The 115,343-nt window shown below is 45.3% G+C and carries 117 protein-coding genes and 4 pseudogenes (1 of these 121 only partly in view); 30 read left to right on the top strand and 91 right to left on the bottom strand.

The window, feature by feature from the left end; all coding sequences use genetic code 11:
• The 4 genes from HUG20_RS07315 to HUG20_RS07300 form a co-directional block, all read right to left on the bottom strand.
• Positions 1 to 256, bottom strand: the 5' portion of a protein-coding gene (locus HUG20_RS07315; protein ID WP_200089645.1) for a Fur family transcriptional regulator. The gene continues 158 nt to the left of window position 1, outside the view; only the first 256 of its 414 coding nucleotides appear in the window; its start codon is at positions 254 to 256; the stop codon falls past the left edge of the window.
• A gap of 4 nt (positions 257 to 260) precedes the next feature.
• Positions 261 to 1,133: a metal ABC transporter permease gene (locus HUG20_RS07310; RefSeq protein ID WP_200089643.1), complete on the bottom strand. Its 873-nt coding sequence runs from the start codon at positions 1,131 to 1,133 to the stop codon at positions 261 to 263.
• Positions 1,130 to 1,906 carry a metal ABC transporter ATP-binding protein gene (locus tag HUG20_RS07305; protein ID WP_200089642.1) on the bottom strand — a complete coding sequence of 259 codons (777 nt, stop codon included), beginning with the start codon at positions 1,904 to 1,906 and terminating at the stop codon, positions 1,130 to 1,132. Before HUG20_RS07305 ends, HUG20_RS07310 begins: the two co-directional genes overlap by 4 nt.
• 226 nt (positions 1,907 to 2,132) lie before the next feature.
• On the bottom strand, positions 2,133 to 3,503 hold the full coding sequence (locus HUG20_RS07300; RefSeq protein ID WP_200089641.1) for a two-component system sensor histidine kinase NtrB: 1,371 nt from the start codon (positions 3,501 to 3,503) through the stop codon (positions 2,133 to 2,135).
• A 215-nt stretch (positions 3,504 to 3,718) separates the two neighbouring features.
• Here HUG20_RS07300 and HUG20_RS07295 point away from each other — a divergent pair, with 215 nt between their 5' ends.
• The gene (locus HUG20_RS07295; RefSeq protein WP_200089640.1) at positions 3,719 to 3,979 is read left to right on the top strand and encodes a DUF2624 family protein; all 261 of its coding nucleotides are present in this window, start codon (positions 3,719 to 3,721) and stop codon (positions 3,977 to 3,979) included.
• Positions 3,980 to 4,006: 27 nt separating this feature from the next.
• On the opposite strand, the gene HUG20_RS07290 is transcribed toward HUG20_RS07295, so the two are convergent.
• Both HUG20_RS07290 and HUG20_RS07285 read right to left on the bottom strand, forming a co-directional pair.
• Entirely contained in the window at positions 4,007 to 4,912 is a 906-nt protein-coding gene (locus HUG20_RS07290; RefSeq protein WP_200089639.1) for a deoxyribonuclease IV, read from the bottom strand.
• The gene (locus HUG20_RS07285) at positions 4,909 to 6,171 is read right to left on the bottom strand and encodes a DEAD/DEAH box helicase (RefSeq protein ID WP_200089638.1); all 1,263 of its coding nucleotides are present in this window, start codon (positions 6,169 to 6,171) and stop codon (positions 4,909 to 4,911) included. Before HUG20_RS07285 ends, HUG20_RS07290 begins: the two co-directional genes overlap by 4 nt.
• Before the next feature lie 122 nt (positions 6,172 to 6,293).
• Between HUG20_RS07285 and HUG20_RS07280 the strand changes: the two genes are divergently transcribed.
• Positions 6,294 to 6,749: a hypothetical protein gene (locus tag HUG20_RS07280; RefSeq protein ID WP_200089637.1), complete on the top strand. Its 456-nt coding sequence runs from the start codon at positions 6,294 to 6,296 to the stop codon at positions 6,747 to 6,749.
• Between the two features lie 114 nt (positions 6,750 to 6,863).
• Positions 6,864 to 7,823, top strand: coding sequence for a 4-hydroxy-3-methylbut-2-enyl diphosphate reductase (locus tag HUG20_RS07275; RefSeq protein WP_200089636.1), 960 nt, complete (start codon positions 6,864 to 6,866; stop codon positions 7,821 to 7,823).
• A 40-nt stretch (positions 7,824 to 7,863) separates the two neighbouring features.
• Here HUG20_RS07275 and HUG20_RS07270 read toward each other — a convergent pair whose 3' ends face one another.
• The 25 genes from HUG20_RS07270 to rpsU form a co-directional block, all read right to left on the bottom strand.
• A complete protein-coding gene (locus HUG20_RS07270; protein ID WP_200089635.1) occupies positions 7,864 to 8,985 on the bottom strand; it encodes a Nif3-like dinuclear metal center hexameric protein in 1,122 nt (373 codons plus the stop codon).
• Positions 8,982 to 9,719: a tRNA (adenine(22)-N(1))-methyltransferase gene (locus HUG20_RS07265; protein WP_200089634.1), complete on the bottom strand. Its 738-nt coding sequence runs from the start codon at positions 9,717 to 9,719 to the stop codon at positions 8,982 to 8,984. The genes HUG20_RS07270 and HUG20_RS07265 overlap by 4 nt, the downstream gene beginning before the upstream one ends.
• A gap of 64 nt (positions 9,720 to 9,783) precedes the next feature.
• Positions 9,784 to 10,128 (bottom strand): c-type cytochrome, encoded by a 345-nt coding sequence (locus tag HUG20_RS07260; RefSeq protein ID WP_200089633.1) that lies wholly within the window; start codon positions 10,126 to 10,128, stop codon positions 9,784 to 9,786.
• A gap of 228 nt (positions 10,129 to 10,356) precedes the next feature.
• Positions 10,357 to 11,472: an RNA polymerase sigma factor RpoD gene (gene rpoD, locus HUG20_RS07255; protein WP_200089632.1), complete on the bottom strand. Its 1,116-nt coding sequence runs from the start codon at positions 11,470 to 11,472 to the stop codon at positions 10,357 to 10,359.
• A gap of 39 nt (positions 11,473 to 11,511) precedes the next feature.
• Complete coding sequence (dnaG, locus tag HUG20_RS07250; protein WP_200089631.1) at positions 11,512 to 13,356, bottom strand: DNA primase; 1,845 nt, start codon at positions 13,354 to 13,356, stop codon at positions 11,512 to 11,514.
• Positions 13,357 to 13,682: 326 nt separating this feature from the next.
• The gene (locus tag HUG20_RS07245; RefSeq protein WP_200089630.1) at positions 13,683 to 14,495 is read right to left on the bottom strand and encodes a pyruvate, water dikinase regulatory protein; all 813 of its coding nucleotides are present in this window, start codon (positions 14,493 to 14,495) and stop codon (positions 13,683 to 13,685) included.
• A complete protein-coding gene (gene ccpN / locus HUG20_RS07240; protein ID WP_200090422.1) occupies positions 14,492 to 15,142 on the bottom strand; it encodes a transcriptional regulator CcpN in 651 nt (216 codons plus the stop codon). The genes HUG20_RS07245 and ccpN overlap by 4 nt, the downstream gene beginning before the upstream one ends.
• A 97-nt stretch (positions 15,143 to 15,239) precedes the next feature.
• A complete protein-coding gene (glyS, locus tag HUG20_RS07235; protein WP_200089629.1) occupies positions 15,240 to 17,321 on the bottom strand; it encodes a glycine--tRNA ligase subunit beta in 2,082 nt (693 codons plus the stop codon).
• A complete protein-coding gene (gene glyQ / locus HUG20_RS07230; protein WP_200089628.1) occupies positions 17,321 to 18,208 on the bottom strand; it encodes a glycine--tRNA ligase subunit alpha in 888 nt (295 codons plus the stop codon). Before glyQ ends, glyS begins: the two co-directional genes overlap by 1 nt.
• 311 nt (positions 18,209 to 18,519) lie before the next feature.
• Complete coding sequence (recO, locus tag HUG20_RS07225; RefSeq protein ID WP_200089627.1) at positions 18,520 to 19,269, bottom strand: DNA repair protein RecO; 750 nt, start codon at positions 19,267 to 19,269, stop codon at positions 18,520 to 18,522.
• Positions 19,270 to 19,285: 16 nt separating this feature from the next.
• A complete protein-coding gene (locus HUG20_RS07220) occupies positions 19,286 to 19,429 on the bottom strand; it encodes a YqzL family protein (protein WP_200089626.1) in 144 nt (47 codons plus the stop codon).
• A gap of 114 nt (positions 19,430 to 19,543) precedes the next feature.
• The gene (locus HUG20_RS07215) at positions 19,544 to 19,738 is read right to left on the bottom strand and encodes a hypothetical protein (protein ID WP_211200014.1); all 195 of its coding nucleotides are present in this window, start codon (positions 19,736 to 19,738) and stop codon (positions 19,544 to 19,546) included.
• A 199-nt stretch (positions 19,739 to 19,937) separates the two neighbouring features.
• Positions 19,938 to 20,834, bottom strand: a complete 897-nt coding sequence (gene era / locus HUG20_RS07210; protein ID WP_200089624.1) for a GTPase Era — start codon at positions 20,832 to 20,834, stop codon at positions 19,938 to 19,940.
• Positions 20,827 to 21,216, bottom strand: a complete 390-nt coding sequence (locus HUG20_RS07205; RefSeq protein WP_200089623.1) for a cytidine deaminase — start codon at positions 21,214 to 21,216, stop codon at positions 20,827 to 20,829. The genes era and HUG20_RS07205 overlap by 8 nt, the downstream gene beginning before the upstream one ends.
• A gap of 250 nt (positions 21,217 to 21,466) precedes the next feature.
• Positions 21,467 to 21,865: a diacylglycerol kinase family protein gene (locus tag HUG20_RS07200; RefSeq protein ID WP_200089622.1), complete on the bottom strand. Its 399-nt coding sequence runs from the start codon at positions 21,863 to 21,865 to the stop codon at positions 21,467 to 21,469.
• Positions 21,843 to 22,310: an rRNA maturation RNase YbeY gene (gene ybeY / locus HUG20_RS07195; RefSeq protein ID WP_200089621.1), complete on the bottom strand. Its 468-nt coding sequence runs from the start codon at positions 22,308 to 22,310 to the stop codon at positions 21,843 to 21,845. The genes HUG20_RS07200 and ybeY overlap by 23 nt, the downstream gene beginning before the upstream one ends.
• Positions 22,294 to 24,441: an HD family phosphohydrolase gene (locus HUG20_RS07190; protein ID WP_200089620.1), complete on the bottom strand. Its 2,148-nt coding sequence runs from the start codon at positions 24,439 to 24,441 to the stop codon at positions 22,294 to 22,296. The genes ybeY and HUG20_RS07190 overlap by 17 nt, the downstream gene beginning before the upstream one ends.
• Before the next feature lie 23 nt (positions 24,442 to 24,464).
• Positions 24,465 to 25,439: a PhoH family protein gene (locus HUG20_RS07185; protein WP_200089619.1), complete on the bottom strand. Its 975-nt coding sequence runs from the start codon at positions 25,437 to 25,439 to the stop codon at positions 24,465 to 24,467.
• A gap of 5 nt (positions 25,440 to 25,444) precedes the next feature.
• Positions 25,445 to 26,647 carry a sporulation protein YqfD gene (gene yqfD / locus HUG20_RS07180; RefSeq protein WP_200089618.1) on the bottom strand — a complete coding sequence of 401 codons (1,203 nt, stop codon included), beginning with the start codon at positions 26,645 to 26,647 and terminating at the stop codon, positions 25,445 to 25,447.
• Complete coding sequence (gene yqfC, locus HUG20_RS07175) at positions 26,647 to 26,940, bottom strand: sporulation protein YqfC (RefSeq protein ID WP_200089617.1); 294 nt, start codon at positions 26,938 to 26,940, stop codon at positions 26,647 to 26,649. The genes yqfD and yqfC overlap by 1 nt, the downstream gene beginning before the upstream one ends.
• A gap of 199 nt (positions 26,941 to 27,139) precedes the next feature.
• Entirely contained in the window at positions 27,140 to 27,334 is a 195-nt protein-coding gene (locus HUG20_RS07170) for a hypothetical protein (RefSeq protein WP_200089616.1), read from the bottom strand.
• A 107-nt stretch (positions 27,335 to 27,441) separates the two neighbouring features.
• Positions 27,442 to 27,978: a hypothetical protein gene (locus tag HUG20_RS07165; RefSeq protein WP_200089615.1), complete on the bottom strand. Its 537-nt coding sequence runs from the start codon at positions 27,976 to 27,978 to the stop codon at positions 27,442 to 27,444.
• Between the two features lie 33 nt (positions 27,979 to 28,011).
• Positions 28,012 to 29,019, bottom strand: a complete 1,008-nt coding sequence (gene floA / locus HUG20_RS07160; protein WP_200089614.1) for a flotillin-like protein FloA — start codon at positions 29,017 to 29,019, stop codon at positions 28,012 to 28,014.
• Positions 29,020 to 29,049: 30 nt separating this feature from the next.
• Positions 29,050 to 30,342 carry an NfeD family protein gene (locus HUG20_RS07155; RefSeq protein WP_200089613.1) on the bottom strand — a complete coding sequence of 431 codons (1,293 nt, stop codon included), beginning with the start codon at positions 30,340 to 30,342 and terminating at the stop codon, positions 29,050 to 29,052.
• Between the two features lie 267 nt (positions 30,343 to 30,609).
• Positions 30,610 to 30,780, bottom strand: a complete 171-nt coding sequence (rpsU, locus tag HUG20_RS07150; protein ID WP_114369988.1) for a 30S ribosomal protein S21 — start codon at positions 30,778 to 30,780, stop codon at positions 30,610 to 30,612.
• 242 nt (positions 30,781 to 31,022) lie between these two features.
• Between rpsU and HUG20_RS07145 the strand changes: the two genes are divergently transcribed.
• Positions 31,023 to 31,955, top strand: coding sequence for a Na/Pi symporter (locus tag HUG20_RS07145; protein WP_200089612.1), 933 nt, complete (start codon positions 31,023 to 31,025; stop codon positions 31,953 to 31,955).
• Positions 31,956 to 32,019: 64 nt separating this feature from the next.
• On the opposite strand, the gene mtaB is transcribed toward HUG20_RS07145, so the two are convergent.
• The 12 genes from mtaB to gpr all read right to left on the bottom strand — a co-directional run bounded on the left by mtaB (position 32,020) and on the right by gpr (position 46,011).
• A complete protein-coding gene (mtaB, locus tag HUG20_RS07140; RefSeq protein WP_200089611.1) occupies positions 32,020 to 33,363 on the bottom strand; it encodes a tRNA (N(6)-L-threonylcarbamoyladenosine(37)-C(2))-methylthiotransferase MtaB in 1,344 nt (447 codons plus the stop codon).
• Between the two features lie 4 nt (positions 33,364 to 33,367).
• Entirely contained in the window at positions 33,368 to 34,120 is a 753-nt protein-coding gene (locus HUG20_RS07135) for a 16S rRNA (uracil(1498)-N(3))-methyltransferase (protein ID WP_200089610.1), read from the bottom strand.
• 41 nt (positions 34,121 to 34,161) lie between these two features.
• Positions 34,162 to 35,085: a 50S ribosomal protein L11 methyltransferase gene (gene prmA / locus HUG20_RS07130; protein ID WP_200089609.1), complete on the bottom strand. Its 924-nt coding sequence runs from the start codon at positions 35,083 to 35,085 to the stop codon at positions 34,162 to 34,164.
• A 171-nt stretch (positions 35,086 to 35,256) separates the two neighbouring features.
• Positions 35,257 to 36,369: a molecular chaperone DnaJ gene (gene dnaJ, locus HUG20_RS07125; RefSeq protein WP_200089608.1), complete on the bottom strand. Its 1,113-nt coding sequence runs from the start codon at positions 36,367 to 36,369 to the stop codon at positions 35,257 to 35,259.
• A 148-nt stretch (positions 36,370 to 36,517) separates the two neighbouring features.
• Positions 36,518 to 38,371 (bottom strand): molecular chaperone DnaK, encoded by a 1,854-nt coding sequence (dnaK, locus tag HUG20_RS07120; protein ID WP_200089607.1) that lies wholly within the window; start codon positions 38,369 to 38,371, stop codon positions 36,518 to 36,520.
• A gap of 147 nt (positions 38,372 to 38,518) precedes the next feature.
• Positions 38,519 to 39,094 (bottom strand): nucleotide exchange factor GrpE, encoded by a 576-nt coding sequence (gene grpE / locus HUG20_RS07115; RefSeq protein ID WP_200089606.1) that lies wholly within the window; start codon positions 39,092 to 39,094, stop codon positions 38,519 to 38,521.
• A gap of 52 nt (positions 39,095 to 39,146) precedes the next feature.
• Positions 39,147 to 40,181 (bottom strand): heat-inducible transcriptional repressor HrcA, encoded by a 1,035-nt coding sequence (gene hrcA / locus HUG20_RS07110; protein ID WP_200089605.1) that lies wholly within the window; start codon positions 40,179 to 40,181, stop codon positions 39,147 to 39,149.
• 99 nt (positions 40,182 to 40,280) lie between these two features.
• Entirely contained in the window at positions 40,281 to 41,420 is a 1,140-nt protein-coding gene (gene hemW / locus HUG20_RS07105; RefSeq protein ID WP_200089604.1) for a radical SAM family heme chaperone HemW, read from the bottom strand.
• Positions 41,421 to 41,457: 37 nt separating this feature from the next.
• Entirely contained in the window at positions 41,458 to 43,287 is a 1,830-nt protein-coding gene (gene lepA, locus HUG20_RS07100; protein ID WP_200089603.1) for a translation elongation factor 4, read from the bottom strand.
• Positions 43,288 to 43,410: 123 nt separating this feature from the next.
• Positions 43,411 to 43,692, bottom strand: a complete 282-nt coding sequence (locus tag HUG20_RS07095; RefSeq protein ID WP_200089602.1) for a hypothetical protein — start codon at positions 43,690 to 43,692, stop codon at positions 43,411 to 43,413.
• Positions 43,693 to 43,707: 15 nt separating this feature from the next.
• Positions 43,708 to 44,430: a stage II sporulation protein P gene (gene spoIIP, locus HUG20_RS07090; RefSeq protein ID WP_200089601.1), complete on the bottom strand. Its 723-nt coding sequence runs from the start codon at positions 44,428 to 44,430 to the stop codon at positions 43,708 to 43,710.
• 492 nt (positions 44,431 to 44,922) lie between these two features.
• On the bottom strand, positions 44,923 to 46,011 hold the full coding sequence (gene gpr, locus HUG20_RS07085; protein WP_200089600.1) for a GPR endopeptidase: 1,089 nt from the start codon (positions 46,009 to 46,011) through the stop codon (positions 44,923 to 44,925).
• A gap of 236 nt (positions 46,012 to 46,247) precedes the next feature.
• Between gpr and rpsT the strand changes: the two genes are divergently transcribed.
• On the top strand, positions 46,248 to 46,526 hold the full coding sequence (rpsT, locus tag HUG20_RS07080; RefSeq protein ID WP_425504110.1) for a 30S ribosomal protein S20: 279 nt from the start codon (positions 46,248 to 46,250) through the stop codon (positions 46,524 to 46,526).
• Between the two features lie 129 nt (positions 46,527 to 46,655).
• Here rpsT and holA read toward each other — a convergent pair whose 3' ends face one another.
• Entirely contained in the window at positions 46,656 to 47,690 is a 1,035-nt protein-coding gene (gene holA / locus HUG20_RS07075; protein ID WP_200089598.1) for a DNA polymerase III subunit delta, read from the bottom strand.
• A gap of 315 nt (positions 47,691 to 48,005) precedes the next feature.
• On the opposite strand from holA, the gene HUG20_RS07070 reads away from it, so the two are divergent.
• Complete coding sequence (locus HUG20_RS07070; protein WP_200089597.1) at positions 48,006 to 48,146, top strand: YqzM family protein; 141 nt, start codon at positions 48,006 to 48,008, stop codon at positions 48,144 to 48,146.
• A 129-nt stretch (positions 48,147 to 48,275) separates the two neighbouring features.
• On the opposite strand, the gene HUG20_RS07065 is transcribed toward HUG20_RS07070, so the two are convergent.
• From HUG20_RS07065 to HUG20_RS07055, 3 genes are all read right to left on the bottom strand, one after another.
• On the bottom strand, positions 48,276 to 50,597 hold the full coding sequence (locus HUG20_RS07065; protein WP_200089596.1) for a DNA internalization-related competence protein ComEC/Rec2: 2,322 nt from the start codon (positions 50,595 to 50,597) through the stop codon (positions 48,276 to 48,278).
• Positions 50,598 to 51,074: 477 nt separating this feature from the next.
• Positions 51,075 to 52,349, bottom strand: coding sequence for a homocysteine synthase (locus HUG20_RS07060; RefSeq protein WP_200089595.1), 1,275 nt, complete (start codon positions 52,347 to 52,349; stop codon positions 51,075 to 51,077).
• Between the two features lie 89 nt (positions 52,350 to 52,438).
• Positions 52,439 to 53,074 (bottom strand): helix-hairpin-helix domain-containing protein, encoded by a 636-nt coding sequence (locus HUG20_RS07055; protein ID WP_200089594.1) that lies wholly within the window; start codon positions 53,072 to 53,074, stop codon positions 52,439 to 52,441.
• A gap of 86 nt (positions 53,075 to 53,160) precedes the next feature.
• On the opposite strand from HUG20_RS07055, the gene comER reads away from it, so the two are divergent.
• On the top strand, positions 53,161 to 53,985 hold the full coding sequence (gene comER / locus HUG20_RS07050; protein ID WP_200089593.1) for a late competence protein ComER: 825 nt from the start codon (positions 53,161 to 53,163) through the stop codon (positions 53,983 to 53,985).
• A gap of 23 nt (positions 53,986 to 54,008) precedes the next feature.
• Here comER and HUG20_RS07045 read toward each other — a convergent pair whose 3' ends face one another.
• Genes HUG20_RS07045 through HUG20_RS07010 form a run of 8 tightly spaced genes read right to left on the bottom strand, consistent with a single transcriptional unit; the run spans position 54,009 to position 59,059 of the window.
• The gene (locus HUG20_RS07045) at positions 54,009 to 54,758 is read right to left on the bottom strand and encodes a class I SAM-dependent DNA methyltransferase (RefSeq protein ID WP_200089592.1); all 750 of its coding nucleotides are present in this window, start codon (positions 54,756 to 54,758) and stop codon (positions 54,009 to 54,011) included.
• Between the two features lie 40 nt (positions 54,759 to 54,798).
• Positions 54,799 to 55,149, bottom strand: coding sequence for a ribosome silencing factor (gene rsfS / locus HUG20_RS07040; RefSeq protein WP_200089591.1), 351 nt, complete (start codon positions 55,147 to 55,149; stop codon positions 54,799 to 54,801).
• Positions 55,150 to 55,725, bottom strand: coding sequence for a bis(5'-nucleosyl)-tetraphosphatase (symmetrical) YqeK (gene yqeK / locus HUG20_RS07035; RefSeq protein ID WP_200089590.1), 576 nt, complete (start codon positions 55,723 to 55,725; stop codon positions 55,150 to 55,152).
• Positions 55,715 to 56,293 carry a nicotinate-nucleotide adenylyltransferase gene (locus tag HUG20_RS07030; protein WP_200089589.1) on the bottom strand — a complete coding sequence of 193 codons (579 nt, stop codon included), beginning with the start codon at positions 56,291 to 56,293 and terminating at the stop codon, positions 55,715 to 55,717. The genes yqeK and HUG20_RS07030 overlap by 11 nt, the downstream gene beginning before the upstream one ends.
• Positions 56,294 to 56,303: 10 nt before the next feature.
• Positions 56,304 to 56,603 (bottom strand): ribosome assembly RNA-binding protein YhbY, encoded by a 300-nt coding sequence (yhbY, locus tag HUG20_RS07025; RefSeq protein WP_200089588.1) that lies wholly within the window; start codon positions 56,601 to 56,603, stop codon positions 56,304 to 56,306.
• Positions 56,587 to 57,432, bottom strand: a complete 846-nt coding sequence (aroE, locus tag HUG20_RS07020; RefSeq protein ID WP_200089587.1) for a shikimate dehydrogenase — start codon at positions 57,430 to 57,432, stop codon at positions 56,587 to 56,589. The genes yhbY and aroE overlap by 17 nt, the downstream gene beginning before the upstream one ends.
• A complete protein-coding gene (gene yqeH / locus HUG20_RS07015) occupies positions 57,432 to 58,541 on the bottom strand; it encodes a ribosome biogenesis GTPase YqeH (RefSeq protein ID WP_200089586.1) in 1,110 nt (369 codons plus the stop codon). Before yqeH ends, aroE begins: the two co-directional genes overlap by 1 nt.
• The gene (locus HUG20_RS07010; protein ID WP_200089585.1) at positions 58,538 to 59,059 is read right to left on the bottom strand and encodes a YqeG family HAD IIIA-type phosphatase; all 522 of its coding nucleotides are present in this window, start codon (positions 59,057 to 59,059) and stop codon (positions 58,538 to 58,540) included. The genes yqeH and HUG20_RS07010 overlap by 4 nt, the downstream gene beginning before the upstream one ends.
• A 275-nt stretch (positions 59,060 to 59,334) precedes the next feature.
• Between HUG20_RS07010 and HUG20_RS19770 the strand changes: the two genes are divergently transcribed.
• The 9 genes from HUG20_RS19770 to HUG20_RS06965 all read left to right on the top strand — a co-directional run bounded on the left by HUG20_RS19770 (position 59,335) and on the right by HUG20_RS06965 (position 66,086).
• Positions 59,335 to 59,580: a sporulation histidine kinase inhibitor Sda gene (locus tag HUG20_RS19770; RefSeq protein WP_343073202.1), complete on the top strand. Its 246-nt coding sequence runs from the start codon at positions 59,335 to 59,337 to the stop codon at positions 59,578 to 59,580.
• A 288-nt stretch (positions 59,581 to 59,868) separates the two neighbouring features.
• Positions 59,869 to 62,280 carry a Na+/H+ antiporter subunit A gene (locus tag HUG20_RS07000; RefSeq protein ID WP_200089584.1) on the top strand — a complete coding sequence of 804 codons (2,412 nt, stop codon included), beginning with the start codon at positions 59,869 to 59,871 and terminating at the stop codon, positions 62,278 to 62,280.
• Complete coding sequence (locus HUG20_RS06995) at positions 62,277 to 62,711, top strand: Na(+)/H(+) antiporter subunit B (RefSeq protein ID WP_200089583.1); 435 nt, start codon at positions 62,277 to 62,279, stop codon at positions 62,709 to 62,711. Before HUG20_RS07000 ends, HUG20_RS06995 begins: the two co-directional genes overlap by 4 nt.
• Positions 62,711 to 63,049 carry a Na(+)/H(+) antiporter subunit C gene (locus tag HUG20_RS06990; RefSeq protein WP_200089582.1) on the top strand — a complete coding sequence of 113 codons (339 nt, stop codon included), beginning with the start codon at positions 62,711 to 62,713 and terminating at the stop codon, positions 63,047 to 63,049. The genes HUG20_RS06995 and HUG20_RS06990 overlap by 1 nt, the downstream gene beginning before the upstream one ends.
• Positions 63,042 to 64,523, top strand: coding sequence for a Na+/H+ antiporter subunit D (locus HUG20_RS06985; RefSeq protein ID WP_200089581.1), 1,482 nt, complete (start codon positions 63,042 to 63,044; stop codon positions 64,521 to 64,523). The genes HUG20_RS06990 and HUG20_RS06985 overlap by 8 nt, the downstream gene beginning before the upstream one ends.
• 5 nt (positions 64,524 to 64,528) lie before the next feature.
• A complete protein-coding gene (locus HUG20_RS06980) occupies positions 64,529 to 65,005 on the top strand; it encodes a Na+/H+ antiporter subunit E (RefSeq protein WP_200089580.1) in 477 nt (158 codons plus the stop codon).
• Positions 65,005 to 65,286, top strand: a complete 282-nt coding sequence (locus HUG20_RS06975; protein ID WP_200089579.1) for a Na(+)/H(+) antiporter subunit F1 — start codon at positions 65,005 to 65,007, stop codon at positions 65,284 to 65,286. Before HUG20_RS06980 ends, HUG20_RS06975 begins: the two co-directional genes overlap by 1 nt.
• Positions 65,267 to 65,641: a monovalent cation/H(+) antiporter subunit G gene (gene mnhG / locus HUG20_RS06970; protein WP_200089578.1), complete on the top strand. Its 375-nt coding sequence runs from the start codon at positions 65,267 to 65,269 to the stop codon at positions 65,639 to 65,641. Before HUG20_RS06975 ends, mnhG begins: the two co-directional genes overlap by 20 nt.
• Positions 65,642 to 65,813: 172 nt before the next feature.
• Positions 65,814 to 66,086 (top strand): HU family DNA-binding protein, encoded by a 273-nt coding sequence (locus HUG20_RS06965; RefSeq protein WP_200089577.1) that lies wholly within the window; start codon positions 65,814 to 65,816, stop codon positions 66,084 to 66,086.
• Between the two features lie 110 nt (positions 66,087 to 66,196).
• Here the strand turns inward: HUG20_RS06965 and sigK are convergent, their stop codons facing one another.
• Positions 66,197 to 66,907 carry an RNA polymerase sporulation sigma factor SigK gene (gene sigK / locus HUG20_RS06960; protein ID WP_200089576.1) on the bottom strand — a complete coding sequence of 237 codons (711 nt, stop codon included), beginning with the start codon at positions 66,905 to 66,907 and terminating at the stop codon, positions 66,197 to 66,199.
• A gap of 855 nt (positions 66,908 to 67,762) precedes the next feature.
• Between sigK and HUG20_RS06955 the strand changes: the two genes are divergently transcribed.
• A complete protein-coding gene (locus HUG20_RS06955; protein ID WP_200089574.1) occupies positions 67,763 to 68,344 on the top strand; it encodes a hypothetical protein in 582 nt (193 codons plus the stop codon).
• 102 nt (positions 68,345 to 68,446) lie between these two features.
• On the opposite strand, the pseudogene HUG20_RS19955 reads toward HUG20_RS06955, so the two are convergent.
• Positions 68,447 to 68,655: pseudogene (locus tag HUG20_RS19955) on the bottom strand (sigma factor); the annotation flags it as partial.
• 288 nt (positions 68,656 to 68,943) lie between these two features.
• On the opposite strand from HUG20_RS19955, the gene HUG20_RS06945 reads away from it, so the two are divergent.
• Positions 68,944 to 70,356 (top strand): FAD-binding oxidoreductase, encoded by a 1,413-nt coding sequence (locus HUG20_RS06945; RefSeq protein WP_200089572.1) that lies wholly within the window; start codon positions 68,944 to 68,946, stop codon positions 70,354 to 70,356.
• A 367-nt stretch (positions 70,357 to 70,723) separates the two neighbouring features.
• Here the strand turns inward: HUG20_RS06945 and HUG20_RS19120 are convergent.
• From HUG20_RS19120 to gabT, 6 genes and pseudogenes are all read right to left on the bottom strand, one after another.
• Positions 70,724 to 70,864 (bottom strand): annotated as a pseudogene (locus HUG20_RS19120) (arginase family protein); the annotation flags it as partial.
• Between the two features lie 171 nt (positions 70,865 to 71,035).
• A pseudogene (locus HUG20_RS06935) lies at positions 71,036 to 72,486 on the bottom strand (BCCT family transporter).
• Between the two features lie 278 nt (positions 72,487 to 72,764).
• On the bottom strand, positions 72,765 to 74,351 hold the full coding sequence (locus tag HUG20_RS06930; RefSeq protein ID WP_200089559.1) for a zinc-binding metallopeptidase family protein: 1,587 nt from the start codon (positions 74,349 to 74,351) through the stop codon (positions 72,765 to 72,767).
• A 21-nt stretch (positions 74,352 to 74,372) separates the two neighbouring features.
• Entirely contained in the window at positions 74,373 to 75,998 is a 1,626-nt protein-coding gene (locus HUG20_RS06925; RefSeq protein WP_200089557.1) for an amidohydrolase, read from the bottom strand.
• 66 nt (positions 75,999 to 76,064) lie between these two features.
• Positions 76,065 to 77,475, bottom strand: a pseudogene (locus HUG20_RS06920) (NAD-dependent succinate-semialdehyde dehydrogenase).
• Between the two features lie 24 nt (positions 77,476 to 77,499).
• On the bottom strand, positions 77,500 to 78,783 hold the full coding sequence (gabT, locus tag HUG20_RS06915) for a 4-aminobutyrate--2-oxoglutarate transaminase (protein WP_200089555.1): 1,284 nt from the start codon (positions 78,781 to 78,783) through the stop codon (positions 77,500 to 77,502).
• Positions 78,784 to 78,902: 119 nt separating this feature from the next.
• On the opposite strand from gabT, the gene pdxR reads away from it, so the two are divergent.
• Together pdxR and HUG20_RS06905 are read left to right on the top strand one after the other, a co-directional pair.
• The gene (gene pdxR / locus HUG20_RS06910; protein ID WP_200089553.1) at positions 78,903 to 80,303 is read left to right on the top strand and encodes a MocR-like pyridoxine biosynthesis transcription factor PdxR; all 1,401 of its coding nucleotides are present in this window, start codon (positions 78,903 to 78,905) and stop codon (positions 80,301 to 80,303) included.
• A gap of 81 nt (positions 80,304 to 80,384) precedes the next feature.
• Entirely contained in the window at positions 80,385 to 81,722 is a 1,338-nt protein-coding gene (locus HUG20_RS06905) for a hypothetical protein (RefSeq protein WP_200089551.1), read from the top strand.
• Positions 81,723 to 81,877: 155 nt separating this feature from the next.
• Here the strand turns inward: HUG20_RS06905 and HUG20_RS06900 are convergent, their stop codons facing one another.
• From HUG20_RS06900 to megL, 4 genes are all read right to left on the bottom strand, one after another.
• Positions 81,878 to 82,582: a YczE/YyaS/YitT family protein gene (locus HUG20_RS06900; protein WP_200089549.1), complete on the bottom strand. Its 705-nt coding sequence runs from the start codon at positions 82,580 to 82,582 to the stop codon at positions 81,878 to 81,880.
• A 223-nt stretch (positions 82,583 to 82,805) separates the two neighbouring features.
• A complete protein-coding gene (locus tag HUG20_RS06895) occupies positions 82,806 to 83,030 on the bottom strand; it encodes a hypothetical protein (RefSeq protein WP_200089547.1) in 225 nt (74 codons plus the stop codon).
• A gap of 2 nt (positions 83,031 to 83,032) precedes the next feature.
• Positions 83,033 to 83,608 (bottom strand): hypothetical protein, encoded by a 576-nt coding sequence (locus tag HUG20_RS06890; protein WP_200089545.1) that lies wholly within the window; start codon positions 83,606 to 83,608, stop codon positions 83,033 to 83,035.
• A gap of 291 nt (positions 83,609 to 83,899) precedes the next feature.
• Positions 83,900 to 85,075, bottom strand: coding sequence for a methionine gamma-lyase (gene megL, locus HUG20_RS06885; protein ID WP_200089543.1), 1,176 nt, complete (start codon positions 85,073 to 85,075; stop codon positions 83,900 to 83,902).
• A gap of 143 nt (positions 85,076 to 85,218) precedes the next feature.
• Between megL and HUG20_RS06880 the strand changes: the two genes are divergently transcribed.
• Both HUG20_RS06880 and HUG20_RS06875 read left to right on the top strand, forming a co-directional pair.
• Positions 85,219 to 85,401, top strand: coding sequence for a hypothetical protein (locus tag HUG20_RS06880; protein WP_200089541.1), 183 nt, complete (start codon positions 85,219 to 85,221; stop codon positions 85,399 to 85,401).
• Positions 85,398 to 85,997: an ATPase gene (locus tag HUG20_RS06875; protein ID WP_200089539.1), complete on the top strand. Its 600-nt coding sequence runs from the start codon at positions 85,398 to 85,400 to the stop codon at positions 85,995 to 85,997. The genes HUG20_RS06880 and HUG20_RS06875 overlap by 4 nt, the downstream gene beginning before the upstream one ends.
• Positions 85,998 to 86,052: 55 nt before the next feature.
• Here HUG20_RS06875 and HUG20_RS06870 read toward each other — a convergent pair whose 3' ends face one another.
• The 18 genes from HUG20_RS06870 to HUG20_RS06785 all read right to left on the bottom strand — a co-directional run bounded on the left by HUG20_RS06870 (position 86,053) and on the right by HUG20_RS06785 (position 103,370).
• The gene (locus HUG20_RS06870; protein WP_200089538.1) at positions 86,053 to 87,258 is read right to left on the bottom strand and encodes an NAD(P)/FAD-dependent oxidoreductase; all 1,206 of its coding nucleotides are present in this window, start codon (positions 87,256 to 87,258) and stop codon (positions 86,053 to 86,055) included.
• Positions 87,248 to 87,553 carry a (2Fe-2S)-binding protein gene (locus tag HUG20_RS06865; RefSeq protein ID WP_200089536.1) on the bottom strand — a complete coding sequence of 102 codons (306 nt, stop codon included), beginning with the start codon at positions 87,551 to 87,553 and terminating at the stop codon, positions 87,248 to 87,250. Before HUG20_RS06865 ends, HUG20_RS06870 begins: the two co-directional genes overlap by 11 nt.
• On the bottom strand, positions 87,550 to 87,825 hold the full coding sequence (locus HUG20_RS06860; protein ID WP_200089534.1) for a (2Fe-2S)-binding protein: 276 nt from the start codon (positions 87,823 to 87,825) through the stop codon (positions 87,550 to 87,552). The genes HUG20_RS06865 and HUG20_RS06860 overlap by 4 nt, the downstream gene beginning before the upstream one ends.
• 21 nt (positions 87,826 to 87,846) lie before the next feature.
• Positions 87,847 to 88,509 carry an aspartate/glutamate racemase family protein gene (locus HUG20_RS06855; protein ID WP_200089532.1) on the bottom strand — a complete coding sequence of 221 codons (663 nt, stop codon included), beginning with the start codon at positions 88,507 to 88,509 and terminating at the stop codon, positions 87,847 to 87,849.
• A gap of 13 nt (positions 88,510 to 88,522) precedes the next feature.
• A complete protein-coding gene (locus HUG20_RS06850) occupies positions 88,523 to 89,875 on the bottom strand; it encodes a TRAP transporter large permease subunit (RefSeq protein ID WP_200089525.1) in 1,353 nt (450 codons plus the stop codon).
• A gap of 23 nt (positions 89,876 to 89,898) precedes the next feature.
• Positions 89,899 to 91,050, bottom strand: a complete 1,152-nt coding sequence (locus HUG20_RS06845; protein ID WP_200089523.1) for an NAD(P)/FAD-dependent oxidoreductase — start codon at positions 91,048 to 91,050, stop codon at positions 89,899 to 89,901.
• Positions 91,051 to 91,311: 261 nt separating this feature from the next.
• Positions 91,312 to 93,555 carry a TOTE conflict system archaeo-eukaryotic primase domain-containing protein gene (locus HUG20_RS06840; RefSeq protein WP_200089521.1) on the bottom strand — a complete coding sequence of 748 codons (2,244 nt, stop codon included), beginning with the start codon at positions 93,553 to 93,555 and terminating at the stop codon, positions 91,312 to 91,314.
• A gap of 984 nt (positions 93,556 to 94,539) precedes the next feature.
• Positions 94,540 to 94,683 carry a hypothetical protein gene (locus tag HUG20_RS06830; RefSeq protein WP_200089517.1) on the bottom strand — a complete coding sequence of 48 codons (144 nt, stop codon included), beginning with the start codon at positions 94,681 to 94,683 and terminating at the stop codon, positions 94,540 to 94,542.
• Positions 94,684 to 94,734: 51 nt separating this feature from the next.
• Complete coding sequence (locus HUG20_RS06825) at positions 94,735 to 95,355, bottom strand: RpnC/YadD family protein (protein WP_211200013.1); 621 nt, start codon at positions 95,353 to 95,355, stop codon at positions 94,735 to 94,737.
• Positions 95,295 to 95,621 carry a hypothetical protein gene (locus tag HUG20_RS06820; RefSeq protein ID WP_200089513.1) on the bottom strand — a complete coding sequence of 109 codons (327 nt, stop codon included), beginning with the start codon at positions 95,619 to 95,621 and terminating at the stop codon, positions 95,295 to 95,297. The genes HUG20_RS06825 and HUG20_RS06820 overlap by 61 nt, the downstream gene beginning before the upstream one ends.
• A gap of 752 nt (positions 95,622 to 96,373) precedes the next feature.
• Positions 96,374 to 96,505, bottom strand: a complete 132-nt coding sequence (locus HUG20_RS19430) for a hypothetical protein (protein WP_281392528.1) — start codon at positions 96,503 to 96,505, stop codon at positions 96,374 to 96,376.
• 347 nt (positions 96,506 to 96,852) lie between these two features.
• The gene (locus tag HUG20_RS06815) at positions 96,853 to 97,701 is read right to left on the bottom strand and encodes an SDR family oxidoreductase (protein WP_200089511.1); all 849 of its coding nucleotides are present in this window, start codon (positions 97,699 to 97,701) and stop codon (positions 96,853 to 96,855) included.
• A gap of 1 nt (position 97,702) precedes the next feature.
• Entirely contained in the window at positions 97,703 to 98,776 is a 1,074-nt protein-coding gene (gene uxuA, locus HUG20_RS06810) for a mannonate dehydratase (protein ID WP_200089509.1), read from the bottom strand.
• A gap of 111 nt (positions 98,777 to 98,887) precedes the next feature.
• Complete coding sequence (locus tag HUG20_RS06805) at positions 98,888 to 99,904, bottom strand: zinc-binding alcohol dehydrogenase family protein (protein ID WP_200089500.1); 1,017 nt, start codon at positions 99,902 to 99,904, stop codon at positions 98,888 to 98,890.
• Between the two features lie 18 nt (positions 99,905 to 99,922).
• Positions 99,923 to 101,197 (bottom strand): TRAP transporter large permease, encoded by a 1,275-nt coding sequence (locus HUG20_RS06800; protein WP_200089498.1) that lies wholly within the window; start codon positions 101,195 to 101,197, stop codon positions 99,923 to 99,925.
• Positions 101,194 to 101,673, bottom strand: coding sequence for a TRAP transporter small permease (locus HUG20_RS06795; RefSeq protein ID WP_200089496.1), 480 nt, complete (start codon positions 101,671 to 101,673; stop codon positions 101,194 to 101,196). Before HUG20_RS06795 ends, HUG20_RS06800 begins: the two co-directional genes overlap by 4 nt.
• Positions 101,670 to 102,677: a TRAP transporter substrate-binding protein gene (locus HUG20_RS06790; RefSeq protein WP_200089494.1), complete on the bottom strand. Its 1,008-nt coding sequence runs from the start codon at positions 102,675 to 102,677 to the stop codon at positions 101,670 to 101,672. The genes HUG20_RS06795 and HUG20_RS06790 overlap by 4 nt, the downstream gene beginning before the upstream one ends.
• Before the next feature lie 21 nt (positions 102,678 to 102,698).
• A complete protein-coding gene (locus tag HUG20_RS06785) occupies positions 102,699 to 103,370 on the bottom strand; it encodes a GntR family transcriptional regulator (RefSeq protein WP_200089492.1) in 672 nt (223 codons plus the stop codon).
• A gap of 118 nt (positions 103,371 to 103,488) precedes the next feature.
• Here HUG20_RS06785 and allD point away from each other — a divergent pair, with 118 nt between their 5' ends.
• Positions 103,489 to 104,490, top strand: a complete 1,002-nt coding sequence (allD, locus tag HUG20_RS06780; RefSeq protein ID WP_200089490.1) for an ureidoglycolate dehydrogenase — start codon at positions 103,489 to 103,491, stop codon at positions 104,488 to 104,490.
• Positions 104,491 to 105,074: 584 nt separating this feature from the next.
• Here the strand turns inward: allD and HUG20_RS06775 are convergent.
• Both HUG20_RS06775 and HUG20_RS06770 read right to left on the bottom strand, forming a co-directional pair.
• The gene (locus HUG20_RS06775; protein WP_246476676.1) at positions 105,075 to 106,097 is read right to left on the bottom strand and encodes a TAXI family TRAP transporter solute-binding subunit; all 1,023 of its coding nucleotides are present in this window, start codon (positions 106,095 to 106,097) and stop codon (positions 105,075 to 105,077) included.
• An 84-nt stretch (positions 106,098 to 106,181) separates the two neighbouring features.
• A complete protein-coding gene (locus tag HUG20_RS06770) occupies positions 106,182 to 106,370 on the bottom strand; it encodes a hypothetical protein (protein ID WP_200089486.1) in 189 nt (62 codons plus the stop codon).
• Positions 106,371 to 106,593: 223 nt separating this feature from the next.
• On the opposite strand from HUG20_RS06770, the gene HUG20_RS06765 reads away from it, so the two are divergent.
• The gene (locus HUG20_RS06765; protein WP_200089484.1) at positions 106,594 to 107,388 is read left to right on the top strand and encodes a GAF domain-containing protein; all 795 of its coding nucleotides are present in this window, start codon (positions 106,594 to 106,596) and stop codon (positions 107,386 to 107,388) included.
• Positions 107,385 to 107,582: a hypothetical protein gene (locus tag HUG20_RS06760; RefSeq protein WP_200089482.1), complete on the top strand. Its 198-nt coding sequence runs from the start codon at positions 107,385 to 107,387 to the stop codon at positions 107,580 to 107,582. The genes HUG20_RS06765 and HUG20_RS06760 overlap by 4 nt, the downstream gene beginning before the upstream one ends.
• A gap of 70 nt (positions 107,583 to 107,652) precedes the next feature.
• On the opposite strand, the gene HUG20_RS06755 is transcribed toward HUG20_RS06760, so the two are convergent.
• The gene (locus HUG20_RS06755) at positions 107,653 to 107,868 is read right to left on the bottom strand and encodes a hypothetical protein (protein WP_200089480.1); all 216 of its coding nucleotides are present in this window, start codon (positions 107,866 to 107,868) and stop codon (positions 107,653 to 107,655) included.
• Positions 107,869 to 107,883: 15 nt separating this feature from the next.
• A complete protein-coding gene (locus tag HUG20_RS06750; RefSeq protein WP_200089478.1) occupies positions 107,884 to 108,213 on the bottom strand; it encodes a DUF2642 domain-containing protein in 330 nt (109 codons plus the stop codon).
• A gap of 188 nt (positions 108,214 to 108,401) precedes the next feature.
• Here HUG20_RS06750 and HUG20_RS06745 point away from each other — a divergent pair, with 188 nt between their 5' ends.
• From HUG20_RS06745 to HUG20_RS06735, 3 genes are all read left to right on the top strand, one after another.
• Positions 108,402 to 109,700 (top strand): glycosyltransferase family 2 protein, encoded by a 1,299-nt coding sequence (locus HUG20_RS06745; protein ID WP_200089476.1) that lies wholly within the window; start codon positions 108,402 to 108,404, stop codon positions 109,698 to 109,700.
• A 77-nt stretch (positions 109,701 to 109,777) separates the two neighbouring features.
• Positions 109,778 to 111,070 carry a nucleotide sugar dehydrogenase gene (locus tag HUG20_RS06740; protein WP_200089474.1) on the top strand — a complete coding sequence of 431 codons (1,293 nt, stop codon included), beginning with the start codon at positions 109,778 to 109,780 and terminating at the stop codon, positions 111,068 to 111,070.
• 51 nt (positions 111,071 to 111,121) lie between these two features.
• Positions 111,122 to 111,808, top strand: a complete 687-nt coding sequence (locus HUG20_RS06735; protein WP_200089467.1) for a glycosyltransferase family 2 protein — start codon at positions 111,122 to 111,124, stop codon at positions 111,806 to 111,808.
• A 32-nt stretch (positions 111,809 to 111,840) separates the two neighbouring features.
• On the opposite strand, the gene HUG20_RS06730 is transcribed toward HUG20_RS06735, so the two are convergent.
• Positions 111,841 to 112,788 carry a glycosyltransferase family 4 protein gene (locus tag HUG20_RS06730; protein WP_200089465.1) on the bottom strand — a complete coding sequence of 316 codons (948 nt, stop codon included), beginning with the start codon at positions 112,786 to 112,788 and terminating at the stop codon, positions 111,841 to 111,843.
• Positions 112,789 to 112,952: 164 nt separating this feature from the next.
• Here HUG20_RS06730 and HUG20_RS06725 point away from each other — a divergent pair, with 164 nt between their 5' ends.
• Both HUG20_RS06725 and HUG20_RS06720 read left to right on the top strand, forming a co-directional pair.
• Positions 112,953 to 113,885 (top strand): SDR family oxidoreductase, encoded by a 933-nt coding sequence (locus HUG20_RS06725; protein ID WP_200089463.1) that lies wholly within the window; start codon positions 112,953 to 112,955, stop codon positions 113,883 to 113,885.
• An 82-nt stretch (positions 113,886 to 113,967) separates the two neighbouring features.
• Positions 113,968 to 114,804: an N-acetylmuramoyl-L-alanine amidase gene (locus tag HUG20_RS06720; protein ID WP_200089461.1), complete on the top strand. Its 837-nt coding sequence runs from the start codon at positions 113,968 to 113,970 to the stop codon at positions 114,802 to 114,804.
• 321 nt (positions 114,805 to 115,125) lie between these two features.
• Here HUG20_RS06720 and HUG20_RS06715 read toward each other — a convergent pair whose 3' ends face one another.
• Positions 115,126 to 115,320: a hypothetical protein gene (locus tag HUG20_RS06715; RefSeq protein WP_200089460.1), complete on the bottom strand. Its 195-nt coding sequence runs from the start codon at positions 115,318 to 115,320 to the stop codon at positions 115,126 to 115,128.
• Positions 115,321 to 115,343: the final 23 nt, after the last annotated feature.

Below are 115,343 nucleotides of genomic sequence, written 5' to 3'. Positions count from 1 at the left end.
CCTCGCAACTAAGGCGAAATCGTTTCTCTCCCTCCCATTCGCTGGCTTCCAAAATTCCCAAGTCAGCAAATAAGGAAAGATTGCGATAGACCGTATCGAAACTAAGCCCTTTATACCGCTCTTGCATGAACGTGAGCACTTCTTTGGCCGGCACGTAACCCTTTTGCTCATCCAAAAACCCGATAATTTCTTTTCGTTTGTCTGTGTTTTTATACCCTTGTTCTTTTAACGTTTTTATCGCCTTTTGTGCATCCATTTGGTCACCCCTCCTTTTTCGTTGCGGCACGTGGGGGTTGAGACGCTTCTTTTCCCATTTTCTTCGCCCCAAGGCTGAAAAGCAAGATGGCAACAGCAACAACGACAATCACACCGCCAGGTGCCAAATCCAAATAAAATCCGAAAATGATCCCTGCCAACACAGCAATTTCCCCAAAAAGTGCCGAGTAAAAAAACATTTGCTTGAAACTCTTTGCCCATTGCATAGCAGCGGCAACTGGGAGCGTCATCAATGCAGAGACGAGCAAAATGCCGACAATTCTCATCGCTGCGGAAATGACAAGCGCCACGAGAATCATAAAAACAACATCAAGCCATTTCCCCGGCAACCCGGAGACCTTCGCTTGCTCTTCATCAAATGAGAGGAAAAACCACTCTTTATAAAAAAAGACCAAAAGTACTGCGACAATCACAGTGACCGCCAAAATCGTGTAAAAATCCGTGCGGCCAACCGCAGCAACACTTCCGAACAAATATGCAAACAAATCGGTATTAAACCCATCTGCAATCGAAATAAATACGACGCCGAGGCCAATCCCCGCCGACATAATAATCGGGATCGCCAACTCTTTGAAATGGCTGTACACTTTGCGCAACTGATTGATCAACAACGCCCCGACTAGCGCAAACAACATCCCCATGTATAACGGATCGATGTCAGCCAGCGTGATAAAAAACGACGCCAGCAAAAAATGAAAAGCAATGCCGGTCAGCGTAATGTGGGACAGAGCATCAGCCACGAGCGACATCCGTTTAACGACGAGAAATACCCCAAGCAATGGGGCAGCAAGGCCAATCATAATCCCGGAAAACAATGCTTGACGAAGAAAGTCATATTGAAAAAATACATCGATCATTGTGCAAGTTCTCCATGCTCATGTTCATGCATGATATGTTGAACATCATACCCGTACAGTGCGGAGAAATCCGGATTTTCTTCAAATTCCGATCTGCTGCCGTGAAAATGCAACCGCTGATTTAAGCAAGCAACGTCGGATACGTAACGCGTCATCGTGCCTACATCATGGCTGACAAGGATTAGTGTAAGTCCACGCTCTCGATTGAGGCTCGCCAATAAATCATAAAAACGTCGAGCGGCATTGGCGTCAACGCCAACCGTTGGTTCATCAAGAATGAGCAACTCCGGATTGCTCACAAGTGCGCGAGCGATAAATATCCGTTGTTGTTGCCCGCCCGATAAGCGTCCGATCGGTTGCTTTGCATAGCTCTTCATTCCAACAGTGTCCAGCGCTTCGTATACGCGTGCTCGTTCCTTTTTTCCAAGAAAACGGAATAAACCGACCGGACCAAACAAGCCCATGGACACCACTTCAAAGACTGTGGCCGGAAATCCGGCGTTAAAACGATTGGCTTTTTGTGACACATACCCGACTTTTTCCCAGTTGGAAAACTCGCTGACGTCGGTGTCAAAAAGACGAATGGAACCGATTTGCGGTTTCAAAAGACCGAGTATCAAACGAATTAATGTTGATTTTCCGGAACCATTCGGCCCGACAAGTCCGAGAAAAGTTCCCTGTTTTACCGCCATGCTCACATCATCCAAGACAGGAGAACGCTCATAGCGATAAGTAATTTGCTGAATATCAATGACAGATTTCTGTTGATCCATTCAAGGACCTCCATCCTAAAGATGAGTTACTAAAACAGAATGATTACGATTAATTATTTTAGTATATCTCATTATTGCCGGTTTGTAAATGGAGAGCCTTTGAAAGGGTCATTTCCCATTCATACGCCAATGAAATGGTTCATTCGGGCAGTTTAGAAAACCTGGCTTTTCGCCAAGCTTTTATGGCGAAAGCCTTCGCCCAACTTATGCAGATAAGAACGTTGATTTATACGTTCTTATCTGCTACAAAAGGCAACGTGATAATGGTGGCTGTTCCCTTATTTTTATCACTTTCCACGTGAAAAGTGCCATGATGGTCTTCAATAATTTTTTTTGACAAGGAAATGCCGATTCCCGTTCCTTTTTCCTTGCTCGTATTAAAAGGTTCGCCGATTTTTTCCATGATCTCTTCCGAGATCCCCGGGCCATTATCTTTGACCGTGATTTCGTAGTCATTTGGCAGCTCACGCGTGATTAATGAAAAGACTTTTCGTTGTTCCGGTTTATACGCTTCCATTGAGTTTCGCAGTAAATTTAAAAGCACTTGTTTAATCATGGTTTCGTTCATTTTGATGACCTGTTCGCTTTTGGCAATGCTCGCCTCAAAATATACATTGTTCAACAAACATTCCGAACGGATGATATCTTCGACCGTATCGATGACCTCCATTGGAGATAAGGCCTGTACATCAAATTTTTTCCGAGAGATCGACAGGAAATTTTCCAGTATTTTATTCATCCGGTCCACTTCGCTAAAAATGGTTTTGGCATACTTTTGAAAGCTGTTCGTCAACTCGGATAATTGTAAGAACCCGCGAATGACAGACAGAGGGTTTCGCAATTCATGGGCGACCCCGGCAGCAAGATGGGAAACAGACTCCATTTGCTGTTTATACTGAAGCAATTGCTCATATTTGATGTTCGTGCTCTCATCAATTAAAAGCCCGATCACTTCCTGGCTGGCGGGGACATATACGGCTAAACTTTTAAATAAACGTCCGCCTTCCCGGTCTTCTTCCATCTGTTCACTCACCATCTGCGACTGAAATGCTTCCGTTACTGCTTTGTGCATGCAAGCACCCGCTTCCGATTCCAGCCGTAAACGTTCAAACGCAAGTTCAACAAAGGGTCCCTGCTCCAGTTTTGGAAGCGCAATCTCTAGAAACGTCCTATTCTTTTCAATTATTTTTAATTCAGTGTTCACTCTTATAAATCCAAATGGCAATCGGTCTGTAAAATTTTCCATTCTTTCCTTTGAATCAAAAGGTTGCTCTGTTCCGGTTAAATAAAAACGTTCATTTCGATGCATTCCACGATAAAAAACGGAGTGATTGTCCCCGTTGATGTCATGAATGAAGGTTATTTCACGAGGGTGGTTCCCCTCCTGCATTTCCCTGAAAAAAGACATGACCCTCATCCATTCAGCTGTATGTAAAGCGGAAAAAAAATTCGAAATGGAGGAAAGCAGGTTTGTCGCTGCATGATTTTTATACAAAATCGTTCCGTCTTTTTTCAAAACAAGTCGAAGTTCCCGGCTTACTTCATCAAAAATATACGATTGTCCTAGATTGCTTCGATTCAGTGTGAAAACGTTCATCACCGCCTCCGATAACCATCATTTTCCTACATTATACTAAAACCTCTTACCCATGCATAGTGTTTTCAAAAAAAATCGATTTCCAAACATCGCACATTTTAGAGCATTTCCTGCATATTCTACAACGTGGCATGTAAGCATTTGTCGATGAAAAAACCTGCCATGCCTCCCACTTGCCGAGTGGCTCCAAATAAAATAAAAGGATGTGAAATGCATTGAATTTTCAAATGATTCAGCAGTATGTAAAAAACATGTCTCCGCACCAATTAAAAGCGCTCGCCCACAGCAAAGGCTTCTCCCTCACTGATCATGAGGTTCAAAAACTTATTCACCTTATTCAAACAGAACATGTGAATTTTGCTGATCAAGCATCCGTTTTCGCATTTATAAACAAAGTGGAAAAAACAACATCGCATGAACACGCGATGTTGCTTCATGATCTTTATCAAAAATACGGGGGCTTTTTGCGACAATAAGCGAGCTAGTTTACCGAGTTCCCCACTTTACTGTTCAGTTAACCTTTCTTTCATCTCCGGGTCATGGGACTCCTCCCGCAGCATGATAATTTCACGCTTATAGGGAGGTTTTTTATTTTTTTTGTCTTCGCCGACATAAGGCGTCTCCAAAATTTTGGGGATGTCTGCCATTGTTTCATGATGGACAATGTTGTTTAAAGCCCCAAAACCGATATACCCGAAGCCGATGTTTTCGTGGCGATCTTTTCGTGCTCCTTGCGGGTTTTTACTGTCATTCACGTGAAGCACTTGCAAGCGGTCGAGACCGACCGTTTTCTCAAACGCATCCATCACGCCATCGAAATCATTGATGATATCGTACCCGGCATCATGGGTGTGACAAGTATCGAAACAAACCGATAGTTTCTCATTATGGGTAACCCCGTCAATAATTTGTGCCAGTTCATCAAATGTACGTCCGCATTCGGATCCTTTTCCGGCCATTGTTTCCAATGCGATTTGCACGTTTTGTTCTTTTGTGATGACTTCATTTAATCCTTCAATGATTTTTGCAATTCCTTTCTCCGGCCCTTCCCCGACATGGGAACCTGGGTGAAGCACAATTTGGGTAGCACCGATGGCTTCTGTCCGCTCAATCTCGGAACGTAAGAAGCGAACCCCGAGGTCAAACGTTTCCGGCTTTTGCGTGTTAGCGATATTGATAATGTACGGCGCGTGAACAACCACTTTTTCAATGCCATTTTCTTTCATATGCGCGTTGCCCGTTTCTATATTTAAGTCTTCAATTGCTTTTCTGCGCGTATTTTGGGGAGCTCCCGTATAAATCATTAATGCGGTTGCCCCGTAGCTTGCCGCTTCCTCGCTTGACGTCAGCAGCATTTTTTTTCCGCTCATCGATACGTGAGAGCCAAGGTAACGTGGGATATCACTCATTTTCTTTTCCTCCTCTTTTTGTAACCGGGTTTACCGTTTTTCGGCTTATGGGATGGATTTTTTTGCTTTTTTCGGGGATTGAAACGTTGTCTTCCCGGTGCATAACCACTGCCCAATTGATCAATTTCAAGCCATTCCCCTTTTTTAATATCCAAATATCGGAAGATGAAGCTTTGTTTTTGCAATTGATGAAGCGCCGGGTAATCTTCTTTGGAAACAATCGTGAAAACTTCACCGGAGGCACCCGCTCGCGCCGTCCGCCCTGCCCGGTGCAAATAGTATTGCAAGTCCTGCGGCAGTTGCAAATTAATAATGTGAGAAACCCCTTTAATGTCCATCCCGCGGGCGGCAATATCGGTACAAATCACATATGGGACCGCCGCACGTTCAATGTTCCGCATCGATCGTTTACGGGCGCGGGGGGAGAGGTCTCCATGCATGCACTCGGTTTGGAGTCCATGCGCAATAAAAAGATCCGTTACTTCTTCCGCTTCTTGTTTCGTGTTCACAAAAATCAAGCATAGATACGGACGCAAGAGAGCAGCCATTTCCACCGCCAATTGTTGACGTCCGCGACTTCGTAACGGAATCAGATAATGAGTTAGGTTTTTCGGAGACGGTTGTTCCGGTTTTACATGTACATGGCGCGGTTGATTCATGTATTTTTTTAAAAAGGGTTGGAGGCGTTGCGGAATGCTGGCGGAAAAGACGAGCATTTGCAACGCTTCCGGCATACGTGCGGCCACTTGGTCCAAAGCTTCCAAGAACCCCATTTCCAACATTTGGTCTGCTTCATCAACGACAAGCGTCCGTACTTGATGAACATCTAGGGCGTTTTCCTTTATTACAAGATCGTGTAATCGCCCCGGCGTTGCAATGACAACGTGCGGCGGTTGTTGAAGACCGGCAATATTCCGTTCTTTATCCGTCCCGCCAATGACTCGCCGGATACGAATTTCTTCCATGCCACTGTCTTTTTTGCATTTATTAAACACTCGATAAAGCTGTTCGGCCAATTCTCTCGTTGGGGCAGTCACCACGGCTTGAACACATTGGTCATCCGGGTGAATCGCCGACAATATCGGCAAGGCAAACGCAAGCGTCTTGCCGGTGCCCGTTTGCGACTGTCCAATCACGTCTTTCCCCCTTAATATAGCAGGAATAAGCCGTTCTTGAATCTCCGTCGGCCGCTCAATTTCTTCGGCTTGCAAATGTTTGATTAAACGAGCATCAATTTCCAGGCGGCTAAACCTTGACATCTCACTTCTCACCTCTCCCTTTTCACTTCAAGTATGAACGGGCACGTGCACATTTTCATATTCTATCACAAAAAGAGTGTTCCCTCACTCTTTATTATTTAGAAGGGAAAGAAGGGATTGTTATGTTCGGACCACCTCCGATGATGCCGATAGGAGCTCCTCCCGTTCCGCCGCCAATGCCTTTTGGGGCTGCACCCATGGCCGCCAGCAGGTCCGCGGCCTTGCCGATGATGGGAGGCGGCGGGTTCCCGGCTGCTCAGGCAGCTCAGACAGCAGGCCTCGCACAAAGCGGTGCCGGCCTCGGATCAATCGGACGTTTTATTCCGATGATTCAAAGTGCAGGAAAATGGTTGCCTATGATTCAAAAATACGGGCCTATGGTGCGTCGGGTACCGGGAATGATTCAAAAGGCAAACCAAGTGGGCAAAGTGCTTAAAAATGCAAATGCTTCGCAGTCGGCCACTCCCGCTAATCCTCCGCAAGAAAAAAAAGAAAAGACCAACGAGATAAAAGAGGATCCTTCCCCCTCCTTTGCATTAAAAGAAGGGGCACAACCACCGCCGAAGCTATATGTGTGAGCGCTACGCAGAGATCGGGCATGAAAAGGACGGGAAATACCGTCCTTTTCATTTACGTTCCGGGCGAATGGCTGTATAATATCCAATAGCATATACGTATTGGAGGACTTGGCTATGGAAGTAAAGAAAATTGCTCCGAGGGGGTATTGCTATGGTGTCGTGGATGCCATGGTCATTGCTCGCCAAGCAGCTGAAGATAAAGAATTGCCGAGGCCGATTTACATCCTAGGTATGATCGTTCACAATACACACGTTACCGATGCTTTCGAAGAAGAGGGCATTATCTCACTTGACGGACCGAATCGACTTGAAATCCTTCAAGAAGTAGAAAATGGAACGGTTATTTTTACCGCTCACGGCGTGTCTCCCGAAGTCAGGAAATTAGCCGACGAGAAAGGGTTAACGACCATTGATGCCACTTGTCCGGACGTTACGCATACCCACGACTTAATCAAAGAAAAAAAAGCCGAGGGTTATGACATCGTTTATGTCGGAAAGCGCGGCCATCCGGAACCGGAAGGAGCCATGGGCGTCGCCCCCGATCACGTTCACCTTATCGAAACAGTCGATGATGTCGAAACGCTGGATTTGCAAAGGGAAAAAATCATTATAACGAACCAAACGACCATGAGCCAGTGGGATGTTTCCGATATTATGAATCGAACGATCGAGCGTTTCCCGCACGCTGAAGTCAATAATGAAATTTGCCAGGCCACGCAAGTTCGACAAGAAGCTGTTGGTGATCAAGCCGGCGATTCCGAATTGCTCATCGTGGTCGGTGACCCGAAAAGCAATAATTCAAACCGGCTGGCACAAGTTTCAAAAGACATCGCCCATACTAATGCGTACCGCATCGCCGATGTTAGTGAATTAAAATTGGAATGGCTGGAAGGGGTCCAAAAAGTAGCCGTAACCGCCGGCGCATCCACACCCACAGCCATCGCACGGGAAGTCATTCTCTTTTTGGATCAATACGATCCGGTGGATTCATCAACGTGGAAACCGGAAAGAAAAGCGTTAGGAACCAAAATTTTACCACCATTACGCAAAAACTCCAAATCCAGGGCACGTTAAACAATAATTAAGGTCGAACAGAAACTGTTCGACCTTTTTATTATAAAAATGTAAACGGCTCTGTATCAACGGCCGAAGCAGTGATTTTCATCTGATAGCCGCTCGCTTGCGCATCTTTTCCCAATCGGTCGGCAAGGGCTTGCTTCATGATGCCTTCGATATGGTGTCCGGGGTCGACGAGCGCGAGCCCTGCAGCTTCTGCATCTTGGGCGGTATGAAACTTAACGTCTCCGGTCACCAATACATCAGCTCCGGCTGCCAACGCCTGCTGCCAATATTTGCTTCCATCCCCGCCAATAACGGCAATGGTTTGTACGTTGCGCCCTAAATCACCGACAACTCGCAATCCCTTCACGTTAAAAATTTCTTTGAGCGAGGAAGCAAAAGCGTCAAGCGTCGTGGAAGAAGCAAGCGTTCCGATTCGGCCAAGACCGAAAAATTCGCCCTCAAGACCCAACGGATAAAGATCATACGCAGGTTCTTCATAAGGGTGGACACGGCCAAGCACATCAAGCACATGCGCCAGTATGGAATCGGGAATGACCGTCTCTATTTTTTTCTCCGCAACGTAGGTCAATTCCCCCCGGTTTCCGATGTGAGGATCGGTTTCATCTCCGGGGATAAACGTGCCCGTGCCTTCACTGTTAAACGTGCAATGGGAGTAATCGCCGATGTGGCCGGCTCCTGCATCGCCCAATGCCCTCCGTACTTGATCTGTGTCTTCTTCCGGAACAAATGCGACTAGTTTGTACAGATGATCTTTTTTCGTCGGGACAACAATCTTGGTGTCTTTGATTCCCATCTCATCCACCAACCAATCATTCACCCCGCCCGGTGCGATATCCAAATTGGTGTGCGCAGCGTATACGGTAATATCGTGTTGCAAACATTGTTGGATGACACGTCCTTTCGGGGTAGACGTATCCACTTCCGTCAAAGGCATAAACAAAAGGGGATGGTGGCTAATAATGAGGTCTGTATCCTGTTCAACAGCTTCGGCCACCACCGCTTCTGTAACATCCAACGTGACAAGCACATTTTTCACTTTTTTTTCTAAGGCGCCGAGCATCAAGCCGACAGGGTCTCCATCCATAGCCATGCTTTTTGGGGACCAATGTTCAAGCAAAGCAACGACATTGCGAGCACTCGGTATCGCACTCATTTTATAACCTCCTTGATTCTTTTTATTCGATTGTTCATGCGCGCTCGTTCTTGACTAATTTCCGTTTGCCCAATCGAAGCATCCATTTGTCGCAACACCCGTTCCAGATGGTTAAGTTCCCGCTTCCATTTTAATCGGAAAGCCTCGGGTTTTTTTTCAAGCAATTTCGGACCGAATAGAATTGCATCATCCCAATTTTTATTCGCGTACGTGTGCCGATAACCCTCGCCTTCTTCTTTTACGGCTATTAACACTTCATAAAACTGTTCTTTTTTAAACTGTTCTTCAAGCACGATTTGTTCCGTTACCAACGTCCAGCCGCGGTCATACAACCACTTTCTCACCGTGTCAGCAGCGACATTCGGCTGAAGAATGAGCCTTTGTACGGTTTCCAGTTTATTTGCACCCTTGGACAATATTTCCGTGATTAAACTTCCGCCCATCCCGGCGATGGCGATGACATCGATCCGGTCGGATGCCTTCAATGTTTCCAGCCCTTCCCCATGTCGTACGGAAATAGAATCGCTGAAACCGGCTGCCTCCACACGGCGCAGTGCCGTTTGAAACGGCCCTGCCTTGGCATCACTGGCCACAGCTGACCGAAGATGCCCAGCGTTCATTAGAACCACAGGGAGTTGTGCATGATCGGTTCCTATATCCGCCAAGCGTGATCCCTTTGGCACTTCGCAGGCAATCGTTTGCAAGCGTAAAGACAGCTGCTGTATTTGCTTCACGTTACGTCCCCTCTTTCCAATACGAAAAAGGAGCACGGGTTCCGGGCTCCTTTTTCTCAGGGGCTTATTCCCCACCTTCTTCTACATACTCGGCAACGGCCTCGGCATCTTCACCGCTGACTAAATCTTCGGGCATGGAGCCGGGACCTTCCTCGATCGCGGTCATGACCTCGTCAGCGCCCGTACCTTCAATTTCCGGCCCGGAATCCCCTTCCATGTTTTCGCCGTGGCAACTCAAACAGTTTTCTTCATAAATTTCAGCACCGGCATCAACTGATTCTTCTTCACCATTCTCTTCTCCTTCTTCCTCCTCTGCAGGTCCGCCTAAACCCACAAATGATAGAATTAACATGAGAGAAATACCGGCAACGGCAATAAGTAAAAATGGTATTAGTGGTTGTCCTTTCACCGAATCACACCCTCTATTTGATCTATGTCGTATTTCATTTTATAGGAAAATACACCGGAAGAAAAGAAAAACAGGAGCTGTTCCTGAAATTGTCGTTATTTTGCCTTCCATCGCCGCAAAATGCATTTTGTTTGGAAACATTTGCAATCTCTGATGGATATCGGTAATATGAATAAAATAAGTCATAAAGAAGGTTGGGTCACTCCTGTTGTGGAGCAACCCGTAAACTTACTCCATAAAGTCTTTCAGACGTTTGCTGCGGCTTGGATGCCTTAATTTACGCAACGCTTTTGCTTCGATTTGACGAATCCGTTCGCGGGTAACCCCGAACACTTTGCCTACTTCTTCAAGTGTGCGCGTGCGCCCGTCATCCAGCCCAAATCGCAAGCGTAAAACATTTTCTTCCCGATCGGTTAACGTATCGAGCACGTCTTCCAATTGTTCTTTTAAGAGCTCATATGCAGCGGCATCTGATGGCGCCAATGCATCCTGGTCTTCAATAAAATCACCGAGATGGGAATCATCTTCTTCTCCGATGGGTGTTTCCAGGGACACGGGTTCTTGGGCAATTTTCAAGATTTCACGCACTTTGTCAGGCGTCAAGTCCATCTCTTCGGAAACTTCTTCAGGGGTAGGTTCCCGACCGAGATCTTGAAGCAATTGGCGTTGGACACGGATCAATTTATTGATGGTCTCAACCATATGCACCGGAATGCGAATCGTTCGCGCCTGATCGGCAATCGCGCGTGTGATCGCTTGGCGAATCCACCACGTTGCGTACGTGCTGAATTTGAATCCCTTGTTATAATCAAATTTTTCCACGGCTTTAATTAAACCCATGTTTCCTTCTTGAATCAAGTCGAGAAACAGCATGCCGCGACCGACATACCGCTTGGCAATGCTGACGACAAGACGCAGGTTTGCCTCGGCAAGACGCCGCTTCGACTCCTCATCGTCATCCTCTATTCGCTTGGCGAGATCGATTTCTTCATCGGCAGAAAGCAACGGGACACGTCCGATCTCTTTTAAATACATTCGGACGGGGTCATTAATCTTGATCCCGGGCGGAACACTAAGGTCATTCAGATCATGGTCATTTTCCTTTTCGACCTGTTCCATACTGGGGACTTCCTCGCCTTCATTCAGCAAATCGACCCCTTGCTCTCCCAGGTACTCGAAAAATTCATCCATTTGCTCCGAATCTTGATCATATGGAGCAAGCTTTTCCGTTATTTCCGCATAGGAAAGCACCCCTCTTTTTTTGCCAAGTTCTACAAGTTGCTCTTTGACTTGATCGATGGACATTTCACCCTCCGCTAACGGACGTAGTGGTTTCTCTGCCATTCGATCTCCCTCCTTCCAATTCCAAAAAACACAATCCCTCTATTGCAAATGCGCACGCAAATACCGGGGGCGCACCGCTTTACGCCCGAGTTTTTTATACAGCGCAATAATTTCCTGACCGAGCGCTGTTGCCGTCTCTGCATCATTTTTTTGCAATGCTTCTTTTTGAGCATGTTCTTTTTGTTCTATTTCTACCCAATTTGCGTAGTTCTTAACCTGATGAATATAATCCGCAAATGCTTCCGGGTTCATTTCCCCTCCCGGTTGCATCGCGATTTCGGCAACAATGGACGAAAGTTCGCCATCTTCCAGATAGTCCAGGAAACCGGCACTACCCGCCGCGTATCCTTCGCCATAATAACCGAATAGATGCGCTGCAATGGCCGCGTATTCATCTACATTAAAATTCCCGCCAATTTCCTGCTCTACCTCTTTGGCCCAAGCTTCATCTTCCATCATCATCTGCAAGAGGGCGCGCTCGGCATTATGAAATGCGGGGAGGAGGTTCTTTTGTGAGAAGCTTTCCCCATTGTCTTTTTCCCGGCGATTAAAAGATGCCTTCCTTTTGCCGCGTACCCTTTGATACATACGATACTGTTCCTGTTTTAATGCTTCCAGGGATATTGAAAACTCTTCCGATAATTGCTTAAGGTAAAATTCACGCTCCACCGGACTGCTTACTTGCGCAAGCGCCTCGAGTACCCATTCGATATAATCCTTGCGATCTCCTGCCCGCTGTACATTTTTCTCTTTTTTATAGGCATTCATTTTAAAGGACAGAACGGAAAGGGCACCCTCGATCATGTTTTGCCTAAAAGCATGGGCACCTTGGTCACGAATATAATCGTCCGGATCCTGATTGGCAGGCATAGGCGCAATTTTAACGTGACAACCGTTTGCCTCCAGCGTTTCCGCATTCTGTATCGCCGCTTTTTCTCCGGGGGAGTCGCCATCGTAACAAATGGTCACTTGCTCGGATAAACGGCGGATCAACTGTGCCTGCTTTCCCGTAAGCGCCGTTCCAAGTGTCGCCACTCCGTTATCCACACCGGCCATCCACGCCGATACAACATCCATATAGCCTTCAAACAGTACCACAAATTTACGTTTTCGTACTGCCGGGCGTGCAAGGTGGTACGCATAAAGCACTTCATTTTTTTTAAAAATAGGCGTTTCTCGGCTATTTAAATATTTGGCCGAAGATGCTTTATCAAGCGCGCGTCCCCCAAAGGCAATCGGTTGGCCACCCATATCCCATATCGGAAAAATAAGTCGGTAGTTAAACCGGTCATACGGGCCGCGGCCATCCTCCGTCCTTTGCACCAGATCTGCCTGTTCCATCTCAGAAAGGTCAAACGCACGTTTTTTCAAAAGGAGGGATAACACTTCACGTTCCGATGGCGCAAAACCTATCTGGAAGTGACGCAACGCTTCGTCGCTTACATTTCGGGCACCTTGGGCATAATTATAAGCCTCGCGCCCTTGCTCCGTATGCATGAGTAAGTGATGATAAAAGCGTGCGGCTAATTGGCACCCTTCTTTTAAAGAATGATGTTTTTGCGGCGCAGAAAACGCTGCTTCCGGAATTTCAACGGAAATATTTGCTTTCTCCGCTAATGTGCGAACTGCCTCCTGAAATGTGACCTGCTCCAGATCCCTCAAAAATGTGAATACATTTCCGGCGGCACCGCATCCAAAACAATAATAGAGCTGCCGATCCTGTGAGACGGAAAATGAAGGCGTGTTTTCTTCATGAAACGGACATAAGCCCGTGTATCGGTGGTTGCCTTTCTTTTGCAACTGAACCGACTCGCCGATCACATCAACGATATCCGTGTGCCTGCGAACGTTCTCCACTGTTTCTTCAGGGATTGCTCTTTGCACGAGTTGAACTCACCCCACCTTTTTAACGTGATTCGCGTCATTAGACATTTTCATCGTAAGTTTTGCCTTTTTATTCCGACAAGAGGTGAGTAATCATCCCATATTTTGTACAATATCTATCATCATGCTTGTCCAAATCGACGATATTGACGACCCTTCTATTTAACCATTACCCTAAGAAGGCTTCGTAAAAACATTCATCGATGGATTTCTGCACAAAACCACACGTTTTTTTATTATAACGAATCTTTTTCTATTTGGCTAGAGGGAATTAAAAAAATTTGTTCCTAGATTGATTGATTGATAACGTTGCGATCAAGCTTCCTTTAATGTGTGAAATGATTGGAAATCATATTTGCCGTTTCTTCCACTGCTTTATTTGACACATCGATAATACTGCAACCGATTTTTGCCATAACCTTTTTCGAATAATCCAATTCATTCTCTATGCGTTCCATGCTCGCATAGTTAGCTTCTTTTTTCAGGCCGAGCGATATCAGTCGCTCCGAACGTATTTCGTGTAATTTTTCCGGACGAATATGAAGACCGATACATTTATCGGACGTAATGCGAAACAACTCTTCCGGCGGCTCAAGCTCCGGGACAATCGGAACGTTTGCCACTTTTAATCCTTTATGTGCCAAATACTGGGACAGGGGTGTCTTGGAAGTGCGGGAGACACCGATAAGGACAATATCCGCATTTAAAATGCCACGTGGATCTCTGCCATCGTCATATTTGACGGCGAATTCAATTGCTTCCACTTTTCGAAAATATTCCTCGTCCAAACGGTAAACAAGTCCCGGTTTATACTTCGGTTCCAGTTGCAAAAGATGGGTCAATTTATCAAGAATCGGCCCCATGATGTCCACCACTTCCACTTGTTTTCGCTCTGCTGTTGCAAGCAAATGGGCCTTCACTTCAGGAACGACGAGTGTAAACGCAATCATTGCACCGACATCTTTGGCAAGGTCCACCACTTCATTGATCGTTGCTTCATCTTCTACGTAAGGAATGCGGCGCACTTCAATGTTTGTGGTCCCAAATTGGCTCGCTGCCGCTTTAATGACCAGTTCCGCTGTTTCTCCGACAGAATCGGAAATGACATAAACAATCGGATGCTGTTGAAATGTATTCATGAACGACCACCTCCCAATGGGCGCTCGGATTGCACTAAATCAACGAGCGCTTTCGTCATTGTTGTTTTCGTGACACGGCCAACGACTTCGTATGGATGATTATCCTCGCCATTCACTACAGGGAGCGCGTCGATTTGCCGTTCAATTAACAGGCTTGCCGCCTCGATAAGCAAGTCATCTTTTTTACAGACCGTAATATTTGGCATCCGCGTCATAATGATACTCACCGGCATCGATTCCAGGTCTTGTTTACCGATGCTTGCCCGGAGCAAATCTTTCCGGGAGAGGACCCCGGCCAGCTGCGAGGTTTGATCAACGACAAATAACGTTCCCACATCCTCGAGAAACATTGCGCTTATTGCATCGTATACGGAGTCAGACTCCCCGACAACGACCGGGATGGATTGGTACTCTCCCACTTTTCGTTCCTTTATTTCCGCAAGCGGAACTTCTGCCCCTGTTTTCCCCGTAAAATAATAACCGACACGCGGTCTGGCGCCGAGAAAACCGACCATGGTAAGGATGGCTAAATCAGGGCGCAGAGTGGCTCTTGTCAAGGAAAGGTGGTCCGCGATTTGTTCACCGGTAATCGGACCTTCATTTTTTACGATTTCCAAAATCCGTTCTTGCCGATCCGTTAATTCGATGGTTTCTCACCCCTTATGCTGGAGGTTGGAAGTGGGATGTTAGAAGTTGGGAAAAACCTCTGGCCTCTCACTTCCGAAATGATTTATGAACAATCTCTTACGCAGGAAATACGAGTGATTGAATACGGGCAAACCGGTGGATCTCTTTTGATAAATGATGCATTTGCCGAAGGCGGTTCAATCGCAATCGTTCATCATCGCTCATCACCATGATCGCCTCAAAATAACGGTGGATGACAGGGGAAAGCTTTACGAAAGCTTCCCAGGCACTTGCCAGATCTTTTTTCTCCAACAAAAGCGGCAATTCCTTTTTAAGCGCTGTATACTGATCGTAAAGTTCCTGTTCCTCCTCTTTTTCAAACGCTTCGGGGTCAGGAAGATCCGCTTCCGATTCATCAACTTTTTTGGCAATATTATTCACACGACTGAGCGCTTCCGCAACTGCTTTCATCTCATCGGAACCGTGCCGTTTCTGTAAAAATGCCGCTCGTTCAAATAATGTATCCAAACGTCCGTAAGGGGCAAACAATACGGCGTTTACGACGTCGTAGGAGATTCCTTTTTCCGTGAGCAGAGCCTTGCACCTAAGGGCGAAAAAATCACTGGCTTCCGTAAACAACGCGTATCCATCCGTCAGCCCCTCTTCTTGCATAACAGTCACGACAAATTCCAACATCGTTTCGAAGGTCACAGGGAATTCGTAGCGGTTAGCAATTTGAACGATGGCTTGCGCCTGCCTTCGCAACCCGTAAGGGTCTTGGGAGCCTGTCGGTTTTAGGTCAATCGCCAATGAAGTCAAAATGGTGTCCCATTTATCCGCCATGCTTACAATCGCGCCGACGGTCGTTTCCGGAAGCGCATCACCGTTAAAACGGGGCAAGTATTGTTCTTTAATCGCGGTGGCAACCGTTTCTTTTTCCCCGAGTTTCAACGCGTAATCTGCGCCCATGATCCCTTGCAGTTCCGGAAATTCATCGACCATATGGGAGGATAGATCGAACTTCAAAAGATTTGCCGATCGTGTGACATCATCGGTCAATTGCTCATTAAAGGTTGCTTTTTCCGCCAATTGGCGTGCGATTTTTGTCGTCCGGCGACGCTTGTCCTCCAGGGTTCCCAATTTTTCATGTTCGACGATGTGACCCAGTTTTTCCAAAAACTGTTCCATGGTGCGCGCTTGATCTTCTTCGTAAAAAAAGACGGCGTCCGACAAGCGTGCTCGCAATACTTTTTCGTTTCCTTTTTGCACATTTTCCAAATGACGATGATCGCCATTTCGAACCGTCACGAAAAAAGGAAGCAAATGGCCGTCGACATCATATACGGCAAAGTACCGTTGATGCTCTCGCATCGTTGTAATCAACACATCATCGGGAAGACGTAAAAAAGTCTCGTCAAACGTTCCATACAAAACGGTCGGATATTCGACAAGATTGGCAACTTCCCCGAGCAAATCTTCGTCTTTGCCGATTCGCCAGTTTTGCTCCTCTTCGAGCATTTCCATCTGTTTCTTAATCGCGGTTTTTCTTGATTCGTGATTCGCCAGCACAAACGCCCGCAAAAGTTCCTGCTCATAATCACCGGCATCATTTAAGGATGTCGGCTCGCCAAGGAATCGATGTCCGGCGCTTTCGCGCCCGGTTTGCACGCCCGCAACCTCGTAAGGAACAACATCTGTGCCAAACATCGCGACTAACCAGCGAATCGGGCGCACGTACCGCAAACGTTCCCGTCCCCAACGCATGCTTTTCGGAAATGTAAGTGCGGTTGCTTGAGACACGGCATCCGGGAGCAATTCAGTCGTTGCTTTCCCTTTTTTTTCAATGGTTGCAAATACGTATGCGCCTTGGGACGTCTCCTTTTCGGCAAGTTTTTCCGGTTCGACGCCTTTGCCCCGCGCAAAGCCGAGTGCAGCTTTCGTCCAATTGCCTTCTTCGTCTTTAGCAATTGCCGTTGCGGGACCGCGCGCCTCTTCTACGATCCCTTCTTGTTTTTCGGCCAACGCTTCAATCAGAACAGCGAGCCGTCTCGGAGTGGAAAAGGCGTGCACCGTCTGATAAGCCAACCGATGTTCATCCAGCCATTTTTCCATGTTTGAACGCAATTGTTCCCGAGCGTCGTCGATGTATTGGGCCGGCATTTCCTCCACGCCGATTTCCAACAGAAAAGGCTTTGTCATTATTTTGCCTCCTCCTTTTCCCTTCTTAATAACGGGAAGCCAAGTTTCTCCCGATTGGCGTAATGGATGGAAGCGCATCTCTTTGCAAGCTTCCGCACTCTTCCGATATAACCCGTGCGTTCGGTCACCGATATCGCACCACCGGCGTCAAGCAGATTAAATGTATGGGAACACTTCAAGATGTAGTCGTAAGCAGGGAAAACAAGCTCCTCTTCCAAGATCCTTCCCGCTTCTTTTTCGTAAGTAATAAACAACTGTTTGAGCATCTCATGATCGGCGATTTTAAATGTGTACATGGAATGCTCGTATTCCGGCTGATAAAAAATGTCCCCGAATGTGAAACCATCTTGCCATTCAAGATCGAAAACATTCTCTTTATCCTGGATATAGGAACAAAGCCGTTCGATCCCGTAAGTGAGCTCAACCGACACAGGGTCCGCGTCAAGGCCGCCGACCTGCTGAAAATAGGTGAACTGCGTAATTTCCATGCCATCGAGCCAAACTTCCCAACCCAATCCCCAAGCGTTAAGGGTAGCGTCTTCCCAATTATCTTCAACGAAACGGATATCATGTTCCTCGGGATTGATGCCAAGCGCCTGCAGGCTTTCCAGGTAAAGGTCCTGAATATTGTTCGGGGAAGGCTTCATGATGACCTGGAATTGGTGATGTTGGTAAAGACGGTTCGGGTTCTCCCCATACCTGCCATCCGACGGGCGTCTCGATGGTTCCACATAAGCCACATTCCACGGCTCGGGACCGATGCTTCGCAGAAACGTCATTGGATTCATTGTCCCCGCGCCTTTCTCGACATCATATGGCTGCATAATAAAGCAGTTCTGTTCTGCCCAATACGATTGCAAGTGTAAAATAACTTCTTGAACGTTCATAGCACAAAGCTCTCCTTTCGGCACTGCATTCTCTCTTTTGAATCATTTTCTACATGCAACCATAAAAACTCCCGCCCCAAGAATGTCTTAGGGACGGGAGTTTTCCCGCGGTTCCACCCTAGTTGCACCCATGTTTTACACAGGTACCCCTTTGTCATTTATACTCCAAAGCGCCTTCCAAGGACCGGCAGTTGTGGCTTTCACCATCCCACATCGCTAGTTACTGCCTCATTCCAAGTACTACTCTTCTTCTCAGTATAGTTGTAGATATTTAATTTGTATAAAAACCATACGCGAACAGCAAGCTGTTGTCAAGGTTTCCATTGTTGCCACTGATCCAGAAAACGTTTGGACTTTAGGGTTAAGCCTGAATATGTATCATAATAGGATTCAAGGAGATGATGAAGCAAGGTTTTCGTTTCCGGTTTCACGCGAATCTGCCCAAGATTCCCTGGTTCAATATAATAAAGCGTTCTAAGCAACTGTACTTGTTTAGGCGTTAACCAAAACCGATGTGCATCAAATTTGCTGCACGTTTCACAGAGAAAACCGGCTTCTTTTACGGAAAATGAAAAATCTCCTGCGGTTCTGCCGCAATTCGCACATCGATCTAATTCAGGTTTAATTCCGGCAGTTTTCGTTAGTTTTAATTCAACCATTCGAAGCAGAACTTCCGCATCTTCTCCTTGCTCAATGAAGCGCAAAACCGTAAGAACGAGCGCAAAAAGGGAAGGGCTTGCCTCATGATCCGTCGTCACTCCATCAAGCAATTCACAGACATAAGCGGCATGTGCAGTTTTTTCAATATCGTAGCGTACTCGAGTGAACGATTCCAAAACCTCTCCTTGCGAAAGTGTGCTCATCGAAGAAGGTCGGTAATGAAAATGAAAGAGCCCATATGAAAACAATTGACTGACTGCCGCAAAGCGACTGGTTGATTTTTTTGCACCACGTGCCATCAAAGCGATTTTCCCACGCTCTCTTGTAAAAACCGTGAGGATGATGTTGGCCTCTCCGTAGGAAACCGCACGTATAACGAGCCCTTCGTTTTTTTCAAGCATAGGTATTCATCCTTGCTCATGTGTGTTCGTCGTCATTCTTCGCTGAAGCTGCTTCTTCTTCTCCAGGCTCCATCCATTCATCTGTGCACTCATATTCTTTATGCATTAAATACGCATCGAGGTCACCGGTCAGAGCAAAAACTTTCCAATAATTTAACATCTGTAGTTCCCCCTCTTGTTTTGTTTTTGCATCTACGATTAGATTGAGCAAAAGCAGGCACTCTCATAACAGAGAAAATTTACTATTTATGGATTGCTGAACAACTTGCAGCTATCAGCTGAAGCCGGGATGTCGCTTCCATAGCTTCGCTTTCCGCGGACGAACGGTCAAGCCTCCTCGCGCACAACCGGCGCTGCGGGGGCTTGACGCGTCCGTTTTTCCGCTGGAGTCTCGCCATTGCAGCACCATCCCTCCGTACGTTGCCAGAAGTGCAAGGGTTTTTTGCTTATAGGATGGATTTCCTTGCATCCAGTTTTGACAACACCAACGGAAAATGCTTATGTGCCAGTCTTTTTCCATTATTCAGCAGTCCCTATTTATGTGCACCTAACTTCCAGTATAGATACATGATCGTAAAAAACAAGGCTTTCGGGGGAATCGCCGTTGGTTCGTGCGTATTTGCCTTTCGGGCGCCGGGGGGAAGAGAAACGTCGAACGATCGCAGTTGCTACTCTTTGTCGCTATATCCTTGTTCCCGGAGAAAGCGGCTTTTGTTCCGCCAGTCCTTTTGCACTTTCACCCAAAGGTCAAGGTACACATCGGTACCGAGAAGCCCGTGGATATCTTTTCTCGCTTCCTGTCCGATCGTTTTCAACATCGAACCATTGCGTCCGATAATAATTCCCTTTTGCGATTTTCGTTCGACAATGATCGTAGCTTGCACATAGGTTTTTTGATTTTCCCTTTCTTGCACTTCATCAATCATCACTGCGATCGAATGGGGGATTTCATCACGGGTATGGCCCAACACCTTTTCGCGAATAAATTCCGCCATAATAAAGCGCTCCGGGTGATCGGTGATTTGCTCTTCCGGATAATACTGCGGCCCTTCCGGCAAATACTTATAAATATGTTCCAACAACGGACCCACATTTTGGTCACGGAGCGCGGAAATCGGAAATATTTCCGCAAAGGTCCCATAATGCCGGTATTCTTCAATCCGTTCCAATACGTGGTCCGGATGAATTTTATCAATTTTGTTCATGATCAAAAACACTGGCGTGTTCGCCTTTTGCAAAGCATCAAGAATAAACTGCTCCCCCCGTCCGAAAGGTTCCGAAGCATCGATAAAAAACAAAACCAGGTCCACCTCCGACAATGAATCGAGAGCCGTTTTCACCATATACTCGCCGAGTTGATGCTTCGGTTTATGCACGCCCGGCGTATCCACAAAAATGACCTGGCCGTTCGTTTGCGTATGTACCGCCTGAATTTTATTTCGCGTCGTTTGCGGTTTGTCACTCATAATCGCGATCTTTTGTCCCAATACTTGATTTAAAAACGTTGATTTCCCCGCATTTGGCCGTCCGATTAATGCCGCGAACCCGGAACGGTACTCACTCATCCATATCCCCCGCTTCAAATGCACCCGGCAATAGCTCGGCAACTGTCATTTTTTTTGTGTCTCCTTTCAAATTCGCAAGTGCGACTTCCGCCTCGGGGTCCATAAATTCCGCCATTACTTGCCGGCAAGCGCCGCACGGGGACACCGGTTCCTTCGCATCCGCGATCACCGCGATTTTTTTCACCCGCTTCGCTCCTGCCGAAACCGCGTTGAAAATCGCGGTCCGCTCTCCGCAATTCGAAAGGCCATAAGAAGCGTTTTCGATATTGCATCCTTGGAAAAAACCAGCATCGGTTTCCGCGCAAGCACCGACCGGAAAGGCCGAATACGGCGCATACGCGGAACCCCTTGCTTCTTTTGCCCGCTGAATTAACGTTTCCATGCCATTCCATCTCCTTATTTCGGCTCTTCATCAAAATCTATCGTTGATATCAGTGAATAATTATGATAATAACACAAGCTAGCGGAGGAAAAAGAAAAAAAGCGATCTTCTTTCTTTTCGTTATAAAAGCTTGGCGAAAAGCCTAGTTTTCTAACGAGGAGGCTGAGTGCAAGCCCACGGAAAGCGTAGTGTTTTTCCATAGTGGTCACCATCGTTCAGATTTGTCAACCATAGATTTTAGTGTTGACTCTTATTTTATCCCAAAAAGTTCAAGCAACGGTTGATAAAAAATAATAATACCGACGACGACCGCGATTAAACTATATACAAATACAGCAGTCGCGGCTACATCCTTTGCGATTTTCGCAAGTGGATGATAGTCTTCGCTCACCAAGTCTACGACTCGTTCAATCGCCGTGTTGACCAGTTCAAACGTAATCACGCCACCGATCACGACAAGGAGAATCGCCCATTCGATAAGACTTACTCCGAAAACAAATCCGAGCACAAGAATGGTGCTCGCAATAGCCATATGAATGACCATGTTTTGTTCATTTTTGAGCACATACCATAAGCCTCGGCTTGCGAAAAAAAAGGAAAAAAATAAGCGGCGAATCCCTTTTTGTTTAGGTTTTTCTTTCCAGTCCATAAGCGCTCAACAATTCCTCCTGCAACGTGAACATCTCTTGTTCCTCTGCGGTCGTCCCATGGTCATAACCGAGCAAATGGAGCAGGCCGTGGACAGCTAAAAAACAAAGTTCACGCTCCATGGAATGGCCATATTCTCCCGCTTGATCACGCGCCTGCTCGACGCAAACAACGATATCTCCAAGCATATGGTCTGCAGGATCCGTATCCATTGCTTCTGCATCATCATTTAACGCAAAAGACAACACGTCCGTTGCATCATCTTTGCCTCGATAATCCCGATTTAATGCCTGAATCGTTTTCGCATCCACGAACAGCAGTGAACACTCTGTGTCCGCGGGCAATCCAAGACGTTCACACGTTGATTGTAATACATTCGTGACAAGCGCCACCTGCGTTTCCGGAAGTGTCGCCGTCTCATCCGCAATATCAATATGAATCGCCATTCGCTGATTTCTCCTTTTCACCTTCGCTGTTTTCGGGATATTCAATCCGAGAATGAAACGTTCCCCGCAACGTCTCGCACATCGTATTGGCGACGATCGATATTTCTTTCATCGTGAGGTCACATTCGTCAAATTGCCCATCTATAAGCCGATCGCGAATGATATCATTGACAAGTTTCTCGATCTTCTCCCCTGTCGGCGCATCCATGGAACGGACCGCCGCTTCCACGCTATCCGCAACCCCCAGCACCGCGCTTTCCTTAAACCGGGCTTTGGGACCGGGGTAACGATAATCCGCTTCGTCCGGTTTCATGTCTTTTTCTTTTGCCTTATGATAAAAATATTTCAGCAGCGTCGTCCCATGGTGCTCTTTGGCGAAATCAACAATTTGCTTTGGAAAATTGTGTGCTTCCAACATTCGCGCACCGTCATAAGGGTGATCAATAATAATCTGCGCACTCACATCCGGTGAAAGGCGTTCATGCGGATTGCCGATTTTCATTTGATTTTCAATAAAATACTGCGGACGTTTCGTTTTTCCAAGATCATGATAATACGCACCGACACGCGCAAGCAAACCATTGGTGCCAATCGCCTCGCAAGCCGCTTCCGAAAGGTTGGCCACCATGACGCTGTGATGGTAAGTACCGGGCGCCTCCAAAAGTATTTTTCTTAACAACGGCTGATTGGCATTCGAAAGCTCGATTAATTTCGTTTTTGAGAGAATATTAAACCCTGTTTCAAAAAAAGGCAAAAAACCCAAAGTCAAAACCGCTGCCAGAAAACCGGACCCCACTGCAAAGCCGATTTCAAGGCCATAGCTTTCCAAAACAATGGGAACATTACTTAAAAAGTAAAATGCAGTTACCGTTAATGCGTTCATGAGCGCAATAAAGACGCCTGATTGCAAAATCTTGGCGATTTGCGGCGTTTTCCCGAGAAAAAACACCCCTGCCAATCCACTGAATAGCGCGTAAACCATAAACGTAGCGTGAAAGTTGCCTGTTGCTTCCCCATTGAAAATGACACTCCCGGCCAAAGCCAACAAGACAGCGGTATAAAGCGCAACCCGGTAAGAGAGCAATTGGGCAAGAAGCATCGTCCCGAGGGCGACCGGCGTGACCCACAAAATCCCTTCCATGTCGAACAGATTGAGCACACTCATGATTTTCATCGTTGCCAGCATAATAAAAAACACGAGGACATACAGGAAAAGCGCCTGATTGCTATAACGAAGGGGAGAACTCGTTTGCGTAGCGTAAAAAGCAACCATGGCAACGATCATTCCGACAAACAGCAACAAACCCAAATAAGGAAACGGAGAAAAATCATCATCCAATAAACCTGTCAGGTTCAACTGTTCATAAATTTCCGCATCAATGATTTCGCCTTCCTCGGCAAGCAGTTCTCCTTCGCGAATAAGCACCGGTTCCACTTCGTCAAGCGCTTCTTCTCTGCGCTCCGCGGTATTTTCATCATCATATATGTAATTGGCCGTTACCATATGGCTGGCAATGTCTGCACTCGCGTTCTGCAACTGTGAGTTCCCCATTGACATGGAAACACGTTCCTCTGCTTCTTCCCTGGCGACAGGAACATCATCGACAGCGAGCTCCTCATTCATCACTTCATGGACAGCATTCCGAGCGGCGTCCCGTCCAATCATCAGTTGTTCTTCGCTTTCATCCAGCAATATTTCAAGCGTCTCTTCCGGCAGTCGCTGATCCATCTCTTCTTCAAGCGTTTCTTGCAATTGCTCCACTTGGATGTCGACGGACGACGTATCATCAGCATCTTCCGCTTGAAATTCTGTTGCCAGTTCAAAAACCGTGTTGATTTTCTCCGTTTGCATCAATACATAGTCATTTCGATGAACGTACGAAGGGTCAAGCTCATCCAATGCTGCCTGTTCGCGTTCAGCCGTTAGCGCTTCATGTTCAACGGTAATAGGGGAACGAATATCTTCAGGGGCAGGTTCGGAGAGGGAGACGTCCAGTTGTTCAGGCTGGACGTTGTCCAACATGGATACATAAAGAAGAATGCCCAGCAGTAAAAATAAACTAACACGCACGCTTCGATGGCGAGTGCCGGGCGTTTGCAATTTCTGCTTTTTATTTTTATTTGCTGTCATGACAACTCACTCCACCCAAACACTCACTTTGAAGATTGATCGTCTTCAAACTTTTCATAGGCCTCAAGCACACGTTGCACGATTGTATGGCGAACAACGTCGGCCCCTTTCAAATATACAAAAGCGATGTCACTTACTTCTTTGAGGATGTCGATCGCCATGCGTAAGCCCGATTTTTTCCCTTTTGGCAAATCGACCTGTGTTAAATCGCCATTCACGATCATTTTGGATCCAAATCCCATTCGTGTCAGAAACATTTTTATCTGTTCGGGAGTAGTGTTTTGTGCTTCATCAAGAATGACAAATGCATCATCGAGCGTACGGCCTCGCATATAAGCAAGGGGAGCAACTTCTATCGTTCCTCGTTCCATCAATCGCGATGTATGTTCGGTGCCAAAAATATCATGGAGCGCATCATACAGCGGGCGCAAATAAGGATCGACTTTTTCTTTCAGATCTCCGGGGAGAAACCCCAGATTTTCTCCTGCTTCAATCGCCGGGCGTGTAAGAACGATCCGTTGTACACTGCCCGCTTTTAAAGCGGAAACCGCCATTACGACCGCTAAAAACGTTTTGCCGGTGCCGGCGGGGCCTAGCCCAAACACCATGTCGTATTTGCGGATAGCGCTCACATAATCTTGCTGCCCGAGCGTTTTCACCGTTATCGGTTTACCTTTGGCATTGGTCGCGATTGTTTCTTGATAAATATGGTTTAGCTTGTCCAACTGTCCTTGACCGTCCAGTTGGATTGCGTAGATGATATCACGCTCACCGAGCACTGTTCCTCTACGTACAAGTTGCAATAATTGAGCAAATACGCGTTCAATGGTAGCGATGCTTTCCCCATCTCCACTCACGACCAGCGCTTCGCCGCGAATGACGATAGAAACTTGCAGTTGCTCTTCCACGCGCTTGATATGAACGTCATTGGGTCCGAACAGCGTTTGCAATTCAGCTGTATCCTGTACATGTAAATCAATGACTTTTCGATCGGTCACATTTCTCAATCCCCTTGTGTGATAGGCGCTTCTCTCGCAATATCTTCTTCAACCTCGTAAAGAATGGACAACTTTACTTTACCACTGTCCCTTTGCTCCTGTAAAATATTTTCTGATAAAATTTCCGCATCGCTATCCAAGTTGCGCAATAACTGCCGCTCCCCTAATTGTTTTGCAATCTCCGCCAACTCTTCTTCCTCATACGTCCGTGTAACAATCGCTTTCTCTTCATAGCTCGTGCGCTCTATCGGCAATGGAATGTCCGTGAAATATAAAGGGATTCGAAGTTGATCCGTTGTTACATGATGACGTTCAAATAAAGATTCGGCATCTTGCCCCCAAAATGTCCACTCATTTCCAAATAACTGCAAATCAAGGCTTCTCGTGCGTTCTCCTGTAAATACTTCTCCGCTAATTTCCAACGGCAATTCAATCGTTCCGCGATACCATGTTTCTGCATGAACGTCTCCGATAGCCGCGATTTCTTCCATATCTTCCTCGTCGCTTTCTTCACGGCCAATCAAACCGGAAATAAGCACGTCTCCTTCTTCCACATAGGCGTTCGGCGCCACTTCTGCCCGTCCATGCTCGACATAAATATCCCGAATAACCCCATTTTTGGTTGCCACAAGATTCCGCGGCGCAACCTCATCTTCCTCTTCCGCGAGATGCTGCTCAACGACGTGAAATTGATAAGTTGTCCCCTGCCGTTCAACGCCGATCCACGTGGCTCCCGGGACTTCTTCGCTCACTCGTTGCTGGATCTCCGCTTCCGGCGGCAACTCCCACTGGGGCTGTCCGGGCTGAAGCCCTATGTCAGCTGCCCACGCTTCAATTTCATGTTCAATTCCCGGAGACGCACCTTCAATGTCCACTCGCCATACAAGTTGGGAAAGAAGAACAAGCACAGTGCAAAATGCCAAAATTCCTATAATAAAGCCAAATCGGCGTCGCCCCTGGCGGGTGAGTAAATAAAGTCCGCGCCGCTTGCCAAAGCGTACCGATACATTCGTCATTTTCGCTACAGTGCGCAATCGTTTAACGTCTGCAATTCGTATCGTTGCCTGCAGTTTCTTGCCGCTGCTTGTCCGCCTGATTTCCGTTAAGGAAATACTGTTTTTCACACATTGATTGATGAACGTTTCAAGCGCTTCCCCTTCGACCTTCATCTCTACTAAGCCTAGCCAGTCCGGGTTTTTCTTAAACATCAAACCTCCTCACCTCTCCCCAAATGTGTGACTTGTTCGATCGTTCCTTCAAGAACCAACTCTTCAGGCAAAATAGCCTTAATATACAAGTCTTGCCCCTTAACTTCCAACTTCCCTTCAGAAAGACGGACGATTATGAGTTGAGGAGTAAAAGAAAGAATGCCTCGGTGATTTTCTATATAAACGTGCAGATGACCGATCATCGTCACCCTCGGCACCCCCATCGTGACATCTGCCGGTACTTCCATCCCTTTCGTCAGCCACTTATTGATCTGTCTTGACAGTCGCCTCACAAGGATCCCTCCTCAACTATACATATGTGAGGAATCCGGACTGTATCACTTATAGGTTGGACAGAAGAAGAGCAGGTTTTTGAAAAAATCTTTCGATAACTTGGCTTTTCGCCAAGCTTTAATGGTGAAAGCCTTCGTTGCACTTATGTAGATAAGAAAGTTGCTTGATACTTAGGGATTGCTGAACAACGTGCAGCTATCAGCTGAAGCCGAGATGGCGCTTCCATGGTTTCGCTTTCCGCGGACGAACGGTCAAGCCTCCTCGCGCAAAACCGGCGCTGCGGGGGCTTGACGCGTCCGTTTTTCCGCTGGAGTCTCGCCATTGCAGCACCGTCCCTCCATGCGTTGCCAGAAGTGCAAGGTTTTTTTGTTTATAGGATGGATTTCCTTGCATCCAGCTTTGACAACACCAACGGAAAATGCTTATGTGCCAGTCTTTTTCCGTTATTCAGCAGTCCCTATTTATCTAGCAAAAAAAAGAACGCGGCGTCCGCGTTCTTTTCATTTCATCATTCGATTCGTCCTGTGAGGTTTTCTGGCTCTCGGTTCGCTAAGCACCTCCGACCAAACAACGCCTTTCACAACGTCTTTGCCTGATAAATTGTTAAAGGGAAAGGCCTCGCTTTGACGCTTCTTTTTCCCCGGAGCCACCGCCGGCGCATCAGTGTTTTCCAATCGCTGCTTCGCATTCTCACGCTCCCGGCGTAACCGCTCTCGTTGCTGTTCATATGCTGCGTGCGCACTACTTGTTTCTGTCGTACTATTATCTTCCCGATAAACTTGACGCTCCGCTTGAGGTGCTCGCTCGGTCGGATGTTCAGCGTCTCTCATCATATCCTCAAATTGTCTTCTGAGATCTCCAAACGTGCTGCCTTCCCCTTGCCGGTCATTCCCGGATGCATCGGATGAAGGCTGACGAGACGGACCCGTTCCCGGCCGGGAACGTTGCTCGCCCTCATTCTTTTTCTTCGCATTGCTTATTGAATTAAAAATCGTTGTTGCAATGAAAATGAGAATGAATATAAACAGTAAATCCAAGGGTCCATCCCCCTTTCTTCCATCACTGCGTCATTAATCCAGACCTTTGTGGGGATCCCTGATATCTTCGTCATCGTCCTTTGTCGCACTTCCGATATGCTTTCTCATATCGGTGTCAGCTTCCACATTCTGCAAATTGTAGTAATCCATAACACCCAGGTTTCCGGAGCGTAAAGCTTCCGCCATTGCCTGTGGAACTTCGGCCTCGGCCTCAACAACTCTGGCTCGCATTTCTTCAACGCGGGCATTCATTTCTTGTTCTTGGGCTACAGCCATGGCGCGGCGTTCTTCCGCTTTCGCCTGTGCAATTTTCTTGTCAGCCTCTGCTTGATCCGTTTGTAATTGAGCGCCGATATTTTTCCCGATATCAATATCGGCAATATCAATAGAAAGAATTTCGAAGGCGGTTCCGGAATCAAGCCCTTTACTCAATACGGTTTGCGAGATCATATCAGGATTTTCAAGCACTGCTTTATGATCCTCGCTGGAACCGATGGTAGAAACAATCCCTTCGCCCACACGGGCAATAATCGTTTCTTCACCGGCGCCCCCGACGAGACGGTCAATGTTGGCCCGTACGGTAATCCGGGATAACGCTTTAATTTCAATCCCGTCCATCGCTACACCGGCAATAAAAGGAGTTTCAATTACTTTCGGGTTAACGCTCATTTGAACGGCTTCGAGGACATCGCGCCCGGCGAGGTCAATCGCTGCGGCACGCTCAAATGTCAATTCAATATTGGCACGGTGAGCGGCAATTAAAGCATTGACGACGCGGTCAACGTTACCTCCCGCCAAATAGTGGCCTTCCAGTTTATTCAGTTTTAAATCCAAACCTGCCTTTTTAGCTTTTACCAACGGGTTGACGACACGTTTCGGCACGATGCGCCGCAAACGCATGCCGACCAGTTGGAAAATCCCGATTCTTACGTTAGCTGCCCAGGCAGCAATCCATAGGCCGACCGGAATAAACGTAAAGAGAATCCCGAGAACGATAACAACAACGGCAATCGCTACGAGTGTAATGATTTCTGTTGGCACGTAAACTCCTCCTTTTTTAATACTGCTGTTTTAATGAACAGCCCTTACAACAATACGCGGGCCGGACACAGATATGACTCTCACCTCACTGTCAGCTTCCACGTAAGCACCGTCAGCGACAACATCGAAATGTTCCCCTGCGAGCACCATCAAGCCCGAAGGGCGCAAAGGCGTCAACGATCGGCCGATTTGGCCGATGAGCTCATCATCTGAAGCCGTTTCATCCGCGTCTCCGGAAGGTTCCGAAGCATTCTGCAATACAAGTTTTTGCATAAATCCGATTTTACCGAAATACTTAAAAAGCAACACTGTCGCAATAACGACCACGACCAAGGCAATTAAGACAGAAAACAGAATTTGTGTCGTGTCAAACGAGGCCATGAACACACTTCCGATAATAGATGCCAGCCCCAGCACTCCAAATATGCCAAAGCCGGTGAAAACTATTTCCGCAACGATTAACATCAATCCCAGAATGAGTAAGATAACCGCTTCCATTCCTGCAAAACCGGCAAATAAATGGCCAAAGAAAAATAGCCCCAACGATCCTAAGCCGACTAATCCCGGCAATCCAAACCCGGGCGTAAACAACTCCATGATTAAACCGACGCCTCCGACGGCCAGCAATATCGGAATAATCATCGGGTTTGTCACCCAACGTGTCAACTGTTCAGCAAGACTGACTTCGGATTCGACCTGTTCAGCGTCTTCCAATCCCAAATAATCCAACACTTCTTCGCGATCGGTGACGACGTCCTCGGCGTAACCGACATCCGACGCTTGTTCTGCACTCATTGTCAGCAGTTCATCCGGATCCGCCATCGCTCTCGCATACTCCGGATCGCGATCGTGCTCATTGCTTTGGGCTGCAATCTCCATGTTCGACTCCCAAGCTGCCTGCGCTTTGTCACCGGCCGTATTGCCCGATCCATCTACAACAGCTGCATCACCCATCTGTGCACTCGGATCCATCATAATGTTATCCGCATTAAGTGCAATGTATGCCCCCGCCGACAAAGCTTCAGAGGTGACGTAGGCCGTAATGGGCACTTCTGCATTCTGGATAATCTCTGCGATATTTCCGGCCGCGTCAACAGTGCCGCCCGGTGTATCAATTTCAAGGACGATGTGGTCGGTGCCTTCTTCCGTTGCCTCCGTAATCGAACGGTCAAGAAATGCCTCTAACCCACTTTCAACCGTCTGCTCCACAGGGATGAAATGAACGGTGGCGTTATCGCTTTGTGCACCAGAGAAAAACGGCATCATCATTCCTGCTGCAATCATGAGGAACAGAAAGAATAAGATGCGTACATGTCTTCCCATTTATTCACGCCCCTTCCCGATAATTTCGTTACATCCTTCTTCGAGTGGAAGCACAACTTACTTCCATTAAATCAAACTTTTTTTGCCTCGACAAGAAATCACACTTTAGGGATGTACGCTATGTACAATGTGGAGCAGATAGGATGCATGAAAACTCAGATATGAGCGGATGTACACAACCGGGGAGAACCGCAAATATAAACCCCCGGTGAAAATAAATCCCGGGGGAATGAATCCCAGAAGATTTGCATTTAATGGATGGTCACATTACTTTCGTTTGCGAGCCGCTTCCGATTTTTTCTTTCGTTTCACGCTTGGCTTTTCATAATGTTTCCGTTTACGAACCTCAGCCAATGTCCCGCTTTTGGACACGTCTTTCTTAAAACGTCGCAGAGCTGAATCGAGTGACTCATTTTTACGTATACGTGTTTCAGCCATTTGAATCCCTCCCTCCGCACAACCGCTTACGAAACCATGACAAAACTTGTCCTTTGGAGCAAGTTTGTTCATTTAACAAAATTGTATAAGAAAACGGCTCAAAATGCAACAAACAAACGCCTTGTTCTTCCATTTTGCCATTTATTTTTTCACTTCGGAATACATGGCTTCTATTGACGGCCTGTTTTTTTAAACATAACTGTTGCCGAATGGCCATACATATGGAATACGGAGGACGAGCAATGGAATATTCACTGCTGATCATGATCGTATATATTTTCATTTTCCTTTTTGGCGTTGCACTTATCCGGACTGGCCTTGGCCAATCTCCCCCTAAACATGTGCGGGTATTAATTGTTAACAGCACGCTTCATCCATTTGCCGGCTTTCTCGTTGGTTTTGCGGCTACGGCACTGTTGCAGAGCAGTTCCGCTGTGATGGTGCTGGCTGTCAGTCTTGTGGCAGCCGGCATTATCCCTTTTCGCCAAACCATCGGCATCATGCTCGGCAGTAATGTTGGAACGACATTAACGCTTGAGATCCTTGTTTTTTCCGGTGAAACGCTCGGATTGTTTTCAATAGCGGCCGGCATCCTTTGTCTATTGTCGCGGACACGTAAGCTATTTCTTCCGGGAACGATTCTTTGTGGGGTTGGTTGCATGTTTCTCGCAATGGATGGCATGAGTTCCTGGGGACAAGAGCTCACAGGACACGGATGGACAGATTGGCTTCTGGAAAATGAAGGAATGTCAGCGGGTACAGCAGTTCTGGGCGGAACAATCATCGCGACCATTATTCAATCAAGTACAGCAACAATCGCAATCGGGATTCAAATGTATGCCAACGATTTTATTCAATTGGATGCCGCGATTGCCATTATGATGGGCGCCAATATCGGGACATGCCTCACAGCCGTTCTTGCGGCTCTAGGTGCCAAGCGCGGAGCCATGCAAACGGCGATGGCCAACGTTTTCCTAAATATCGGAGGCGTCCTACTGTTCTTGCCTTTGATCGGGATATTCTCACACATTATCACGACGCTTGCAGTTGACCCGGCGGCGCAAGTGGCCCATGCTTCAGTTATTTTTAACCTTATCTGCTCGCTCTTGGTGCTGCCGTTTGTGAACCCATTTGCTTCTTTCATTGAACGATTAACCGGGGGTACTGAAAGGTAAATTGAAGTTTTCATGGAGTTTACACCGGAATAAAACACGAAGGCAATGCCTTCGTGTTTTTCCTTCACGCTTGTACATATTGGGTTTTTTCCGCATCATCAAGTACTCGAATGAATTCCCCATGATTGTATGGGTAACCGGCTTTTGTAATTTTCACCCGTATGATCTTTCCGACCATATTAGCGACGGCCGGAACCTTCACTTTCAAATAGTTGTTCGTATAGCCGATATACATCCCACTCTCCGGATCTTCTTTATCTGTTTCTTCCGGAATCATGTCAAGCACTTCACCTTCATGCTTGGACGCATAATCTTTTGCCAATTGATCGGAAAGGCTGATAAGCTGTTGAACCCGTCGTTTCTTCACGTCAGCATCCACTTGGTCCTCTCTGCGGGCAGCCGGTGTCCCTGTTCGTTTTGAATAAGGGAAAACGTGGATCTCGGAGAATTGCAAATCACGAACGAAGTCATACGTTTCCCTGAACTCTTCGTCGGTCTCCCCGGGGAAACCGACGATAACATCGGTCGTAATCGCCAAATCGGGAAAAATAGCTTGCAGACGCTCCACACGTTCTCTGTAATAAGCCGTGGTATATTTTCTTCTCATCCGTTTTAGCACTGTATCCGAACCGGCTTGGAGGGGGATGTGGAAATGATTGACGATGGTTTCCGAATTGCGCACGACCTCAACGACTTCATCAGTGATTTGGCTTGCTTCAATAGATGAGATCCGCAGCCGCTTTAATCCTTCAACTTGCTCAAGCTCACGTAAAAGCGCGGCAAAATTATAATCTTTAAAGTCCTCGCCGTAACCTGCTGTGTGTATGCCCGTAAGAACGATCTCCTTGTATCCTGCAGAGACGAGCTGGCGGGCTTGCTTTAACACGTCTTCCGGTTGCCTGGAACGCAATAGACCGCGCGCCCACGGGATGATGCAAAATGTACAGAAGTTATTGCATCCTTCTTGAATTTTTAAACTCGCTCGCGTACGGTCGGTAAATGCAGGCACATCCAATTCTTCATATACACGCGTTTTCATAATGTTGCTGACGCCATTTATTGGCTCGCGGGATTGCTTAAAATCTTCGATGTACCCGATCATTTTCGAACGATCTTGTGTTCCGACAACGATATCGACGCCCGGGATGTCCATTACTTCCGCCGGAGATGTTTGTGCATAACAACCGGTAACACAAATAACGGCATCAGGATTTTGGCGAATGCAACGGCGAATTGCTTGCCGGCTTTTTTTATCTCCTGTATTTGTCACGGTACATGTGTTAATCACATATACATCCGCTCGTGTTTCCGACTGTACGTACCCTGCATGTTTAAATATTTGCCAAATGGCTTCGGTCTCGTAATGATTCACTTTGCATCCAAGTGTATGAAAAGCTACAGTAGACATATTTTCACCTCTTTAATTCCACTTGATAAACCAAAAGGGCAAGCGTGGCCACCGGCGCTGTTTCCGCCCGCAAAATTCTCGCGCCCAAACTTACCGGCGTACAGCCTAAGTCAATCGCCGTTTCATGTTCGCGGGTTGAAAAGCCGCCTTCAGGTCCGAAAACGAGTAAAATACGATCGGAATGTTGCAATTGGCGCAACGCATCGTCGATGGCATGATGATGATCTTTTCTTGCGCTTCGTTCGGATAATATCCATTTATGATCATATGGATGGGCTTCTTTTAACACCTCTTCCAGTGAGGTTTTTCGTTCAATCGTGGGGATTTTCAAACGTTCCGATTGCTCTGCCGATTCCTGAGCAATCTTTTGAAAACGTGCTTGCTTTTTCTCACTTTTTTTTACGTCCCACTTGACGACGGAGTGATCCGCCGGAAAACCGGTAATGCTACCGGCACCCATTTCCGTACTCTTTTGCACGATCCATTCATATTTGTCGGCTTTAAGGTCACCTTGCGCCACGGTAATATGTATCGGAAGTTCGGTATCAGAAGACAACCCCTCCTCAACTTGGCACTTGATACGATCCGGTTCTGCCTGTGTGATCCGGCAATATGACGCCTTTCCTTGCCCATTTATACAAATGATAACATCTCCGGGAGACATACGCATAACGCGAAAAATATGGTGTGCCTGTTCGCCTTTTAAGATGACAGCATCTGCTGTCCACTGGTCATCCTCCACGAAGTAACGTTGCATGTCCATTTCCTCGTTTCCTATATGGTTGATCCGAAAGACATTTAAGATTGTAACACGATGGCCACCCAATCCTCCTGCTCCAACATTTCCGAAACCTGAAACCCTTCATTTTCCAATGCCTTACGCACGTCATCTTTTTTATTTTCGATAATTCCGGAGACAAGAAGATATCCGCCCGGGGAGAGATGAGGTTTTACATCCGGGGCCATCCGAATAATGATATCGGCGAGCAAGTTGGCTACGATAATTTCGCCTTTCGCTGCTGTTTCTGAAAATAAATCGCTTTGCTTGACCGTTACTTTCTCTTCCACTTGATTGATGGCCACATTTTCTTTCGCAACGTTAACAGCCAATTCATCCGAATCATAAGCAAATACGGAAGTTGCTCCGAATTTAGCGGACGCGATACTCAGTACGCCTGATCCTGTGCCTATGTCGATGACGCGGTTCCCTTCATTAACGATACGCTCAAGGGCTTGCAAACAAAGAATGGTTGTTGCATGAGCACCTGTTCCAAAAGCCATTCCCGGATCAAGTTCAACAACGACATCACCCGTTTCACGTTCTGCGTTTTCCCAAGAGGGAGTGATAATTAGGTTTGGAGAGACTCGGATCGGTTTATAGTATGCTTTCCACGCTTCTTCCCAATCCTCTTCCTTTACGATTTCGGTATCGATGGTCATGTGTTCCATATCCAAGCCTGACCGCTGTTGCAATTCAACAAGGGCCTTTCGAATCTCTTCGTCTTTTTGCGCACTTTCGGGAAAATAGGCTTTTAACACAACGCCTTCTAACGGTAAATGCCCAACGGATGGCTGTCCAATTTCGTCCGGTCGTTTCGGTCGTTCATTTCGATCCTTTGCATCTTCGACGACCGTGCCATTTGACCCTTGCTCGGCCAGCATATGCGAGACAGCATCAGCAGCCTCGTGTGTTGTATGTATACGGTATTCGGTCCAGTTCATATCTTTTCACCTCCGCCTCTTGTAGGCTATTGGGCAGACACGGCGCAATCCCAATCAGTTCGCGCGTGAATCACCCTTTCATGGCGACCGAAACGACGAGTCGCCACTCTTTTCAAGCTCCATAATCTCTTTAAAAAGGGGCTTCCCAAAATAATTGGAAAGCCTACCGTGTCAGTCTCCGCGAAATGCACGCTTTACCTTGTCAAAAAAATTGCTGCTGTGCTCATCCACTTCTTCGCCACTTTCTTCAGCGAACTCTTTCAAAAGTTCCTTTTGCCGATCATTTAATTTCTTCGGTGTGATCAGGCGAACGCTAATGATTTGATCACCCGTACCGCGACCATGAACATTAGGGGATCCTTTGCCGCGCAATCGGAAGCTCCGGCCTGTTTGTGTTCCGGCAGGAACTTTAATTTTCACTTTTCCTTCCAATGCCGGAACTTCAATTTCATCCCCGAGCGCTGCCTGGGAAAATGTCAACGGCATTACGCAACGAATATCATCGCCATCCCGTTCGAAGAATTCATGCGGCTTCACGTTAATGACGATAAACAAATCCCCGGGAGGGCCGCCGTTCACACCTGCTTCTCCGTGTCCGGCTTGACGTAATTGTAGCCCATGATCGATACCGGCGGGAATGTTCACGTGTACTTTTTTCCGTTTTTTTACTTTTCCCGCACCCGCGCAAGTCCGACATTTTTCTTTAATAATCTTACCCGAACCTTCGCATTGATCGCAAACCCGACGGTTGACGACGCGTCCGAACGGCGTGTTTTGCTCAATGTTCAACTGACCGCTGCCGCCACAACGCCCACACGTGTCGGGATTTGTGCCCGGCTTCGCCCCTGAACCGCTACACGTTTGGCATGTCTCTTCTCGTGGAATTTCAATTTCGGTGTCCTTGCCAAAGATGGATTCTTTAAATTCCAAGGTCATCGTATATTGTAAATCTGCCCCTTGGCGAGGCGCATTCGGATCACGGCGCCCGCCGCCACCGAAAAACATGTCGAATATATCTCCGAAGCCACTGCCGCCAAAGTCTCCACCGCCGCCAAACCCTTGATTCGGATCGGCGTGGCCGAATTGATCGTAATTCGCTTTCTTTTGCGGGTCGCTTAGCGTATCATAAGCCTCTTTTACTTCCTTGAACTTTTCTTCGGCATCGGGCTCACTGTTAACATCTGGATGATATTTACGTGCCAATTTGCGGTACGACTTTTTGATCTCATCCGCGGATGCATTTTGATCGACACCGAGCACTTCATAGAAGTCCCGTTTGCTCATTCTCCATTTCACTCCCGTTCAATTTCAAGCATGAAGCTATCTTACATCGGCTTGCTACAAGTCGCAACCCATATTCTCACATCGCTTAGTAAGTGAAAAAGCCAAAGCCAAGAAATCCTGACTTTGACTTTTAAAAACCTTATTGACGCTATGCCTTATTCTGTTGATCATCGTTTTCGTCGTCTACTTCTTCGTAGTCGGTGTCAACAACATCTTCGTCTTGGGATTCACCTTGGCCTTCATCTTGCTCCCCTTGCTCGGCTTGTGCTTGCTCTGCCATTTGCTCATACATCTTCTGGGAGAGGGAATGCACAAGTTGCTCCAATTCATCTTTTGCTGTGCGAATGGCTTCAAGGTCCGTGCCATTCAAGGCTTCCTGCAACTTGCTTTTTGCATCTTCCGCATTTTGCTTTTCCGATTCGTCTACGTTTTCTCCCAAGTCTTTAATCGTCTTGTCAACAGTAAAAATCAGTTGGTCCGCTTCATTTCGAAGTTCGGCTTCTTCTTTTTTCGCTTTGTCAGCTTCGGAATTCTCTTCTGCCTGTTTAACCATGTCATCGATTTCGTCCTCGGAAAGACCGGAAGAAGAAGTAATCGTAATCGATTGCTCTTTGTTCGTTCCTTTATCTTTCGCACGTACATTGACGATACCGTTCGCGTCAATATCAAACGTAACTTCAATTTGCGGAACACCCCGAGGCGCAGCCGGAATGTCCGTCAGTTGGAAACGGCCGAGGGTTTTATTATCATTTGCCATTTCACGCTCGCCTTGGAGCACGTGAATATCAACGGACGATTGGTTATCGGCAGCGGTTGAGAATACTTGGGACTGGCTTGTCGGAATGGTGGTATTGCGGTCAATCAGCTTCGTAAAGACGCCGCCCATTGTCTCGATCCCGAGCGATAACGGCGTAACATCCAACAATACAACGTCCTGGACATCTCCGGCAAGTACACCGGCTTGCACCGCGGCACCGAGCGCAACAACCTCATCCGGATTGACTCCTTTATGCGGATCTTTGCCTGTTAAGCCTTTAATTGCTTCTTGTACAGCCGGAATTCGTGTCGAGCCACCAACGAGAATAACCTTATCTATATCTGAAGCGCTCACGCCGGAATCCTGGATCGCACGGCGTGCAGGCCCCATTGTTCTTTCTACCAGTTGAGAGGCACCCTCTTCGAATTGCGCTCTCGTCATTGTCATCTCCAAATGTTTTGGACCTGAAGCGTCTGCCGTGATAAACGGCAAAGAAAGCTGGGCTTGCGTTACACCCGAAAGCTCTTTTTTCGCTTTTTCCGCCGTGTCTTTCAACCGCTGCATCGCCATTTTGTCTTGTTGAAGGTCCACGCCGTTTTCTTTTTTAAACTCGGAAACCATATAGTCAATGATCACTTGGTCGAAGTCATCACCGCCGAGTTCATTATCGCCGGACGTGGACTTCACTTCAAAAAAGCCATCGCCAAGCTCGAGAACGGAAACGTCAAATGTCCCGCCACCAAGGTCATAAACGAGAATCGTTTGATCCTCTTCTTTTTCGAGGCCGTAGGCAAGGGAAGCCGCTGTCGGTTCGTTTACAATCCGCTCAACTTCAAGCCCTGCAATCGTACCGGCATCTTTGGTTGCTTGCCGCTGGGAATCATTGAAATAGGCAGGGACGGTAATGACCGCTTTTGTTACATCATCCCCTAGATAGCTTTCAGCATCCGATTTTAATTTTTGTAAAAGAATGGCGGAGATTTCTTGCGGCGTATATTTTTTTCCTTCAATTTCGACCGTATAGTCAGTGCCCATATGGCGCTTAATGGAGAGTACGGTATTCTCATTCGTAATTGCCTGCCGCTTGGCGATCTCTCCTACTTGTCTTTCTCCATCTTTAAATGCGACAGCCGAAGGCGTCGTCCGGTTTCCTTCAGGGTTGGAAATAACGACCGGCTCCCCGCCTTCCATAACTGCTACACATGAATTCGTTGTTCCTAAGTCGATTCCGATTGTTTTACTCATCTCTGATAATTCCTCCTTGGTCCAGTAAAGCGATTCTATTGAATATCTAAGAAGCTGTTCAAAAAGTCTTGGAAAAATAGCTGTCTAGCATAGGCACTTCCGCGAAAACCCGCTACGCTCTTTTTACCATCCATTTGAACACGCATTTTACGCGTTAACCTTTACCATTGCCGGTCGGATGACGCGTGTTTTCAGTTTGTAACCCTTCTGAAGTTCTTCCACAATTTGATTGGATTCAAACCCTTCTTCCTCCACCTGCATCACCGCTTGGTGCACGTTAGGATCAAAGGTTTCGCCCTCCGTCGGGATTTCTTCCAGCCCATTGGATTCCAGAGCCTCCGTAAATTGGCGGTAAACCATTTCCATCCCTTTATAAAGTCCCTCGTCGGAAGCATTTTGACCTTCAGATTCCAAAGCTCGGCTGAAATTGTCAAGCACGGGCAGGAGTGCTTCCATTAATGGCTGGGAGCGAAACTGTTCCGCCGCTTCTTTTTCCGAACGGCTACGCTTGCGAAAATTATCATAATCCGCCTGGACACGCTTCACTTTATTTTGCCACTCTTCCAATTCCGCCTGCAGAGCCTCGATTTGCGTTTCGGTTTCCGAGACTTCCTCATCTTCATCCGCAGAGGAAGAGATATCTTCAGAGTCTGGATCGATAATTTCTACCTCTTCTTCAGATTGTCGGTCATTCTCTTTTTCGCTCATGTCGTTCACCTCCATTTGCTGCTTATTTGCACATAAGAGGAGGGAGATAGCCTCTCCCTCTTTTAGTCTAACTATCTTGGCGATATTTTTTCGTCAAAGAAGTTGACAATCCGGTGGCAAATTGGCGTATCAAACGTATCACCCGTTCGTATTCCATTCTTGTTGGGCCAATGACACCGAGCGTACCGACTGTATTTCCATCAATGGAATACGTCGCGGTAATCATGCTTAAGTCCGCAAAAGCTTCAATGTCGTTTTCTTTGCCGATTCGCACATTCAAGCCTTCTTGGCTGCGCGAAAGCAGGGTATGCACATTCTCGCTGTGATCGAGCCAGTCAAAGATCATCCGAACACGGTCAATATCCCGGAATTCCGGCTGCATCATTAAATTCATCATACCGCCGTAGAACACCTGGTCACCCTTCTCTGTTTTAAATGCATCCCGAAGCACACCGAACATATCTTCAAAATGCGAAACATGCTGATATAGCAAACGGGAAGTTTCTGTCATCAATTTCTCTTCCCAGTGCCCGATAGGTGTATCAACGAGTTGCTCATTTAAAATATTAACTACTTTTTCGAGTTCGGTTGAATCCATTTGTTCCGGGATATCAAATGTGCGGTGTTCAACATGCCCGGAATCCGTAACAAGAATGACGATCGCCTGTTTTCCCGTGAGCGGGATCATTTGCAGCTGTTTCAGTCTCGTATGTTCCATTTCCGGCCCTAACACAACCGATACATAACTTGTTAATTCCGACAAAACAGCTGCTGTTTTTTTCATGACGGCCTCTACCTCTGAAATACGGCGAGTGAAAAATTGTTCCATATCTAAAATCTCATGCTTTTGCAACGGTTCCGGTCTTAATAAATGGTCCACATACAACCGATACCCCCTATTGGAAGGGATTCTCCCCGCGGAGCTATGAGGTTTTAGCAGATAACCCATATCTTCCAAATCGGCCATCTCATTGCGAATCGTAGCCGAACTGAAAGAAATATCTTCTCGCTTCGAAATGCTTCTTGAACCGATTGGTTCGGCACTTTGGACATAATCATCGACGATGGCTTGCAATATCAACAATTGGCGCTGACTAAGCATCGTCTATCACCTCTGTTAGCACTCTCTTTTCGCGAGTGCTAATGCTACCCATAACTTATCAAAATAGGTTAGGTTTTGTCAACGCAAAGAGGCTCAAATTTAATCATCAAATAAAAAAGAAGCAAATACGTTATTGCCAAGATATTTCCCTTTTTCCGTCAATCGTATTCGTCCTTCCTCCTCGTGCAACAAGCCGTCATTGACCAATTCGTCATGGATCCGGCCGTATACATCGTAAAAGCTAGTATCGAATTTGTCATTAAAACGATGAACGTGAACTCCTTCTTTTAAACGTAAGCCGAGAAACATTTCCTCTTCCATTTGTTCCTTCAACGATACCGGCTGCCGTGTCCGTTCAGGCCACTCACCTTTGCCGACGGATTTTAAATAGTGGGGGATCGGCAAAATGTTTCCATACCGCTCGCTATTTTGGTATCCGTGGGCACCTGCACCTAAGCCTAAATAAGGTTGATTGCGCCAATAAATAAGGTTATGGGCACTTTCCTTTCCTCGTGTGGCAAAGTTGCTGATTTCATATTGCTCGTAACCATTATGCTCTAATGTTGACAGCAGGACGTCGTACATGTCCGCTTCTTCATCCTCGCTTAACGGTGTTAATTTCCCTGCCTGCAACCAATTGTAAAACTGCGTTTTGGCTTCAATTTTCAATCCATACGCCGAAATATGATCAGGTTTAAGCGAAATAGCCTTCTCAATAGTTGTTTGCCATTGATGGAGCGTTTGGCCGGGCAACGCAAACATTAAATCGATCGAGATGTTGTCAAAGCCGAGTTCCCGTGCCCGCGCGATTGTTCTGCTGACATCTTCCACACTGTGCGTACGGCCGAGCGTCTCCAACAATTCAGGATCAAACGTTTGCACACCAATGCTGATACGGTTGACGCCGGAAGCCTTCAACGCGTACAAGCGATCATCATCTATGCCATCCGGGTTCACTTCTACGGTCACTTCACTCGACGCATCCCAGGAAAGGCCGGCTCGTTTCAGATTGGAAAATAACGTTTGCAACTGCTGCGCAGATAGGGATGTCGGCGTTCCTCCACCGATATAAAGCGTGTCCATATATTGAACGGTTTCATTTAAACGCTTTTCCCCTTCGGCTTGTAAAGCTTCCAAATAATCGTCCACCGGTTGATTTTTTATCAATACTTTATTGAAATCACAATAATGGCAGATCTGGTTGCAAAAGGGAATATGAACATATGCCCCTTTAATCATCTTCCGGCCCTCCTTTTTGGTCATCCCAGGGACCCAACTATTTGTCATCATCGTCCATCCGAAGCACCGACATAAACGCTTCTTGAGGGATCTCTACTTTCCCGACATTTTTCATTCGCCGTTTCCCTTCTTTTTGTTTCTCCAATAATTTTCTTTTCCGTGTGATGTCGCCCCCGTAACATTTGGAAGTCACATTTTTCCGCAATGCTTTGATTGTGGAGCGTGCGATAATTTTATTGCCGATACTCGCCTGCACCGGAACTTCAAACTGTTGTCTCGGGATTAAATCTTTCAGTTTTTCGACGATCAGTTTGCCCCGTTCATATGCCATGTCCCGATGAACGATGACCGACAGCGCATCCACCTTTTCGCTGTTGAGAAGAATGTCCATCTTTACCAGTTTGGATGCCCGATAGCCGATCGGGTCGTAATCAAAAGAGGCATATCCTTTTGTATTGGATTTCAATTGATCGAAAAAGTCATAAACAATTTCGGTAAGAGGGAGTTCATACGTGATGTTCACGCGATTTTCATCCATGTACTCCATATTAATGAACTCTCCGCGTTTCGCCTGGCATAACTCCATGACCGGACCGACAAAATCATTGGGAACCATCACGGTTGCTTTTACGAACGGTTCTTCAACCTCTTCCACTGCCTGTTGCTCGGGCATGTTCGTCGGATTGTCGATTTCCAATATCGTCCCGTCGACTTGATAGACGTGATAATTCACACTTGGAGCCGTTGTTATGAGGTCGATGCCATACTCCCGCTCAATTCGTTCTTGTAAAATTTCCATATGGAGCAGACCGAGAAATCCGCAACGAAAACCAAAGCCAAGCGCTTGAGATGTTTCCGCTTCATACTGAAGGGAACTGTCGTTTAATTCCAAACGTTCAAGCGCATCCCGCAATGCGTTGTATTGGCTGGCGTCAATCGGATACAAACCGCAAAAAACCATCGGCTTCATCCGTTTATAACCGGGCAACGGTTGTGCAGCTTCATTCCCTGCTTTTGTGATCGTATCCCCAACCCGGGAATCACTGACATTTTTAATCGCTGCAGTTAAAAAACCGACGTCCCCTACGGATAACACCTCAGCCGCTACCGCTTTCGGAGTGAATATCCCGACTTCACTTACTTCAAATTCCTTGCCGGTGGCCATCATCTTGATTTTATCGCCTTTCTTTACCGTACCTTCCACGATACGTATATAAGCAATGACACCGCGATAAGGATCGTACAAGGAATCGAAAATCAAGGCTTGCAAAGGCGATTCCGGATCACCTGCGGGTGCCGGAACTTTTTCAACGATTTCCTCTAAAATATCCTCAATGCCGATGCCGCTTTTGGCGGAGGCGTGGACAGCTTCGGTGGAATCAAGCCCGATGATATCAATGATCTCCTGTTTCACACGATCAGGCTCCGCACTGGGAAGGTCAATTTTGTTGATGACCGACAAGATCTCCAAATCATTATCCAACGCCAGATAGACATTCGCGAGCGTCTGCGCTTCGATGCCTTGGGATGCGTCCACGACGAGCAAAGCACCTTCACAAGCAGCCAAGCTACGCGATACTTCATAGGAGAAATCGACATGTCCCGGCGTATCAATTAAATGAAATATGTATTCCTCTCCGTCTTTAGCCACATAGCGAAGCCGAACGGAGTTTAATTTAATGGTAATGCCCCGTTCTCTTTCCAAGTCCATCTCATCAAGGAGCTGTTCTTGCATTTCACGTTCCGAAACCGATTTCGTATGCTCCAGGATCCGATCGGCCAGTGTCGATTTTCCGTGGTCAATATGGGCAATGATAGAAAAATTTCTTATTTTCGCCTGTCTACGGCGTATTTCTTCGTATGTCATTCGATCACTCCTGCTTATTCGAAACGTCCCTAAGGAAAACTATCTTTCATTATAGCAACCACACGCCCGAACGACAACGGGATGCACAAAGAAAAACGCCCGGATCAACAATCCGAGCCTCAATCATCCCATCGAGAAGCCGCTAGCGGGGGGACCACCTATCGTTTTTCCGAGTTCCGAAAAGAAATTGGTGCTTTCGTTCTCTCTTACATCTTCTTGCCTGTCCGCAAGATCATTTTCCGTCCTCTCGTCTTCTGCTTCCCCCTCATCAACGGGTACCGTTTGGTTGTCATCTTGGTAAACCTCTTCCCATTGGTGGTACCCGTAATAATGGCCGGAGAGCACCCCTGTTAAAAACATAACCAGTGCCGTCAGTATGGTAAAGAAAACGTGTTTCACCCTCATCGGTCTCCCCCCATTTTAATCTTCTTCAAGTTCTTCATGGACATATTCCTGTATAACTTCCGCTAACGCATCTGCACTTCGGTACACTTCTTCATACGTATTGTCCACTCCCCCAAATTCGACCACCATGGCATTGGGGGATAGATCCTGGTTGTAGACACCATCCACCCCGGCACCTCCACGGGTAATGACCCCACGGCTTAAACCGGGCCACTCTTCTTCCAAACGATCATGGATTTCTGTCGCCATTTCCAAATTTTGTTCATACTCGGGGTGGTCCTCTCCGATAACAAAAAATGTGCGGGCATACTCCTCTTCATTAATCGTCGCAGCCGTATGTTCTCTTCCGACGGAATCACGATGCAAGTCAAAGAAAAATTCAAGTTCTTCGTGTTCTTCTTTCGCATCCTCTACAACTTCACGATTCATATCATAGGACCGGCTGTAGTCCCACCCTCGTTCATCCAACATCCCCGTCACATCATCATCCGAAACTTCTACCGGCAATCCATAATCGCGGAAAGCGTCAGCGAAATGTTCCCCAACTTTTACGATATTCTCCTCCGGATGCAGATCCTCTTCTCCTTCTATTTCCGGATGAAATGCTTCACGGTTATGGGCATGTGAAATGTGAATGATCGGCTCTTCATCATCAATATCGGTGGATGATTCTTGTTCTTGTTCTTCTTGTCCTTCTTCCTCCGAAGGTTCATCAGAACTCGCTTGTTCCTGAAGCACTTCCTCAGAAGGGGGGCGGATTCAATAGACATATTCGTAAAGTCGGTCCCTTGCCCGGCAACGATAAGTGTATCGTCAAACCCGGAAAAACCGGGAAGTTCCCGTCCCAAAAAAGTACGCGGATCTTCCATGTTCATATTCGTGGCAAGTTCCAAAGCAGCGGTTGTCAAACTGGGCATGGAAGAATCCTGTAATGCATCTAAATAATATCGGTTTTCAGCTCCGAGCAAATGGACGAACCAATCGCTCTGCATTTGCCCTGTCCAATCATGCAGGGCCGACGAGGCAAAACGGCTATGATTGTCTGCCGTCGTTAACATGGCTACAATGAGAAACGTCATGACGATAAAAGCGATACCGGCCATAAAAAAAGATTGGATCGTTGTTTTTGATAGCGAGACAACATGGGCTTGGCGATTTGGTCTGCGCAAGGGCTCGTCCTCCTTACACTACCATTTTATGAGCGGTATCTATCAATAGAACAACCAATTGTTATCCATGGGTGTAATGCCCGCTAGATTCTGTTGTCACCGCTTTATGAAAGGCAATGTTTAAGGATTCGGCCACTACATTTGCCATATCTTCCATAAACGTGTCTACCTCTTTAGGCGTGACCATCAAATTATGGCCAAGGGGATTGAGTACTTCTTGAATAAGTTGACGTTTATCTTCATCTTCCAAAGTTCCGACGATCCCGAAGTATTTTTTCCGATCATTTTCGTCCGGCAAATCTTCATCATGGAGCTGTTTTCGTTCTCCAAAAGTCATTCCGGGCGGTGTCAATACGCTCGTCGGCTTTTCCCGATCTTTAACTTCACGCCCAAAGTGCTTTAACAAAAAATCGATGGTGTCACTCGTGATGGATACAGCATCTACGACAGTGGGAATGCCAATCCCGATCACCGGCACTCCAAGCGTTTTTTCGTTCAGTTGTTTACGGGCATTTTTTACCCCCGACCCCGGATGGATACCTGTGTCGGATATTTGAATGGTTGCGTTTACCCGTTCGATTGAACGAGCCGCCAAAGCATCAACGGCGACGACAAAATCAGGTTTTGTTTTTTCTACTATGCCAAAAAGCACTTCACTCGTTTCAATCCCTGTTACCCCCATCACGCCGGGTGCCATAGCAGAGACATTCCGATATTCATTCTCATTTTGCATGTGCCCCAGTTCAAATAAATGGCGAGTAACCACCAGCTGTTCCACTGTTTTCGGACCAAGAGCGTCAGGCGTTACATCGCGATTTCCTAGCCCAATCACCAAGCAACTGCTTCTTTCATCTAGACCGCACGCATCCATAAATGCTTTGAACTCTTCACTCAATACACGAATGAGACTCGCCTGCATTTTTGTATCTTTTTCTCTTATGCCTAGCGTTTCCAAGGTTAAATAGTTCCCAGGCTCTCTCCCCGTTCGATTTGCCCCCTCTTCATCAATATCCACATGCACAATTGTAATGTCATCCACTTCCCGTTCGTTCACAATAATGCCGTTTTTATCCCGATTGGGAAGCACGTTTTCATCTTCTACCGCAAGGTCGCTGCGAGGTTGAAACGAAGACAGTTCCAAATATCTCATCCTCCCATACATCTCTTTTCGCTTACGTTTTCCCAAAGTCTGTAAAATATACCGGACAGAGCTGGCAAGAAAATAAGCGAATTGGCTTGCAAGGGACTGGCGTATTTGATACAATCCATTTTGTCAATGTGCTTGTTAGAAAACTTGGTTTTTCGCCAAGCTTTTTATGGCGAAAAGCTTTAGTTGCACTTATGCAGGTAAGACTTTCTTACTTGCCAATTGTAGAACATCAGGAGGTGAAAGGATTGGCCAATATCAAATCAGCGAAAAAACGCGTACGCTTGAATGAAGAACAACGCGTGAAAAACCATGCGTTCAAATCGTCCATGCGTACCGCGATTAAAGAATTTGAAACGAAGCTTGAAAATCAAGATGTTGAAGGTGCAAAAGACACGTTCAAATTGGCAGAGAAAAAAGTGGACAAAGCCGTCAGCAAAGGCATTCTTCATAGAAATACCGCTGCTCGCAAAAAATCTCAAATGGAACGGAAACTGAATCAAGCGACCGCAAGCTAAAATAAACGACTCCTATAGAGTCGTTTTTTTAATGCCTTATGGCGACGGTACTGATGAAAGGCCGACGGAAAACTGCACACATTAACGTACGCTATCGGATTTTGACGCCCTAGCAGGCTCCTCGATGAGTTAGGCCGATAATACCCGTGGCAGGCGGGCGATTAATAATGCCACCCCGCTCTTTTTTTCCACTGCGCCCTGCTTCATTTTGTAGTCGGTTTCGGCAATTAAAGAAAGCGCACGGCCAACCGCTTCGCCCTTAACCGTTTTGGCTTTTGCGGACAGACGTTTGGCGACGAATGGGGGCACCCCTAGTTGCCTGGCTATTTTTTGTTGGCTGTATCCACGCTTGTCCATCTCCGCTGCAAGATTTAACAAGCGAAACTGTCGGCCAATAAGAGCGATAATTTTTATCGGTTCTTCCCCGTTTCTGAGTAAATCATCGAATAATTGTAACGCCTTTGCGGGATAGCTGTCGCTTACCGCATCGATAAGCTGAAAGATATTATCCTCTAAACTTCTGGGAACGAGTGCGCGCACAATGGCTGCATGAATTTCTCCATGGAAATTTACATATTGGGCGCATTTTCGTATTTCTTGTTCTAATGTTAATAAGTCCGAATTCGATCGCCCCAGCAGTTCATCACTTGCCTCAGCTGTTAAGGAAATGTTTTCTTCTTTTGCCTTCTCCCTTATCCACTGCTTTAATCGATCGCCTTGCAAGGGCGAGGCCTCCACTGTTTCGCCCACACCTTTTAATTTTTTTACAATTTTTTTGCGTTCGTCCACCTTCTGTTCCTCAACTGCAAAAACAACGATGTTTTCCGGGGGTGGGTCATCTAAAAAAGACTCCAATCTTTTCAAATCGTGCGGCGGCATATCCTTATCTTTCGCTCCGGTCAGAAAACGTGCATGTTGAAACACAATCACTCTTCCCGGACCGAAAAAACTTACCGTTTCCGCCTCTTCAATCCCTTCCTGTACGGGAACGTCCCTCATGTCGAATTGCGAAAAATTGAAGTCCCTCACGGTGTCTTCCAGAGCATGCCGGCTAATTTGCTGAACGAGGTCATCCATCATATACTTTTCCGTACCATAAAAAAAATAAATAGAGGAAAAATGTCCGGCTGTTATATTTTCCTTCGTTTGCAAATATGTGCTCATCGGCCTTGGCCTCTTTTCCGTATGTATATTCCATCTATTCTCTTCCTATCCTAATAAAAGCCCTTCCTGTTTGCAATCGATCCAAACCAAATAAGTACAAAGACAACGCATGTACCTGCGCCGCCTTTGATTTATTATAAACGTTGGTACGAAGGCCTAGGAAACTGCGCACCAACGGTTTTCGAGTCGGTACCCGTTATTTTATCCTATGCTTACGGGATTTATGGGTGACAACTCTTAACAAATGGATGACGCACCTGGATTTTTACTCTTTCATGTCTTATAATGTGGACAGGATAAGGAGGGTCACCGAACATGGGCAATGAATTTGAAAAAGATGTGCAAAGCAAACGCAATGATTTTCTTGATGGTGCGGTTGGCTTTGTTGTTTCATTTGGATTTTTTGCGACTGTTTTTATCGTGGCGGTCATCATCGAATTTGTGGGGAGATTTTAAAAGCCGGGGCAACAAATGCCCTGGCTTTTTTATGCACCATGAGCGCTTTATGGTGACTTTTTGGCAGGCGTCTGCACACTTCAAGTTCCATGGGTGCTTCATGAAACTGTTTCCACATGTACTCCCCGTTTATTCCTCATCGATCATTGTCTCCTCATGCCAGCTTCGGTCTTGATAGTAAAATCGTACCGCCCCCTGTTCATCCGTTCGAAAAATTTGCACTCCCGCTTCTTCAAGCGTTTGCATCACATCCGGATGCGGATGGTTGTAGCGGTTGTTTTCTCCCGCTGAAATCATCGCTGCCATTGGGCTTAAATGCGCTACAAATGAAGGGATCGTAGACGTATCGCTGCCGTGATGGCCCGCTTTCAGCATATCGGCGCTTAACTCGGGGTAATCCTTGATTAATCGCTTTTCTCCTTCCTCTTCCAAATCGCCGGTGAATAGCCAACGCATGCCGTAAAGATGCGCATCAATGACGATTGATTGGTCATTATCCGATTCTCCGCCCCCTTCGTTTGTCGGGTGTAAAATGTGAAAAGCAAATGCATCGACAGACCATCCCATTCCTTCATGCACAAAAGTCAGCTGAGCTCCCTGGTCCTGCGCATGCATAAGAAAACGTCCCACTTCCGGGTTTTCAATATCCGTATGCGGATATAAAACCGTGTCCACTTTCAGCTCTTCAACGACAGCAAAAAGCCCGCCATAATGATCATAATCCCCATGCGTCACAATCACTTTATCCAAGTGGCTGATGCCGAGCGACTGCAAATACGGCACGACCGTTTGCCGACCCGGATCCGGTAGTTGTTCCTGCTCCTGCCAATCTTCCTGTGGAAATGTTATCGCCCCTCCACCGTCGATTAAATATACTCCTCGGTGATAAGGCAACTCGATTAAAATGCTATCTCCTTGACCAACGTCGATAAATGTCACCCGTAGCTGAGAATCAAAATAGGGATAGAAATATTGAAATGCAGCAACGGCAATCATAAACATAGCGGCATAAACGAAAGACGTGCGCCCTTTTTCAAATAAAATCGCCGCAAGGATCACAAGCACAGTCATCACAATGACCCAAACGCCTGAGGCTTGTCCAAAGACAAGGATCAAGCCGGAATGCTGATGGATATAGGTGATAACAGCATGGAAGAGTGCGACCATTTTTTCCAATAGTAAGAGCCACACGGAAGACAGGAAAGGAACAAGAATGGAAAGGAGGAACAGCACCCAAACCGCAGGCAAAATAACAACGGAAACAACTGGCACAAAGGCTATATTCAAGGGTAAGCTTAATAGGGAATAGGTATGAAAGTGGTACACAATCAACGGAAATGAAACCACTTGCGCGAGGATGGAGACGAGCATAAATTGACGGAAGCGCGTCTTTGCCCGTGTGAAAATGGCAGCCGAAGCGATTAGCGTGAAGGCAATGGCAAACGACAATTGAAAACCTGCATGAAAAAGCATGTACGGATTGTACAAAAGGAGCCCGATAAAAGCGAAACTGATGCCATCAACAGGATGAAGCGGCACACGGAAACGAATGCATAAAAGCACAGAACAACTCATAAGAACGGCCCTTAAAACAGACGGTGCCGCACCTGCCAACAGCGCGTACAACGGCAGAATGATCAATAACAGTTCGCATGCCCGCTCGCGACTAATGCCTAATCGGATGAAAAAGAAAAAGAGAAAACCACTCACCAATCCCACGTGCAAACCGGAAATAGCGAGTAAATGAACGATCCCCAAGTCCTGGTATGCTTCCAGCGTCTCCGCTTCCATATGGGAGCGTTCCCCGAAAAGCAACGCCATTGCCAACCCTTGAATTTCGCCCGGGAACACGTCTTCAATAAAACGAATCCCGGTATGCCGCCATTGTTTTACGCTCGTTGTCCCTGTGTCCGTAGACGCTCGGCAGGTCATGTCATCTTCCCCCTGCACATGATGAAACGTCCAATGCACCTGCTGTTCATATAAAAACGTTTGATAATCGAACGCGTTAAAATTTCTTGCTGGGCGCGGTGTACGCATTTCACCGGCAATTGTGCATTCATGCCCTGGACTTAAATCAGCAAATGCAGGCAATGCCTCTTCATCGACAACACGCGCAAAAACTTGGACACGTTCTTTTCCTTCCGCCAACTGCAGAAAAAAAGAAACGCGGTCCCCATCCATTTCGAGGACATCATCGACTTGTCCGTGGATCGTGTCAACTTCCTTATGGAGCATTGTCTCATTTTGTCCATCGACAACATATGCCCAAGCAGCTGCCCCCGCACCTGTTAACACGAGCGCTAACAACAAAAATAGTGATTTGTTTTTAATACTCAGATAACTGAAAACGATAAGAGCGCCGGTGACCGCCATCGTACGATGAGAAGAAATGGCAACGGCGATGCCAAACCCGGTAGCCGCCGCAAAAAGAAAATAATTTCCGCGCAAGCGATCATCCTTTCTAGCTTTCTAGAGGTGGGATGTGAGAAGTGAGAAGTGAAAAAATGACAAAACACAGGCTCCATCCGGTTTCAACCCGTCCTTCGAGGGAGTTATCCCTCGAACGGAGATCGAATAGCTCCGAGAGGAACAAGTGAAGCATAGTCATCTCTCAAACGGGGATCAAGCTGCTCTTTGAGAGGCAGGGATTGCGGTGTCGTCTAAAGGGAGGGCTCCCCACTCTAATAAGATATGTCGGCCAAGGGAAAGTCTTAGCCTCACCACCCCTATTATTTCTAGAAGTTAGTGATGAGGGGGAGAGTAAAACCAGGAAGGTATATTGAGGATGATAAGGTGAATGGAGACAAAACGGTGAACAAGCGGTCGTTTTGTCCTGAAAGCATGAATGCAGGACAAAACGATGGATTCAAAATCGTGGATAGATGATTAATCTGTGAAAGAATTTCTGGTCGTAGCACTACCCCTTCATTGCTTCAATCCTTTTTCAATGTCGGCAATGATGTCATCCACGTGTTCAATGCCTACCGACAAGCGAATAAGCTCTTGCGATACGCCGGCTCTTTGCAACTCTTCCGCTGTGAGTTGTTGGTGCGTCGTACTGGCGGGATGAATGACAAGGGATTTGGCATCTCCCACATTTGCCACATGAGAATGGAGATCGACATTTTCAATGAAGGACCTTCCCGCTTCCAGTCCTCCTTTTACACCAAACGTCAAAATCGCTCCTTGTCCCTTCGGCAAATATGTTTTCGCAAGTTCATGGCTTGGATGGGATGGCAGGCCGGCATAATTCACCCATTCCACGCGTGGATGGTTCTCTAGATATTCCGCGACTTTTTGCGCGTTTTCGCTATGTCTTTCCATACGTAGGTGCAAGGTTTCCAAGCCTTGTAGCAATTGAAAGGCATTCTGCGGTGCGAGCGTCGGGCCAATATCGCGCATTAGTCGTACACGCGCCCGCATAATATAGGCAAGTTCACCAAGCGCATCGGAGAAAACGAGACCATGATAGCTGCCATCCGGTTCCGTAAACATCGGAAAGTTTCCTTTTGTCCAATCAAAATTGCCGCTATCCACGATCACACCGCCCATGGTTGTCCCGTGTCCCCCGATAAATTTGGTCGCGGAATGAATAACGACATCGGCACCATGCTCAATCGGGCGGTTGAGAATCGGAGTCGTGAGTGTCGCATCAACGATCAAAGGAATGTTAGCTTCATGAGCAACTTCGGCCACTGCCTTTGTATCCAGCACGTTTCCTTCCGGATTGCCGATCGTTTCTGCAAAAACAAGCTTCGTTTTCTCTGTAATGGCAGCTCTAACTGCTTCCGGGTCATCAGCGTCCACAAAATGGACGTGAATGCCGATTTGAGGCAACGTATGGACAAATAAATTATTCGTGCCCCCATACAACGAACTGGCGGAGACAATTTCATCGCCTGCCTCGCATATGTTTAAAATCGCAAGATAAATCGCGGAACTTCCACTTGCAGTAGCTAAAGCTCCAACCCCGCCTTCCATGGCCGCGATTCGTTTTTCAAATACATCGGTTGTCGGATTCATGATCCGTGCATAAATATTTCCAGTTTCCGCTAAAGAAAATAAATTCGCTGCGTGGTCCGGATCATCAAACCCATAGGATGTCGTTTGATAAATAGGCACGGCTCGCGCATTCGTGGCAGGATCAATTCCTTGCCCCGCGTGTATTGCATTCGTTTCTACCTTCCATTGTTCAGCCATTTCTTCACTCTCCCCTTATAAATTCATATTGCATTACTTTGATTTTTACCATCGTACGAAACGTTGCAAAAAAAGTCAATTGGCAACGATTAATTCACGTCTATGTGATCTTCCAGTTGTTGATAGGTTTTTTCGCCGATGCCGCTAACGTTTTGGATATCACTCGTTTCCTGAAAGTTCCCATTTTCTTCTCTGTATTGGACGATTGCTTCCGCTGTAACCGGACCTACCCCGGATAATTGTTGCAGCGTTGTGTCATCAGCGGCGTTAATGTTGATTTTTTCCCCTTCCCCCTCACCCTCATCGGAAGTTTTGGGAGCTGTTTCTTCCCACCCGACATAATCTTCCTCCTCTTCATGCGGGGCATAGACGACCATTTCATCTTCCAGTTTTTGAGCGAAATTAATAGCCTTTTCGTTTGCCTCTTCCGTCACGCCACCTGCTTCACGAATGGCATCATCAACGCGCCGTTCCGGTTCCATTTCATAAATTCCGGGGCGCGTAACCTCTCCTTTGACGTCAACAAAAATTTCCGTCGTCTCTTCTTCAATCTGTTCGGTTTCGGCCTCTTCCAAGTCCTCTGTCTCTTCTTCAAATAGAAATACGTCCTCCGGCAATGCGTCTTCGTCGGTATTGGCATTGGAAGAAAACAACCAAGCGCCCCCGGCCATCGTGATAACAGCAACCAGTATGATCCCTCCATAAAGAAGATAGCGTTGATTCATTGCACATTTTCTCCTTCATTAAGTGTTATTGTACTTGCCTAGAAAGCATATAACGGTAAGAGTATGAGCTTTTGGGGGGGATTCCCATGGACATAGGGATTATCGGTACGGGCAATATGGGTACCATGCTCGCGGAAACACTCGTTACTTCACGTGCCGTGTCTGAAGAGCATCTATTTGTAACGAACCGCACGTTGCAAAAAGCTGAGCGTATCCGTCAAGCTTATGCAGGGATAAACGTTACGCCTAATGTTTCCCGTTTGGCTCGACGATGTAATCTTATTTTTATTTGTGTGCGCCCACCTCAATTTCCGGATATTTTACAGACGATTCAACCTTTTTTGAACGAGGATGACACCATCGTCTCGATTACGAGCCCGGTAACCCTCGAACAGTTACAAAGCGTCGTTACCTGTAAAACCGTGCGCGCAGTTCCGAGCATTACAAACCGAAGCCACACGGGAGCATCGCTAATTACGTACGGAAATGGTTGGTCGGCAAAGGAACGGGAAGCCTTTGAAAGTTGGATGGGCCAATTTAGCGTCCCGGAAATTGTACCGGAAGAAACGATCCGCGCCAGTTCCGATATCGTAAGTTGTGGGCCTGCATTTTTCGGGTATTTGCTAGAGGAGATGACTTCGGCAGCGGCACGGAAAACGGATCTGACGGAGAAACAGGCAGAACGCCTGGCAGAAGAAATGATCATCGGGATGGGGACATTATTCTCGAAGCGGTTATACAATTTACAAACGTTGCAGGAAAAAGTAAAAGTGCCCGGAGGAGTGACAGGGGTCGGGCTTGAAATTTTAAAACAAACGGAAGGTGCGTTCGATGAATTATTTGAAGCAACACATGAAAAATTTGCGGAAGATCAACGCATGCTGAAAGAGAAGTTCGATGATTTAAAATAAAGATACCACACATCCAACGAAAGTCAAGGTTTTCCGGCCGAAAAGCAAATGCGTTCACTATCTGCTTGCGGGGGTTGCTTCGTAAAATCAGCTGTGATTTCAATTTGTTCAAAACCGGAAGCTTGCAGCCACTGCTCGTAGTCCGCGACCGAAAACGTACGTTGGCGGTGCAGTTCGTCAAAACGGCGATAATCCCCATTCGACAACCGTTCAAAAAAAGTCATTTCATGCTCCACAGCCCCCGGCACATCATCATCGGAAAAACTATTCAAAATCATCGAGACATCCGTACCCGCATCTCCATAAGTGCGGCCGGGAAAATGATGTTGCATACTCGAAAACGAATGAACGTCAAAAAGCAGACGGCCGCCGGGGGTTAAATGATCATAAAACGCCCGAAATGCTTGTTTAACCTCTGTTTCATCAGCAAGGTAATTGAGAGCATCACAAAAAACGATGATGACATCCACTTGCTTCTCCAATTGCAAATAAGACATGTGCTGCCGACGCAAATGCGGGGCGATGTTGTTGTGCGCACGGATCTTTTCATCTGCAACCGCGAGCATTTCTTGCGAATCGTCGATCCCTTGCACATCGTACCCTCGCGTCAGGAGCATGGACATTAATGTTCCCGTCCCGCAACCAACATCCGCAATCGCAGGCGCGGAAACATTCATCCCTTCCAGATGGGTGAGCGTCCATGCCAACCATTGTCGATAAGGGGCCTCATCTTCCATTAAATAATCATACAGCCGAGCTCCGTTTCCATACATCGCAAGTGAACTCCTTCTCGCATCATTTTTAAGGGCAGCCCTACGTAAGCACGTGGTCGAGGGAAATGACGGGGGCTTCTCCCCATAATTTCTCAAGGTTATAATATTGGCGATCATCTTCATGGAACACATGAACGACGACATCGCCAAGATCAATGAGCACCCACTTGCCGTCTTCATACCCTTCCATTCGTTTTACAGGAATATCTGCATCTTGGGCTTCTTTTTTTATTTCTTCTGCGATTGCCTGCACTTGTTTTACCGAAGAACCATGGGAGATCACAAAATAATCAGCGAGAATGGATATCCCTTGCATGTCCAACGCTACTATATTTTGGGCACGTTTATCATCTGCCGACTTTACCGCTGTCTCCAGGGTTTGATGTGTCATTTAAGCACCTCTCTTATTTTTTTGGACGATCGCCTCGTTGTAGGCAGCGACCGTCATGGGATGGACCATACGCTTGCCGGCAACCAAATGTTGGATCGTATTTGTGTACGTGGCAAGCAATGCTTCGTCCAGATCCACTTCTGCCAACTTTCGCACTTCCTCAATACCCGGAAATGACCGGCCCGGCTCCATATAATCAGCTAAGAAAATAATTTTTTCAAAAAGACTCATTTGCGGCCGGCCCGTCGTATGCCAATAAATGGCGGAGAAAATTTCCGTGTCATGGATGCCGAACTCTTCTTGTACAATATATGCTCCTGCCGGCGCATGCAACAATACGGCCCCATATTCCGAAAAATTTTCATCGGGTTCATGTCGTTTTATGGCAGCAATAAGTTCTTCCTTCGGCAAAGGTTTTGCGTAATCATGCAACAACGCAGCCAATTCAGCTTTGTCCTCATCAACCCCGTACCTTTTCGCTAAAGAAACTGCTGTCTGTACCACGCCTAACGTATGGTCGTACCTTTCTTTCGGTAACATTTGTTGCACTTTTTGTTGAAACCATTCATGAGCCATACAGACGATTCTCCTCTACGTACGTTCTCACCGCTTCAGGAACGAGATAACGGATGCTCTCGTTTTTGCTCACCCGTTCTCGAATATCTGAAGAAGAAAGCTCCATCTCAGGAACATCCACCTTGATGAACGCTTCTTCGAACGGGGAATCCACGTCATAATCCGGGCGTGTCGTTACGATAAACGTAACGAGTTTATTTAATTCCTCGATCCCATTCCACGTATGCAAGCTGACAGCCATGTCGCTCCCGATAATAAAATAAAATTCATCATTGGGGTATCTTTGCTTTAAAATATTCATCGTATCCAACGTATACGATGGACCTTCCCGATCCAGTTCAATCGTGCACAATCGAAAAGGGGAACGATCATGGATCGCAAGCCGAGTCATTTCAACCCGGTCATCGGCATTTGCCATATCTTCATTTTGCTTATGCGGAGGAATATTCGTCGGTATAAACCAAACTTCATTCAAACGACACGCGTCCATAGATTCTTGCGCGATCATTAGATGAGCCAAATGCGGTGGATCAAATGTCCCTCCCAATAACCCGATTTTTCTCCCCATAGGAACCTCCTCAAGCCTCAGGCAACATGTAATTTGAATTCTCTTTCGCAGGCTTAAACAAAATGATCGTAAACCCGATCACTTGCACGAGCGTCGACTCACTTCGTTCCGATAATTTTTGTGCGACTTGCCCTTTATCTTCCGGGCAGTTTTGCAAAATCGTGATTTTTATTAACTCACGCGCTTCCAATGCATCGCGGACTTGTGTGACCAAGTTGGGATTGACCCCGTTTTTGCCCACTTGAAAAATCGGTTTAAGCGCCTGTGCTTCCGCACGCAAATATTTTTGTTGTTTATTGGTTAGTTTCATTTTTCTCCATCTCCTCGCGAATCATGCGAGACATAAACGCACGATCCGCATGCTTTTCAGTCCAAATTTCATAGGCAAGCGCCGCTTGCTCAATAAACATGGAAAGGCCATTCTGAATCGCTTTTGCCTTCGGTTTTCCGATTTGCAACCACCGGGTTTCCAAAGGATTATAGATCAAATCACTCAGATAAACATTCGTTTTCATATCCTCGGTTTCCATCGGCAACGTATCTTCTCCGTTCATCCCCAACGATGTCGTATTAATAATCAGGTCAAAAGAAGGCAGCATCCGTCGCGCACTCGATTTGTCCAGCACATCCACATCAATATACCGGGCAAGGTTTGCTTTCAATTCATCAGCGCGTGCAGTTGTTCGATTGGTGATCGCCAATTGCTCAACACCGTGTCTGGCCAAAACAGTGGCCACTGCCCGGGACGCGCCCCCCGCCCCAATCACGAGCACACGCATCTGCTTAAGAGCATCACCGGTCATCTCTATTAATCCGTTCAAATAACCCTTGCCGTCTGTATTATACCCATGCCATTTGCCCTCGCGGTTGACAACGGTGTTGACCGCACCGATGTCCAATGCTTCTTCATCCACAAAATCCAGAAACGGGATGATCTCCACTTTATGAGGAACGGTAACGTTAAAACCCTTCACACCCAACGTTTGAAATGCTTCAACGGCAGCACCGAGATGTTCCGGAGGCACATCATAACTCGTATAAATGGCATTTCTTCCCAGTGTTTCAAAGTGACTATTGTGAATAAGCGGGGATTTTGAATGGCCGATCGGGTGGCCGATCACGGCATAGTTTTCCATCATCAAATAATCGCCTCTCTTATGATAACTTCCACATGCTCCGGTACGTAAACGTCAATAAATGCACCTGCATTCCCGACGGTTACCCATCCCAAACCGGGAATGACAATGTCCGTTTTTTCTTGCTGTATATGAAAAGACTGCCGTTTAAAAGGCGGAATTTCAGTGAGCGATTGTTTTTCCGGCGGGGATAACAAGTCTTCCCCCGCATGTTTTTCATACAATGCATCGGCCGCGCTTAACTTCGTGCGGTGAGGTTTAAAGGCAGGCGGAAAGTAACAAACGAAATGATTGTCCTCTCCCTTTATAAAATCCATACGGGCCAGCCCGCCAAAAAATAGAGTTTGTTCAGATTGAAGTTGATGCACGATTGGCTTGATTTCTTTTTTCGGTTGCAGAGACGCCATTTCCCGTTGCGGAAGCCTTGCCAGCATTTGTTTGGGGTTAATGACACCGGGTGTATCAAAAAGTTTGCGCCCATCGTCCAGCGGCAGGTCAATGAAAGCCAAAGTTGTGCCCGGAAACGTTGACGTTGTGATCAACTGTTCATCGTCCCCTTCAAACCGTTTGATGATTTGATTGATAAACGTGGACTTCCCTACATTCGTACTTCCAATGATATAAACGTCTTTTCCTTGCCGGAGCTCATCCATGCGAGCGGCAACTTCCGTTACATCTTCTCCCTTATAAGCATTCATTAACAATACATCTGCCGGGGTCCAACCTCTTTGCAGCGCATCTTTTTTAAGCCAAGTTTTCAACTTGCGTTCATTCACCGACTGAGGCAATAAATCACGCTTATTGCCGACGAGGAGCAACGGATTGGTTCTTAAAGCATTCCTCTCCAACAGCCAGCTTCCTTCAACATCAAAGAGGTCCACAAGCATCACCAGCAACGCGTCGGTTTGCCCAATGGTTTTGAGCATCCGGTGAAAATCATCCGCTTGCAAAGGGACATCCGGTATTTCATTGTAATGCTTCAAACGAAAACAGCGCTGGCAAACAATCACATCGCGGTCAAGCGCAGCCGGAGGAGCATAGCCCATCTGGGAGGGTTCTGAGGTTTGGACGGGGACACCGCAGCCGGAACAAATAATCGTGTTTTCACTCATTTCATCCGTTCACCTCCCGTCGCTCGGTTCATTTTACGTTTACGCATAATAAATTGCTCAATTTTACGATTTGCCTTTGTGGTCCATTTATCTGTTTCCGAAACAGGGGCGACAAGGATCGTATAATATCCGCTGCGATTTCCTCCGAAAACATCCGTAAGGATTTGATCGCCAATAACCGCTACTTCCTCTTTTTTCAATCCCATTTCCTTCGTCGCCCGTCGGAATGCACGTTTTAATGGTTTTTTTGCTGAATGAATAAAAGAAACCCCTGTCGGTTCGGAAAACGTTCGCACGCGTTTCTTTTTATTATTGGACACGATTGTGACTTTAAACCCTTCGCCGTGAAGATCGTCGAGCCATTCCAATAGCTCAGGTGTTGCGTCGGTTCGGTCCCAGGCAACGAGCGTATTATCAAGGTCGGTAATGACTCCTTTTATGCCCTTTTTACGTAACGCCTCCCGATCAATTTCATAGATGCTCTCGGCAAATTGATCCGGCATCATCGAAGATAACATGATTCCCCCCCTGAGCACTTTTTACGAACATTCTTGCTAACTGGAAAGTATACCGATGATCGCTTTCTTTTTCAAACAAAGGCTAGTATGAGATTGTTCCAAAAAAAATGATAGTTACTTTTCGACAATTTTTTTATCGACAACATTGTGGATAATATTATCCACGTATCCCTTCACCTTTGTTATGAGGTTTAAATAAGTATTCACCTTAACTGTGCACAACTTATCCACGGCATTATGTGGATAAACGAACGGTTGTTCCATGACATGTTTTCATGATAGGATCATTATACAACTTCCAACAGACGGGAACAATTTTAATAGCAACATCGTTTTGGGATGAATCACCAAGGAGGTGGATCCGCTACTTTGGCGGGCTGGCTATGCGGAACCTTTCTGATGAAATGCTAATAGAAGCGTATGAAAGAGCTTTAAAGCTAAATTTGAATGATGATTTCATTGCCATCATTCAATCGGAAATGGAACGACGAGCCCTCACGGTGACGCAGTCACTGGGGTGAACAATGAATATATGTTTGATTTTGCAAAGGACCCCGGTGTAACCACCGGGTCCTTTTTTTGCGGACTTGATGAATCAGAAAACGATCTTGTGGAAAACTATTTGCGAGGAACACGAAATATAATAGGTCTTTATTCCTAATTTCGTTTTGCTTCGTACATTTTCTTCTTATTTAACATTAAGGTTTTTTTTTTACCATCATCGTTTTTCAGCAATGCAGTAAAAATATATTTACGTTATACTCGTGCTATCGGAATTTACTGTCGAATAATGAGGAGTGATAGATAGAATGAGCTTGCTGCACTGGGCGATCCTCATCCCCTTCCTAGTTGCAATCATCGTGCCCATACTCTATAAATACATACGCCCTGTCCATACCGGATGGTTTGTGTTGCTCGTACCGTCCGTTTTGTTTATTTCTTTTTTACCATATATAACCCCGATCGCGAACGGGGATGCGTTTATGGCATCCGTTCCCTGGGTTCCGTCATTAGGCATCCAATTTTCAGCCTATGTCGATGGTTGGAGTTTATTGTTTGCGCTCTTAATCACAGGGATTGGCGCGCTTGTAGTTCTTTATTCCATTTATTACTTGGATAAAAAAACGGAAGCACTGAACAATTTTTATGTCTATTTGCTGCTTTTTATGGGGGCGATGCTCGGGGTTGTCCTTTCCGATAACCTGATCGTGCTCTATGTATTTTGGGAATTAACGAGCCTGTCCTCAACGCTTTTGATCAGCTATTGGTATTATCGAGACGCTTCGATCAATGGCGCCGTCAAATCATTAAATATTACTGTGTTCGGCGGTTTTGCCATGCTCGCCGGCTTTTCTTTGCTATACGTTATCACAGGGACCTTCAGTATCCAGGAAATGATCGGACAAGCAGGCACCATCATCGATCACCCATTGTTTTTGCCGACCATGATCCTAATCTTGTTGGGGGCATTTACGAAATCGGCGCAATTTCCGTTTCACATTTGGCTCCCCGACGCAATGGAGGCACCTACACCGGTTAGTGCCTATTTGCACTCCGCCACAATGGTTAAAGCAGGGATTTATCTTGTTGCCCGCTTCACGCCGTTGTTCGGAGGTGCTCCGGAATGGTTTTGGATCATTGCCGGCGGCGGTTTGCTTACATTGCTATGGGGATCATTTTCCGCCCTTCGCCAAAAAGATCTTAAAGGATTGCTCGCCTACTCTACCATCAGCCAACTGGGGATGGTTATGTGTTTGCTCGGGCTAGGTTCCGCCGCTTTGTATTTCGATGACGCGAATGAATTGTACACACTTGCAATCATGGCGGCCGTCTTTCACCTTTTTAACCATGCGAGCTTTAAAGGCAGCCTGTTTATGACCGCCGGAATCATCGATCATGAAACAGGCACCCGGGATATTCGTTCGCTGGGAGGATTAATGTTGGTGATGCCCGCAACCGCCACGATTTCTTTAATCGGAGCGGCATCCATGGCTGGGCTGCCTCCCTTTAACGGTTTTCTCAGTAAAGAGTATTTTTTCGACGCGATTACGAACGCCGCCGAATATGGGATCTTCAATATGGAGACCGCCGGGATGCTTTTTCCGGTGATCGGTTGGCTTGCGAGTGTGTTTACGTTCGTCTATTGTTGCATCTTTTTCTTTAAAACGTTTGCCGGACGTTTCAAGGCGGATCGCTTTCCGAAAAAAGTGCACGAAGCACCTGTCGGGATGCTAATCAGCCCGGCGATTCTCGCTTTCGTCGTTGTTACGGTCGGCTTATTTCCGAATCTCTTGTCCCAATCCATCATTGAACCGTCGATGGGCTCGATATTAAACGGATTGCCGATGGATAACGAGGCTTTTTCCGTGAACATTGAACACTGGCACGGGTTTAGTCTCGAACTGTGGATGACCATTGGCGTTGTCGCCTTCGGAAGCTTGATCTATGCGGGGATGGGAAGATGGAGCAAATGGTCGATTTATAACAAAGACGTCGATCCGTTTACACCTGTCTATGACAGGACCATTTCAGGAACGATTAAAGGATCGCAAATGATCACAAACATCCAAATGACAGGCAGATTGCGTGATTATTTCGCTTTCATCGCTGTTTTTTTCGTGATTATTACAGGGTGGACGATGTTCCGTTTTGACGCCCTTACATTGGATCTCGGCAGTATGAGCGAAGTGACGGTCTACGAAGGATTACTCATCGGACTGTTGCTCGTCTCGGTCCTATCGCTTCCCTTTATTCAAAAGCGGATCGCGGCTGTCGTCGTCCTCGGGTTCGTCGGATTTTTTATCGCACTCTTATTCGTGAACTTCAGGGCGCCGGACCTTGCCCTTACCCAACTGCTGATTGAGACGGTCCTTGTTGTCCTTTTCATGCTCGCCTTTTACCATTTGCCCGAACTGCGGAGAGAAACGTCAAAGCTGACGTTCAAATGGACAAACGCCATCATCTCTTTCAGCGTTGGACTGCTCATTACGGTTGTGGCCTTTAGTGCATTTTCCTTTGGGCAGGGGAACGATTTTGATCCGATTTCCGATTACTTCATCGAAAATTCGGCGGATCAGGCCGGCGGTTACAATATGGTTAATGTCGTTCTAGTCGATTTTCGTGGGTTAGACACGATATTGGAACTGCTTGTCTTGTCAATTGCTGCTCTTGCCGTGATTGCGCTCGTCCGATTAAAAATGAAGGAGGGGGATGACGTATGATGAAGTGGAAAACAAACAATCTGTTATTTATTCACGTCACACGTGTTGCTTCATTCTTCATCCTATCCTTCTCCATCTATCTGTTTTTTGCCGGACATAACGACCCAGGAGGCGGTTTCATCGGGGGACTTATGACAGCCACATCGGTGCTTTTGCTTTATCTAACGTTTGATAAACGAAAAATCGATGAAATGCTCCCGATCAATTACGTAAACTTTATCCCAACCGGGCTTCTTGTTGGATTCGGAGCCGGATTTATCGGAATGGCCTTTGGATTTCCATATCTCACCCAGTTTTTTGATTATTTTTCCTTTCCTTTGATTGGTGAAGTGGAACTGGCGACGGCGGTTATATTTGATCTCGGTATCTACTTGGGTGTAGCCGCTGTCGCACTTACCATCATATTAACGATCGCGGAGGAGGAAGAATAATGGAATTGCTAATGTCCATTGTCGTTGGCACTTTTTTTATGGTCGGTACATACTTGATTATGACAAGAAGTTTGATCAGGGTCGTCGTTGGCATCAATATTTTATCCCATTCAACACACTTGTTGCTACTGACGATGGCCGGATTGAAAACCGGCGCCCCACCGCTTCTCAACCGCGGAGAAGAAGCGTTTACCGATCCGCTGCCACAAGCGCTCATTCTAACCGCCATCGTCATAAGTTTTGGGGTGACCGCTTTTACGATTGTGCTTGCTTATCGAACGTACAAAGTGCACAGAACGGATGATCTTGAACAATTAAGGGGTTCCACCAATGAATAGTCTTTTACTCGTACCAATTATCTTACCGGCCATCATAGGCGCTATTCTTGTCTTTTTTGCCAAGTACCAGAGAGTGCAGCGGGTGATTAGCGCGATCGCAATGATCACCATTCTCATCGCTTCGATATGGCTTGCCATCGCTGTCTACAATGAAGGGATTATGACTATGAACACGGGCGATTGGCCCGTCCCTTACGGCATTCCGCTCGTCGCGGACATGTTCGCGACCGTGATGCTGCTCTTGTCAGCGATTGTAGGCGTTTGCTGTTTATTCTTTGCTTTTAAAACGATTCACCCGGACCGGGAAAAATTTTATTTTTTCCCTTTCTACTTTTTTTTGCTGACAGGGGTGAACGGATCTTTCCTTACCGGAGATTTGTTCAACTTATTCGTTTTCTTTGAAGTCATGTTAATCGCCTCTTACATTTTGATCGTCCACGGCGGAAGCGGGTTTCAACTTAGAGAATCTTTTAAATACGTGACGATTAATGTTTTCAGTTCCATGTTCTTTTTGGCCGGGGTTGCTTATCTTTACGCAGCAACCGGCACATTAAACATTGCCGACTTGGGTGTGAGGGTGGCTGAACTGGATCAAGAAGGCATACTCAATGTCGTAGCGGTCGTCCTTCTTTTCGTTTTTGCTATGAAAGGGGCTCTGTTTCCGTTGTACTTTTGGCTGCCGGATTCCTATACAGGACCTCCGGCGGCAATTGCAGCTCTGTTCGGCGGTTTGCTGACAAAAGTAGGTATTTACGCGATCATTCGTATTTTCACGGTTGTTTTTAACCATGATCCTTCTTTTACCCATAATCTTATTTTGTTCATTGCCGGTGCGACGATGTTTTTTGGCGTTTTAGGAGCGGTTGCCCAATACAATTTCAAACGCATCCTTTCCTATCACATTATCAGCCAGGTTGGATACATGGTAATGGGACTTGGGATTTTCACGCCGCTAGCACTCGCCGGAGCCATTTATTACATCGTTCACCATATTATTGTAAAAACCGCTTTATTCTTATTTGCGGGGGTTTCGGAAAAAATCACCGGCACGAATGATCTGAAAGAGATGGGCGGGCTTTTGAAGACGCATCCGACATTTTCCTGGATGTTTTTCATTACGGCCATTTCGCTGGCAGGAATCCCGCCCCTCTCCGGATTTTTCAGCAAGTTTCCATTGATTTTATCCGGGATGCAAGAAGGGCACTACTTTGTCACGGCTGTTGCCTTGCTCGTTGGCTTATTAACCTTGTTTTCCATGATCAAAATTTTTTCATTTGCTTTTTGGGGAAGACAAAAACATACACAAGCCCAAGCGAAAATCAAAACCGGGAGCTTACTTCTGTCAACTGCTCCTCTCGTGGCACTTACCATTATATTAGGACTCATGGCCGAGCCCATTTTTAGCTATTCCCTCGAGATTGCTGAAGAACTTCTGGAACCTTCTGTTTACATTGAATCTGTGCTGGAGGAGTAAACACTATGGCATTTCAAATTCTTTTAAATATCGCCATCGCCATTTTCTGGATGGCTCTCCAAAGCGAATACACCATCGTCGAATTCGTGATTGGCTATGTAATCGGGGTCGGAGTGATCTTTTTTCTGCGTCGTTCGCTCCCTCAACCGTTTTACTTGCAGCGCGTCTGGGCAATCATTAAGTTGATCGTCCTGTTTGTTAAAGAACTCATGGTCGCGAATTTTGATATGATTCGCGTCGTCTTGAGTCCAAAGTTAAACGTCACACCTGGAATTGTTGCCCTCCATACTAGCTTGAAAACCGATTGGGAAGTGACAATTCTTTCCATGTGCATCACCCTCACGCCCGGCACGATGACGATGGATTACTCCGAAGATGGCCGTACACTTTACATTCATTGCATTCATGTGAAGAATACGCAGGACGTGATTGATGATGTCCGCAATAACTTCGAACGAGCCATTCGGGAGGTGACGAAATAGTGTTTGAAACAGTGTTGTTAATCGGATTAGTCATCTTCTCTTTTTCTTTGTTGCTTTGTGTGTGGCGAGCGCTAAAAGGGCCGACATTGTGGGATCGCGTTGTCGCCCTTGACTCCTTTGGCTTGAACTTGATTGGTTTTATCGGCATTCTTATGATTCGGCAATCAACGAGCGCTTACGCTGAGGTTGTATTGGTATTAGGAATTTTGGCCTTTGTCGGTTCGGTATCATTGGCGAAGTTTTTAGAAAGGGGTGTCGTCATTGATCGAGATTCTCATTAGCCTATTTGTTCTCAGCGGCAGTTTATTGAGCTTGATCGGATCCATCGGAATCATCCGTCTGCCTGACGTCTACACCCGCATGCACGCGGCGACCAAAAGCGCTACACTTGGTGTCGTTTTGCTGATTTTAGGGACCTTTACGTATTTTTTGGCCGAGGGAATCTTTAGCCTGCAGCTCTTGATCACCATCGTCTTTGTGTTCCTCACCGCACCGGTGGCCGCAATGATTATTTCTCGATCCGCCCACCGAAATGGCGTTGAATTATGGAGTCATACAAAACATGACGAATTAATGGAAAGTTACCCGAAACATCTCGAACCTGAACGCAATACCGAGAAATCTGACAATCCATGACGAAAGAAGTAAAAATGGATGATTAAAAAAGACAAGAGAGGGCAATAATGGTTTTAATCGTATCAATTTGCTTGAATTCAGCCTTGAACACTTGACATAGCAAGGGTTTCATGAGTAAATTTGATATGTACATGCCACTCGTACTATATCAATCATGAAAGGGTGTTTTTACATGAATAAGACAGATTTAATCAATTCTGTTGCAGAACATGCCGATCTTTCCAAAAAAGAGGCTTCAAAAGCCGTAGATTCGGTATTCGACAACATCACCGACACGTTGAAACAAGGGGACAAAGTGCAACTCGTCGGCTTTGGCAGTTTTGAAGTTCGCGAACGAGCTTCCCGCAAAGGGCGTAACCCACAAACCGGCGAGGAAATTGAAATTCCGGCAACCAAAAATCCGGCATTCCGTCCCGGCAAGCAATTGAAAGACGCCGTCAATTAATCCGAACATAAAAAACCTCCGTGGAGGAGGTTTTTCTTCAACAAAACAGCATAGTTATAACGCAAAGGGAACGGTTCATCAACATTGTATCCGTTCCCTTTTAATATCATTTAATGCTTCTCTCCTTTTTGACGCTTATAGAAGGCCTGAAACAGCTTCAACAGAGCACGTTTTTCAATTCTCGACACATAGCTCCTGGAGATACCCAGATCCCTTGCAATCTCTCGCTGCGTGCGTTCCTCATCTTCGCCGAGTCCGAATCTAGCTACGACGACTTCCCGTTCCCGTTCCGTCAACACATGGATACTTTCATAAATATGGCGTTTTTCCATTTTCAGATGCAAATCTTCGACAATATCCGGTCCATCCTCTTTAAGAATCTCCATCAAACTTAGTTCGTTTCCCTCTTTATCCGCCCCGATCGGCTCATAAATGGAAATGTCCTTGCTTACTTTTTTAAGGGAACGAAAATGCATAAGAATTTCATTTTCTATACAACGGGCCGCATATGTCGCGAGCTTCGTTCCTTTATTCGGAGAATAACTCTCAATCCCTTTAATAAGTCCAATCGTCCCGATGGAAATTAAATCTTCGTTATCTTCATTCGTGTTTTCAAATTTTTTTACAATATGTGCAACGAGACGCAAATTATGCTCAATCAGCATGTTACGCGCATGTTCATCTCCTTCGTTCATGCGCTCTAGGTATTTTTTTTCGTCTTCCTTTGATAAAGGTTGAGGAAACGCCTGATTTTTAACATAAGAAACGAACAGCATAATTTCCTTGAACGCGTACGCAATCGCGGTAAAAATGCCAGACATGGAGAACCCCTCCTAGGATCATCTTATTTATCCTATGCAGGGGTGGGCTTGGTTGGTGCAGGAGGAAGGGGGAAATTATGTATATAAGAGCAGTGCGTTGATTTACCATAAAATACTTTCGCGTAAGTGGAACGAACGTACGCCGGGTCAAGTTGCGGTATCGGGCCATATACATCGCGATGGCGCAAATAGCTGCCCGTAGATGGTATCGTTCTGCCCGGTTCGCTATCTAGCCGCTTCCGTTTTCTCCCGTTGGGCATCCAGCGACGTTCTAAAGAAGTGATTCATCGTCAAGAGTCGGGTGAGTAAGCGGTGCAAAAGTTTGATCTACCGCCGTGCCTTATAGAGACCCGTGATATTCTTAGGCCTGGTATAAAAAGAGAAAACCAATGCTTTAGTATCAGGTGGGTCATCAGGAACGATATCTGCGGACTCTAAACGGTGATCGAGAGCCTGGGGAGTCTTCAGGTCCAGGTTTTGGGAACTCGTAATGGTTGCCGAAAGGCAAATTAGTCCGCAAATACATCAAAATAAGGTATTATTACCATTGTTTCTTCTTCAACGGCATCGTGTTTGTTTTAGCTATTTAAATGTTTGAATTTAGATAATCAACGTCCCTGATATAAGAAGCATTTTGCGGTGAAAGGGAGGCAGGTACTGTTACGATGCATATTGCTACCAAAGTTTGTGATTCTATAGTATCATTTCACTTACAATTAATTATAGAGGGGTTAAACAGTAATGAAAAAATACTTAGCTGCAATAGGGATTGGATCTTTGCTTGTTTTATCAGCTTGTGGCGAAGGTGAAAACGGAGATGTCACCTAAGAAGCAGAGGACGAAGAAACCGAAGATGTGAGCGCTGATGAAGATTCCGACGATGATGTAGAAGATGAGGAGGACGCAGAGGAGGACGATGAAGAAGAAAACGGGGATGAAACAGCTGCTACAGCAGGCGGTCATGAAGTAGGAGAAACTGTTTCAGATGAAAATGGCGAACAAACACTTGTTAGTCTAGCCGATGAGGTTGGAACGTTTGAGTCAGGACCTGTCGTTTTAGAAATTGAAAAAGCAAATGGAGTGTCTGCTGCATTTGAAGCCGAACCCGCCATGCTTCTCGACGATCCAGAAGTGGAATATATACAAGTTGACATGAATGTAGAGAATACAAGCGAGGATGACGTAATGTTCTATGCATCACAAGCCACTTTAATCACTGATACTGGGGAACAATTAGAACCAGATATGATGCTTAGCGACCATATAGATGGAGACTATTTCGGTCAAGTTAGCAAAGACGGATCCTCATTTTATATTCTAGAGAACTCTAACGCCGATGATGTAGAAAGCATTGAACTTAGATATAATGCAGCGCATGATGAAAATTTTGAAGATCTTGGCGAGGACATCAGTGTGGAAATTGATTTAGAGAGATAGATAACCCATAATATAATAGCCCTGATTCCAGGGCTTATTTTTAACTCAAAAGGAAACGTATATTTCAAAAGAGGTGGTCGAATGATTTCGTTATATTATATAATGTAATAAGTACCTATTTTTCAATACAACGAACGCATACGTCGCGAGCTTCGTTCCTTTATTTGGAGAATAGCTCTCAATCCCTTTAGTAAGCCCAATCCTCCCGATTAAAATTAAACCTTCGTTATCTTCATTCGTATTTCAAATTTTTTTACGATATGTGCAACAGTGCAACAAGGTGCAAATTGTCTCACTAGCTTGTTACGCGCAACCTACTCCTCCCATGCACTCAATGAAAAGATATACATATATGTCCAATCAAAATCTCCAAACACAGCATACTTATGCCTACGTTCAGGGTTCCGGATTCTGTAGAATTTGGCTTGCCACAATCCTTGTAACGAAGATATGTATTTTCAACAAATATTCCGGTATAATGGCAAAAAACATGTCGCTAGAAGCACAATAATCGGGGGATTGAAAGCTTCGAAGAATACATTCGAAAGATGGTTGTGTATAACCCTCGTTCGCCTATACAAGAATGGGAGAGATTTTCCATGAAACAAGAATGGATAGAAGTTTTACAGGAAAAAATGGATCATCACTTGGTGAGCGCTCGTTCTGATCTCGAGACCTATCGTTTCGATGCTTCCTTCGGTGAGTTTTTTCCGGAAGCCGTCGTCTATGTCACCAATACCGAAATGGTCAGGCAAGTGTTGAAGATTGCAAACGAATACAAAGTTCCGGTGACACCGAGAGGCCAAGGCACAGGATTGAGCGGTGGTGACCTCCCGATCCATGGAGGAATAATCCTCGATATGAGTCAATGGCCGGCTTCGGTAGAAGTTTTCCCCGAGGACTTAGTCGCGCGTGTATCCCCAGGGACTCTGACCTCCGAGATTCACGCTGAAGCAGAAAAACACGGGCTGATGTATCCCCCAGACCCGAGCAGTTCCAACATCTCTACCATTGGCGGGAACTTGGCGGAAAATGCCGGAGGCCCCCGCGGCTTGAAGTATGGCGTCACCAAAGATTATGTACTAGGCCTTGAAGTTGTAACCCCGGAAGGCGACGTCATGCACACCGGCGGGCGCACAATAAAGAACGTCACAGGTCTGGATGTTACAAAGCTCCTTGTCGGTTCTGAAGGCATTCTCAGCATTATTACAAGTGCTACGTTAAAGCTTATTCCAAAGCCTGCCACTAAACAAACGGTGATGGCTGCCTTTCCGACGATGGAAACGGCCGGAGAAGCAGTCTCGACAACGTTAACCTCCGGGATTCTCCCGGCGAAAATGGAATTTATTGATCAGGCTTGCGCACGTGCCGTTGAAGAATACGAACCTCTAGGCCTGCCCACGGACATTGAAGCGATTGTTCTGGTCGAAGTCGACGGACATCCTACAGCTGTCCAAGAAGAATCAGATACCGTAATGAAAATCATGAAAGAGCTCGGCGGAACATCCGTTTCTATGCCCCGGACGAAAGAAGAAGCCTTGAACATGTGGAAAGCCAGGATGTTGGTCTCCCCCGCCATTGCAACCATCAAACCAACGCGGGCGTCCGAAGATGCCACAGTTCCACGCAGCCAAATCCCCGCGATGATGGCTCACTTGGCTGATATCCGCGAAAAATACCAGCTCTCGCTTGTTGTATTCGGTCATTTGGGTGATGGCAACCTCCACCCGAATATTTTATGTGATAAACGAGACAAAGAAGAACTCGAGCGGGTTGAAAAGGCCGTTGGGGAAATATTTCATTTTGCATTGGAACTGGGCGGAACGCTTTCCGGAGAACATGGAATCGGGACGATGAAGTCCCCTTTTCTAGAGGATGAGTTAGGCCTCGTTGGCGTGGACATGATGAAACGGATTAAACAAAGCTGGGACCCAAACAACATTATGAATCCGGGGAAGATATTCCCGGATAAAGGGCAGCGGTTGATATTGAGTCGGGAGGTGGAGGGGTAACAACCCCACAGCTAACTCAGTATAAGCAGCCATTCGCTAGTCATTTCTGTTTTGAACGCATCTTCAGGTCGGGACTGTGTCATCAACCCGTCCTGCTGTCGCTATGACCAACTACAGTCCCAACGGGTGTGGGATAGACTTTTTGCACCCATGGGATACCGTCCTCCTTTGCTTATGAAATTTGGCTGGTGAAACCAATTTCATTATAGCAAAGGAGGACTTTATTTCATCACGCCTCACGGCACTTCCTGTTCAATTCTCCCACGCATAAGCATGGGGCTTAATATCTGAGTTAGTTTTTTATCGATGAGCGTTAAGTTCTGTTGGAATCCCCTGTTGTTTTTTGCCTAATCTTGTTTCCGCCTCTTTAAATCATTTCAATCATAACAGAAAATGCAGCATTAGCAGTAATTTCACCACTGTCATAAGCAGGAGGCACTTCGACAAGATCAAACTAAACTAAATTGATACCGTCTAAACCTTTGACAAACTCCAAAACATAAAAGTTCTTGATCCGACATAGTGCGGCGATCTCGATGAATCTTTTGACGGGTACATCAATATTCCTCCCAAAAAAATTTGAAGATATTCCCTACATGCTCATCATTCCTCGTATTAAACATATAACCTATCAAAAAGGGATACAGCTAACGCAACTGCATCCCCTCATACTTCATTTTCACTTTTCTTTTTTATAGTTCAAACTTCTATACTCTTCTCTAATAGATTTAAAAAAGGAAACGCACATACATATTATAATTATAGAAAAGGGTAAACCTGCTGCAGCTGATATGGATTGTAATGCAGTTAATGCGCCACTTATTAATAACGCGATTGCCACCCAGCAATTACAATTCCCCATAAAATTTTGCTTCTATTTGTGGGTGTTGTGGTTCCTTCACTATACATACCTAAAACGTAAACAGTAGAATCTGCAGATGTAACAAAGAAAATTACTAACGAAACAAGTGTTAGCACTATAATTACTGATCCTAGCGGAAAAAGGTCCATGAAATAAAACAATGCAGTATCCATATCTGCTAATATTTGATTAGCTAGTTCATTATTACCTAAATTAATAATATTATACAAGGCGCTCCCACCAAGAGTACCATACCAAATCATTGTGGCTACTGAAGGTACTACCATGGCACCGATGATAAATTCTCTAATCGTTCTTCCTTTTGAAATTCTAGCCATAAAAAGACCAACAAATACACCAAAGCTGATAGCCCAGCCCCAGTAAAAGAAATCCCAACCTGCTTGCCAATCATAACCTTCAATAAATGGCTCCATATGAAAACTCATATTTATGAAGTTTGAAAGATAGTTGCCCGTGCCATTAACAATCGTTTCTAAAATATTCGTGGTCGGACCTAATATGAAAAATAGACACAAAATCGTCAAAGCTAGTACAATGTTAATATTAGATAACCATTTAATACCTCGATGTATACCCGAATATGCAGAAGTAATAAACATTACCGTTAAGATCAGAATCATAAATATTTGTGTGTTCGGTGTGTTTTCGATCCCCCAAGCATAATCAAAACCGGCACCCATTTGCATAACGCCTAAACCAAGCGAAGTTGTGATTCCTCCTATCACTGCGAATATGGTTATTATATTAATGATCTGGCCAATAGGACCATGAATACGATCCCCTAATAAAGGATAAAAAGCATAATTGATTAAGGGTGGTGAGTTTTTCCTATATTGGAAATATGCCATAAACAATCCGGTTATCGTATAAGCTCCAAAACTATGCAATGCCCAATGAAAATAGGTATACTGCATTGCTAAATCTGCGGCTTCTTTCGTTTCCCCTTCCCCACCAGGAGGTTCCATATAGTGTAATACAGGTTCCGCCACTCCCCAAAAATAAAGGCTTATCGCAATCCCTGCACTATACAACATCGCAATCCAGGTGAACTTTTTAAACTCCGGCTGATCCGAATCTCTACCAAGTTTAATGGATCCATATTTTGAAAAAGCCGTATATAAACAAATTACAACAATGAAAAATGCAACCAGCATATAGTACCATCCAAAATATCCACCAATTAAATCGTTAAGAAGATACTCAGAGAATTCCCCTAGTCCTTCAGGGTTTATGATACCTATAAGCACTAATAGAAAAGTGATTATAAGCGCGCCGATTAAGACGACATATCTCTTCAAAATGATCCATCCCCTTTATAAAATAATAATGCGCGTACATTCTTTATTAATCAATTTTTATATTCTTTAAAAAACATAAGCGTGATAGTGATATATAAATCAGATTTTCGTTTCCGGTCCTGCCTGGTTAGAGATGAGCCCATCAATGCATCTAGCGTATGAAAACTAACAGTGTGGGCTCAATATTGTTTGTTTTATCCATTAACCTTGTTAATCTATCCAGTCAATCATTCATCCCCTCTCGCAGGAATCACCCAGTGATTTTCTCCGCGGGCAGTAGTGACATACTCAGGCCAACGATAATCAATTGGAGGCTCGTAATCACAAAGTGGTGGTGTCCAATAGGCGCCATTAATTCCACCACCAGTACGCTCCTTAAACTCTTCTTTAGCTTTATCTAAAAGTTTGTCATTAGTAAGCAGATCAATGATCATCATACCAACAGTCTTAGAAGCGCTATAAATCATAGGGTCTATACATTCTCGAATTCCGCCCATCGCATTCATGACCCAGTCGGGATAGGCATAGCCCGATTTTGGTGATTTTAATGCAGGTCTACCTATATAAAGTCTAACAGTCGGAGCATGCCAGCAATACTCTGTATAATCATCAGATGTAAAGTGTTGTTGCCAAGCCGGTAACGATTCACGCATCTTGCGTTCTGCCTCTTGCGGAGGGACGAGCGTCTCGATCTCATCGAGATAAGGTTCTTCCATCGGATCAAACCCAAGATTCTTTTGAATTTCCCGTGCTATATCTACGGCCTTCCCTTCGAATTGGGGTGCACCTGCATGCTTAAGATTTTGGTAAGTTGCTTCCGCCATCGTATGGTTGGCAAGTCCTGCCCTTGATTTTGTGACCCACTCTCGTTTCCAGTTACAATGAGCAGCTGAAGCTGCACTTTCTGCATTTTGGTCAAGCACTTGAATGACTTGTTGAGCCTTTTCAATGTCCGGAACACGAATAAAATAGTAAATTTGCGACATTTGCGCCGGAATATTGTCAGCAGTCGCCTGTCCAGTATTTAAAATTGTTTCATTTACTGACCAACCCATGCTGTTCGATAGCATATGTTCCTTGTACATTTTAGACAAGGAATACATTGTAACAACAGCATCTGTTGCACCCGGAGCTCTTGCAGCGGCATGTGCTGCTGGAATAGGAGAATCTTCTCCCGAGGATAACCACGTTTGTGGTTCATCACAGGTAAACGTGTACATGACAGAATATGCTACCGCGCAATGTGTATCCCATCTTGTTGTGTTACAGAGAGGCAACATGTAGAAAGGGTGAAAGCTTATCGCAGCATCAAGGTCGTCATAGTAACCTTTCGCTGCATGAATAGGTTTTGAGCCTCGTAATTTTTCTGCAGGTTCACCAAAAAACTTTAAAGTCCCCTTAATGTCATGCTTTTCCATCATTGCTTTCGCCGCTAAAAATCCTCCAAGGGAACCTATACCTAGTGCAGAATGGGGATCCGTATGCCCACCGGCATATGGACTTAATCCCTCCCTAGATTTTTGGACAGTATCAGCTGCCTGATTATTCCCGGGGACAGCATCATACTCCGCATAGCCGCCAATGACAGGACCTGTACCATTTTTCCAAGTCGCGCAAAAAGCGGTAGGCATGTCACCACTCTGCTCTTCAACCTCAAATCCCTCTTCCCTTAAACGATGGACATACCAAGCTGATGATTTGTACTCTCGCCAAGCTGGTTCTGCATAGTTCCAGATTGTCTGATTCCAATCAGATAATGTTTTTTCATTTTTGTTAACCCATTCTATGATGTCCTTCTTTTCATTTGTCAGCATAAAATGAATAACCTCGTTTCTTTAATAAACTTGCTCTCCCGAAATCCATGTCTCACTTACTTCAATAGTAGGGATCTCTTCTACTGATGTGTCATATGGGTTTTTATCCAATATGACAAAATCAGCTAGTTTGCCTTTTTCGATGGATCCAATAGAATCTTCACGATGTATAGCTTTAGCCGCTTCAATCGTATAGCCTTTTAAAGCTTCAGTAAGAGAGATTCGATGGTCAGCACCTACAACGTTTCCTTGTAATGTGGAACGCGTGACGGCTGCATAAATAGCCTGCAATGGGTTTGGAGGAGCAACCGGCGCATCTGATGACAATACGATAGGTATATTTTGATCTTTAAACCACCCATATGGTGAAAAATTATCACCATGGTCACCGACTGCTCGTACAACCCCTTCACCAAACTGATATACATGCTGTGGTTGAGGAACAGGCCAAATTTTTAATTCAGAAATATCTTGGATCTGAGCCGGATCCGGTAATCCGCAATGTTCAATTCGATGTCGTACATCACTCCTCGGTGATTGCTCTTGTGACGCTCTCACACCATCAATGACTAATTGAATTGCACCATCGCCCTGAGCATGTGTAATGGTCTGGAAACCTTGTCTATGCGCTTTCACAAGTATTTCTTTAAAACGTTCCGGTTCATGATAAAGATATCCTTGTTTACGACTGCTGTCTAAATAACCAGAAGACAAGTATGCGGTACCGGAATTTAGGGAGCCGTCTGCGTACAATTTAATGGAACCGATCGAAAGTTGGTCATCACCAAAGCCGGATCTAAATCCAAGCTGAGTCAATTCATCTAAGTACGTAGATAGAATAGACATCACAATACGCATTTTTAAAAGGTTATTATTTCGAGCTTCCTGAAAAGATTCCATCTCCTGTTTTGTAACTTGAGGATCATTAATTGTTGTCACACCCGATAAAAGGCATTGTTCCTGACCAACCGCAACAAGGTTTTGTAAATTTTCAGGTGTATCCGGCATATGAATGTTAGGACCGTTGCTTCCAATCACGACACCGGATTTTTTAGCAAAATGATCATTGGCGCTATCGAACAACTGGCCATTCGGGAGTCCATTCTCATATCTTCCTATGGCTCCACCTATAGGATCATCTACATTCTTATTAATTCCTAGTTCCTGAAGTAAATAATTATTAACTACATTATTATGCCCGCTTATATGCATAATTTGAACGGGGCAATCTTCAGCAACCTCATCCAGCTCATCAGCTGTTGGATATCGTTTTTCCTCAAGATTTCTTTGATCGAGTCCAAATCCACGAATAATACTTCCCGCAGGTGTTTTCTTTTTTTGTTCCCTTAAAACAGCAATGATATCAGCAATACTTTTAACTTTAGGGTAACTAATATCTGCCCAACTATAAGCCATACCCAACATCATTAAGTGGGCATGAGGGTCAACAAATCCAGGGAGTAGAGATTTACCCTTTAAATTTATTTCTCTTATTTCTCCTTGCCCTTGTAATGAAGCTTCACACTCTTCGTATGAGCCTACACAAACAATTTCATTTCCTTTCACAGCTACTGCTTCCGCACTTTCTATTCCATCGCTCATTGTTAGTATTTTTCCGCCATAAAATAATAATGATTGTTTACTCATAGTTATTCCTCCATTGAATATTCGATTATAGAGCTATTCGCGAGGATCGTATGGGAAGTAAATAACCTAGATCCCCAAAGAAATATACTTCACTTCCAAATACTCTTCTATCCCGTGGTGCCCCCCTCTCTGCCTAGGCCACTTTCTTTCATTCCCCGAATGGCGCCTGCGGCACGGAAGGCAAACCATCGTTGACGCCTACGATACCGTACTCCAATCCTTCACTCACACGTACAGCTTTCCCGATATTTTCCGAGAAAACATAAGCGGCTAAACCGAAGGGAGAGTTGTTCGCTCGTTGTATGACTTCTTCTTCCGTTTGAAAAGAAGCAATTGGTGCGACGGGGCCAAATGTTTCTTCATTCATGCAGAGCATGTCGTCGGTGGCGCCGGATATAATGGTTGGTTCAAAATATTGGCCTTCGTTTTTCACAAAGCTATTTCCACCGGCTAATACTTTTCCACCCTTTGCTGTCGCGTCGTTGAGATGGTTTTGGACTTTTTCAATCGCTTGTTCATTAATCAATGGGCCGAGGTCAACGTTTTCTTCCAATCCATTTCCAGTCGTTAAATCAGCAACAGCCGCTTTGAATTTTTCGTTGAAAGTCTCCAGAATCGATGCTTGTACGTACACGCGGTTCGTACAAATGCATGTTTGTCCGGAATTCCGGTATTTAGATCCGATTAACTGCTCCACCGCTTTGTCTAAATCCGCATCTTCCATGACGATAAACGGGGCGTGGCCACCGAGTTCAAGCGATACCTTTTTAACCGTTTCAGCGGCCCCTTTCATCAGTTGTTTTCCTACTTCAGTGGAGCCTGTAAACGTGATCTTCCGGACACGCTCGTCCTCAAGCCATGTATCCCCGATGTCTTGTGGATTGCCGGTGATAACATTGACGACTCCTGCGGGGATCCCGGCTTCTTCAGCGAGTTCTGCCAATTTTAAAGCAGTCAGAGGCGTTTCTTCTGCCGGTTTAATAACCGTAGTACAACCGGCGGCGAGTGCCGGACCTACTTTACGCGTGATCATCGCGGCCGGGAAGTTCCAAGGTGTGATGGCCGCTACCACACCGACCGGCTGTTTTTGCACGAATATGCGTTTATTCGTGTGCGAGGCAGGGATGGTTTCCCCGTAAATTCGCTTCGCTTCTTCGGCGTACCACGAGATAAAACCATTGGCATACCCGACCTCCCCTATCGCTTCCTTTAGAGGTTTCCCTTGTTCCATCGTCATGATTTTTCCAATGTCTTCTTTATTTTCTTCGATTAGTCGATGCCATACGGCTAAAAGTCTACCACGTTCTTGTGCCGTCAATGTTGACCAGGAAGCAAAAACAGCATGAGCCGCGTCCACCGCTTGTTTTGCTTCGTTTTTCCCTCCGTTCGGCACCGTTCCAACCACTTGTTTCGTTGCAGGATTGATGACCTCAATGTGGGTCAATTCTTCACCTTGCCATTGTCCATCAATGTACATTTGTTGTTTCATCGTAGATCCCCCTCACTGTTGTTTCAATACGTCTTCAAGGATTTCTAACCCTTTATCCAATTCTTTATCCGTGATTACGACCGGTGCTAGAAAACGTATGACATTACTGTACAAACCTGAAGAAAGCAGTAAAAGTCCCGAGGCATTGGCGGCTTTTAAAATCGCGGCTGTTTTCTCTGCATCCGGCGTCTTTCCATCGCCTTTAACGATTTCAAAGGCAGCCATCGCGCCTAAACGGCGAAAACCGCGAACAAATGGAAATGTCTCTTCCCAAGTGCGAACTTTATCTTCAAATTGACGACCGACGACTTCCGCACGCTCATTTAAATTTTCTTCTTCAATGATATCCAAGACAGCTAAAGCTGCTTGACACGCAACAGCATTACCTGTGAATGTTCCACCAAGTTCACCAGGATTAGCCGCGTCCATAACGTCAGCTTTTCCGACAACTGCACTTAATGGAAAGCCGGCTGCTAACGATTTTGATAGCGTCATTAGATCAGGTGTAATACCGAAATGTTCACTCGCAAACCAAGCACCGGTACGCGCGAACCCAGTTTGAATCTCATCCGCCACTAAAAGAATGCCGTGTTCTTGGCAGCGCTTCGCAACATGTTCCACAAAAGCCTTCGGTGGAATGATAAAGCCGCCTTCCCCTTGCACCGGTTCCATCACAACACACGCTACTTCTTCAGGCGCCACTTCCGTTTTGAAAAATAAATCAAAATCATCGATCACAGACTGTACATAGGTGTCATCGCTTTGTTCTTCCGGCTTGCGAAACATATACGGATAAGGCGCATGATAGACTTCAGGCGCAAAAGGACCAAACCCGAATTTATATGGTTTTACCTTTCCTGTCATCGCCATCGTCATATTCGTTCGCCCATGAAATCCCCGGGAAAAGGTGACGACCGCTTGTCTGCCTGTCGATTTCCGCGCGATTTTCACCGCATTCTCCACTGCTTCGGCTCCACTATTCAACAATAAGGTTTTTTTATCAAAATCCCCCGGTGTGATCTTGGAAAGACGTTCAGCCAGCTCAATATAGCCATCATACATAATGACGTTAAAGCCAGGATGCGTCACTTTTTCGATTTGTTCTTTTGCCGCTTCCACAACTTTCGGGTGGGAATGTCCGACATTCATGACACCTATCGCTCCGGCGAAATCAATATAGGGATTTCCTCCATCGTCATAAAGCGTCGCCCCTTTGCCGTGGCTGGCAGTTGCTCGGTTGCCATTGCCCACGCCTTTAGGAATATAACGATCTCTTTTTTCTTGCCAAGTAGTCATATGAAAACCTCCTCATTAATAACGCTTTCATGCATCAATGTTTTTGTCATTGTAAGCGGTTTTTGATATCCTTAATAGTACCAATTTTAAATTTATAAAGGTACCAGTTGGAGGTTAGCATGCTTCATATCCCAATTGATCGAGAACATCCCCTTCCTATATATAAACAAATCTATGAATGGATTAAAAATGAAGTTTTACAAGGAACGTTGGCGGCCAAAACCAAACTTCCTTCAAAACGAACGTTGGCGACATCGCTCAACATTAGCCAAAACAGTGTCCTTTCTGCATACAATCAATTAATCGCGGAGGGGTATTTATACACAAAAGAACGCAGTGGTTATTTTGTGGAAGCCATTCACCCGATCCAATCTCTAAACGTAGAAAAGAAACTCAATCCGAACCTATTGGAAACTCGACCGAAATCATATCGCTATTCCTTCTCTCACATGGGTGTGGATGCTTCCCTTTTTCCTTTTCAAAGTTGGCATCATAGTGCACAAAAAGCGATCAACGAAGATCAAACGTTATTGTCGGAAATTAATCACCCACAAGGCATCTATAAACTACGGGAAATTGTGGCCAATAAAATCCGGCATACGCGCGGAGTCATTTGCGAACCCGAACAAATTGTCATCGGTGCGAGCATGCAATGGCTGTTACAATTATTCCTATTGGTCGTTGCCGAAAACGAACCGTTCGCAATCGAAGAACCGGGGTATCATCGCCTCAGTTCCTTGTTAAAAACGATGGGTAACACTGTCTATCACGTACCTGTGGATGAGCGTGGCATAGAGGTAGAAAAATTACGGAAAACAACAGCGAATATCGTGATCGTCACCCCTTCCCACCAAATGCCGACAGGATCGATTATGCCGGTGTCACGCCGAACAGAATTGCTTCATTGGTGCTATGAAAAGAAAAACAGATATATAATCGAGGATGATTATGATTCCGAGTTTAAATACGAGGGAGACATCATTCCTTCCTTACAAAGCCTGGACGTCAATGAAAAAGTGATTTATATTGATTCTTTCTCGAAATCGTTGCTACCAGACCTAAGAATGAGTTACATGGTGTTGCCGTTGGGATTGATCGATGTATTCAAAGAAAAAGGACTGCATTTTATGCAAACGACGTCCGTTCTCACGCAATTGACCCTGGCCCGTTTTCTGGAAAGTGGCGACTATGATAAGCACATTAAACGCATGAGCAAATACTATAAAGAGCTGAGAGCGAAGTTGATCACTGCGATACAGGAACGATTCGGTTCGCGGATTCAAGTAGAGGGAGAAAAAGCCGGCTTGCACTTTTTGTTGCATTTGGATACAGAAGAACCGATCGAGGCGATTATGGAACGAGCGGAAAAGATGGAGCTTGAACTATATTCGATTCAACGTTTTATGCATGAGGCATCGGGAAGCGCACCCCCGACACTGATCATCGGTTTTGCAAAATTGAAACCTGAAGAGATTGACGGAGCAGTGGGGGCGTTGTTTCGGTGTTGTTTTCCGGAGTAACTTCTAACCGACCACTGTCAATAGACGATAATTTCATATACAATAAAGGCAACTACTTCTACAAAAGGAGGACAATGACTTTTGATCCCTTATACAGAACAAAAAGATGAATGGTATGGGAATTTTATGCAAATTTCTTCAGATGAGAAATATGAAATGATCATGGAAGTACTGGAGCAAAATGTACCCGACGATGAACTAATCGAAGACGATTTTGGACTGATAACCGTTGAGTTCAAAAGCGATCTTATTCATGATAATCAATATGAAAAAGCTATACACATGATCGAAAAAACGAAAGAATCGACCGATAAATTCTATCAAAATGAGTTTCCATATTTAAGTAATTTTGCTGTCGAATATTACCTCTATACAAAGGATTTCGACAAACTCCATGTTCACCTTCACCCTTTTATCGCGAATCCGGGTCATGTCTATGAGATGTTTCTTCCTCTTTACGAAAAAATACGATTCTATCAAATGGACGAACTCATGTTAAAATTGGCCGAGGAATTAAATGAGCCTATACAGGATAGCGACGAACTAATACCTGGAGCGGAATCAGACTTAATAGACACGATTTTTTTTAATGCGTGTCAGGAATTTTACCAAACGCTAGACACCCAACAATTGGAAAATACGTTGAGAAAATATGATTACAATACCAATTTTGAGCCAGAGCAACAGTTTTTAAAGAAAATAGCTACAGCAGGTGATGAAGAACCTATTTTCACTAGGAATGACTGGGCTACAGTTGTACAAAACAATTCAAAAGACAAGGCACGATCGCTTTTTTGGGCATTTGCAGTATATATGTTTAAAAAAGGAAACTTTCATTTTTCTATAAGTGCGAGCATATGGTTTCCATACTTTAATATGCTTGCAAGAAAGGAATCGCTCTCGAATTTCCGTTTGCAATATCAAGATTTAGATGAATTGATTGGCAAATTTTTTGGATTTATGTCTAACACAGAAGAACAGGGCTTTGCCTTATTATGGGGAATCCCGTACATTTATGATTTTTTGCGTGATCAACAACTCGTTACTGAAGAAATTTCCGACAAGGCTTTGGAACATGTCGCTACTGTCAAAAATGACTTATTCAAAGTATACAAAGACGACATTTGGCGGTTCGATTTTGTCCATACGTGGGTTAAACCATCATCTGTGAACGATGAATCATTTACGGAAGAAAAAAACCACTTCCATCAAACATTTTTGGATCGTACCATGAAAAGATCATCTACAAAAAATGGAGCCAATCCGTTTCTGGATCATAGTGTCCAAATGTCATTGTTCGATGATTTAGTAAACGAAGGGGGAAATAAGCAACAAACAAAATCCCAACCCACAAAAGCGGCCAAAAGTAAAAAACGTAAAAAAGCAAAACAACAGCAAAAGAAGAATCGCAAAAAATAAGCGACAACTGACGTGTTGCCAAGCAAAAAATAACTGGCCGCCCGTTCAACGGCTAGTTTGAGATCGGATCCTATAAAGTAGAAATCCATTGCCGGTGACGTAGTGAAGTAGTCTGTTATCTAAGCCCCTTCCCCTAAAAAAGGCAACTTCAATTTCTACGCACTCGTCGACGAAGCATATGCTCTTCTTTTTGTTCTCTGCTGTTGCACAGGGGCAGTCTCCCATTTAGCCACTTGTTTTCGCCAAAAGCCAAGCGATGCTTGCATGACGGGACCAATCAAGAATACGGATGCGAATGTGCCGATGGCAACCGGGCCGCCAAGAAGCCAGCCGAGAAGAAGGGCTGTTCCTTCCATTATTGTACGCACAAGACGGATCGACCACCCTGACTTATTGGAAAGGGCAAGGGTCATGCCATCGCGCGGTCCTGCCCCAAGGCGTGTAGATACATACATGCCGGCGCCAATACCCATGAAGACAATACCGGCAATTAATACAAAAAATAACTGCCAAGTGCTTTGAAAAACTTGCTGGATCGGAAGATGTAACCAGGCATCCAGAAAAACGCCTACACAAAGGATGTTAACAAAACTGCCGATCTGTGGTCTTCTTTTTTCAATATAGCAAGTCATGCCGATCATCAGAATACCAACGGCTTGAACCCACATGCCGATCGTTAAAGGCGTCAGATTAGCGAGGCCGATATGAAGGACGTCCCAAGTCGCTGAACCTAGCGTAGATTGGATCATTAAGCTGCCCCCAAACGAGAGCGTTAATAATCCGGCGAAAAATAAAGCAACCCTTGATAAGAAAAAAGAGATGCTGCTGTGATGCTTATTGTCTCTATGTTGCCTTTCCATGCTAAACCTTCTTTCGTTGATTCACTTGCCTTTTATTGAGGTTCGTATTTTCCAAGACTTGTAGAAAAATTTGCAGGCACCCCTTACAAAATCTCACCTGATCAATTATACGCTCCTTCTTTTTAGTTATCAAGAAGGAATTTTTTTATGGGAATTATTCCGTCTATCAAATTCCCCATCGGAAAAACAAAGATCCTGTGGACGCTCCACAGGATCTTCCCGACTATTCCTTAAATTCATCAATCAGTTGTAAGGCGCACGTTTTTGTCTCAGCTTTGTACAGTTTCGCGATCAACCTGTTTAACACTTCAATGTCGGTAATGTTTTCAATTTTATTCTGAATATCGACTGAACTCAATTCAAATCGACTTTTTAAATAAGTGAGTATGTCCTCTTGCTTTCCCTCTACGATCCCATCCTTATAAATTCTTTCTACAATGCGGGTCATTTTCAGCACCTCCAACATTTTTTGATATAAGAGTCAGCCAGAAATTTATCTCCAATTCCTACCGTTGCGCCTATTAGTCTAAAGCGTTGGTTTTCATCTTCGATTTGATGGGCAAGCTCAACAACATCCGTTGCCAACTCTTCTCGTTCTTTTTTAGTATGCATCAAAGGTAGAAAAATCAACTGTAGCTGTTCTTCGTCGGTTAGTGTTTCCCGATTGTGTATTTTCTTAGCCAACCTGTCAAAAATAACATCGCCGTCGTACCCTTTCATATAGATCGCATGTGCACGGTATTGGATGGAACCGTGATCCAAAAACTCTTCCGCTTCATTTATATCCGCGCCATATACAACATAAGTGTAGATCCTTCTCTTTTTCTGGTCATACAATGCTGCATCATACAATTTGAATCGTTCCAGGTCACTTATCTTGAAGGTTGTCTGAAACTCAATATGCAAATAGCTGTCATCTTCCAACAGGAACACAAAATCCATGCGGCTATCGTTGACGTCAATGACCGGCAAATCCGTTGGCTCAACACCGACAATGGGAGCCGTATCAATGCCGTAGAAATCCAATGCTTTTTAACCGAATTGTTCTGTCATCGCTCTGAAAATAATATCATAATTTTGTTTGGGGACCTCCTTGGCGGCCATTCCTTCACCTCGGTTCACTTTAATTATAGCACGGTTTTCAGATTTTTGTGTTATCACCGAAAAAAAGACGCCAGCTACCGCAAACGCTCTATGATAGAAAAAACGATCGATTCCCGCGTTAGGGCGTCATTACTGCTTCATGGTGACCGTAATGAGCGGATTCGTACTTGTCCGAATGCCATGCGTTGTCACCTGTCTTATTCCCAAACAGATTCAATTTCCTTCCAATGCCTGCTTCAAGTCACGCCAAATATCGTCATGATGCTCAAGCCCGACCGATAAACGAAGCATATTATCACTAATCCCCATAAACTCTCGCTCGGGTTCAGGGATCACGGCATGAGTCATCGATGCCGGATGTTGAATGAGCGTTTCCGCATCACCGAGGCTTACCGCGATCGCGATCATTTTCAGGTGGTTCATCACGTTAAAAGCCGCTTCTTTTCCACCCTTAACGGTAAAGCTGATCATTCCTCCTGGCTGGTCCATCTGTTTTGACGCCAATTCGTATTGTTGAAATCCGGGGTCACCCGGAAAAAAGATGGTTTCGACTTGCGGATGTTTTTTCAGCTTTTCGGCAATGACCTTCGCGTTGGCACAGTGCCGGTCCATACGCACGGCAAGGGTTTTCATTCCCCGCAGCAACAACCAAGCTTCAAAAGATCCGAGAACACCCCCCATGTCTTTTTGTGCGTTCTTTCCCACAATTTCCATAAAATCGTGGGTGCCAACCGCCACTCCGGCAATCACATCGCCATGGCCACCCAAATATTTTGTGGCACTATGCACGACAACATCTGCTTTATGCTCGAGCGGACGCTGTAAATAGGGAGAAGCAAAAGTATTGTCCACGACAACCGTCAGGTTATAGTCCTGCGCAAATTGCGTAATGAGCGAAAGGTCTGTCATTTTCATTGTTGGATTGATGGGCGTTTCCACATAAATGACTTTTGTCGTCGGCTGGAGATTTTCTGCGAGGTCTGCTTTATTTTCCATAGAAATGTAGTTGGCATTAATTTGAAAACGATCGGAAAGCCACGATAAAAGCCCAAATGTACACCCGTACACGCCTTTGGAAACAAGCACATGATCCCCGCTTCTCAGTAAAGACGTTAAAACGGCAGAGACAGCGGCCATCCCGGAAGCAAACGCAAGCGCTTTTTCTCCGCTCTCAGCCTCAGCCATACGCTCTTCAAATTCCCGGACGGTCGGGTTCCCTAAGCGACTATACATGTATCCGCTTTCATTTCCGGAAAAACGAGCCGCCCCACTCTCCGCAGTAGGAAACGTAAACGTACTTGTTTGATAAATAGGCGGGACCAAACTCCCATAATGACGCTCTTTCTCCTCATGGCCGTGAATATAGCCTGTTTCTTTATTTTCTGGCATCAAAACCCCTCCTCTCTCCCTATTTTACATGATTATGTTAGGAAAGTTGATGGAGTGTGGTAAAGAAGCGAATTGTCGGTACCTTCTCACAATGATAAACTAATTTTAGAGAAGTTTGTATCGAGGTAGGAGGCGTGTATGATATGCGAGGTCTAGATATTGATCGTTTGGAAAAAGTGGTTCGTATGACAGGAGAACGTGCATTGTTAGACGCGAAAGTGAATAGTACGCACATTGTATATTATGATCCGGAGAGAAAAACCATCGTGAGACATTACCCTAACGGATATATCGAACCCGTACGTGATGCAGGTGAAGAGGATTGAAAGAAAATCAACCGGTTATGTACATTTTCGCAGGAAATAACGGTTCAGGAAAAAGCACAGTTCGAGCCATGTTTTATGATTTTATCGGGGCAGCTATCAATATTGATCCGGATGCATTGATGAGAAGGCATATGGATAAAGGTTCTGAACAACCAGAAGTAAGTGCCGGCAGAGAAGCGCTTCGTTTAGCAAATGAATGTATCAACACAGGGACGGACTTTTCTGTAGAAACGACATTAGCAGGGCAAACAACCATTAACCAAATTAAAAAGGCACGACGGAAGGGCTTCTTCATTCAAATGATTTTTGTCGGAACTTACGATGTTAACATCAACATTATGAGAATAGCTAAAAGAGTTGAGAATGGCGGTCATGACATCCCTACAAATGATGTCATTCGCAGAAGTGATAAGTGCCTGTTTAATTTAAACCGAAACTATACAAATATCGATTCATTAATTTTAGTCGATAATTCCACACTTGAAGCGAGTGTTATAGCTGTTCTTGATAAGGATAGGATTGAGGAAAAATATCACCCATTACCTGATTGGTGTGAATCGATAATCACACAATATAAGTATAATCTAAAATTGTAAAAGGTATGCTTTACGAAAAACCGGAAAAAAGCATACCCTTTCTTTTCTCTTTACTCTAAGTATTTCTATCACGCCACCGCCTCGTCATTTTTTCCCGACCCTCATCAATGTTTCGCATGAATTTGATCGCGGATGTTTCCCGTGCTTCTTTAATTTTGCCCGTGTATTCAAGCCTACGTTGGCCATCAACATCTTGAACAAACCCTGCTCTTTCGCTGACGGCAAAGCCTACTAAGCGGCCTTGCGCCATCGCTATTTTTGCGCCTTCAATGCCTGTGATGTTCCCCGCGACATACATCCCGTCTTGGGTTGTCTGCAAATCTTCCCCATGCAAAGGGACATGCCCGCCTAATTCTTCGATGTAGGCAGAAGCGCATCCAATCGCGGCAGGGAGTTCCGATACAGGATAGAGCCCTCCGGAAATACAAACGCAATCGACTTCTATTTTTTTCTGGCGATTCGGGTGCACTCCGCCGTGAGCATCGATTAAATCTACGGTTATGCTTTCTACTTGCCGCTCCCCATTGATTTCCCTTACATTTTTTCTTAAAAATAGGGGGATATCCCATACCTTTGCTCCGTTTGCAGGATATAAATGAGCGCCTATGTTCCTTATATATTTATTACGGGCCATCTTTCCCGCTGTTTTCAATAGAGCATTTGGTGCCAGATTCGACATCGCTGCCAAGTCAGCGATCATTTCTTTCGGTCTCGATTTCTCTCCGGAAAAATCACTGCTCGGCGGGAGAAAAAGACCAACGACGTCCACTCCTCCCATTTTCATCTCGTGGGCGACCGTTAACGCTAACGGATCGACGCCAATAACCGCAACTTTTTCCCCGGGTTGTACCCGGTGATAGTTATTCATCACTTGCGCCGCTCCGATCGCCATCACACCCGGCAGTGTCCATCCGGGAATAGGGATGGCCTTTTCAGCAGCACCTGTTGCGATCAATACAAACGGAGCGTGTAACTCCTCTCCCTTGTTCAACTTAACCGTCCATTTCGGAAAAACTCCCCAAACTTCTCTTTCATGCAAAAAACGAATACCGAGCGTTTTTGCTTCTTCAGTGAGCGTTTCTGCCACCTGTTTTCCGATCCACCAACCATTATTAGGTTCTTCATGCAATTGGCCGATTAACTTGCCGCCGGTAAACGGATTCTCATCAATAATAATCACTTTTGCGCCATGTTTCGCCGCTTCTATGCCGGCACTCAAACCGGCCGGCCCTGAGCCGATAATGATAAGATCATACTTCATGACGGATCCCTTGTGACTCAACAATCATTTGATCTTCCACGGGAGTGATACAAGCGCGAACACTTCTTTTGCCATTTACCGTTACCCGGCATTCATAGCAATGACCGATGCCACAGTAGATGCCCCGGGGTTCCTGTTCTTTTTCCGAATATCGCAACGTTCGAATGCCGTTGGCAAGCAGCGTCGCCGCAATCGATTCATTTTCAAGTCCGGCGTAATTGACACCATTAAATTGGATCGTTACTTCTTTTTTTTCTAGCGGACCTAATATCGGGTGATCAGTTATTCTCATCATTCATCCCTCTTCGTGTTGTTAGCTAAATCAGTTAAGGTGATCGGGCGGATAGGGTTACTGTGCGTTAAACGGCTTGAATCCGGTATCTCTTCGTTCGTGTGCATGGCCACTGTTTGCTCGATGAGGGGCCGACACGTTCTCCCTTGGCAAATCCCCATGCCTGCCCGCGTTTGCAGTTTTATTTCTTTAGATGTGGCACTTCCTTGCTCTATGGCCTTCATTATCTCACGGTAATAGACCTCTTCACATCGACAAATGATGACATCTTGCATTCACAACACCCCCAGTGTCTCTCAAGTGATAGCATCATACGTATCATTCATTAAAGTATTCATATCAAATATTGGGATATCGGTGATGGCTTGTAGTGTGTTCTTGTAAGGAGGCATGTTCGTGCATTCCAAAACAATCGCCCTTACTTCCGGATGGTTTTGAAGTAGGCGTATCGTTACTTGCTTCATTTCCTTCGCAACAGTATTCACATCCAGGTTTTCCGTTTGATCGACAATCGCGGAGGTGAATGCAGGCTGATCATCCATCCCGTCAATAACTACGGGGTGATGATGCGCATCGACGCCTTTAAGATGTTTCGTTGTTAGCCTTGATCTTGCAGCCGTCATTACACCCACCGTGCCACCTGTGACACAACTTGCGAATGGAATTTGCAGCAAACTGGATGAAAAGAAAGGAATCGTTAAGGCCCGTTGGATCTCTTGTTGAAAAATAGCCAGAAAACCACAACTCGTCGTAATTGCCTTTGCACCCTCGTTCTCCATTTCTTTGGCAGCTTGTACAAAAAGATCAATCAGTTCTCTGTCCCCTGCTCTATACATCGCGCGAGCAACAGTCGCACCTTTTACCGTTTTATAAATGACCGGAAACGCAAATGTCTTCGGATTGCCAATGTCCCCGATCGGTCTGTGGAACGTTGTCTCTAACATTAATATCCCAATCACGCATCGTTCCTCCTCAGATCATCCAAGCAATCAAACCCACAAGCGTTAAATACAACGATGCCGGCACCGCCAGAATCATCACTTTTACCGGATCTACTTTTTTGCTTAGAACGCCTCCGATCAGCCCTGCCACCACGAAGGCGGTCAATCCTATGGGAGGAAGATTCTGTCCACCTGCGGAGATGTGCGCAGCCCCAAGAGCAATATTCACCGGATCAACATCAAGGCTCTCCAATGCAGGAGCAAGAAAAGGCACTGTTATCGTCTGCGCGGTCGTTTGCGAACCAGTTAGCATCCCTACGAATAACATGCTCACCGTTCCACCTAGCTTAAGAGCTGTCGCCTGTAAACCTTCCATAAGCTCGGAAGCGCGATCGATCACTCCAGTCGCAGTAAAAATTCCGATCATGAAACCGGCAGCCAATTGAATTTGTACCGTTTTGCTTATGTTTTTCAACCCTTGTTTAAATACTGCTCCGGTTTCTTTTCTTACACTGGCATAGAAAAAACTAACAATTGCGCCCATCATAATCGCTAATACAATTGGGAATACAATGCCATTCAGTATGGGTAACGATTCGAAATAGGCCACCAATTGTCCCATCGGTTCCCAAACAGTGAATATGTTAACATCAAATCCTGTATCAAGCACGACAATAACTGCCAGCACGATAAGTGGAATTAACGTTTTCCATCTTTCTTTGATGATGGTAAAAAAAGATTGATTGGGCAAGAGATGGTCCGGCAACCGCTTCCCACGCACAAACCGGCCGGCATCTAAAATAGCGAACAAAACGCCCCCTGCAACGGTGAAAACACTAATGATGATGACAGGCGCCGGGTCAATGTCAATCAGAGAGGAAGACAAAATAACCCCTTGCGAAATCGGAGGCATGAGCGAGCCTAATCCAGCGCCCACCAATATAATCATACCGATTTGTTCCGGTTTGATATTCAAATCCGCTAACGACCGAATAACAAGAAAACCTATCACTGCAGACGCAGCAATAGCATCCCCAAGAAGTGAACCGGCAAACGTTAACGCGATCAAAACAGCGGCAACTAAACCTAACGAAGATTTGCCGAAAATTGAACGCAAGCTAAGCATCGTCGTCTGCATCGCCCCTAATCTAACTTGCGTCTCGGCATAAATGCTTCCCACAATCGACAACATGATCACCCAAGCCAACTGATCGACCCCATCGATGAAGGCAGCCCCGATTTCAACCGGTGTTAACCCTCCTAATATAGCCGCGGAAAGTGCAGCGAAGATTAATGCCAGTCGCACTTCTCCCCCTATTTTAGGAATTTGCGGGATCAATACAACCGAGAACAAGATAAGCAGCGGAATGATAATCTCTAGCACCTAACTCCCTCATTTCTTTTCACCTACTTGAAGCGATCAAGTTTCAGTTTCTCCAAAAAAGAGGGATAGTCCCCTTTTTTATCTATCAAATCACGGACGAGCAGTCCGGTGATTGGAGATAGAGCAATCCCGTCTCCCTCATGTCCCGCTGCTATGATAAAGCCTTCAGCATCCCGTGCTTCGTCAATAATCGGCAACCCATCCCCCGTGTACGGACGAAAACCTACCATGGAGCGAATAACGCGGGTATTTGCCAGACTTGGGACGATGCTCGAGGCATGTTTGGCAATCGCCGGGAGCACTTCCGATTCTATGGATTTATTAAATCCTTTAAACTCACGGCTTGCCCCGATGAGTAAGTTCCCGGCATCTGTTTGCCCTAAAGAGAGTCCGACTCCAAAAGCGGGGGCATCTTCTGCTTGATTCATGTGTTTTGCCGCAATATATTGGGAGCATAAAATGTTCCCGTTGATGATTGGATCTATTTTTTCGGAAATAAGAATGACCCCGCGACGGGGTTGAATTGGGATATTGATGCCGGCCATGTTTCCAATCTGAGGAGCGAAGGGCCCGGCAGCATTAACAACCATTTCAGTAGCAATATATTCTTCGGATGTCTGTACACCGGCCACTTTCCCATTTTCAATTACGATATCAACCACTTCCGTATGTGTGCGAATATCCACCTCTTTTCGCTTTGCAGCACCGGCAAAGGCCTGACTTAATAACATCGGGTTCACTTCCGCATCTTCATTGCTATACGTGGATCCGATAATATCTTTCGATAGGCAGGGTTGTCGGGCTCTTGCTTCTTTTTGATCTAAAAGTTGAATATCGATGCCGGCTTCTTTTTGCTTTTCTACAAAATCCTTCATGAAGGGCAGGTATTTTTCGGATTGAACGGCAATCATCCCGCCCCCTCGTTTGAATTCAAAAGAGAAACCTAGCTCATTTTCAAGATTTTCATAAACAGCTCTGCTTTCTTTTGCCAATTCACTCGGAAATCCCGGTTTTTTGGATTGGAGAAAGATAGCCTTATCACAAGATCCTGATGTTTTTGAGCCTATTTCGTCCTTTTCGATTAAAATGACTTTACGTTTCGACTCGGCTAAACGATAGGCAATGGACGTTCCTATCACCCCTCCGCCGATCACAACGGCATCTGCTGTTCGCACGAAAATGCTCTCCTTTGAAAGGGCTGATTTTATGTATGTAGATTTTCTGCCTTATTATCTCATAAATGACGCATAAATGGTGTAGTGAATTTCATTTTCGCTAAGACAAAAACGCCGTATCCTAGTATACACGACAGGCCTTATATCTCAAGAGAAAACTCCCCCTCCTCATTTACAGCGTACTTCCGGTTTTCGAAAAAATAAGAGTTGCCTTCTATTCTACGAACGGCAACCCGATATTTCTTTTATTAGCTTTTTATTCTAATCATATGATGTAGGTCTCGCTTTTTGGAAATTAAACAAATTGGTTTGCTTCCCGTCTTTATTTCTTTCGTCCTCTATCTTAAATCCGAGCGCTTTGTACTCTTTGCTCCGTTTTTCAAACATATTTTGTAAGAGGGATTCGTGATGATCAACGTAATCGTATACTTCTATTGAATCCTTGATAATAGATTTGCGTTGCAATCGTCCTATATATTGCTGCAACGTCCCTTTCCAAGAAATTGGCATCGTTAAAAAAAGTGTATCCAAACGCTCATCATCAAAGCCTTCACCAATGTACTTGCCGGTTGCGATAATCAGTCTTTCTTCATTTGTCGGTAATTCCTGGAGCTGTTTTAAACGCTCCTGTTCCTCTGTTGTTTTTAAACCACCCATCAAAACAATCGTATTTTTGGTCACTTTATTAAATTTGTCTTCTAAATTCGCCATATGTTCCCGTCTTTCCGTTAATATCAATGGTGAACGCCCACGATCCAACGCTTTTATTACATCATTCAGTATGATATTGTTCCTGTGATCATCATTTGATATTTCGTCATACATGTCCTGCGGTCTCTTTTTATTCTGTTTGGTCGACTTAAATGACGTGTATTTCGGCATTAATATATGTTCGATATGATGGTTTTTGCTTTTTACTTTATGGCGTATGGGGCCGCACTGCATCTTCATAATTGGTTGCAGGCCGTCACTACGAGTGGGGGTTGCAGTCAATCCATGTACAAATTTTGCATCTGTTAACTTTAGGATGTTTTCTACACTATAAGAAGCAGCATGGTGGCATTCATCCACAATTATCTGACCATAACCTTTGACGCGGTCTTGATTCAAACTCTGATATGTTGCAATATCTATCAGATCACTAGGGTTGTATTTGCCGCCGCCAATTTCACCGATTGCTTTTATTTCCAAGAAAGTTTGAAGACGTTCTTTCCATTGATGGATGAGTTGTTTTCGATCGACGATCACAAGCGTATTTACTTTCCTTTTAGCGATCATCGCAGCAGCAATAACGGTTTTCCCGAATCCGGTAGGCGCAACCAATATCCCGTCGTTATGACTCATTATCTCATTAAAAGCCTTTAGTTGCTCTGCCAGCAACTCTCCCGAAAACTCCACCTCTATTGGCCTACCCACACTTCTGTCATCCTGAATGTCAGGATTGAGATTGTTTTCATGTAAAATATTCATGATTTTCTCATAACACCCTCGGGGGAAGACAACATGGTTTGACTCCACGTCATAACAACGAATGGTTTTGAGGATTTCCTTCGTTGACAGATGCAAGCGTTTATTTTTATGATACTTCGGATTACTGAAAGTAGCGACTTGTTGACATTCTTGCAGAACAGATGGGGGTAGGGAGCCTTTTTCAATATGCATGCCATTTTTCACTTCTAAAATGGGCTTTTTTGCTATTTTAGTCGATTTTGTATATTCGTTTAATGCTTCATGTTTTCCGATCGTCGCTTGAATATCATTCAGGGACAGACGCTGAACCGTTGATAAATATGCCCATTGATCCGAAAATGGCGAAAAGACCTTATCCAGAAAAACACTATTTCCTTGATTTCGTGGTTCTCGTTGTAGTGGAAGTGCAATGAGATTCCCAAGCCCATCTTTGGATATCGCATCTTGAGCTGGGAACATTCTGTCATATGAATCGAGTGACCCCCCTTTTTCCCGTGTTCGTTCCAACAAATAATTTCCGAATTGCCGCGCCAGTGCAGCAGGAACAGCTTCAGAAAAGAAAAACCACACATGACAACCATTCCCTGAACGGGATCTCTCTATGGAGACAGGGGCATGATATTCTTCACAAATTTCTATAAAGGCGTTTACATCTTCCTGCCATTGACGCTTGTCAAAATCCACAGCCAAGAAAAAACAACTGTTATCTTTTAAAACGGGATATATGCCAATGGTTTGCTCACCGGAAAGATGCTCATGGATCACCTGATCGGTTAAAGAGCGGTACTGAAGTTCGGAATTTTTAGAAGGTGAATAGCCAACATGACCATCCTTTGTTTCCCAACGCACCGGAAACACATCGGTTCGACCCCTGAATAACTGATTAAAAACGTTAATTCTATAGGTCAGGAGCGCTGCTTTATGTTTTTCATACTTATTTTTATACACTTCCAATGACGCTTTTAGCTCGTCATGTTCTTGTTTTAGGCGATCATTCTCTTCTTGCACTTGTTGTAATTGTTTATGAAGATCCATAAGCCATCCCTCTAATGGTCACTAACCTTTTTTCATAGCTTAATGTAAATGGCGGAGGGATTCTAACCCACTGGCTGTAAAGATTTCGCGTCTACTTCAACCGGACTTGGATACTTCTCCGCATTGTTATAAATCGTAACGAAATTTGCATTTCTTTTCAAGAATATCGAATGCCTTTTCGCTACTTGCCATAGCATTCCTTGTTTGATTAACGAACAAATTAATATACAAAAAGGGAGTATGTTGGAGAAAACATTTAATTATTGAGGGAGGTTCGGGATAAAAAATAGAGCTTTTGTTCCCCTTCGGAAAAAATGAATGCTCTTAACTCAAATTGAGCGAGACATATACAAAATCCCGATTTGGGTGTATTTATCCCCTTACAAAAGACACACGTCTCCTATTGCCCACAAGGGGTTTTTTTTAAATCGTGTTGTTCACATGTGGATAGTCTAGGAAATAAGGCTCCCCATTTTTCCGGGGTGCCCTTCTTTCACTCGCCCCAAGGCTATCGTTAGCATGATGCCAAGGGCAAGCCCTGTATTATTCCCCATCTTTTCAACCCGCATGTCGTATGCTGTTCGAAACCGAAAGACACATCCAGACGGCTGTTCACGCGTTCCACAGAGGTTCGTTTTGCGTAGGCGTCCGCCCAAGCATAATCCATACATTCAATGGGGATGAAGACACGACGATCTTCGTCGAGAGAGATGCAGAATCCCTCAGCGAACGGGCAATCGGTGGCTCCTTCAGGTGATGCCGTATTGCTTGGCCGGGCAACGCTTTTTCAATGTTTCCCAATCCTTTTCAAACTCTCTATTGGTCATTTCTCATCGGGGTTCCAGGGTCCGGACAATAGCAATAAACGGTGCCTTTAAAATCGTGCATCACATTTTTCTTATCCATCAGTTGGCGGGTATCTTCCCCGTTCTTCCACATGTTCCGGATATCAATGACCGGTTTGATCGTGTGATCATCGAACAGTCACTCAATGAGTTTTGTGTCATCATAGCCACGATCACCGGCAAGGGTTTCTGCCTGCTCCAAGATCCAAAGACGTTCTTTTTCGAGCTTATCGACTAGATCATTGCCGACGTTAATATCCGGCTCCGACGCTTGCGTCACCACCGAATAAGATGTCTGAATTTTGCATCCTTTGAATCAGTCCCATATATGCGATTAATCGTCGCGGGTCAGTTTCTTGATCATATCAATGGATAATCCCGTTGCGTCTGCTATCTCCTCCAGGGACATTCCTTTAGCGAATAGCTTTTTGGCAATTGTTTCCTTGGCTATTTCGCTTCCTTCTGCTTTCCCTTCTTCTCTTCCTTCTGCTCTCCACTTTTTATCCCACTCAAACTCCTTGACCACTTCATCGATTTTTTTTTGCGTCTCCGGATCAAATCCCAGTTTTTGCATTGTTTGAATCACCTCCGTAAATAATTGGGGATTGGCGTGAAAAATTGCGTGAAACATGACCAAGTACAGTTCTTTCTTACTATCTTGAAAATAGTCCATCAGGACACGTTGCAATTGTTCTTTTTCCTGTAACTGATTCCTCAATAACGTCAACTGCTCATTTTCCTCGTTGGGGAGATCATCTTGTATAAGAAGCTGGATTGGTACGTCCATCCCTTTGATATAGTATACCCCTGTATGTTCTGAATAGACATGTTTCTCTCGTTTCTCTAGATGTTGCAGAAGTTTCGTCGGTTTAGACAAACTGACCAACGTTAGCGTCATCTCGCGGACATCGATCGTGTCTGTGCCTTTGCCACCCACGTTTTTATACAAATACACGTATGCCATTGCCTTGTAAAAGTCATCAACCGAGAGATAATCTCTGGGCGATTTATATTCAACAATATTATGATGCCGAAAGATTTGCCAATATTTTTATGAATGGGCATTTGCCTATCTTTCAAAATCAATACATCGACTTTCAACGGCTCACTCGTTAATTGATATTCTTCCAGGAACTCCAACTCGCCTGCGTATGCTTGCAATTCCAATTGCAAAGCAGCCGCAAATGACGGATGCCAGGCAATCGATTCATTTTCTTTCACCGCTTCACCTCTCTTCGTAACGATCTCATATTTTCTTTTATTATAGCAAATCAGGTCTGACGTGCACATTTTTTTGCTGAGGTTATGTTTCTACAGTGTTCTCGCTTCAGCATCTAGCGATAAATGCCCCGTTTGTAGTTCTGCTAATGAACAGTTTGCTGCCATAATTCTTATAGTCCTCACCATAAATACGGCCCAAAATACGCAGACATGCACCGTAAAAGTAACCGGTCATCGAGCCACGTAACCGCCCTGTTTTTTCCATAAACATTGCGCTGTTAAAAGCCTAAACGGGTAATCATTCGTGAGCTGTATCGATATTTATGCGCTTAGAAGCGCACACCCGTACCCAAAACCTGTGGATGCTCTGGGCGTCAAAAAATGGCTTTGCAGGGACTCGGTAATGAGCCGGGACAAATATGAATCATCTAGCCTTCAACAGCGACGGTCTTACGTGTATTACGGATGTTTTGATTTTTTTCTGAAAGAGAGCTTGATTCAAAAGACAAAGATTCGCCCCCCTTTTGTTCAGGCTGAACACTTGGCCCATCCGTGGTTTTCGGTTCTGGTCGGTGGTTCATATCCGATGGACCAGTCGACGGATCAGTGATGACAAAAACATTGTGGCCATAGCCGCCGCGTACGTTTCCTCGCTGCCTAATCGTACGATAAATGTCGATCATGTTGCTCTCGGTTAGCGAACGAATCGACCGTTTAATCGTAGCAAAAGAAACCCCTACTTGTGCAGCTGATCACTCATATTTTAGAAAAGCGACACCTGCCGTTTTCACTGCGTAGCGCGCAATCAACTTGAATACAACAACGGCATTATCGGTTAATGTGTGCGCATAGACGTACAAATGGGCACGAACGGCTCGGGCCATATCGTCTACGCTTGTAAAATGCGAAAGCGATTTGTATATACAGACATCAGCATTGCTCAGGGTTGATTACATAAAAAATCCCCTTATGTTTTCTCGTTGTAAATATCGAGAAGTTTTCGGAAAAAAAAGGGGGGATCATAATGTCCTTTTGTGCCTTGTGAACTTGTGATAAAGATATGATTTGAAAACTCGAGATTAGGAACCTGTGCTTTGGCCGCTAAACGATTTTTGGAAATACCGGAAATCAGTTTAGAGATAGTAGCGGGAGAATAAGCCATAATATTAAAGCCAGGAGACAATCTACGTCTTCCTGGCTTCTATTATGCGCGTCGTTCCCTTAGAGTGATTCACACACCTGAATAAGCCATAAATCCACCGTCGACCGGCACTGTAATGCCGGTTACAAAACGAGAGCTTTCCTCGTCTGCTAACCAGAGAAGCGAGCCTAGAAGATCTTCCGGATCCCCAAACCTTCCCATTGGCGTGTGGTCAATAATCTTATTCGCACGTGCCGTAAGGCTACCGTCCTCCATTGTTAACATGGATCGATTTTGCTCGGTTAAAAAGAAACCGGGAGCGATAGCGTTCACGCGGATCCCAACATCGGCAAAATGGACGGCGAGCCATTGGGTTAAATTTTCTATCGCTGCTTTTGCACCACTATAGGCGGGCACTTTTGTCATCGGAGAGGGCGCACTCATTGAGGATATATTAACGATCGCGGTCCCTTCTTGTTCTACCATATCTTTAGCGAAAATTTGCGTTGGCAAGACCGTTCCCAATAAATTGAGTTTAAAAACGTGATCAAAGCCTGAAAGAGTCATATCGAAAAAAGTTCTGACAGAGGTGTCTTCAATATCTTGAATATTAAAGGTTTCTTTTGATGTCGTAGCATCAGGGTGATTGCCCCCGGCCCCATTAATCAATAACTGACAGGGGCCAAGTTCTGCATTTATTTGTTCACGGGCTTGATGCACACTTTCTTCGTCCAAAACATCACAAGACACGGCTATGGCAATCCCGCCTCGTTCTTTTATTTCACTGGCAACTTCCTGCCCTTTTTCGAAAGTGCGGTTCAAGATGGCGACCCTCATTCCTTGACGGGCCAGTTCCTGCGCCATCGCTTTGCAAAGAACGCCACTTCCTCCGGTAACAACTACTACTTTATTCTGCAAAGACTCATGCTTGGGAAGCATTTCAATCCCCTTTCTCTTTCGCTAATTCATAGGCATCCCAAAGCCCCCATAGGTGCATGATGCCGAGGGCACGATCGTACAAACCATATCCCGGTCGGCACTTTTCCTCCCAAATATGTCTGCCGTGATCGGGACGGACATAGCCCGTGTATTCATTTTCATGGTAGGCTTTTACAATGTCGGCAATATCGACGGAGCCGTCCTTGCTGCGGTGGGATGTTTCAATGAAATCCCCGTTGTCACGAACGCTGACATTACGTATATGCGCGAATGGTATGCGGTCATGAAACTTGCGTATCATTCCCGCGATATCGTTATTCGGATTCGCACCTAGTGAACCGCTGCATAAGGTAATTCCGTGAGCGGGACTATCCGACAACGATAAAAAACGTTCAACGTTCGCTTCGCTCGTAATAATTCTTGGCAAGCCAAAAACAGACCAGGGCGGATCGTCCGGATGAATCGCCATTTGAATATCATGTTGATCCGCGATCGGCAACACTTGCTCAAGAAAATAATGCAAATTGTTCCAAAGGTCTTCTTCGCTCATGCCTCGATAAGCATCAAACAATTGTTCAAGGTCGTTTAGCCTTTCCGGCTCCCATCCGGGCATTGTATATTCCGAGTTACTCGTCGTTTGCTTGACGAGTTCCTTTGGGTCCATCCCTTCGACTTTCGCATTTTCATAAAAAAGGGCAGTGGAGCCATCTTCCATTTCTTTAAATAAATCCGTGCGTGTCCAATCGAACACTGGCATAAAGTTGTAGCAAATGACCTTAGCGCCGGCGGCAGCAACGTTTTTAATGCTTTCTTTATAATTTTCAATGTAACGGTCTCGAGAAGGGAGGCCGAGCTTGATGTCCTCATGTACATTAATGCTTTCCACGACGTCAATATGAAAGCCGTGTTCTTCGGCTTGTTCCTTTACTTCCATCACTTCGTCCAAAGGCCAAACTTCTCCGGCTTCGCGATCATGCAAGGCCCAAACGAGCCCTTCGACGCCCGGGATTTGCTGTATTTGCTCCAATGTTACGGAGTCGTTATTTTTTCCGAACCAGCGAAATACCATACGCATGTACGATGCACCTCTCTTTTAGAAAACTTGGCTTTTCGCCAAGCTTTTATGGCGGAAAGCCTTAGTTGCACTTATGCAGGTAAGAAAGTTGAATTATACTTTCTTATCTGCCTAAAAAGTAAGCACGATTTTTCGTACCTCTTTATTGGGATTTTCCAGTAATGCAAACGCATCTTTTACTTGTTGGAAGTGAAAGGTATGGGAAATCATCGCTTCGGGGTCAATATTTCCTTTGTTCACTTCTTCGATCACCGACTTAAATTGATGCGTTTGTAAACGTGATCCTGCTATCGTTAACTCTTTTTTTGTCAATAATAAAGAAGCAATCGATGACAGTTGTTCGTTAAAACCTAGAGTAACAACATTTCCCGCGACTGAAGCGAGCGTCACTGCTTGTTCAAACGTGCCCGCGGTACCGACTGCATCAATGACGACATTGGCAAGTTCCTGATCGGTCTCATCGGCAATCATCTTTTCAATATCCTCTTCTCCTGGGTTTAAGAGGTGATCGGCGCCGACGCTTTTGGCATAGTCCAGCCGCTCCTGATTAAAATCGGAGATGAACGTTGTGGCTCCGTATTGTTTGGCCAGGAGTAAGCAACTTAGTCCGGTTGGGCCGGCACCCATGATCAGGACGGTATCTCCTTTTTGAACGTTCCCCCTCATCGTGGCTTGGGCGCCAATCGTCATCGGCTCGGCCAATGCCGCTGCTTCAAAAGAAATAGACTCACTGACCTTATGCCATTTGTCGGCAGGTGCAACCATGAACTCTCTCATCCCGCCATCTCGATGTACTCCGAATACTTCCAAATTCACACATACATTCGGCCGCCCTTTACGACAGGCGTAGCACTCTCCGCAATAGGAGATCGGCTCTAAAGCGACCTGGTCTCCCGGTTGAAGCGTACTTACCCGGCTCCCGACCGATGCCACTTCGCCCGAGACTTCATGGCCGATCACTCTCGGATAAACGGTGAAAGGATTGCTGCCGTGGTAAATGTGCATGTCCGATCCGCAAATCCCGACAGCTTTGATTTTGACAAACACGTCATCCGGACGTTCGATTTCGGGCTTATCCTTCGTAACAACTTCCAATTTTCCAGGTTCAAACACTTGGATGGCTTGCATTCTAAATCACTTCCTTTATTACTCAAAAAGACTTGGTAAAAATAACGATAACGATGGGACGTAGCTGACAAGCAAGAGCACAAACAATGCTACTCCAAAATAGGGAATCAGCTCTTTAACGGTCTTCCCAATTGGCACTTTTGCAATGCCGGAGGCTACAAACAAGCATACGCCTACCGGTGGTGTCGACAACCCGATCATGAGTGTGAGCACCATAACGACGCCGAAATGAATCGGATCCATCCCTATGCTTTCCGCAACAGGCAACAAAACGGGGAATAGTATAACAAGGGCTGCTATTGTCTCTATGAACATACCGATAATAAGAAGCAAACCGAGCATTAACAGCACGATTAAAAATGAATTTTCCGTGATGGATAAAATGCCATCAGCAAGCATAATCGGAATATCTTCGTAGACGAGAATCCACCCGAATAAGTTCGCTAACCCGACGAGCAATATAATGGATGCTGTTAACGTTAACGTGTTTCCTATAATAGTCGGAATTTCTCTTGGTTTTAGTTCACGGTAGACAAGTCCGCCGATAATAAAAGCATAGACAACAGCGATCACGGCTGCTTCCGTCGGTGTAAAATAACCTCCTAAAATCCCCCACATAATAATGACAACCATTAACAACGCCCAAAACGCACCAAGAAAAGATTTGCCTACAACCGACAAAGGTTGACGATCTCCCTTTGGATATCTTCGCTTTACCGATATGGCGTAAGTGACGATTAAAAACCCTGCAGCAAGGAGCAGACCCGGGATTGCACCGGCGATAAATAAGTCTCCGATGGAGATGCCGGCAAGTGTTCCAATGATAATCATTGGAAGCGAAGGAGGCAACATCGGTCCGACCGTTGAAGAAATCGACGTTACAGCTGCCGAGAACCCAGATCCGTATCCTTCTCTTTTCATGGACGGAATCAAGACCGAACCAAGGCTTGCCGTGTCCGACAAAGCAGTTCCGGAAATTCCGGCGAAACCTAGGGATGAAGCGACATTTGTCATTCCAAGACCTCCACGGATATGCCCCACGCAAGCTTTAGCAAAAGCAATAATTCGATCCGTAATGCCGCCGGCATTCATGAGGTTTCCAGCAAGGATAAAAGCAGGAATGGCAAGCATCACGAAGGAATCCATTCCGGAAAACATCGCTTGCGGGATAATCGTCAACGGGATGTCGGTCAATAAAAGATAAAGCAAGGAAGAAATACCCAAACTAAAAGCAATGGGTACACCTAGCATAATCAATACTAGAAAACCTATTACCAATACTAAAGCCATCATGATGGATCACCTTCTGACATACGCTTTGAAAACCGGTCAACAATAAAAATGATGGAGTAGATGAACAAGAAAACAGCCAAAAGCGGAACAGAGGCATAAACGTAGTTCATCGGAATATCGAGAGCCGGGGCTACAAACTCCCCTCCGAGTTGATAAAAACGGACCCCTTCAATGAACAGTACAACAGAAAAGACGGCAACGAATAGATACATAAAGCTTTGATAAATCCGTCGCCATTTTTCCGATAGAACATTAATGAGAAGGTCCACTTGTATAAATTCATTTTTACGAATGGCAAGCGGTGCCGCAAACGTAATCGCGTACACAAATAGATAACGGGATAATTCCTCCGTCCAAACTGCACTATAAGGAAGGTAACGATCCATTATCTGGATGATTACGACGATGAGTAAGCTTGTGAATAAAAGGATTGCCATGTATTTCAAGATTTGATCAAATACAGTTGCCACTTTCATCCGTTCTCCTCCTCTCCGTTCCCTTCTTCGATGATTTCCAAGTAGAGCTCGTATTGCTCTTCGTCTAAATTATCCTGAATGGCTGGAAGCATTGCTTCTTGGAAGGCATCCTTGTCAACCTCATTGAACGTAATCCCCGCTTCTTTTAAGCGCTCATCTACTTCTTCAGCATCCTCTTCCATTAATTCTTGGGCATATGTTTCAGTTTCTTCGGCAGCTTCAAGCACTTGTTCTCTTTGGTCATCCGGCAATGCTTCTAATTGTTCATTGCCAACAACCACATAGATCCAGGAAGGGACATGTTCGGTAAGATTCAAGTAGTCCTGCACTTCATAAAATCCGTTACTCTCTGTCAAATCATTCGGGTTTTCCTGCCCGTCAATCATGCCTTGCTGAAGACCAGTAAATGTTTCATCCAAACCGATCACTTGCGGGTTGGCACTAACTTCTTCCCATGCATCCAAAAACAGGGGTACATTCGGAACCCGAACATTAAATCCGTTTAAATCATCAGGATGGGAGATCGGGACGTTGGACGTTAAATTACGTGGGGAACGATCCATATAAAATAAAGGCGTTAAACCTACATCCTCAATGATGTCCTGTTCAATCGTTTCACCGATCTCGCCTTCAATGATCCGTTGTTTATGCTCCTCATCCTCAAAAGCATAGGGCGTTGCCATCAAAATCGCGCTTGGCGTCCAGACTTCCAACGTTTCACCGGTAATCGTGACATCAGTAGCGCCATATTTAATGCTATTAATATTGTCAACCTCATCCCCGAGTTGACTGTTCGGATAGATATCAATCACGACTTGTCCGTCAGTTTTTTCTTCCACTAGTTCCGCAAACACTTCCGACGTTTCATGCCAAGGGTGGCTTTGATCGGATATGTGGGTCATCGTCCATCGGGTTACATCATCCTCTGTATCCTGGCTCCCTACCGAACAACCCGAAAGAATGAGGACGGTGGATAATGTCAGGAAGCTTATTTTTTTCAACATAATTTTCCCTCCCTGTGGCTATTATTTGAAGTAATTGGAGAATGATTTTTTTAATTCCACTTGATCAACCGACACAAGTGACAGATGTTTACGCATAATGGTCTCTGCAGCATCAGCGTCGCCCTGTTTAATCGCTTCCATAATGTCCGCATGGTGTTGCAAAATTGTTTTCCAGTTGTATTCTGCCGCCATGCTTAGCATTCTGACCCGATCCAAGTGAACATTGACTTGAGAGATCACGTCCCAGACACGGCTTTTACCGCATCCTTTTGATATTAATGCGTGAAATTCTTCATCAAGAAGAAATAGGTCATCGAATTTTTTTTCCTCCATAAATAATTCTTGCATACGAAGATTCATAGAAAGTCGTTCAAGCACTTCGGCATTAAAATGTGAACATGCAAGCCGTACAGAAGCCACTTCCAAATGCTCACGAATAAAACGGGCATCTTCTACTTGCGTAGAATCAATCAACGTCACAAATGATCCTCTTTGCGGAAGGATATCGAGCAAGTGATCTTGCGCAAGTTTTTGAAACGCTTCCCTTACCGGCGTCCGACTAACTTCTAGCTTTTCAGATATTTCCTTTTCCGATAATGAAGCTCCTGGTTTAAATTTTAGGGTAATGATATCTTTTCTCAGAGATTCATATACTTGATCCCCGGTAGAAATATGTTTGGATAAAGAGTTCAAAAGGCTCCATCCCCTTGTATTTGCAATATTATCATACTACCATACAAGTATGGTAGTATATTTTAATAGAAATTGAAAGCGTTGTCGTACAAAAACTACAAAAAATGAGGAGGAAAAAATGAGCATTACTGTTACACATCATGAGCTCAAAGACAAAGTCATTGCAAAGTTTATAACAAGCGGAGTGAGACAAGATGAAGCTGAGATCATTGCTGATGTCCTCGTTCATGCGAATTTGCGGGGAGTAGATTCCCACGGGGTACTTAGAGTTGAGCATTATATTAAGCGTGTGAAAGCGGGCGGTTTGAATATAGAAGCACAGTCCAGCTTAGAAAAAACGAGCAATAATACAGGCAAATATGATGGCGACAATGGCTTTGGGCATGTGATTTCTAAACGGGCGATGGACGAGGCAATAACAATGGCAAAAGAATCAGGAACAGGAGCCGTGGCAGTGAATAACAGCAGCCATTGCGGTGCGCTTTCCTATTTTGTACAGCAAGCTACGAAAAAACAACTTATCGGCATTGCAATGAGCCATGCCGATAAAGTCGTTGTGCCATATGGAGGCGCCGATTCATTTTTCGGGACGAATCCTATTGCTTTCGGCTTCCCAACTAAAGAAGAAAAGCCAGTCGTTCTCGATTTCGCGACTAGCAATGTTGCCCTTGGAAAGGTATTGAATGCACGGGAAAATGGGGAGGCGATACCTGAAGGCTGGGGTGTCGATGCTACAGGCTTAGATACAACGGACCCAAATGCAGTTACATCGCTCACGCCGTTTGGAGGAGCTAAAGGTTATGGCCTTGCGATGGTCGTCGAGGTTTTTTCCGCTTTATTGACAGGCTCCGCTTTCGGCCCCCACATCTCTAAAATGTATGGAGATTATGACCAATATCGTGGACTCGGCCATTTTTTTATGGTCATTAATCCAGAAAAATTTGTAGCAATGCATTCTTTCTTGACAACGATGGATCAAATGATCGAAGAAGTTCATGCCGCTAAGCCTACGGAATCATTTAGCCATGTGATGGTTCCCGGTGAACCTGAGATGTTGGAAGAAGAAAGCAGAAAGGAAAATGGCATTCCGTTGCCGCGCAACAGATTTGGGATTTTTTAAATGAGTAGGACGCGTAAAGCCAGGGTGTAACGTATCCTGGCTTTTTGCAATTCTAACTGCAGCCTCAAATGACGTGTGTCGGGTAACTGGAAAGGGGGAAACGCCGATCAAGTTGGCTCTTTCCGAGTTTCCGCTGATAAATGAATTGTTTTGGCTGATATATTGCTGTTTTTGGTAACTCTTCACTTTCTGCTGATTACCATTGTACAAAAAAAGATTTCCAAGGAACCATACGCATTTTTATTCGTGGTGAGTTATTTTTTTATTGGATCAATGGATAAACCCGTTGTTTCTGAAATGTCCTTCAGGGACACCCCTTTTGCAAGATTTTTGGGGATCTCCTCTTTTGCTGCCTTCTGCCTTTCCTTTTCAAATCCTCCACTTTTTGCATCATTTCAATCACCTCCGCGAATAATTTGGGTTTGGCTCGAACAACCGCGTGCAACATAAGCAGATAGAGGTTATTTTTGCTATCTTGAAAATATTTCTTCAAGGTGTTTGCCAAATGCTCATTTGCCTTTAGAAGGGAGGCGTGTGCATTTTTCTATCTACAAAAGGCCTGGTATTACGCCCAACCTCTAACACTAATCCAACATATCATGCTCTTCGAAATAACGCTCCGCCCCGGGATGCAATGGCAAACCGTCAGATCCAGTCGTTATCTCCTCCATATTCATATGTTGTCCCTGCTCGTGCGTAATTTCATCGGTATTTTCATACAAACCTTTGACAATATCGTAGCCAAGATCTTCATCAATATCTTCGGTTGAACCGATTAAAATCGCGTATGCCCCAATCGCGTCAACATCTTCCTCCAAAAAATCGTATACATCTTCTTCGATAACAATATGTTCATACATCGTGTCTTCTTCGATTTCCTCTAATGCATCCGGTTCTACTGTCAGCATATCAATGTCTCGTTGCAAGGATAGTTCCATAATACTGCCTGTCGGCAACCCCAATAAGCCGGATATCGCGTCTACATTTTCGTCCTGCAAAAAGCTGGCCGCATCCCCAAAGCCTTCTTCATAACCGTCATAATCGTCTGTTTCCAACCCGTGCGCTTCAAGTACCGTTTCGGAAGCATCTTGCGAAGATGAACTGGGCAACCCGGTGTTAATCCTCATACCCTCCAAGTCTGCGATGGAATCAACGCCGGCATCGGCGGCAACAACAACTTGATTGGTTTCCGGATAAATGTAGCCCATGAAACCAAAATCATCAAACACTTCTCCTTGAAAAGGACCTTCACCCTCGAGCGCTTCCAATGCAGGAATATGAACGGACATGCCCAATTCCAAATCCTGGTCAGATACTCGTATAATATTTTCTACCGAAGCTTCCGTAGCAACAGAACTGACATCAAGATCGTTAACGTGTTCGTTCATCACATTTGCCATTTCCTGCCCGAGCACATAATAATCTCCGCCGGTCGATCCTGATCCTAGTTGAATCGAAACAGCGTCCCCATCAGCGTTCTGCACCTCCTCCGCTTCGTCCTCTCCCGGAATATCATCTTCAGCTACTTCCGGTGTGTCACCTTCTTCATCACACCCAGCCATGATCATGAGCAGAATTGATCCGACAATGCATAATGGATAGTGCATTTTCAATTTAACCCCCCTTTTTTTTATTTATACGATACAATCATCGTTTTAGACCGACGTTGATTCCTCCTTCTCTGCTTGTCCTCACCGTGCCACGGTCGCTTTCGCGCTTGTGTAATCTTTCACCATTCGTTGGAGTTCCTTGTGTGCATCCCTGACTTCGAGGGTTTGATCAATAATCCCTTGGAGCGCCTCCACATCCTTGTCGGATGCGTTTAACAATGATTTGGGGATGCTTTCCGCAATTTGCTGGAGGTTCAAATCCTGGCTCACGACGAATGCCACCTTTCTTTTATCCTCTGTCTTCATTCATTTGACATAAAAGATTTAATATCCTGCTAAAAGAAACAATTTTACATATTTTACTTCTCCGGCGATTATATAAACATTTAGACCTATTGGAATTATGGGTCTATGCTTCTGTTTTATTTTTAACGAAAGGAATTTTACTTCTTTTGTGGAAAATAAAACCATGGTCAAAATGGGAGGGATCTTTTTGACAGCACTGGAAACCATTTTTCTTGAAGCGATGGATCATTTTCCTGATTGGGTTTATGCAGTCGCCGGTATCGTTTTTATTGCTGGTAGCGTCGTTCTCATGATTCAAGTAACACGGATTTCGAATAAATTTGCCAACGTTGTTGGCCGTGAAGATCGCATTGGCACATTAGCAGAAACAAGTGCCCAGTTACAATCAAAACTTAAAACATTGGAACATGTGCAAACGCAATACGACTCCTCCTTAAATGAGTTCAGTATTTTTCTCGAGGAACTAAGGTTTATCAAGGAATCAGAAGGCGATGAAAAATTCCATTTATCCGTAAACCTTATGAAAAAACTTGTCAACGCTGTCCCTGGAAATATGAGCGCGACCCAAGGTTCAAACCATCGATGCGCCCTATGGATGTATAATTCAACATCAGAAGGATTAGATTTTTTTACCGGAAGTGCTCAATTTCCAAACGACTACAAAGATGGAGGGCGCTCATTGGAAATTAACAACACCGCGGGTGGGAGGTGCTTCAGAAAATCCGAAAGTTTGTACATCGATGATGTTAAGTATGATGATGACTGGACTGCCAATGAACAATCAAAGAGTCATTACAATAGTTTAATTTGCATACCGATATTAAACTGGGGTATCATTACAGTAGATGCAATGTCTCCCTTTTCACAGGAATCGCGAGTGATCATTCAGGTGTATACAGATCTTCTAACGCTAGTGATCATGGAAATGTATGATGGAGCGGTTCGATCCACATTTACTCAACAACAAAGGTGGCGTGTATGACGATCGAGGACATCAATATGCGCATCAGCATCTTAAAAGATGCGTACCGCCGAAACATGGTTGACCCATCTGTATACGAAGTTAAGATGGACGATTTACTCAACCGTCGGAAATCACTGACAAAAAGAAAAATGGAAAGAGAGCAACACATGGAGCATGCCATTGATTGGATGCGGCAAATGCTTGCTAATTAATACGGGCGATGGCCCGTTTTTTTAATAAGCCAGGACAGCGATCAGCGCCCTGGCTTTTATCGTCATTCGTTTAAGCAGCTGCCGTCGGAAAACGAACGTAGTTAATCGAATCAACGGATAGATACATTTGGTTCCCTGTCCCATATCCGTCATTTACATCAATCGTGAGGACCAAATCACCGGAGACATTGACAAGGATGCCTTCGATCAAGTTGTTATCGGTCGCGATTTCCACAGTTGTGCCCAGGCGATTTGCTAATTCATCGCTAAAAAGATTTTCAAACATCGAAACATTCCTCCTTTATTGCTCGCTTAAAAATTCAATGGCATCGATACGGACAAGTACTTGAGCACCGGTGTCATCCACCATCACAATATAATCATCTTCAACAGAGATCAGCGTGCCGGTCACTTCACCAAACGGCGTTGTGACCTGAACCTGATCGCCAACTAGTGTGCATAACAGTTCTCTAATTGTAGTAGGACTGTCCGGCGGGCAAGCGTTATTCGTCGGCCTTCTAATCATACTGGCGTTCCCTCCTCTGGATAACCGCATTTCGATCAAACTTGTATTTAAGTCGGCAAGTTGGTTCACCAATCGAAGTGATGCCGACTGTTCATTGTTCGCCATCCTAACCCTCCTCTCGTTTTCTTTATCATATTATTTAAAGGAAAATTTTTCTGTATAGGATACATCCTACTTTCGAGGCCTATTTATCAAAAAAACCTCAGTTGTCCACTAGCAAATGTCCTTGATGACACGACGGTTTGAACCGGTGAATACGATAGATGTAGACACTGGTAAAGGGGCGATTGATTTTGAAAGATATAACGGTCTTACTGCTAGACTATCCGGATAAAAAAACGTTACAAACAGCTATAAACGCATTAAAAAAAATCAAGCATCGCATAAAATCAGTAGGCATCGTCCATCAACCAAAAGTTAACGTTCAAACATTAAAAGGATTTGAGGAAAGCATTTGGACAACAGCCATTCAAGGCCATGATACGGGTACGGTACTAAATGAAGCCCTTAAGAGAATTCAGAGCACCTATGTATTATTTCTCAAAGATCGGGAGTACCTTTCCCCTTCCCTCGAACCGCCCACCTTACATCTGAAACATGGCCAATCGGTCATGACCCATGTGAGAAGCGTACGTAATATCCGCATTCGTGAACCCTTTTTCGTTAAAACCGAAACATTAAGGGAAAACAAGTTCCTCACTTCGTCACAATTGCCATTCAAAGAAGCGTTGTTGCCGTATTGGCTATATGCCACCGACGAAAAACTCGTGTTTGCGAGAGAAGATACATGTGTCCAAACGTTAAACAAGAGCAATTCCAAAGACCGATTTGAAAAGGGGCGTCTTTTGCAAAAGCTAGAAGTCACCGTTCCGAATCAACAGCCCCCTACGTTATCCATCCTTATTCCCTGCTTTAACATGGACGATTATGTCGGGAAAGCGATTGCTTCTTGCTTTTTTCAACCTACACAACCGGATCAACTGTTCGTCATCGATGATGGGTCCGACGATCAATCCTTAATCGAAATCGAAAAATGGCGAGGAATAAGCGGCATGGAAGTAATCAGCAAAGAAAACGAAGGAAAAGCCAGATCCCTTAATGAAGCTTTGCGTCATGTAAAAACAGATTTCGTCATGGAATTAGACGCCGATGATTGGCTGGATCCGAATGCCTTATCTATCATAAAGCATAAAATTCAGCAACTTCCCGCAAATACGTCATTGTTATATGGGAATTTTCGCAAATGGAAACAACGTGACGACGGGAATATTTTATATAAAACGATTGCAAAAGGGAGACCCGTACGAACGAGGAAGCAATTGCTCGCCTATCATTTCCCGCTCGGACCTAGAATTTACCGAACAAAAGATTTACAAGCAGCGGGAGGATTCCCCGTCGTTTCTTTTGCCGATGGTCGCCTGTATGAAGACGTTAGTATTTTGTTGGAATTAATCATCCATACACGTTTTTCCTATCAAAATTTCACCGTTTATAACATTCGCGAGCATGAAAAAAGCATAACGAAACAACACCAAGGAAAATGGCACGCATTCAAAGAACACCTCAGTGATAGGCCTTCCCTTCATCGATAAATGCCGTTTCAAAAGTAAGCAAAAATAATAAGATGGTAAAGCAATAGAGTTATGAATTGCAGGAAAGGAGTGTTCAATTGCAGCCTGACAACAAGAAAATCGGTGTTATCGGTTTAGGTTACGTCGGTTTGCCTCTTGCATTATTATTCACGCAAAGCGGCCATCACGTGACCGGAATAGACACCGATGCCAACAAAATAAACCAATTGCAAAAGGGAAATAGCCATATTCCGGATATATCCGGTGCTGCTATCACCCACGCCTTATCTGAGGGATTGCTAACGGTAACGACAGACTATGATGTAGCAGCGACTTTGGATATCATCATTATTTGTGTGCCCACGCCGTTATCGAACAACAAAGAACCTGATTTGCGTTTTATAAAACAAGTAAGTGAAGCGCTCGCACCAAGAATGCAGAACCATCAACTGATCATTTTGGAAAGCTCGACCTACCCTGGAACGACGCGTGACGTCATCCTGCCAATTCTGGAGAAGAGCGGCCTGAACATCGGGAAAGATGTTCATCTCGGGTACTCTCCCGAGCGTATTGATCCCGGGAACCAATCGATCGAAGTGAAAGATATTCCGAAAGTAATTAGCGGTATTACGGACGACTGTCTACGTCACGTGTCTCATTTTTACCGATCCATCTTTACACAAGTGGTTCCCGCTTCATCCGTCGAGGTTGCCGAACTTTCCAAACTATTGGAGAACAGTTATCGTTTTATTAATATTTCGTTCATTAACGAAATGGCCATGCTATGCGATAAACTAAACATTAATCTGTGGGAAGCAATCGCTTCTGCCGGCACAAAACCTTACGGGTTTACGCCGTTTTACCCGGGTCCGGGCATTGGCGGACACTGTATTCCCGTCGATCCTTTATATTTATATTGGATCGGGCAAAAACACGGGTTTCACCATCAATTTCTGTCATTAGCCCAACACACGAACAACTATCTTCCCGCTTATATCACACAGCAAGTGAAATCCCGAATCGAAAAAAAGAAAAACATCAAAGATGCCAATCTTCTTTTATGTGGCATCGCCTACAAAAAAGACTCCAATGACGTGCGAAGTTCACCGGCGCTTTCGCTTATGAAAAACTTTCTCCAACTTGGGGCAAACGTTGTCTATCACGATCCTCATGTGCCCGAAGTGACGATTGACGAACAAACGCACCCCAGCATCCCGCTTTCACACAACTGGTTGGAAGATGTCGACATTGTCATTCTTTTAACCGACCATTCCACATTGCCAATGCAAAAAATCATGGACCACGCATCACTCATCTATGACACCAGAAACCAAACCGAAGGATTTCAGGGGAGCGCTGAAGTCCTCGTTCTGGGAGGAGGAAGCGCTTAGAAAAACGACCGCCGAACGTTTTGGCGGTCACTTTCTTTAAAGGGGATTTCTATGATTTCCGTGATTACATGCACGAATCGACCGCACATGATGAAACAAGTTTTTGAAAATTACTCCGGGCAAAGCCTGAAAGAAAAAGAACTCGTCCTCATCCTGAACAATGATGCGATGGATATAAAACAGTGGCTAAGAGAAGCAAAAAAGCACCCGAATGTTTCCGTTTATCAGCTGCCGGAGCACCTATCCGTCAGTGAATGTAAAAACTTCGCCGTAAAACAATCCAATTATCGTTATATCGCCAAGTTTGATGACGATGATTACTACGCCCCGCCTTACTTGAACGTCGTTTATGAAGCTTTCAACAAGCAAAAAAAAGCCGCTATTGTTGGAAAAAGCAGCATCTATGTTTATTTTGAAAAAGAATGTTGCTTAGGCCTATTGGCATCGGAAACCGAAAACGGTTTCGTACATCGAGTTGCCGACTCAACATTGGCGTTTAAAAAAGATATCTTTCCAAACATCCGTTTCACGAACATGAAAGTCGGCTCCGATAAGCGTTTTCAGATGGATGCTCGGGCAAAAGGATTCGCGATCTATTCAACGGATCATTATAACCATGTGGCCATTCGTGGGGGAGACGCCCACACGTGGCACATGAAAGACGATCAGCTCATGAAAATGTGTATAGAAAAACGTTATACGCGTGACTTCCCATCGATCATAACGATGAGTAGTTGATTCGGAGCGAACGTCACGTTCGTTCCGAAAGCCTACAGAAAAAACAATGTCTCCAGCCAATCGTCCATTGTTTTCTCTACTGTAAAGTGGTCCATAATCCGTTCCCTTGCCTCTTTTTTCAACGTTGCGTGGAAGGACGGATCATTCCTGATTTTCTTGATTTTTTGTACAAATAGGGCTGGCCGGGTGCTGTTTAAGATAAGCGATCGTCCCTGGGAGCCTGCCACTTCTTTGACATAGCCGACATTTGTGGCTAGCACGGGCACAGCGGAAGAATAGGCTTCCAATGCCGGAGCCGGCCCTCCTTCATTGGAAGATGTGATGATCAGCAGATCCAATTGCTGATAAAAAGCGGGCATCTCATTGATCCCGACCGGAGACGAACGCGTCGCTTCCACAAACGTGATCGCCGGATCTTCATGGAAGCCCTTCACAATTTGTCGGTAAAGTGTTTGATAATTTTTCACTTTTCTTGTTTCATTTCCGACCCAACCGATGACGAATTTATCCTTATGTTTAGTTTGTCTCATCGGCCGGAAACGATCGCTGTCTACAAACGGACGGATATAGTTCACCGTTTTTTTCGGAAGCAGTTGCTTTACCCCGTGGGCCAATTTTGGGTTTATCGCTCCAAATTGCCGGGGTTTGGCCATTATGTCGTTTATGAAGCGGTTATTGGCCTTCATGGGATCTCGCCATTCCCGATAGACGCGATGATTGTTCAAAAAAAAATTGTAAGAACCGATTTGGGACGTATCAACGCGAATATTGTGTTGGATAAGGAGCTGGGCAATGCCGAGCCCCAATGTTGCAATAACCTCGTAAACGTCGTTGACATAATTGGCGCCTCGTTTATTTGCTAACGCTTCCACCTCTTTGACACAGCAAATGTCGAGCCTCGGATGATATCGTTGAATCACCTTTGCTTTTTCCCCCAACACCCACCAATCCAAATCGTATACAAGCAAGTGCTTGCCCATCGTATCCCCTTCCCCCGGTATTTCCGTTGCTCATACCTATGCATGGCGGGAACGCGACATACACATTCTCCCAAACTTTTGCATTTTCCATCCTTGTCTATTTCACAATGACGAATACGACATAAAATACTAAAGGATATCTTATTACTCGGAGGTTGTTTCGAATGTCCAGTTACCTTGTTACAGGGGGAGCCGGTTTTATCGGCTCCCATCTTGTCCGCTCGTTAATCAGCAAGGGTGCGCATGTCAAAGTGCTTGATAATTTTACTACGGGCAAAAAAAGACATCTGCATGATGTGTCCGACGATATCGAACTGATTGAGGGGGACTTCACCGATCCTGAAACCGTAAAAAAAGCGGTTCAAAACGTCGATGTTATTTTTCATCAAGGGGCCGTACCATCAGTGCCGAAATCGATCAAAGATCCCATCACAACCAATCACGCGAATAGCACAGGAACGCTTCAGCTTTTGCATGCTGCTGTCGAAGCAGGGGTACGTCGGTTTATTTACGCGGCATCATCATCGGCCTATGGAAATAGCGACGTTCTGCCGAAACGTGAAACGATGCCAACTTCTCCCCTGTCTCCCTATGCAGTAAGCAAATATGCGGCAGAACGTTATTGCAAAGCTTTTTATGAAGTTTATGGATTAGAGACGATTTCGTTACGGTATTTCAATGTTTTCGGACCTAATCAAGACCCTCATTCTGAATATGCTGCTGTGATTCCTAAGTTTATTCTCACACTATTAAGCCATCAACCCCCGCTTATCTACGGTGATGGCAAACAATCACGGGATTTTACGTATATCGATAATATCGTTTCCGCGAATTTACTGGCAGCTGAAGCCCCGAAACTGCAAGGGGAAGCGATTAATATCGGAAGTGGCGAGCGCATCGATTTAATGACACTTGTTAAAAAAATAAATGAAATACTGGGGACAGATATTGCCCCTATCTATACATTCGAACGTGTAGGAGATGTCATGCACTCGCTAGCGGACCTACAGCTCGCTGAAAGCTTAATTGGTTACCGCCCCGAAATTTCATTTAGCGACGGGCTTAAGCAGACCATAAACGGCCTAATGGAAAAATAGTTACTGGTTGTCCTCTATGTGCCGCCCCCGATGTTTAACTTCTTTCATATATATAAGGTATAAGAGAAAGGAGTTGATGGTTTTGCAAAGAATCTATATTGACCCGGGGCACGGCGGAAGTGACACCGGCGCCACGGGAAACGGACTGTTGGAGAAAGATATTGTGTTGGACATTGGCTATCAGATGAGTGTCTATCTTCGCGACAATTATGAAGGCATGTATCGTAGAATGTCCCGCACGGATGACACATCCGTTTCATTGCAAGCTCGCACCGATGATGCAAACAACTGGGGGGCAGACGTGTTTATCTCCATTCACGCCAATGCCCTGGATGGGAGTGCAAGAGGGTTTGAAACGTATATTCATACGAGTAACCCGAGCGGTGCCAGTGATCTGCAGAGTGTCATGCATCCTCAAATTTTGGACGAGATGCACACATTTGATTCCTCCGTTCCTGACCGTGGAGAGCAAACGGCTAACTTCCATGTTCTACGAGAAACCCAAATGTCGGCGATATTAACGGAAAACTTATTTATTGACAATGCTGATGATGCAGCGCTGCTACAAGATGCGGATTTTATCGCAGCTGTGGCCGCAGCTCACGCCGAGGCTGTCGCCGAGCATTTAAACTTAACACCGATTGAAAACAATGATGATAGTGACAATGGGGATGATAGCGGGGAGGACTTTACATTCCAATATTGGGATGGGTCTATCATTCGCGACGGCGATCAGGGGAATCATGTTGAGGAACTTCAACAACGTTTAGTAGATCTGGGATACAGTTTATCCCAGTTCGGGATCGATAGCATTTTTGGAACTGAAACAGCCGGCGCTGTGCGCGCATTTCAACAAGATGCCGGAATTGGCGTTGACGGTATTCCAGGGCCGGAGACGCACAGAGCTTTGAGCAGATAAATTCATGGCATGCTCCCACTTTTATTTCGATGAAAGTGGGAGCAATCTCGTTCGAGAGGAAATATCCGGTTTTAGCAGATATGTTATACACTGCTGACTTGCGCTAATCCATCTCTTTGGCAACCGAATAGCTGTCGTCACCTCCGGTTAGGTCTTCAAAAGCATCATACATACCGGAAAGAAACAACTTGCCGAACCTAGAATATGATTAATCGTTGTTCATTTCGGGAAAAGAAGAAATGATCCATCCATAACTTCAAGGGAAATAGCTTCATAGCAACAAGGCCGATCGTTTTCCGCGAACGATGGTTGCTCTATCTCTTATTCCGATATTGACTTATTTTTTGATCGTCGCTTCATTTTTTCATCTTCTTCGTTCATTCGTACCTCTCCGTCCGGCACCGGGTCATGATGCATGCTTTCGGTCGGATCATCGTTGTCTTCACGTGGCTGAAACATGGCTTTTGCTTCTCCCTTGACACGTAAACGATCTGTCTCTTTGCGACTGTGTCTCATTGGCCATCACCTCTTTTTTCTTA

It is taken from the genome of Salicibibacter cibi, from assembly GCF_016495865.1.
GTDB classification, from domain to species: domain Bacteria; phylum Bacillota; class Bacilli; order Bacillales; family Marinococcaceae; genus Salicibibacter; species Salicibibacter cibi.
This window is presented reverse-complemented; position numbering and strand designations above follow the sequence as displayed.

What these genes read in the sequence shown, in the direction of transcription:
- HUG20_RS07310 (WP_200089643.1), bottom strand. Translation starts at nt 1,133, where the DNA reads ATGATCGATGTATTTTTTCAATATGACTTTCTTCGTCAAGCATTGTTT.
- HUG20_RS07305 (WP_200089642.1), bottom strand. Translation starts at nt 1,906, where the DNA reads ATGGATCAACAGAAATCTGTCATTGATATTCAGCAAATTACTTATCGC.
- HUG20_RS07300 (WP_200089641.1), bottom strand. Translation starts at nt 3,503, where the DNA reads ATGAACGTTTTCACACTGAATCGAAGCAATCTAGGACAATCGTATATT.
- HUG20_RS07290 (WP_200089639.1), bottom strand. Translation starts at nt 4,912, where the DNA reads ATGAGTGATATCCCACGTTACCTTGGCTCTCACGTATCGATGAGCGGA.
- HUG20_RS07285 (WP_200089638.1), bottom strand. Translation starts at nt 6,171, where the DNA reads ATGTCAAGGTTTAGCCGCCTGGAAATTGATGCTCGTTTAATCAAACAT.
- HUG20_RS07280 (WP_200089637.1), top strand. Translation starts at nt 6,294, where the DNA reads ATGTTCGGACCACCTCCGATGATGCCGATAGGAGCTCCTCCCGTTCCG.
- HUG20_RS07275 (WP_200089636.1), top strand. Translation starts at nt 6,864, where the DNA reads ATGGAAGTAAAGAAAATTGCTCCGAGGGGGTATTGCTATGGTGTCGTG.
- HUG20_RS07270 (WP_200089635.1), bottom strand. Translation starts at nt 8,985, where the DNA reads ATGAGTGCGATACCGAGTGCTCGCAATGTCGTTGCTTTGCTTGAACAT.
- rpoD (WP_200089632.1), bottom strand. Translation starts at nt 11,472, where the DNA reads ATGGCAGAGAAACCACTACGTCCGTTAGCGGAGGGTGAAATGTCCATC.
- HUG20_RS07245 (WP_200089630.1), bottom strand. Translation starts at nt 14,495, where the DNA reads ATGAATACATTTCAACAGCATCCGATTGTTTATGTCATTTCCGATTCT.
- glyS (WP_200089629.1), bottom strand. Translation starts at nt 17,321, where the DNA reads ATGACAAAGCCTTTTCTGTTGGAAATCGGCGTGGAGGAAATGCCGGCC.
- glyQ (WP_200089628.1), bottom strand. Translation starts at nt 18,208, where the DNA reads ATGAACGTTCAAGAAGTTATTTTACACTTGCAATCGTATTGGGCAGAA.
- recO (WP_200089627.1), bottom strand. Translation starts at nt 19,269, where the DNA reads ATGCTTGAAAAAAACGAAGGGCTCGTTATACGTGCGGTTTCCTACGGA.
- HUG20_RS07220 (WP_200089626.1), bottom strand. Translation starts at nt 19,429, where the DNA reads ATGTTAAATTATTGGAAAGTTTTTGCTCTGACCGGTGACCTCGATGCG.
- HUG20_RS07215 (WP_211200014.1), bottom strand. Translation starts at nt 19,738, where the DNA reads ATGCAAGGAAATCCATCCTATAAGCAAAAAACCCTTGCACTTCTGGCA.
- era (WP_200089624.1), bottom strand. Translation starts at nt 20,834, where the DNA reads ATGAGTGAGTACCGTTCCGGGTTCGCGGCATTAATCGGACGGCCAAAT.
- HUG20_RS07205 (WP_200089623.1), bottom strand. Translation starts at nt 21,216, where the DNA reads ATGGAAACGTTAATTCAGCGGGCAAAAGAAGCAAGGGGTTCCGCGTAT.
- HUG20_RS07200 (WP_200089622.1), bottom strand. Translation starts at nt 21,865, where the DNA reads ATGGACTGGAAAGAAAAACCTAAACAAAAAGGGATTCGCCGCTTATTT.
- ybeY (WP_200089621.1), bottom strand. Translation starts at nt 22,310, where the DNA reads ATGGCGATTCATATTGATATTGCGGATGAGACGGCGACACTTCCGGAA.
- HUG20_RS07190 (WP_200089620.1), bottom strand. Translation starts at nt 24,441, where the DNA reads ATGACAGCAAATAAAAATAAAAAGCAGAAATTGCAAACGCCCGGCACT.
- yqfD (WP_200089618.1), bottom strand. Translation starts at nt 26,647, where the DNA reads ATGTTTAAGAAAAACCCGGACTGGCTAGGCTTAGTAGAGATGAAGGTC.
- HUG20_RS07170 (WP_200089616.1), bottom strand. Translation starts at nt 27,334, where the DNA reads ATGCAAGGAAATCCATCCTATAAACAAAAAAACCTTGCACTTCTGGCA.
- HUG20_RS07155 (WP_200089613.1), bottom strand. Translation starts at nt 30,342, where the DNA reads ATGGGAAGACATGTACGCATCTTATTCTTTCTGTTCCTCATGATTGCA.
- rpsU (WP_114369988.1), bottom strand. Translation starts at nt 30,780, where the DNA reads ATGGCTGAAACACGTATACGTAAAAATGAGTCACTCGATTCAGCTCTG.
- HUG20_RS07145 (WP_200089612.1), top strand. Translation starts at nt 31,023, where the DNA reads ATGGAATATTCACTGCTGATCATGATCGTATATATTTTCATTTTCCTT.
- mtaB (WP_200089611.1), bottom strand. Translation starts at nt 33,363, where the DNA reads ATGTCTACTGTAGCTTTTCATACACTTGGATGCAAAGTGAATCATTAC.
- HUG20_RS07135 (WP_200089610.1), bottom strand. Translation starts at nt 34,120, where the DNA reads ATGCAACGTTACTTCGTGGAGGATGACCAGTGGACAGCAGATGCTGTC.
- prmA (WP_200089609.1), bottom strand. Translation starts at nt 35,085, where the DNA reads ATGAACTGGACCGAATACCGTATACATACAACACACGAGGCTGCTGAT.
- dnaJ (WP_200089608.1), bottom strand. Translation starts at nt 36,369, where the DNA reads ATGAGCAAACGGGACTTCTATGAAGTGCTCGGTGTCGATCAAAATGCA.
- dnaK (WP_200089607.1), bottom strand. Translation starts at nt 38,371, where the DNA reads ATGAGTAAAACAATCGGAATCGACTTAGGAACAACGAATTCATGTGTA.
- grpE (WP_200089606.1), bottom strand. Translation starts at nt 39,094, where the DNA reads ATGGAGGTGAACGACATGAGCGAAAAAGAGAATGACCGACAATCTGAA.
- hrcA (WP_200089605.1), bottom strand. Translation starts at nt 40,181, where the DNA reads ATGCTTAGTCAGCGCCAATTGTTGATATTGCAAGCCATCGTCGATGAT.
- hemW (WP_200089604.1), bottom strand. Translation starts at nt 41,420, where the DNA reads ATGATTAAAGGGGCATATGTTCATATTCCCTTTTGCAACCAGATCTGC.
- lepA (WP_200089603.1), bottom strand. Translation starts at nt 43,287, where the DNA reads ATGACATACGAAGAAATACGCCGTAGACAGGCGAAAATAAGAAATTTT.
- HUG20_RS07095 (WP_200089602.1), bottom strand. Translation starts at nt 43,692, where the DNA reads ATGAGGGTGAAACACGTTTTCTTTACCATACTGACGGCACTGGTTATG.
- gpr (WP_200089600.1), bottom strand. Translation starts at nt 46,011, where the DNA reads ATGAGATATTTGGAACTGTCTTCGTTTCAACCTCGCAGCGACCTTGCG.
- holA (WP_200089598.1), bottom strand. Translation starts at nt 47,690, where the DNA reads ATGAGCACATATTTGCAAACGAAGGAAAATATAACAGCCGGACATTTT.
- HUG20_RS07070 (WP_200089597.1), top strand. Translation starts at nt 48,006, where the DNA reads ATGGGCAATGAATTTGAAAAAGATGTGCAAAGCAAACGCAATGATTTT.
- HUG20_RS07060 (WP_200089595.1), bottom strand. Translation starts at nt 52,349, where the DNA reads ATGGCTGAACAATGGAAGGTAGAAACGAATGCAATACACGCGGGGCAA.
- HUG20_RS07055 (WP_200089594.1), bottom strand. Translation starts at nt 53,074, where the DNA reads ATGAATCAACGCTATCTTCTTTATGGAGGGATCATACTGGTTGCTGTT.
- comER (WP_200089593.1), top strand. Translation starts at nt 53,161, where the DNA reads ATGGACATAGGGATTATCGGTACGGGCAATATGGGTACCATGCTCGCG.
- HUG20_RS07045 (WP_200089592.1), bottom strand. Translation starts at nt 54,758, where the DNA reads ATGTATGGAAACGGAGCTCGGCTGTATGATTATTTAATGGAAGATGAG.
- rsfS (WP_200089591.1), bottom strand. Translation starts at nt 55,149, where the DNA reads ATGACACATCAAACCCTGGAGACAGCGGTAAAGTCGGCAGATGATAAA.
- yqeK (WP_200089590.1), bottom strand. Translation starts at nt 55,725, where the DNA reads ATGGCTCATGAATGGTTTCAACAAAAAGTGCAACAAATGTTACCGAAA.
- HUG20_RS07030 (WP_200089589.1), bottom strand. Translation starts at nt 56,293, where the DNA reads ATGGGGAGAAAAATCGGGTTATTGGGAGGGACATTTGATCCACCGCAT.
- yhbY (WP_200089588.1), bottom strand. Translation starts at nt 56,603, where the DNA reads ATGAAACTAACCAATAAACAACAAAAATATTTGCGTGCGGAAGCACAG.
- aroE (WP_200089587.1), bottom strand. Translation starts at nt 57,432, where the DNA reads ATGATGGAAAACTATGCCGTGATCGGCCACCCGATCGGCCATTCAAAA.
- yqeH (WP_200089586.1), bottom strand. Translation starts at nt 58,541, where the DNA reads ATGAGTGAAAACACGATTATTTGTTCCGGCTGCGGTGTCCCCGTCCAA.
- HUG20_RS07010 (WP_200089585.1), bottom strand. Translation starts at nt 59,059, where the DNA reads ATGTTATCTTCGATGATGCCGGATCAATTTGCCGAGAGCATCTATGAA.
- HUG20_RS19770 (WP_343073202.1), top strand. Translation starts at nt 59,335, where the DNA reads ATGATAGGATCATTATACAACTTCCAACAGACGGGAACAATTTTAATA.
- HUG20_RS07000 (WP_200089584.1), top strand. Translation starts at nt 59,869, where the DNA reads ATGAGCTTGCTGCACTGGGCGATCCTCATCCCCTTCCTAGTTGCAATC.
- HUG20_RS06995 (WP_200089583.1), top strand. Translation starts at nt 62,277, where the DNA reads ATGATGAAGTGGAAAACAAACAATCTGTTATTTATTCACGTCACACGT.
- HUG20_RS06990 (WP_200089582.1), top strand. Translation starts at nt 62,711, where the DNA reads ATGGAATTGCTAATGTCCATTGTCGTTGGCACTTTTTTTATGGTCGGT.
- HUG20_RS06985 (WP_200089581.1), top strand. Translation starts at nt 63,042, where the DNA reads ATGAATAGTCTTTTACTCGTACCAATTATCTTACCGGCCATCATAGGC.
- HUG20_RS06980 (WP_200089580.1), top strand. Translation starts at nt 64,529, where the DNA reads ATGGCATTTCAAATTCTTTTAAATATCGCCATCGCCATTTTCTGGATG.
- HUG20_RS06965 (WP_200089577.1), top strand. Translation starts at nt 65,814, where the DNA reads ATGAATAAGACAGATTTAATCAATTCTGTTGCAGAACATGCCGATCTT.
- sigK (WP_200089576.1), bottom strand. Translation starts at nt 66,907, where the DNA reads ATGTCTGGCATTTTTACCGCGATTGCGTACGCGTTCAAGGAAATTATG.
- HUG20_RS06945 (WP_200089572.1), top strand. Translation starts at nt 68,944, where the DNA reads ATGAAACAAGAATGGATAGAAGTTTTACAGGAAAAAATGGATCATCAC.
- HUG20_RS06930 (WP_200089559.1), bottom strand. Translation starts at nt 74,351, where the DNA reads ATGCTGACAAATGAAAAGAAGGACATCATAGAATGGGTTAACAAAAAT.
- HUG20_RS06925 (WP_200089557.1), bottom strand. Translation starts at nt 75,998, where the DNA reads ATGAGTAAACAATCATTATTATTTTATGGCGGAAAAATACTAACAATG.
- gabT (WP_200089555.1), bottom strand. Translation starts at nt 78,783, where the DNA reads ATGACTACTTGGCAAGAAAAAAGAGATCGTTATATTCCTAAAGGCGTG.
- pdxR (WP_200089553.1), top strand. Translation starts at nt 78,903, where the DNA reads ATGCTTCATATCCCAATTGATCGAGAACATCCCCTTCCTATATATAAA.
- HUG20_RS06900 (WP_200089549.1), bottom strand. Translation starts at nt 82,582, where the DNA reads ATGGAAAGGCAACATAGAGACAATAAGCATCACAGCAGCATCTCTTTT.
- HUG20_RS06895 (WP_200089547.1), bottom strand. Translation starts at nt 83,030, where the DNA reads ATGACCCGCATTGTAGAAAGAATTTATAAGGATGGGATCGTAGAGGGA.
- megL (WP_200089543.1), bottom strand. Translation starts at nt 85,075, where the DNA reads ATGCCAGAAAATAAAGAAACAGGCTATATTCACGGCCATGAGGAGAAA.
- HUG20_RS06880 (WP_200089541.1), top strand. Translation starts at nt 85,219, where the DNA reads ATGCGAGGTCTAGATATTGATCGTTTGGAAAAAGTGGTTCGTATGACA.
- HUG20_RS06870 (WP_200089538.1), bottom strand. Translation starts at nt 87,258, where the DNA reads ATGAAGTATGATCTTATCATTATCGGCTCAGGGCCGGCCGGTTTGAGT.
- HUG20_RS06865 (WP_200089536.1), bottom strand. Translation starts at nt 87,553, where the DNA reads ATGATGAGAATAACTGATCACCCGATATTAGGTCCGCTAGAAAAAAAA.
- HUG20_RS06860 (WP_200089534.1), bottom strand. Translation starts at nt 87,825, where the DNA reads ATGCAAGATGTCATCATTTGTCGATGTGAAGAGGTCTATTACCGTGAG.
- HUG20_RS06840 (WP_200089521.1), bottom strand. Translation starts at nt 93,555, where the DNA reads ATGGATCTTCATAAACAATTACAACAAGTGCAAGAAGAGAATGATCGC.
- HUG20_RS19430 (WP_281392528.1), bottom strand. Translation starts at nt 96,505, where the DNA reads ATGGCCCGAGCCGTTCGTGCCCATTTGTACGTCTATGCGCACACATTA.
- HUG20_RS06815 (WP_200089511.1), bottom strand. Translation starts at nt 97,701, where the DNA reads ATGCTTCCCAAGCATGAGTCTTTGCAGAATAAAGTAGTAGTTGTTACC.
- uxuA (WP_200089509.1), bottom strand. Translation starts at nt 98,776, where the DNA reads ATGCGTATGGTATTTCGCTGGTTCGGAAAAAATAACGACTCCGTAACA.
- HUG20_RS06805 (WP_200089500.1), bottom strand. Translation starts at nt 99,904, where the DNA reads ATGCAAGCCATCCAAGTGTTTGAACCTGGAAAATTGGAAGTTGTTACG.
- HUG20_RS06800 (WP_200089498.1), bottom strand. Translation starts at nt 101,197, where the DNA reads ATGATGGCTTTAGTATTGGTAATAGGTTTTCTAGTATTGATTATGCTA.
- HUG20_RS06795 (WP_200089496.1), bottom strand. Translation starts at nt 101,673, where the DNA reads ATGAAAGTGGCAACTGTATTTGATCAAATCTTGAAATACATGGCAATC.
- HUG20_RS06790 (WP_200089494.1), bottom strand. Translation starts at nt 102,677, where the DNA reads ATGTTGAAAAAAATAAGCTTCCTGACATTATCCACCGTCCTCATTCTT.
- allD (WP_200089490.1), top strand. Translation starts at nt 103,489, where the DNA reads ATGAGCATTACTGTTACACATCATGAGCTCAAAGACAAAGTCATTGCA.
- HUG20_RS06775 (WP_246476676.1), bottom strand. Translation starts at nt 106,097, where the DNA reads ATGCACTATCCATTATGCATTGTCGGATCAATTCTGCTCATGATCATG.
- HUG20_RS06760 (WP_200089482.1), top strand. Translation starts at nt 107,385, where the DNA reads ATGACGATCGAGGACATCAATATGCGCATCAGCATCTTAAAAGATGCG.
- HUG20_RS06755 (WP_200089480.1), bottom strand. Translation starts at nt 107,868, where the DNA reads ATGTTTGAAAATCTTTTTAGCGATGAATTAGCAAATCGCCTGGGCACA.
- HUG20_RS06750 (WP_200089478.1), bottom strand. Translation starts at nt 108,213, where the DNA reads ATGGCGAACAATGAACAGTCGGCATCACTTCGATTGGTGAACCAACTT.
- HUG20_RS06735 (WP_200089467.1), top strand. Translation starts at nt 111,122, where the DNA reads ATGATTTCCGTGATTACATGCACGAATCGACCGCACATGATGAAACAA.
- HUG20_RS06730 (WP_200089465.1), bottom strand. Translation starts at nt 112,788, where the DNA reads ATGGGCAAGCACTTGCTTGTATACGATTTGGATTGGTGGGTGTTGGGG.
- HUG20_RS06725 (WP_200089463.1), top strand. Translation starts at nt 112,953, where the DNA reads ATGTCCAGTTACCTTGTTACAGGGGGAGCCGGTTTTATCGGCTCCCAT.
- HUG20_RS06715 (WP_200089460.1), bottom strand. Translation starts at nt 115,320, where the DNA reads ATGAGACACAGTCGCAAAGAGACAGATCGTTTACGTGTCAAGGGAGAA.